We start from the raw sequence: 115,343 nt of genomic DNA, 5'->3' as shown, positions 1-115,343 counted from the left end.
GTATTCTTCAATATAATTTTGATCAGTCTCGGATCCTCATCGACGAATCTGCCGCTCTCTTTGCCGATTCGAATAATTTCATCGTAGATTCGATCCGCCGTGGACACGATATTGCATTGGAATTCCTCATAGATCGGATCCGGAGAGACGAGGATATCCAAGATCATTTCATGAATCTTGCCGTATATCACGCTTAACCGCGCGTAGCAAGCGAATATCTCGATCAGCATCTGGTCCGCAGAGAAGCGTTCATGAAGAATGCGCTCTTGTTCCTCGAATACTTCTTGAAGCACTTCGTAGGAAACCGCGAAGACGAGCTGCTGTTTGTTCGAGAATCTGCGATAGACCGAACCGACCCCGACGTTCGCTTCGATGGCGACATCTTCAATGGTCGTCTCCAGTCCTTTCACCGCAAAAACCTTCTTCGCTGCGTCGATGATCTTCACATAATTCTTGGAAGCATCGCTGCGCTTATATGGATTGACGAAATCATTCTTCATCCGTTAACCACACCTGTCGCTTAAATAGTAGTCCTTTATTATAACAGACAGATCGAAAACGGTGGATGAACAAGGCAATTCCTAAATCTAATATGAAAATAAGCGGAAGTCAAATTCCGCTTATCGCTTAAAAAGGTATGAAATCGATCAAGTCGCCGAGCGGAATACATGCCGAATAACGTCGCCCCGGCTAATGATGCCGACAAGCACGCCGCCCCGTTCGATGGGCAGTTTCTTGATCTGCTTCTTGCCGAGAGTAGCCGCGATGCGGTCGACATCTTCATCCCACGACGCGGTAATGACTTTCCGCTTCGCAATGGCGAGCACGTTCAGATCGAGGATTTGCTTGACCCGTTCCTCCATCTCTTGGGGATAAGTGAGCATCGTCACGTAGTAGAAGGTGCCGATCACGCGGTCCTGTTTGCGGCCGATGTACCGCATAATGTCGCCGTCGCTGATGTAGCCGACGATCTCGTTACTCTCGCTGACGACTGGCAGTCCGCTGATGCGATAATCGATGAACCGCTCAATGACCGCGCGGACCGTATCGCTCTCCTTCACTTTGTAGACGTGACGCTTCATAATGTCATGCGCTTTCATGTTATCGCACCCCTCGTTCGTCGATTGCATGCCTTCTATTACCCAAGTATGATTCGTCTGCTGCAAAGGTTCCGGCATGCCAAAAAAACGGGTACCGGCAATGGATGGCTCCATTCGCCGACACCCGTTCACAGGATGGGTACTTGAACCTTGCGGCTCGACTACACCACGGTATGATCCGTATTGCGGAACTGGTAGGGTTCGCCTTCACGCGAGGCAATACTGGTATCCGTCTGGGAAGCCGGCGGCGAGACCAGTTGAAGCGGAGCAGCGTCCTTAAGTTCCGTTGTATTCATCGTGAATCGCACTCCTTATTCGTCGTAAAATGCTGCTTCAACCGCTCCGCGAGCTCATCATCGGATAACGGATTACGATGCGTATTCTCCAGATAGATATACTTCTCGGTTTCCGGCATCAGATACGCCTTATACCAGAGGAAGAAGTCCGGGCTGTCGCCGAACATGCGGATGAATCTTCGGAGCGTATCGACATTGTGCACGGTACTCTCGATGTTCGTCAGCCAGTCGGCTTGATAGAACCGTTCCCACTTGCCATGCTCGGACTCCCTTAACGCTGCAAGCCCTCTTCGGTAACTCCACAAGGACTCGGAAGCGAAGACGAAAGCTTGAGGATAACGCTGCGCGGCGAATTCGCCGTAAGCGCGGGACAGCCAATAGAATCCCTCGCAGCCCGACAGATGCAGCTCGCCATGGAAGCGCAGCTGGTCGATGGCTCTTCGTTGATCCCCCGGCTCAAGCTTGGCCAACACCTCATTACACCGTGCCAGCCACTCCGTCCACTTACGGATCCCAGGCGCCAATCGCTCCTCGAACCCTTTCACTTGCTCGGCGAAAGGAACGTCTCCTACCGCCCAGATGAGCCTCGAATCCGGCGTCCCGGCTTTGCCCTGCAGCCAATGGCCGATAATCTGTCTGGCCGGATGATGGTAATATTCGTCGCCCGCCAGATCATCCTCATTGGGGCCATATGGAATCGCGGCTTCCGCATAACTTCGGTACAGCGCGGCTAGCTCATCATGATGCGAAGAATAGTAACTGCTTACGAACAGGTCCAGATGCAGCTCGGCGTTAATCTCGCCGTTAAGCCACAGCTCCCTCATGATATCGAGGGAATACACATGCTGGCGAATATTGCCGCTGTTGACCAGCAGATATTCGTGCGCTCTTGCAGCAAAGGCATGCTCGATCTCTTGCTTCAGCAAACCGGCCGGGCCCGGATACAGGGTCAAATGATTCGACGCCTGCAAATCATGGAACGTGACATGGTAATAAACGCCGTGTTTGCCGCCGTCGTCGGCAGCAGGAAGGGCGTTCACCCGGTAATTCAGGTTGTTATGCCGTCGGGAAACCATTTTGCCATAACCGTTATCCGCCCAAATCTTGATAACATCCTCCGGCAGATCAATATAGCCGCCTTTATACAGTTCCGATATCTCGCCATATAAGGCAACGCAGCATACCGGGTCAGGAACTGCGCTGCCGATCATCTCATATTGCCGTCGAATGACCTTGCTGATCATCGCGCCGCGTTTCTCGGAGGTATCGAAGGATGGATCATTCATCCAGAATGGCGCGTCTCCCTGCCCGCGGAACGAGAGTACCCACAGCACCTTCCGGCCCTTCTGTTCGTTGATCGCCTCTTGCCACAATTGCTCGAACAGCTCCGGCTCCTGCTGATAGCTGGCCATCCTGCCTGGGAAAGCGCGCAGGAACATCTCCGCGCCAAGCGGCTCCGCATGATGATGGGTCACCCATAAGCCCATTTCTGCGGCCAGCGTGTAATGGATGCCATCCTTCGGCAGATCGGTACCCGGAATGACCATATTGCCGCCGCAACGCAGCAATGCCTCGAATACGGGCTCCCATACTTCACGGGTGGGCGGATAGGGCTCCTTCCAGCCGATCAGGCATACTTCATCATTAACGAACCAGCCGCGGTAGCGTACCTTTGCTTCCGAAGAATCGTAATTCTCGCATGGAATAACGATCTTGTTGCGCCGTTCAATGGACTGATCCATCCAGTACCAGAACGGCTGAATGCCCAAGTATCGGCGCGTGAATTCGAGGATCCCGTACACGATGCCGAGCTCGTCATACCCGATGATGTGCAGCTGTACGTTATCTCCGTCTTGGCTGGAACGATAACCGTAGGCTTCTGGCCGCTGTGGGCAATGGTCGGCTTCTTCGGCTAACCGGATAACCATCTGCGCCTCACCTAGAGTCGTCACGATCTCCGGCTGTGCGCCAAGTACCGTCTCCAAGTCTCGCTGCAACATCCTCAGCGCGTGCTCGACCGGAGCAGGCCGCTCTCCTGCTGCATAGATCCTTACATGGCCTTCTAGCCGCAATTGATCCATCAACTCACTCATTACTTGCTCATCTTCCTTCCCGTTCTTATTCCTCAATGCGCTCCGCGCTCTTCATCTCCGATTCCCGGTACTGTCCGGGAGATAAGCCGACGATCTTCTTGAACACTCGGATGAAGGAAGTGGGATTCGCATAACCCAGCATCTCGGAGATCTGCTGCACGGTGACGTCGGATTCCCGCAGCAGCCGCTTCGCGTATTCGATCCGCAGGCCGATCAGGAAATCGCTGAAGTTCTGGCCGATGCTCTCCTTGAACAGCTGACTCAAGTATTTGGGACTGATCTGGAACCGTTCGCTCAGTATCGTCAGCGATAGATTCGGATCCAGATACTGCTCCGCGACATAATCCCGGATCTCCCGCATTAACGCATTATGGCGCCGGTTCTGGGACAGCTCCTCGATCTGCGTCGCGAGCTTCGTTAATGTCCCGAGAAAATCCTGCTCGACTTGCCCAAGCGTATCCGATTGTTCCGCAGCTGCGGCAAGGCGAGGCTTGACCTCCTGCTGCCAAGGCTTCATCGCCTCCGGCAATGCGCCGCCCAATTCATATTCCAGATGAAAAATAAAGTAGTGCACCAGCCGGTCCACATCATCCTTGCGCATCCGATGGACGGTCATCTCATGGAATAAACGGCTCAGCTCCTGCGGCCATCCGCCGTCCGACATTCGCAGCTGGCGGACGATCGTACGGATCATCTTCAGGTAATCGAACCATTCGCGGTCGGGATTCCCCTTGACCTCCAAGGCATCGATGATCTGGTTCACACCGACGGATACCTTCCGGCTGACCGCCGCCTCCGCGTCCTCGAAGGATCGCGCGATCGAAGCTTCGTCATCCGCAGGCGTCCCGATCCCGATCGTCACGGTAAAGTCGAGATGGCCTTCTACCCATGCCCGGATCTGCTCCGAAAGATGAAGCAGCTGATGCTCCAATGCCATGCCCTCTTCGGCGATGAGAAGAATGACGAGCTGATTCTTGGCGATCCATTCGACGATGACCTTCAGCCCGTTCTGCTCGGCCGTCTCTTGGGCCACGCTGCTGACGATGAATTTGAACAAGGATTGGTCGCTCGGGCTGTATTTCAACCCGAACTGCACATATTGATCAAGCTCCAGCAGCGCCACCATAAAGTGGCCGGCGGACAACCCAAAATGCTGCCACTCCTGCTCCCAAGCAGCCTGGTCTTCCTTGTACTCTCCCTTCAGCAGCATCTGCAGGAACTGCTGCCGGCGGATGACCATATGTTCCTGCTGCTGTTCCTGGAACGCCATATTGTTCGTGATGAGCCGTTCGATCGCTTGGTCGATAAAGGCGAACTCGTTGTCCTTCTCCTTCGGCTCGGTCTTAATGATCGACGAGAATCGATCGATCCGGTGCAGGATCGACTCGATCGGCTTATAGTTGCGCCGCGTCACATAGAACATCGACCCGATCGCCAGAATGATGGCGCATAACCCGAGCAATACCCATAAGGTGCTGCCATGGAACAGAAAATCGAGCAACTGCCCGCCTTTGATGCTGATCCGGTACGTCCAGCCGGTATAATCCGAGACGACGTCCGCGCTCAGCCTGTTCTTCGACGGGGCCGTCTGTCCGGCATGGAAGAAAGAATTGCCCTTGGCATCATACAGCTGCGCATCGGTAATCGTATGATCGATCATCTGTCCGATAAATCCGCTCAGTGACGAAATCTTGACGTTCACCATCAGGTAGCCGAGGCTGCCCGTATCGCGCGGAATCTTGAAGCCTAATGATGTCACGCGCACTTGCGCGGGCGAGCCTTGGGCAGTCATTTCCCTTACCCGCGGAGAAGACCAGACGCCCGTATAAGCCTGATCCAGCGAGAATCGCACGAAACTGCGGTCCGGGAATTGATCAAGCGGACGGATCGTGCTCTGATCGAGCACATGGCCGTCTTGAACCCGGTAGAGGTAGACCGAATCGATAAGGCCGTAGCGCACCATCAGATTGCTCAGCTGGTTGGATGCCTCGAAATTCAGCGCCCGGTCCGAAGTCGTCTCCAGAAACCGCTCCAGATCTCCGCCGGTTTCGGCCATCTTCTGCACATCGATCGAGATATTCTTGAGCGAGCTGTCCACCATGTTCGTGATGTACTCGGCCGTCAGCTTATTCGCTTGGATCGCGTTGCGAACGTTGAACTGGTTGATAATCGAGAAGAAAATAAAGATCAGCACGCTGATCGTAATGCATAGAATGGGAAGATATGAAACGAGCATCCGCATTATGTAGTTATTGTTTAATTTCATACCTTTCCCATCCTTTGGCTATCGAAATAGGAGCAAACCCCATGGATTAGATGGGGTTTGCCTGGTTATCCTCTACTTCTTCATTTCTTGGTACGCTGCCCGGCGCTCATCCTGGATAGCCTGGCCGCCAAGCTTCAAGTATTCGGCGACGCCCCCGTCGAAGATCTTCTCGAACTGATCCGGCTTGGCCAGAATGCTCTTCACGACGATCTCGTAGCCCTTGGCCTTCAGCGTCGTGCCGTATTTGATCTCGGCATCGATCGGACGGTCGAAGCGAGGCATCGTATAGCCGTCTTTGAGCGCGTTCCGAATGGATTGCTTGGCAATCTCTTCATAGCCCGGGTATTGGTAAGCGGTAGCCTCGATATCTTTGTCCGTGGAGCCGAAGTCCTTGCCGTTCGAGATTATGGCGATATCGCTGTTGTTGTAGAACGTTTTCTTCGCGTCGTCCGTTGTAACCGCTTTCGGGAAGCCGTTCTCGAGCGTATAATGCTGGCCTTCGATCCCGTTCTGCAAGGTGAACAGCACGTCGGATTGGGACATCCAGTCCAGATACTTGATCGCTTCTTCCGCATGCTTGCTCGTCTTCGGGATCATGATGTGCATGCCGATCGGATCATAGATCGACTTGGGCGTCTTGCCTTCTTCGTCCGTGAACGGATCGATGGCGATATACTCCGCGCCCGGAACGTTCTCCTTGAGCGTATCGAACACTTTACCCGGCGCCATCAGGTTGGCGTGCGCAGCCAGCGCGGTGAAGGCGCCGACATAACCGTTCGCCACGTCGCTCTCGAATTGCTTGCCGTCCTTATCGAGCGCGAAATCGGGATTGATGAGGCCTTCTTGATAGAATTTATTCAAATATTGAATGCCTTCCTTGTACCCCGGTTTGGTCAATTCCGGAATGTAGCTCGATGTGGTGAAGGCATAGAACTCTTCTTCCGTCATCTTCTTCACGAAGGAGTTCACCATAACGAACGGGGTCGTAATCGACGTGCTGTCGATGGCGCTGAAGTCGTAAGGAATGACTTTGCCGCCCGTCTGGCCGGGGTCTTGCTCCTTAAACGCTTTCATCGTTTCGTAGAATTGTTCCGTTGTCGTTGGAACCGGCAATCCCAGTTTGTCCAGCCAATCCTTGCGGATGTACGTCGATTGCGTAAATTGCAGCGGCCGCTTCGCGGGAATCGTATATTGCTTGCCGTTGAAGACCCCGTAATTCAGCGCTTCGTCGCCCAGGAACTTCTTCAGGTTCGGAGCGTTCTCGATCAGCGGCGTGAGGTCGGTCAAGCCGTCATCTTTGACGTAATTGTAAATCGTGTTCATATCATAAGTAAACACGAGATCCGGCGCATCGCCAGTCGCCATCAGCACGTTCAGCTTGTCGATTTCCTGGTTGCGCGGTACGGGGACGAACTCGAGCTTAATGTTATTCGGATCGCCGAACTTTTCTTGGATCCATTGCGTCCAGTAGTTATCCGTGACAGGACCAGCGCCGGCCGGCGCGTTGCCGCGGTCGAACACTTCCACTTTCAGCGTCACTTTCTCTTTATTGCCGCTTCCCGCATTCCCCGATGAAGCGTCCGAGGCGCCCGAAGCGTTGTTATCATTCGAATTGCCGCATGCCGATAGTACGCTTGCCAGCAGTACGACTGCCGCCGATGCTGCGAACCATTTTCTTTGTTGTGCGTGCATGTACGAAACCCCTTTTCGAATAATGTGCCTTGCTCTATGTTATCACCTCTGCAAGGCAGAGTGATTAACCAAAACGAGATTCAAGCGGAATCGTTCTCATCCTTTGACCGCCCCGACCATGACGCCGGATACGAAGTAACGCTGCAGCCATGGGTAGACGATCAGGATCGGTACGGTGGCGAACATGATGCTTGCCGCTTTAAGCCCTTCCGCAACGACCTCGGTGGCAGCCGCTCCCTCCTGTGCGGTCAGATCGGTAACCATACTGTTCATGACGACCTGATACAGCTTCAGCTGGATCGGGTACATCTCCGAATTGCTGATGTAGAAGAGCGCGTCCATGAATCCGTTCCAGCGGGATACGGCATAGAACAAGCTGAGCGTGGCCAGCGCCGGGAGCGACAGCGGGAGCACGATCCGGATCAACGTCCCGATATGCGAGCTGCCGTCCAGATAAGCCGATTCTTCCAGGCTGTCCGGGATGCTGCTAAAGAACGAACGGAGAATAATCAGATTGAATGCGCTGATCATGCCCGGCAAGATGAGCGATAACATGCTGTCCAATAGCCCCAGCTGCTTCACCAGCAAATATTCGGGAATCAAGCCGCCGCTGAAGAACATCGTGAAGACGATGATCATCATAAAGAAGGACCGGCCTTTTAATTGCGTCTTGGTAAGCGGATAGGCCGCGCATATGCTCATGATCATGCTCACGATCGTGAACGCCGTCGTCAGCACGATCGTCAGTCCCATCGACCGCAGCATTCTGGAATCTTGGAAGACGATCTTGTACGATTCAAAGTCCCAACCTCTCGGGAAGATCGTAACCCGATCGGAGATAATTTCCTGCTTGGAGCTGAGCGACACCGCAATGATATGCAGGAACGGGATAAGACAGATGAGCATGGCTGCTCCAACGATGATCATAATGGCGATGTCCGCCAGCCGGATTCGATTTAATTTGCCTTCGTTTGTCATGCTGCCGCCCCTCCTACCATATTCCTTGCTCGCCGAAGCGCTTGGCGATCGTATTCGACAAGATGACGAAGAACAATCCCACCAAGGCTTGGAACAAGCCCATTGCCGTCGCCAGCGAGAATTGCGCGGATTGCAGACCCGCTTTGTAGACGAATGTACTGATGACTTCCGCGTAATCCATAACGAGCGTATTGCCCATGACGAACGGACGTTCAAACCCAATGGTCATGATATGGCCAAGCTGCATGATCAGCATGACGATAATCGTCGGACGGATGCCCGGCAGCGTAATATGCCACATCTTCTTCAGCCGGCTCGCGCCGTCTACGTCCGCAGCCTCGTACAGATCCTTATTAATGCCGGTCAATGCGGCGAGATAAATGATCGTTCCCCAGCCTGCGCTCTGCCAAATGCCGGTGCCGAGATAGACGAGCAGCCAGTGATTCTTCTCCGTCAAGAATGGGACCGTATCGAAGCCGATGGCCGTGATCACGTTGTTGACCAGGCCACCCTGATTGGAGAACATCTGATACACGAGGCCGCCGATGATGATCCACGAGATGAAGTGCGGCAGATACAACAGCGTCTGCGCCGTCTTCTTGAACCAGGTTACCCGAAGCTCGTTCAGCAACAGCGCGAGCAGAATCGGCGCAGGGAACGAGAAGATCAGATCCAGGAAGTTGAGCATGAGCGTGTTGCGGACGACAATATAGAATTGTTCCATCTTGAACAGCTCGCGGAAGTTCTCGAAGCCGACCCATTCGCTGCCCGTTACGCCCTTGAAGATGCTGTAGTCTTGAAAGGCGATGGCAGCGCCGTACATCGGGACGTACTTGAACAGAATGAAATAAGCGATTGGTAGAATGAGCAATAAGTACAGCTGGTAATCTTTCCATATGCCTGTTGCCTGCCGGCGCCTTGCCAATGGCAATGGCTTGCTGCGTGCCAAGCTCCGATTCATATGCATCCCTCTCTTTTGTTGTGAAGAAATATAGTGTGGCCTGCTGCCCGTTAAGCTGCTGTGTCCAGGCCGGCTAACCACACTATACGGGGATGCAAGATTGCGGCACAATAGACTCATTTCCGCAGGGTTATCCGAATTCCGAAACCGTTGATACGCCTGGGTTTGACGGCTGCGGGCAGAATTGGGTTCATCGATCGGATCACGGATAACGAAGTGCACAAAGGCCGGGCAGAATGAACTCTGACCCGGCCTTGGCGTTGCTTTCTTGGCTAGTTAAACATCGTGAAGCTGATGGCTCGCATAGTCGAAGCGCTTGCCCTCGAGCATGCCGATCAGCGTATTCGTCAGTCGGATTGCCACCTCGTTATCGCCTTCATGGAGGATGGACGCGCTGCCCGCGAAGCGGTACGGCGACCATGCGCGGACGCCGAGCGATGTTCCATTGACGATCACTTCCGCGCAGTCGTGGAAGTGCGGGTCCCAGTTCGCGAAGGCGATCTCGAACGTCTCCTCCTGCGGTACCTTATGCAGATGGAAGGTCTGACTTAATCGGACCGTACCCGCATAATACGGATGGCCCGGCTGGGTCGTACCCGTAACATGGCCGACGCCTGGCTTGGTGATGATTCTCGCTGGCTGCTCCGCGGATCCGGCTGCAACCCCGAAATCCCCGATGATGTAGATCGTATTCACGACGCCGTGCCAATCTTCCGCCGCTTCGACTTCGATACACACCTGGTTGTGCCCGGATTCGAGATACGGCAGGATATCGCAGGACCGGTTTAAATAATCGTAATAGATATCTTGTTCGAACGAATTGCTCGGCAACAGGTGACCGTTAATGCGGATCGAGTAGTTACCGGCAATAGCCCCGCGCTCCATCAGCAGCTTGCAGGTAGGCGGCAACTCCTCGACGATAAATTCGGCTTCGTAACGGCAGTTCGCCGGATATTGTACTCGCGCTTCCATCGGGATCCCGAACGGCTGGCGAAAATGCAATGGCAGGCGCTCTCCCTGCGCGGCCAGATCGGCTACTTGGTCGATGAAGGTTTTCGGCTGCACCTTGACCGGCGCCTTCGCCCCATTGACGGTCAACTCGAATTCGCCGAGTCGCAACACATTGTCCCGCTCCGCCGCCAGCTCCCAATCCGCAAGGCAATCGAGTTGGAAGACCGCGTGGTTCTGCGGCCGCTGGGTTGAAGCTGGAAGTGTAAGGGCGGTCGAGTCCGAGGCGGATTCGGCTCCTTCCCTGCTGCTCAAGTACAAGGCATGCGCTTCATACGGGGCAAAATCGAGCGAAACCTCCACGCTGCCGTCTTCGAGCGCCGTGTAGGGAATCCCCTTCGTCTCGCCTGTGACGAGGTCCAATAGCTCGACGGATAGCGAATTCCGCAAGCTGCATAACGCGCCTTTATAGATGAAGCGGGTCGCTTGATGCTCCCCTTCCTGGTTGCTTAAGAAGACCAGTTCCGCCTCATCGGGTAATTCCCTATGCTGGATGAGGAAGGAACGAACGGCTGAGTCGTCAGCATGTTCCAACCTGACCAAGGCAGGCGACGTTCGCTCCACGATTCGGAGGAATGCATGAATGGCTTCGTTATCCTTAAGGCCATGCTGCGCTTCGATCCAATAAGCTCGCCCGCGGCCAATCTGCCGGTCCACGATACGCGGCAGTTCTTGCTCGGCGGCCGAGTCGGCCCAATACGTGCGGCTTGTCGGACGCTCCGCGCCGAACCAGGCCAGCGTCTCTTCCTCTACGCCCGTGCGCGCGTCGATGGTCTGGTACGGCAAGAGGCCAACTGCAATCACCGTGCCGCCGCTCTCCGCGAAGCGGCGGATCACGTCCCACGCTTCGGACTCCAGCGCGCTCATCGGCGGCAGGATCAATACGGAATATTCGGCCTGTCCGAGGCGAATGCGTCCCTGGTCCACTTGCGCTTCGGCGAGTATCTCCGAATCAAGGTGGTCGTAGTCCCGCTGATGAAGGGTGAGCATTTTGCACATTGCATGCCAGTCGTCCTTCAATTGCTGCAGCCGCCGAGCTTCCTCCTGATCCTCCCCGCAATAACGGAATTCATGGAACGGATTGCCCATATGCGCCCAGATGGACGCCGTCGGGTACAGCACCGCCAGATCGGTCTTCATGCGCCCTTCGCTCATGAGCACGCTAAGTCTTGCCGTATAGTCGGCCAGCAAGCCGAAGTGCGGCCAATAAGGATTCTGCAGGAATTGTGAGGGCGGCGCGTCATGTTTGGTCAATCCGTCGGTCGTGTAGTAGAAGGCATGGAAGTTGAACATGTTGACCCCGAGCGCGGCCAGCCGGTCGATCATCCACTTGGCGTCCTGCAGTGTCATCGACCAGCCTACGCTGTGGAAGCATTCGACCAGCACCCGTTCTCTTCCGAGCTGGCGGGCAAGGGAGGTCATCATCTTTGGATTGTAGCGGAAGCTGTGGGCGTACCGGTCCAGGATCCATTCGAGCGATCGGCCAAGCTTCTCATGCGCGCTGTCCAGTCCCGGGATATGGCTGTAGCGCTGCGTCGACATGCGGACGGACGGCACTTCGGCGATATATTGCAGATTGTGCGCTTCGCACCAATCATGCACCTGACGATGGTAGTTGTCCCGCAGCAGCTCATGGATGGCCTGGTAATACTGATAACGGACTTTGGCCGATTGATCTCCCATGTCATACAGCAGCGCCGGCAGCTGTTCGTGAAGATCCGTGCCGAATTTCTCTTTCATGTAACCGGCAATGACGGGCGACCAAGGCAGGTGGCCGAGCAGTCCTGTCTCGTCGGTGAACATGCCCTTGACCGTCGACGGCATGCGATCGCCAAGGGTGTCTGCATACCTCTGGTGCGTAAGCTCGATGAAGGTGCGCATCGCGTCTTTGTGCAGCGGGTCGACGAAAGTGCCGTAATATTTGAAATCGCTGACGTCTTCTTCCACGAAGGCATGCACCTCCCATGGTCCGCTCCCTGCCGGCGCTAGCCAGCGCAGCTGCTTCTGCGGATTGTACGTGAAGAAGCGTTTGTTGTTATACGCGGTAAGTCCCGTCTTCTGGAACACCTGCTCCGTCTGGATATTGCCGACCCGGCTGCGCAGGTCAACAGCCTCCTCCCATACCGGAGCGCCGGTTGCCGGTGAGATCGGCACAGCCTTGGCGTACAGCACCTGTCCCCAAGGCAAGTCTAGCTGAGCCTGCCCGCCACCGCTTATGGGTACCGACCGATGCGCCAGCAGCTTATGCTTGGCATCCGGATGGTGCAGCAGCACCTCTCCGCCGGCAATGCCGCTCGGATACGGGTACTCGTCATAGAGCCATACTTCGAGGTTGCGCTTGGCGGCCAAGTCGGTCACGAAGCGCACCTTCTCGAACCAGTTGTCGGATAAATACGGAATTTGCAGCCCTTGCCGCGGACACAGGAAGAAGCCGCCCAAGCCTTTGTCCGCCATCTCGCGGATCTGCCGCTCCAGTTCCCGGTCATCCATCTCGCCGTTCCAGAACCAGAACGGCTGGATGCGGTACGCGGAAGACGGCTGCGCATATTTCGGTTGATGCCGCATGTTAATCACTCCTAGGAGAAGAATCTTATACGGCTAAGATAGCAGACGCCGTCCTTCGCGTAACTGCAATTTCGTTGCCTAAACGTGCAGTTTTCCCGGATTCTGTTTTATGATAGGCGTAGAGGGGAGCGATTCGGATATGCGTGCGTGGCATGCAGGAGATTTCAACAAGCTTCGCCTGGCGGTCAATTTCGCCGGTCGGACGACGGCCGATCCGGGGCATCAATGGGGACCGCGGATCATCCCCGACAACCAGCTGATCTATATGCTGGCAGGCAAGTCCGAGCTGCGACTCGGCTCTAGCTGCCATGAGCTTCGTCCCGGGGACATCGGGCTCTATGGCGGCGGCACGCCTATGGTGCTGCGCAGCCCGGACGGAGAGCCTTTTACCTACTATAGCGTCCATTTCGATTGGGGCCGCGAATCGCCGGAGCCCGTCCATCCGTCAGCTGGCATGATCTATTGCGGGGAGAGCGGAATGGCGCAAGAGCCGGTTGATCTTACGATCGACTTCGGCCGTTATACCCGATTGCCGATCCCGTTCAAGTTGAGGACGCCGCAGCTGGAGGAGCCAATTCGTCAGCTCGTTGACGAATACGAGGAGCAACAAGAAGGCTATGAGCTTGTCCTGCGCAGCCGATTGACGGTTCTGCTGGCCGCGCTGCTGCGAATGTTGACGGAAGAGCAGGAATCCGATACCCGGCGCAAAATAAAACCGGCCCTTCAGCTGCTCGCGCAGCATCCGGACCGGACTTGGCCGGTAGCCGAACTGGCCTCGGCCTGCGGTTACCAAGCGGCATATTTCGCCGAGCTGTTCAAGGCCGCTACGGGTACGACGCCTAAGGCGTATATGATGGACCAGCGGATGCGGCTGGCAAAGCGGCTGCTGCTCGCTGGGGAACCGATCGATGTCATCGCCGAACGGCTCGGCTACAGCAGCACGCATTATTTTCACCGCAGTTTCAAGGAAGAGACCGGCATGACGCCTTCGGAATTCCGGATGCAGGAATAGCCAGGCTGCGGCTCTATGGCAGCTATCTATAAGCACGAAAGAAGCAGCTGACCTCATATCAGCTGCTTTTCCTGTTCCTTATGCGCTTCGCCCTGCGAGTGGCGATAAAGTTCCTCGTAATAGCCCTTCTCTAGCAGCAGCTCCTCATGCGTACCTTCTTCCACGATCGCTCCGTGCCGGAGGACGAGAATGCGGTCGGCCTGCATGATCGTCGACAAGCGATGCGCGATGACGATCGTCGTACGGCCTTCGGATACGACGCGCAGCGCCTCTTGGATCAGCTGCTCCGTCTGAGAATCCAGATTCGCCGTCGCTTCGTCCAGGATGAGGATCCTTGGACGGAAGACAATAATTCGCGCGAAAGATAATAGTTGGCGTTCGCCCGCAGATAACCCGCTGCCGCGCTCGGACAACTTCGTATCGTAGCCGTCTTGCATCCGCTGGACGAGCACGTCCGCGCCGACCAATCGGCAAGCCTCAATGACGGCTTCGCGGGAGATCGACTCGTCGAACATGCGGACGTTATCGATGATGCTGCCGGAGAATAAGAACGGCTCCTGCTGCACGAGACCGACGATCCGATGCAGCTCTGCTTGCGGCAGATCCCGAATATCTTTGCGGTCGATCTGAACGTTGCCCTCCTGCACGTCATAGAAGCGGCACAGCAGGCTCATCAGCGAGCTTTTGCCCGCACCGGTCGTACCGACGACGCCGATCATCTCGCCCGGCCCGATATGCAGATCAAGCCCTTGGAAGATCGGCGCGCTTCCGTTACCGTAGCCGAACGTGATGCGGTTGAAATCTACGCGGCCCTCCACCTTATCCCGATCGATTGCGAGCGGCTGCGCCGGGTCTACGATATCCGGCTTATGGTCGAGCACGCCCCAGATCCGGTTCATGGCGACTGTGGCCGACTGCAGCGTATTCCACTGCTGCGTAATCGCGTTGATCGGTTGGAAGAATTGGCGGATATACGTGATGAATGCGTACAGCACGCCGAACTCGAGCGTCTCGCCAAGGACGGCCTTGCCGCCGATCCAAGTGACGAAGGCGATCGTCAAGTTGCTGAGCAGATCGAACGTCCGGTTGAACATGACCATCGAGCGAATCTCGCGAACATTCGCTTTGAAATACGCATCGTTCTTCTCCTCGAACAGCTTGCCCTGCGAACGCTGCTGCTGGAACGCTTGAATGAGATTCATGCCCGACAGGTTCTCGGCGACGAACGCCACGAGAGCGGACAAGCGGGTGCGTGCCATCTGATACGTATTGCGGATGAAGGAGCGGAACGCGATCGAGATGCAGGCGATGACCGGCAGCAGAATCAGGCAATACGCGCCTAGGGTCGTATCGAGCTGGAACATGAGGACGAGGATGAAGATGAGCGTCAGGCCATCCCGCAGCAGCGTGAGCAGCACTTGGCCCAAAAATTGGTTGACCACCTCGGTATCGCTCGAGATATGCGTGATGAGACTGCCGCTCGGCATCTTGTCGAAGTACGACATCGACAGCTTCGTGATATGCCGGAACAGCTGCTTGCGGATCTTGGCCACGATGCTCTGCCCCGCGAACTGCAGCAAATTGTTTTGGAGATAAGAGAACAATAATTCCGCTATCGTCAGGCCGAAATACACGGCGCAGATGATGAGCAGGCTGCCGAAATCATTCTTGCCGACCATCAGATTATCGTCGATCACGATCTTGACCAGATACGGTTGGAACAGCTCGCAGGCGATCGCGATCACGGTGCAGACCATCACCATCGCGAAGGTGAGCCGGTGCGGTCTCGTATAGGCACCTAAGATGTTAAAAGCAGATTGATACTGCGGCTTCGGCTTCCGGCCAGGCTCCGATTGGGGTCCGTTATGCCCTTGTTTAATGGTTTGCTGCATGCCGGCTTCCCTCCTCTTGGATCGCATAGAGCTCCGCGTATTGCCCGGATTGTGCGAGCAATTCCTCGTGCTTGCCGCGCTGGATGATCCGTCCCTCTTCCATGACGATGATCAGATCCGCGTGCTTCAAGGCGCTGAGGCGGTGCGCGATAATAATCGTCGTCTGGCCTTCCCGCTCCTCCTGGATCGTCTTGATGATCTCGGTCTCGGTCACCGCATCGACGGCGCTGACGCTGTCGTCGAGAATCATGAACGGGGCCTGCTTGATCAGGCCGCGCGCCAAGCTGGTACGCTGTCGCTGTCCGCCGGACAAGGTAATTCCGCGCTCCCCGAGCTTCGTCTCGAACCGGTCCGGGAATTCGATGATATTATTGTAGATTTGCGCTTGTTTGGCTGCGGTCTCCACGTCGCCCATCGATGCTTCTCTCCGGGCAAACGCGATATTGTCGCGGATCGATGTGCTGAACAGGAAGCCGTCCTGCGGCACGTAACCGATCTGATTGCGCAAGCTTTCCAGTTGCACGCCGCGAATATCCGACTCGCCGATCGTAATCGATTCTGCCGGCGCTTCATACATGCGCAGCAGCAGCTTCACGAGCGTAGTCTTGCCGCTTCCCGTGCGGCCGACGATGCCGAGCGTCATGCCTGGTTGAATGATCAGATCGATATCCTTCAGTGAAGGCTGCGATGCGCCCGGATACGCGAAAGTAAGATCGTGCATGCGAATCGCGCTGCGATCAAGGTCGACCGGCACGGCATCACCCGCCTCCACGATATCTGCCTGGACGGCCATCAATTCGTTCAGCCGCTGTAAGGAAGCGCGCGAGCGTTGCAGCGTATTAATGACGTTGCCGATCTGCTGAAGCGGGTTCATGAGCAATCGAACGTACATCGTCAGCGCAACGAAATCGCCAAGCGTAATCTGGCCGTTCACGGTCAAATATCCGCCCAGCCCGATCGCCACGATCATCGACATCGAGCCGAGGAATGGCACGAGCGCTTGGAACAGCGACGAGATGCGCACCAGCGACAGCTGGTTGTCGCGGATCCGATCGACATCGGCGCCGAACCGTTCGATCATGACGTCTTCAACGGCGAATTTCTTCGTCACCCGGATGCCGCCGAATTGTTCCTCCGCGGATTCCGTCATCGTGCCCAACGCTTCCTGGACGCGCATCGATCGGCCACGGATGACCGGTCCGAACTTCGCCACGATCCAGGGAATGACGAGCAATGGCCCCACGGACGCCGCGATCAGATAGAGCGGAATATCGCTCAGGATCATGGCTCCCAAGCAGGATAATAAGAGCAATGAGGACATTGCCAGCTGGTTGATGCCCATGGAGAGCGACTCGCGAACACCTGTAACGTCGTTCATGAAATAGCTCAGGATCTTGCCGACGCCGTTTTTCGAATAATAATGCTCGCTAAGTTCCGAGAAATGCCCGAACAACCGTCGTCTCGTTATGTAGTCGAACAATCGGCCGACATACATGACCAGATACTGCCCGTACCCGCCGAAGAGAGCATAACATACGCCGATCAGCAGCAGAAACCAGCTGTAGCGTACGACGTCGTTCGAGCCGAGCTCCCCTGCTTGCAGCCGGTCCGTGAAGGCCCCGAGCACTTTGGGGAAATAGGCATAAACGATACTGGCCAACGCATGCAGCGATATGGATGCGGCATACAAGCGCCAAGTCTGGATGAAATAAGGTTTCAGAATGCCATTCGTCTTCAAGAATGTTCACCGCCTTACTTGATATTGTCTTTGCCGTATTCTGAAATGGATGCGTCCATTCAGACTTTCTTATTCGACGTATACATATGTATACAAATGCCTTTCGTATACGAATGTATACGACTCCTCGAGGTCTGTCAACTCTTCTTTTGATCGCCGGATTGGATCCTGTACGCCGGTTACGAATATCCCCGTGCTCCTACCTCAAGTTTCTATATGAGTTTTTCGCTAAGTCGTCATGTAGTTTTCAAAGGGAAAGTTTCCATATAATAGAATTTGTAAGCGCTTAATATTGTGGATTCGGCCAATCCGCAGCACTTCATCATGAAGGGGGAGATGGCGAGCAAGGTTTAAGTTCTACGCGAACGAGAAGCATTAAGTTCGATCGTTGGAAGATACGTTTTTACTACGAGAGGAGCATGTTAATGAAGAAAAGACGCTTTGGATTGTCGCTGCTGCTGGCCATCGTCGCCGCCATTTCGTTTAATGCCAATGCTTTCGCGGCCGCATGGGGTTCATCGGACCAATGGGCAACTTGGTCGAACAATGGCTATATTCTGTACAACAACGTATGGGGCTCCGGCGCGGGGGCACAGAGCATCTGGGCGAATTCGTACAGCAACTGGGGCGTGTGGGCGCAGCATCCGAATACCGGCGGCATCAAGTCCTATCCGAACAGCACTAAGGATATCAATAAGAAGCTTAGCGCGCTGTCGAGCGTCAAGAGCAGCTTCAATGTCACCGTACCGTCCAGCGGTGCTTCGTACACGACCGCTTACGATATTTGGGCAGGCAACTATGCCTACGAAATTATGCTGTGGATGAACTATGCGGGCGGCGTGAAGCCGATCTCTTACAACTGGGATGCCTCGGGCAACCCGGTTCCGGTCTTCACGAACGTAAGCGTGGGCGGCCATACGTGGAACATCTATAAGGGCAGCAACGGATCGAACGAAGTATTCTCCTTCGTAAGAACGGGCAATACGAACTCGGGTACGGTCGATGTGCTGGCGGTGATGAACTGGATCAAATCTAAGGGCTGGTACAGCGATGTCGTGCTCGACCGGGTGCAGTTCGGCTTCGAGATCACCTCGTCCCCGGCCGGTCTGAACTTCATGTCCAACAGCTTCTCGGTTACATCGAGTTAAAATAGTTCGACCAACAGCGCGTCAAGGATCCCCTTGGCGCGTTTCATTTTGCCAAAACTAAGAAAAGACCCTCCCCGAATCAACCATTCGGAGAAGGCCTTTGGCTAAGTTATTTGGTACCGGCGACCGATTAGTTATAGTACGGCCAGCCGCTGGAATCCCAATACAGGTCGCTGATAAGGAGCTTCGGTGCACCGTTGTCCGTCGCGTCATACGCATGGCGGACGATCAAGCTGGTGCTCGGCACATCCTGGCCGCCTGGTCCTACCCATTGCGTGTTGCCGCTGTCGATCACGGTAGCGCCGCCGTTCTTCATATCCGTGCCGTCCTTCGCATAATAAGGGCCGAATACGCTAGTGGAACGCCCTACCGCAACTTTGTACGTGCTGCTCGTGCCAGCGCAGCAAGTGCCGATCGAGACGAACAGATAGTAGTAGCCTGTGCTCGCATTGTAGATGATGCTGGAGCCTTCAATGCCGCCGGACTTCGTTGCAACACGGTAGGAGTTGCCGGTCGGTTTCATCGTTGTTTTGTCGATAGCGGTTACATAAATTCCTGCGAACCACGAACCGAAGCTCATGTACAGATTGCCGCTCTTATCGGCAAAAAGGTTAGGGTCGATCGCGTTATACGTCGAAGACGAGTTGGAGCTGACGACGACGCCTTGGTCTACCCAATCGCCTTTGAGAATGGATGTGCAAGTAACCAGACCGATCGCGGACGTGTTGGAGCCGAAGGAAGAGATGGAATAGTACAGATGGTACTTGCCGTTATAGTAGTAAATGTCCGGCGCCCACACGTCGAGCTTGGTGTGGTTCGGCACGTAAGTGCTCCACCAGGAAGGCTCGCTAGCGAAGACTTGGGTACCACGGCTGAAAGTCGTGCCATTCGACGAGTAGAGCACTTGAATGCCCTGCCCGGTGCTGAATACCCAAGTGATCCCGCTCTCCACAATATACGCAGGGTCATGGACGCCGATATCGCCCGAGAGCGTCCGTGTGGAAGCGTTTACGGGAAATGCAACCATAAGAAGCATCAGTGCGGACAATAACAATAACGTTACCTGTTTTTTCCTTGCCTTAATCATTGTTTCACTCTCCTATGCATAATAGTATTCACTTCCGCCAATAACCGCCCTATTCACCTCCCGTTTAAAGTATGACTACAATGTTAGCGTTTACATTAATGATAAAAAATGAATTCGATCCTTCGATCGAACGCCTTCAAATCTTATTATTAATAAATACATTAACATTGTAATAAATACATTCATGTTTATGTAATTAAACTAGCCTAATTCTTAACAATAGTCAACCTCTTTTTTTTGACGCAAAAAAAGCAGCGGAATACGCATCCGCTGCTCACCAAGCAATCGCTTATTCATTGTGGATGATTGCGTGATCCAGTCATCCTTTAACCGAGCGCGGGCACATCCGTCAGCTCGATCTCCGTCGTGCTCGTCCCGTGCAATTCGAGCACGACGAACTCATTGCGCCCTTTCCTCAGCAGCGGTCCCGGCAAGTACAAGGTCTGCTGCGGTCCTCTCTCCCAGTATCGGCCAAGGTTGAAGCCGTTCACCCAGACGACGCCTTTGGTCCAGCCCGGAAGCTTAACGAACGTATCGGAGATGTCGTCCACGGTCAGCTCGCCTTTGTAGAATATTGGGATCTCGGATTCGGCCGCTTCTTCGGGAGACGCTTGGAACGGCAGCTCTGCCAGGCTCGTAAGCGGCAGCGGGTGAATCGTCCAGTCGAACAGGAATTGATTGTCGAGACGGACGCCTTCCGTAATGCCCTTCGCATCTCTTAAGCGCGGTCCGTAGTTCACCCGGCCCATATTCTCCACCAGAATATCGAGTGCGGCCCCTTCTGGCGGGATGTTCACGATCAGCGGTTTCGGATTCCATCGCTCGACTGTTCCGATCCATTGACCATCGATGTAGACTTGCGCCCGGTCATGAACGTCCTGCAGATGGAGCTCCTGCTGGTTGCGCGGTCCGGTTACGTGCGTGCGGTACAGTATGAAGCCGTAGTTCTGGCCGAGCTTCTCCATCGGCTCGGGCGTACGCCGGCGAACCGGCGACGATAACGCGTCGAGATGAGCGAATAAGCCGGCTGACTCCGTCAACTTCACCGTGCCATAATGCTGCTTGCGCGAGGGCTCGGGCAGCTGCTCCGCGACTTCGGCGCCATGCTTGCGCAGCACGTCACGCACCGCGATATATTTGGCCGTCACATCCCCGCATTCGGAGAGCGGCGCATCGTAATCGTAGCTCGTTATCGTCGCTTCGTATTTCTCCTGATAATTCGCCCCGTTATAGAAGCCGAAATTGGTTCCGCCATGGAACATGTAGAAATTGACCGAGGCGCCAGCCTGCAGCATACGGTCGAGCACATCAGCAACGTCGCCGGCATCCCGAGTATGATGGGATTTGAGCCAATGGTCGAACCAGCCGTTCCAATATTCCATGACGAATAGCGGCTCATCCGGGCGGTATTCCCGGAACTTCGCGAACTCTTCCTCCGGCCTGGAACCGAAATTCACGGTAGCCAGCACATCCGGCAGCGATCCTCCCTGCAGCATCTGATCGGTGGGACCGTCGGAAGTGAAGAGCAGGACATCGACGCCGCGCGCGATCAGGCCATCCCGCAGATAGGCCAAATAGTCTTGGTCATTGCCGTAACTGCCATATTCATTCTCGATCTGTACCGCGAGAATCGGGCCGCCGTTCGTGCTCAAGAGCGGCACCAGCTTCGGCAGCAGCACGTCGTAATACGCATCCACCTTGCTCAGATAAGCCTCGTTCATGCAGCGCAGCTGAATGTCCGCATCGCGCAGCAGCCAGGCGGGCAAGCCGCCGAATTCCCACTCTGCGCATATATACGGGCTTGGCCGCACGATGACATGCAGTCCGAGCTCGCCGGCAAGCGCGATGAAGCGCTCCACGTCCGCCAAGCCATCGAAGCGGAACTCGCCTTCCTCCGGCTCGTGCAGATTCCACGGAATGTACGTCTCTACCGTATTGAAACCGCACGCCTTCAGCTTCAATAGTCGATCTTCCCAATACTCGGGAACGACACGGAAATAATGGATCGCCCCGGACAATAGACGAATCGTTTCTCCACCGAGCAGGAACTGCGAGCCTTGCACTTCAAGATTAGCCACGGATACCCCTCCACAGGAATGATGTAGCTCTATTATCCGTATCAACTGCGTTCGACTCAATCGCCAAATGGAGCATCTTCTATACCAATTGTGCCGTGGTGAAACGGCTATTCCGGAGAAATAGAAGATGATTGATAAGCGTGCAACGAGTCGACCGCATCTGCGCGGCCCGTGATACAATAAAACCAATATCCTTGCGAAAGAGTGATCCGACGTGCAGAACATGATCGGCTTCCCCAATATGACGCAGACGCTGCAGGTGACCGGCTGCCATATCGGCCGCTTCCCGCCTGGCTGGGAATATCCGCGGCATCATCATCACCTGTTCGAGCTGCTCTGCTGCCTCGGCGGCGAAGTCGTCCAAGAGATCAGCCGGACGAGCATTACGCTTAGAGACGGGGATTGGCTGCTGCTGAATGCGGGCGTGAGACATAAGACCACGAACGCTGCCCAAGAGGATTACGCGTTCTTCAATGTCCACTTCGACCTGGACGATCTGGACATTCGTCGGCTGCTAGGCGCGACGCCGTACCGCCTCATTCCCGCTCATGAAGCCGCGCAGTCCGGCGGACTAACCCGCGCATTCGGCGAGCTGCAAGCCTTGATGCAGCCAACCGATGGCGAGGAAGGAAGCATCGGCGCAGCTACCCGGTTGGAAGATAAGCTGCTCCTGCAAGCGAATTTGCTGCTCATCATTCGCGAGCTGCTTGTGCTAATCCGATCGCAACAATCGGCCGGCACGGAGCCTGAACGCGTCACCTTGTTCGCTGCCGACGCCGCCCATGCGATCGAAGAGCGATTATCGACGGGCCTTGCGGAAGACGTCTCGGTCGCGAGCGTGGCGAAGGAACTGAACATGAGCCGCAGCCAATGCACGAAGCTGTTCACCAAGGTATACGGACTATCGCCGCGGCAATACGTCAGCCGGCAGAAGCTGATGCTGGCCAAGGAGATGCTCGTGACGTCCTACTTGCCGGTTGCCGAGATCGCGCAGCGGCTGGGCTTCCAATCCGCCAGCCACTTCTCGCGGCAATTCCGGCGCTGGACCGGCCAGTCCCCGACGGCGTTCAAGCCGAAGCATCGGGGAAGCGATCCGGAAGCGTAGCGGAACCGTTAACGAGCGGCCGAACCGTTAAGCTTGCTTAATCCTCGTAACCCAGAATCATTTGGTCAAGCGTCGTACCGGCTAATACCATCGGGTACACGTTCTCCTCGGTCGGGATGACGAACTCGATGAGCACAGGTCCCGGCGTGTCCAACGCTTCCTGCCAGACTTTAGCGGCGTCGGCTTTGGTCGTTGCCTTTAATCCCTTGATCCCGTAGGCTTCCGCGAGTTTCACGAAGTCCGGGCTGCCGGCCAGATCGATCTGGCTGTAACGTCGCTCGTACATCAATTCCTGCTGCTGTTTAACCATGCCGAGCACCTGGTTGTTCAAGACGACGATCTTGACCGGGATCTGGTGAATGGCGCAGATCGCCATCTCCTGCGCGCACATCTGCATGCCCCCGTCGCCGTTGATCGAGACGACGAGACGGTCGGGATTGCCGACTTGAGCCCCGATCGCGGCCGGGAACCCGAACCCCATCGTGCCAAGGCCGCCCGAAGTAATGAGCGAGCGCGGATGCTTGAAGCGATAGAACAGCGCGGTCCACATTTGGTGCTGGCCAACATCCGTGGTGATGATGGCCTTCCCTTGCGTCGTCTCGCTGATCATCTCGAGCACGTATTGCGGCTTGATCGCCGTATCCGAATCGGTGTACCGCAGAGGATGCTGCGCTTGATATCCTTGGAGCTGCTCCAGCCATGCGCCCGACTCCGTTGCTTGCGCCTTCGTATTCGCATAAGCCAGTACGTCCTTAATATCGCCGATACACGCCAGATCCGCCTTGACGTTCTTGCTGATCTCCGCCGGGTCGATATCGATATGGGCGATACGCTTCGCCTGCGGCGCGAACCCGTCCAGCTTCATCGTCACCCGGTCATCGAACCGCGAACCGATCGAGATAATGAGATCCGCATTCTGCACCGCCATGTTCGCCGTATACACGCCGTGATGTCCGAGCATGCCCAGCGACAGCTCGTCATCGCTTGGGAATCCGCCAAGGCCGAGCAAGGTCGTAGCGACCGGGATGCGAGTGGCGTGGACGAATTCGATCAGCTCCTGCGACGCGTTCGCATAGACAACGCCACCGCCCGCAATGATAACCGGTTTGCGCGATTCGGCGATTGCCTCCAGCAGCGCATCGATCTCGGCCGGATTCGGTTGCGGAGCGCCATGATAGCCGCGCAACTGGATCGTATCCGCGGGACGATACGCAATCCGCTGGTTGCTGACGTCCTTCGGGATATCGATCAACACCGGACCTTTGCGGCCCGAATTCGCAATGTGGAACGCTTCATGGATGATGCGGGGAAGGTCGTTGGCATCACGAACCATATAGCTGTGCTTCGTAATCGGCATCGTGATGCTGATAATATCCGCTTCCTGAAAAGCATCCGTGCCCATCACGGTCGTCGGCACGTTGCCCGTAATGACGACCAGCGGCACCGAATCCAGATGGGCGGTCGCAATGCCGGTCACCAGATTGGTCGCGCCGGGTCCGGATGTCGCGATACACACGCCTACCTTCCCCGTCGATCGGGCATAGCCGTCCGCCGCGTGGATCGCGCCTTGTTCGTGCCGGGTCAAGATATGCTTGAAGTCCGGTTGATGCACCATCGCGTCGTAAATATAGAGCACGTTGCCTCCCGGATAGCCGAATACGCACTCCACCCCTTCCTCCAGCAAGCCGCGCAAGAGTACCTCCGAGCCGGTAATCCATTCTTCCGTATTCGTCGATGCTTCATTCGTCGTCGTCGTCAATTGCTGTTCCATAGGACAGCCTCCTTATCCAAATTAAAAATCCCCTCTCCTCCCAAGCAAGCCGACCATCTTCAGCTCATCTAGGGACGAAAGGGGATTTTTCGCGGTACCACCCAAGTTCGCTGCCACCCTCGCGGATGTCAGCCTCATGAGGTAAGGACGATGCCTTACCTGCGGCGCGTTAACGGGCGCCAATTCGGTTGAGCCTACTTGCAGGCGTGGACTTGAAGGCCAGCCGCGTTCGGTCAACAGCTCTGAGACGACACCTTGGCAAGGGCTTAAGGCAAAGGTCTCAGCGTTCCCTCTGCTCTCTGGGCATAAGCGTCCTTGTCGGCTTTCTCTTCATCGCTTGCGGATATCAATAAAATAACCCCTTTCATCTTCGGACTCGAAGCGCTGCTTCAAGCCTTGGGACGAAAGGGGAATGTTCGCGGTACCACCCAGGTTCACCGTCACCATCGCGGGTGCCGGTCTCATGAGGTAAAGCCGATGCTTTACCTGCAGCATGTTAACGGATGCCAGGCCGGTCGAGCCTACTTGCGGGTACGCAATCGCGCCTTCCGCTTTCGGTCAACAGCTCCGAGACGACACTATACCGGCGTTATGGCGGAGGTTTCAGCAATCCCTCTGCTCTCTGGACATGAACGCTATTGTACAGCCTTCTCTTCTTCGCTCGTTTTTGATTTTTCTGATAATAGCATAGTTTGGGGCGTTTATCAAATTATTTTGGCGCACCCTATTAGCTATCCCTTATTTCCCCAGCTCTGCCGTAATCGTTCTTAGTTGGGCTTTATAGATGAGGTTCCTATCCTCCAACACTAACGTATCTCCACGAAAATCCCGATGGCGTGCGTGAAGCGTATTCCCTTCCCGATCGACGAATTTCAACTTCTGAACCTTCTTAAATGAACCTTTGGCATTCATCTTCAGCAGCATGTATTGATCATGTTTCCCATAACCACAATCAAATAAGAAGCTGTCCTGCCATGTGATAAATCCGGCTGATCCGGATATCTGAGGGTTATAAAATTCCGTAAGACCATCCGAGATCTTGGAGAGATGGAAGGGCGTATAATAATAAAACCACACTTCATCGTCATGGACGACGTTAAGCGCATAACAGTCTATGATATCCGCCTGATGGTTCTTGAAGAATGTATTCCCTTCCCGATCCCAGGCGATTAACCCTGAGGCGCCGATTGGGTGATCCCACCCGTATTTACCGAATACCCCTTCATCAAAATAACTGGTCCAGATCGTCCCGCTAAGTGTCACTTGGACCTGCTGAATGCCGTCTCCTAACAACAATTCGCTTAATTGAACTCCGTCTAAATCAAATATCTTCCCGTTGCGTTCATAATCCGTATCAGAGAATCGTCTTGTCCGTGCCCCGGCTAACAGGAATTTGTCCTTATCGAGAGGTTGAACGAAGTGATAGTTATATGTCTGATTGTTGATCGTGGTTTCGTAGATATTCTCCTCATCGATCGTAAGCACCTTATACGTCAAGGTTTGGTCGGTTCGAGACGGGACGAACATGCCTTGTATGCGCTCTGGAATCTGGTTGACTAATAAGACGTAGATTCGATGGTCGAAACCAACGGATACCGTAACGATTTCATATCCCGCCACATCGTTCGTCATATCTGCTAACGGCGATAGCTCTATATTTACGTTCATGAGAAAACCCCCATTTTCTTCCTCGTTGCCGCGTTTGTAAACTGATTATCGCCGAAAAGGTTGCGCCGGAACAGGGCGAAACTATGGCGAATACGCCGAATTATCGCATGGAGGTTTACGACGAAGAAGACCCCTAAGCCACTAGGCTATCGGCTGCGGATTCATTGCATCTCACTGAGAAAACGGTACAGACGGCTTCCGTAGCAGACGTGCCCTTTAGGGATGCACGAACTAACTTAGACACCAAACAGCTGTGCAATTTGTGCGCAGCTGTTGGCATCACTATACTTCCAGTCCACCAAGGATGCTGCTGGCTACAGCGGCGAGATCGGCAATGTCAATGATGCCGTCATGGTCGATATCGCAGTCTTGGACCTTCGCCCAATCTGCGTCAGCCGACGTCTTCCCGTAGGCGGCCGCAACGATGCCGAGATCGCCGATCGTAAAGGCGCCGTCTCCGGTCGTATCGCCAGGCAGCCGCGTGATGACCGAAGAAGTGAATGCGGCAATGGCTGCCGTCAGGTCGGATACGGCCTGACTCACTTGCTCGTCTGTCGCTCCCGCATTGTCTGCCACTGCAGAGGCATTGCTGATCGCAGCCTGCAGCGCAGCCTTAGCTGCTGCCGGGTACTGCCCTGGCTGCGTGCCGACCACTGCCGCATCGTACAGCTCTGTGGCCTCTCCGATAAGTGACACGAGCGCTGTTGTATCTGCGGCAGGCTTAATGGCAACATGGGCTGCCGAGCCAGTTACGACAAGCTCTTCACCCTCATCGTTCGCCACCGTGCTGCTCGTGACGGTAACGGTTGCCGTCGCTTCTTCCTTCAGCTCCTTCGCCGTGAAGCTCAGCTTCAGCAGCTCGCTGTCGCCTTCTACGCCTGCGCCGGTCGACGCCGCGATTATGCGGACCGTTCCCGGCGTCGTTTCGGTTGCGGCGATCACGCCGAAGCTATCCTTGACCGATACCGCCTGCACGAAGACCAGCTGCTCCGGATCATAGGCAACCGTCAGATCCTGTGCATAGACCGGTACGTTCACGTTCGCGAGTCCATAGGTAAGGTCAAACGGCTGTCCGGCTAGAGCGTTATCCGTGCCGGTTAGCGTCGAAATGATATCATGCTCGCCTGGATGAATCCGCAGCTCGCTTATACTGTTCCATAGGTTTAAATTGTTGCCGTAACCGATGAACCGCACATAACGGGCGTTGTGAGACTCATCGAAGACGAATAGCTCGAATCCGTTTGTCGTTCCGCTCGAATTTCCGCCCTCTATTTTGTCATACACTTTCGTCCATTGCTCGCCGTCGACGGATACTTCAAGTTCGAAGATCGTTTTGCGCATTTGCCCGTTGTAGAAGGCCATGCTTACGGAATTGACGCTTCGTACCTGGCCGAGATCGGCGATTGCCCACTGTCCTTCGCCGCTGGCGGACCATCTCGTATCCAGATTGTTGTCGATGATGTTCTCCACGACGTTGCCGTCGTCGCTGCTCGAGCTGACCGTAACAATCGGCAGGTTGACCAGATTCGGAGGGATAACGACTAGCGAGACAATATTGGTGCTCTTGGACAGCGTGATGCCGCCAAGCTCCACGGTAACCGTTACGTTCGCCGCGCCCGGAGAGACCGCCGTTAGCTGTCCTTCTCCATTCACGCGGAGCACGCCTTCATTATCGGATTCGAACGTCACATCGCCATCCGCGAATACGGCTTCATTCCCATCCGACATGCTGCCGATTACCTGGAGCCAGGCTGTCGTGCCATTGTCCATGCTCGTGCCGGAATTCCAGCCTGGTTTCGTCCGGTCGGGTACCAACGCAATCTGCTGCAACGCGGCAGGGGTTTTGGCTATGTCTAAGTTCACCGTATATTGGGCGCTAGCTAAACCATCCTGCGACATGACCCTAATGACGGCCGTTCCCGGCAATGCTGCCGCCTGTTCTACCTGAGCCGTCGCTCCTTCGCTTCTGGAAACGGCTGCAAGTGTTGGCACATTCGAGGTGCCGTAGGGCAGTGTAATCTTATAATTGCGCTTGCCCGGCTGAAAGCCCGCAATCGGATTACCGTTCAGCGTAATAGACTGCAGCTCGAGAGCCTCGCGTGCATTTCGCTTATCCAACTGGTCAAGATACAGCGACTGGGGCTGCAGCAGCTCGCCCTGGCCAAGGCCTTCCACATAATCGACGGGAGCCGTCTCTCGGGCGCTGTGCAGCGTCGGTTCGACCCTTACCTCCGTCACGTTGCCTCTTGTTCCGATAATATAACCATTGCCATACTGCCTGGAATCGATTGCAATACCGCTCAAGTTGGGATGGGCCCTGACCCCATGCGTGTTCCAGAATACCGATTGCGAAGTGGTAACCCCGTGTTTGTAGGACTCGCTGGTTGAAGGATACGGCCTGACGCTCGCCTCAATTCTGTCGCCGTCGAGCTCGATCCCGTCAATCAGGTTCGACGCGCTTAAGTACTGGTGGAAATCGATAACGAGCGACGGGTTACGCGACACGGAACCGCGAATGACATTGCCATTCGTACGCATATGGGAGAACGAATAATTATGCCGTCCCTCCTCGGCTCTTGCGTTCACAATAAGGTTGTCATTGCCGATAAGCTCGTATAAGTAACCATTGCCGCCTCCGCCACGGGACAGCGGCTTGCGGATGTCCGTATCTGCGATCGTCACATTCCGCGAGTCGAAGGTCGTAATTCCGCTGGATAAGATATGGTAGTCGTATCCTGCCGAATTGCTCGGCGGACGATAGGAATGGACATTCCGCGCCCAAGCATCCACGACGCGAATGAAGCGAATCGCTTTGCTTCCTGCTACTTGATGGGCACCGGTACCTTCGATCATATAATCATTTTCCAGCAGACCGGGAGTCAGATTCTCTACATTGCCGATCGACAAATGCTCGACCCCGACCTCGGTCACAGGAGGAGTCAGTTTGTAGACGCTGGAGAAATCTCTAATCTTAAGCGGATAACGCGTCGGAATATCGATCGTAATCGTATTCGTGTCGGTATCGATGGCGACTACTTTCCGATAGAACGTGATTCCTTCGTTGCCCTCGTAAATATCCCACCAGCCGGTCATCTGATGCTCCTCGATGAACTCGGCCGTGTATTTGTTGCTGACCGTTACCCAATCGCCGGGTTCGAACAAGGAAGCATCCTGCACGGGAATCATGACGGTCGGCTCCGGCAGATCGGCGCGGATGAACGTCTCCGTGCCCGGTATGGCTTGGAATTGGCCGTTCTCCGAAGTCACCGCGATAATATCCTTGGATCTCATGACAGGCTCATCGTTAAAAAGAAACGTATGCTCCGGTCCGGCTCCGCGCAAGACGACGCCGCTATGGCTAATGCGCAGCGACTCACTGCTGGTGGCCTGCGGCTTAATTCGGTAGGTGCCGGGCGGCAAATAGACAACGCCGCCGCCCGCTTCGCCGGCATCGTCGAGCGCCCGCTGAATAACCGCCGTCACATCGTCCGCTCCCGTATTGTTGGCGCTGTATGGCGCTTCTGTCACATCAAGGAACACCCCCGGTATCTCTTCCGGCGGCGATTGTCCCATCCGGTAGCCGGCGTAAGAGAAGTCGTGCAGGAAGCGCCCTTCTTCATCGGAGAAGCCCGGATACCAATCTTCCGGATAGAGACTGCTTCTGCCGTTATCGTCCAGTTGCCGGTCCTGCTCTTCCGCCGGCGTCTCCGTTGCTTCACGATTCAATACGAGCTGCGGCGGATAGGCGCCGCCAGCGAATGTCTTGCTCGCGAACGTTGTAAAACCGGAGCTCTGAAGGATAATAGTCAGCGATCCGTTATCGGTTACGTTACGAAGATGGTTCGACACGTCGATCTCGTAATAGCGGGCGCCTTCGAGACGCGTCTCCGCAGTCGTGCCTTGACTAACGATATCCACGGAAGCTATGCCGCCCGCAAGCGTTGTGATCGCCGGTCCCGGAGCGGGAGCATTGTTCCAAATAATCGTATCCTCGGTCCACTCCGAAGGATTGCCGTCCGTCTCATAAGCCGTAACTGTCGAGTTATAACGCGTATCGTTGTTATACAACCGCAAGATGCCTGATGGGTAATCGTCCAGATCGATGCCGTCAAGATTGAATTTCAGATAGGTACGCCTCACATTGCTGGGATGACCATCGTGCGTCACTTCCAGACTTCCGGTGTAACCATAGTTGGTACCCGAATTCAGTCTCGAGATATGCGCGTCATCGGTGGCCTTCAAGACGATTGGGGCTGCCGCCCCTCCTTCCGGTTCCTCCGCTGCATAGACACCCGCGGGCGTCACCATCCCGAACGCGAGCGCTGCCGTCAGCAGACCGGTCAGCAGCCGACTGGCGTATTTCGCCGGAGCTACCCTTTGTTCACTGCTATACTTGCTATTCATAACCTGTTACCTCCCTCGGTTAAGAAATAAGATAACGTGTTTACGATTTCCGCTCATACCAGTAACCTGGCACGTCGCGGACCAGCCTCATCAGCGCCTCCATGTAGAAATAATCTCCCCAGATCACGAAGTCGTCCGGCGACATGCCCCCGCGCACATGATAAGAACCGTGCCGCAACAGCCCTTCCGCTTCCGGATCGTCGTCGGTGAAATAATACTCGGTCAGCGACTTCATGCAGCGATGCACTGCAGCTTCGAAACGGATTCGATCCGGGTCACTTTCCGGCAGATGCGCGATCAACTCCAGCATCCCGCAGCAAGCGATCGCCGTAGCCGAACTGTCCCTTGGCGTTCCGTCCTCCACCGGCGCGTCGAAATCCCAATAGGTCACCTGGTCCTCCGGCAGACGATCGATAAAGTAGGCTGCCATTCTGCGAGAGGTCTCCAAGTAAAGTGGATTGCGCGTATAGCGATACGAAAGGATAAATCCGTAGATCCCCCAGGCCTGACCGCGCGTCCAAGTCGAGCCGTCCGTATAGCCTTGATGGGTGCCCCCGCCAATAGGTTCGCCGTTCTCCTGCTTGAAGTAGAACGTATGATAAGAGGAGTCGTCTCCCCGTACGAGGAACTTTCGGCTCTTCTCGGCATGCGCCATAGCGGTGCTCAAATAGCGGGAATCTCCCGTTTGCTCATAAGCCCAGTATAAGAGCGGGAGATTCAGCAAACAGTCGATGATGATACGGCCTCCGTTCTGCGGGTCGTGGGCAGGTCCCCAAGCCTGGATGTAACCGCCAGCCGGACGCCATCGTCCCAGCAGGATCTCTGAGGCCTCCAGCCCCAACCGCTTCGCCTCTTCCGCTTCCTCCAACATCCACCAGGCTGCGGCCGAAGGCATGTAGAGAAAGCCGATATCGTGATGATCCAGTGCCTTGTGTTCAATCAACCGCTTGCGGAAGCTGTGAACCGTCCGTATGGCGGCTTCGCGGAATGCCGGATCTCCCGAAGCCTCGTAGCTCAACCACAGCAGGCCCGACCAGAAGCCTTCCGTCCAGTCGTCGTGGTTGCTGCGCTTATAATCGCCGCCGTCAATCCCGGTCCACGGAAACAGGTCCCCGAACTTCCCGATGTTGGCTTTGGTTTTCTCCACGGCATGCATTAACGCTTCATTCCACATCGCGTTCACTCACCTTTCTATCTTGGTTAGGGGGATGATTCCATGAGATGCAATTCCACTTGATCGCCCAGGCATTGGACGACGAATCGTTGTTCGAACGACTCGCCTATAATCGTTATCTCGAACGATTGATCGGATAATCTCATCACGGATAAGGCGGAAGAGCCCGGACAACCGGCAATGAAGACGTTCATCACCCATACTTCGCCGGCGGCACCGACCTTCAGGCGCTGAATGAACGAATGCCGATCCCGATCTGGCGGATTATCCGGCGTTCGCGCGGCATATAGGGTACAGGCCTCGGAGCTCCAGCAATGCTGGTCTACCGGGTGTCCGCTCGCCGTCCAGCTCACGCAATCAGTTCCTGTCGACGGACGCTTGCGCTTATCCCTGAACAAGTCTTGCCGGAGCAAGCTTAACCGGTCATCCGTCTTCTCCCACTTCTCAGTTAGTTTGATTTCGCCGCTAATATGGTAGTGGATATCAACTTCCGTTTCTTCTCTCGCGCTTACCTTGATCAAATCGAGGAGCATATGCTCCGTCAACGCAACCATGCGCGTCAATTCCGAACCGTCATACGCGGATTCATCCCACGGGCACATCTCCTCCGGCAAAATAAGGCTGCCTTTCATCCGATAATCCCCGCCGTTCCAGCGCACGGATGAAGCTGCCCATTGTCCCCAATGCTCCTCCCCGGACGCGATCAAACGGCAATCGGCGGGAGGTTGATCGGCGCCGTTCAAGGAAACCGCGTTATGCGAATACGTATGCTTGAACCAGTCGTAATGAGCGGGAACGGCATACGCGACTGTCCCGGGATCGATCATGACCGGCGTGTTCCCCCATCCGTAAGAGATCCCCAGCCGGTCCATATGATCATGCTCACCGCCGAAAGGACTATGCTTCACGGTCACATGATGACCTTGCCGATTAACAAGCTTCGTCAATCCGGAGCCCTCCGAAGAATGCCATTCGAATGCCAGCTCCCGAATCCATTCGCGCTCCACTCCAGGTTCGCGCTCCAGCGGCCAGCCGCAGATTAGCGTATAAAGGGAATCCCGCTTCCGGCCTCCCGAATACGCTTCCGCCAGCAGCCCCTGATAAGCTTCTTCCCCGTACCAATCCCCTGCGAACTCGTACAAATGGATATACGATTCGATGCCAACGACCTTACTCGCGTCGTTCAAAGACGGGAACATGCCGCCCGGCAGCAGGAACCGTAGCGGGAATTCGAACATCTGCTTCAGAGCGGCATTCACGGCGGGGATTCCCCGAATATCCCAATCCGATCCTTCGACCGTGAGCGCATATTGAATGATCGGCCCCATCGCATAGTAGTGATAGGTAAATGCGCCCTCATACCAGAAGCCTTCCGGGAGCACGCCTCTTACGATCTGGTCATACAGGCCGTATTCGCCTTCGAGTCCCGCCCGTTGAATATTCGCGTCGCCTAGAATAAATCCGAGCATGGCGATGGCCGAAGTAATCAGCACCGCATGATTATGGATCTGATGCTCCTTGTAGGCGATCAAGAACTCGGCGCAGGGTCGGAACAAGCCCTCCATCACTATCTCCCGCTCTTCCGGCTCGAATTGATCGCTTACCCATTGATAGGCAAAGGCCAGATCCATAATCCAATGCGATTCGTCCAACGTCTGGGCGAACAGCTTGCCGGGACCGTTGTATGGGATATCGCCATGAATCTGGAACCCCGAATAGTAACGCGAATAATCCAACAATACGGACTTTAAGTATGATAGCGCTTCCAATTTTGGTTCCACGGCCAACGCGACCGCCAATGCCTGCATCGAATGTCCTCGTTTGCTGTGCGCCAAAGCGGTCCATGCGGAATCGAACGGCTCCCCCGTCCAGCGTGCTCCGCAGTGCGGACAGCGATGCTCCTTCGGCCGCGACCAGTCAAAGGACAACGCATGACCGTCATGCCTGCAATGATAATAATGTCCCCAGTTGCCTTTCTCGTTCTTCGATATGCGATGCTGAATCAGCAGCGCTTCCTGCGCCTCCACGCGAAGTCTCTGTATCGCATGCTTAAATTCATCAAGCCGGGCATTGCTTCTCGCCCTTGCCTTGCGCGAGTCGTTCACCGCTCTTTACGCCTCCTTCTCAACCACTAGCTTCGTTATGACGTTATCCTCTCGCGAGTAAAAGATCCTCCCGCAGCGGCGTGAACGAATCCAGCAATATGCCCGTTTCCAATGCGCGGCATCCATGCTCGGCATGGCCGGGAATGCAGAGCGTGTCTCCTGCATGGAGCACTCGCTTCTCGCCATCGACCTCGAATTCGAAGGAGCCTAACATGCAATACGTCATCTGCTCATGCGGGTGGCTATGCTTATAGCCTTCGGCATTCGCTTCGAAATGCACTTCCATCATCATCAATTGCTTGCCCGCGTTCAATATTCTCCGCCTCACCCCAGGCTCGGCATTTACCCAGACGCCAATGTTCGACATGCGATCGTTCTCCCCTTCTGTGCAATAGTGAGGCAGCGCCCATCATCCCGGCCAATATTTCAGCTTGAACTCCGAAGGCGTTATGCCGATATGCTTCTTGAACACCTCGCTGAAGTATCGACGATCCCCATAACCCGTAGCGATCGCGATCTCCTGGACCTGATGCCCCTCGACCAGCATCTTCTTGGCCAGTTCCATCCGCTCTTGCGTCACGAATTGTGCAAACGGCAGCCCCATCGTTTTTTTGAACAGGTTAGCATAATAGCTCCCGCTAAGATGAACGTGCCTGGCCTGGCTCTGGACCGTCAGCTCCTCATGCAGATGCTCCCGAATGTAACGCACGGACGACTCGATAATAACGGAGGCTTCGCTGGCGCGCGAACGTTCGATCATCTCGCAGATCTTCCAGCAGAGTTGAAGCAGCTTCTCCTGCATCTTGCTCAGCGATGTAAGGCCGGCCATATTCCGCTCGCGCACGCTCCGTACCAGCTCAGCGGCATCTTCACGGGATACGATCTCGAGCAGGACCCTAATCATCGTATAGGCCATTTCATAATAGAAGCTGACGAAATATTCCGGGTCCGGCATATCGTCCGTGCCCGCAAAGTCGGCGAAAATCCGCATGAATAGCTCGGAAGCTTTGTGCGAGTTGCCGCTGCGGATGCTGTACAACAGCTCCTTCTCCATGTCGGCGGAGCAATACGGACGCTTGATCTCGCTTGTGTTCACTTCATGATAGCCGAACACGCCGTTACCGCCGGTGTAGAAATGATACGACAACGCCGCTATCGCTTGTTCGTACGATCCGGCAATTTCATTCATCTTGTCGACCCCAAGCCCAAGACCGATCGAAACCGTGAATCTCGTATGTTGTTGAATGTTCTGACAACACTTCTCGGCCAGCATCAAGCTGTCGAAATGAGCGTTCTCGTTAAAAACGGCAACAAACCGGTCCATCGTTTCCCGGAACACGATACCCTTCGTATACCCCGATATCGTCTCCTCCACAATATTTTGCAGCGAGAATCGTTGCGACTCCGCCTGATGGATCGGAATATGCTCGCATTTCTCCGCGAATTCGTCAATCTCCAGCACCATGACGGCAAACTTTTGTTTGGCTAGCGGAATCTCAAGGAAATCCCATCGTTTCCAAATGTGCTCTTCACCGCCGCGGTGATGCAGGAGCAGCTGGAAGTATTCCTGTCTGAGGATCGGCAGACTCGCCTTAACCTTCCGCTCGAGCTCGAGCCGCACGAGGTCCTCCCGGCGTTCTTCTTCCAACGCGCCCGTTGCTTTGCGTACAGCCTCCACGATCTCGTCCAGCGAAAAAGGCTTCGCCAGAAAATCGAACGCGCCTAGCTTAAGCGCCTGCTGGGCGTATTCGAAATCGGTAAACCCGGTAATGAAAATGATTTTGCAGTTCGGAAGCATGGATTTTACTTGTTCCGTTAACGCCATGCCGTCCAACTTCGGCATTCGAATGTCGGTGATAATAATGTCCGGCGCTACCTCTTCAATGAGCTTCAGCCCTTCTTCGCCGTCGGTCGCCGTACCGGCCAGCTGGATATCATGCTCCTGCCACTTCACGCTCTTCGAAATTCCGTCGATAACGGCGACGACGTCGTCGATGACGCACATCTTCCAACTGTTTCTGTTCATGGACCTTCACTCCTAGTCAGCATAGCCAGCGATTGGGATGGGAATTCGAATGGTTACTCTGGTTCGCATGCCCGGTATGCTGCTCAGCTCAAGCTCCGCGTCGCTCCCGTACTGGAGCGCCAGACGCTTCTCGATGTTCTGAAGCGCATAACCGTTTAATTTGTCGCTGTCCTCTTCTTCCGCGGGTTCGAATCCGACGCCGTTATCTTCAACCTCGAGCACGAGCCGATTCTCCAGCTGATAGATATGAATATGAATGAATCCGCCTTCCTTCCAATCCTTGAAGCCGTGCAGAATCGAATTCTCCACGAGAGGCTGCAGCAATATTTTCAGTATCGGCTGCGACAGATCAAGGCCTTCCTGTACATCCGCCCGAAAATCGAATAAGGACGTATAGCATTGCTTTTGAATGCTCAAGTATTGCGTCACGTGGGTGATCTCGTTCTTAAGGGACGTCATCTCTTTGCCTTTGTTCAAGCCGAGCTGGAACAGCTTCGATAAGGCCAGCACCATTTGCTGCACATGCTCGTGCTCTTGGAGTTGGCTTTTCCAATAAATCGTATTGAGCGTGTTATAGAGGAAGTGAGGGTCGATCTGAGCCTGCATGGCTTTGAGCTCGGATTTCCTTTTCTCCGTCTCCGCCTCCTTGACCTCAAGGAACAAACGGTTGATCTCGTCCAACATCCGGTTGAATCGGAAGCCGACCTGTGAAATTTCGTCCTGATAGGCGCTTTCGAACCGAACGTCCAGGTCGCTATGCTCGACTTTCTTCATCACGGAATGAAGCTTCGTAAGCGGCCGAAGCAGCAGCCGGGTGAGCAGACGCGCGAAGAATATGGAGACGATCAGCGTAAGAAGGATGAACACGACGATGACCCACGTAATGCTGCCCAATTGCTGGGCGACACTCTGCTTCGGCAGCACGCTGAATAACACCCAATTGCCGGCCGACTCGAGCTGCCTGTAATTGACATCGTAGTCGTTGCTGCCCGTTCGGTAAGCGAAACTGCCCTCGTTCCCTTCAAGCGCTTGCCTCACCGAAGCATGCTGGGCGAAATCCGGGAACGCAGCGGATCCGGATGGGGAGATCATCTCTCCATCCCGGGACAGCAGAATGAACCGTCCCTCGTTAAACCCTAAGTCCCGGTTAATATAACGGGTCAGCTCGGTCACTTTCACGTTCGCGAGCACGTATTTGTTCTCGGAAGCGGCATTCATCGCCCCCTCCGTCAGGAACGTGATGATGTCCGCTTTTTCGTTATAGAATGGATCCTCGTGCGGTCCGATCCACAGTTCGATATGGCGCTGCCCCGCACCCTCAACCAGATCATAGAGGGATGAAGCATAGAAGGATTCCCGAGGCAGCCCGATCTTCGACGTCTCGTAATAGGAGCCCTCCGGCGTGGCCACCATGATCGAATCGATCAACGGTTCGACTAGCTTCATCTGGATGAACACCGTCTGAAGCGCCGATAGATGCGTGTAGTAGTTTTGGAAGTCCGACGAGGGCTCGAGTCCTACCGCTCTTCTATAGTCCATGTTCATCATCATCGAGAAGATCGACGTTTTGATTTTGTTCAGCTTCTCGTCGAGCGCTTGCGAGGTTTTGCTCAACATATCCTGCCTAAGCCGCTCCGCGTTGTTCTCGGCCATATCGCCCGCGATCCGATAGGCCAGCAGTCCGGTAGCCAGGATGACGACGGAGACGATAAGGATGAACGCCATCCATATTCGCTGTTGAAACGATAGTTTGTAGATGAAGTTCATGGATTTCCCGCCTCGCTTTAGGGGTTGATGCCATTGATGGTATCATTCAAGGCAAGTCCCATCAACCCTTGACGGCGCCCACATTCATCTGCACGAACGACTTATTCGCCAAGATATACATGACCAGCATCGGAATCATGGAGATGCAGGCACCCGTCAGCATCAGGTGGCTTTGCACGGCTCCGCCGAACCCGTAGCGAATGTTGGTAAGCCCGACCGTAATCGGCTGCAGATGCGGCTGCGACATCGTGAAGACCAGCGGTAGAATGTAGTTGTTCCAGGCTCCTCGGAAAGCGAACAGACCTACGACACCGAGCGCCGGCGTGCAGAGCGGCATCACGATCCGCGAGAAAATATAGAAGGAGCCCGCTCCGTCGATCATCGCTGCTTCATCCAGCTCTTTGGAGATGCTTCGCATGAAAGCGTACAAGATGAAGAACGTCGTACCGCCCGCGCCGGTCATCATGATGATGAGTCCGACTACCGACTTGTGAAGACCGAGCGTCACCATAATTTGATAAGCGGGCTTTAGCGTCAGAACCCCCATATGAATGAACATCATGGCGGAATATACCGCGAGCATCAGTTTGCGCCCAGGGAACGTCTTGCGAGCTACCGCATACGCAGCCAAGGAACATACGATTACCGTCGACAAAGTCGCTCCGACGCTATAGATGATGCTGTTCCATACATAAACGGAAAACTTCGCTTCTTGCCACGTATAGACGTAATTCTCCAGCTGCCACGCTTGCGGCAGAAGGGCCGTGCCTGCGTTCAGCTCCTGGTTCGTCTTGAATGAACCGAGCATGGCGAGCGCAATGGGAAGCAGCATAAGCACGGCCGTAACCAGCAAGAACGCCCAGGTCAGAACCCTTCCTGATATGCGCGTCATAACAATCTCCTCCTTATGTCGCCAATTGATCACGAAGCAGATCAAGGAGTAACTCACCTTCTCGGTGCTGAATTGTCGACTTTTTGAAGCCGCTCCTTATGCCTGCGATCAGGAATAGATATCGTTTAGCTTTCTGGATAAATACAAGTACAGACCGGTAATGGCGCCTACGATTAAGGCGAGCAGCATGGCAACCGCGGAGCCGTATCCGATATCCTGCGCCATCGTTTCGCCCGTCGACACCGGGAATAACAATTTGTACAGATAGAGATGCATAACCTCCGTCGCTCCGGAAGGTCCCCCGCCCGTTAGCACCATGATCGCTTCATAGCTTTCGAGCGCGCTCATAATCGCCAGCATCATCACGATGTTCAGAACCGGTCCGAGCATGGGCACGGTAATCGACCAGAACCTTCTCGCCCCGGTCGCGCCATCGAGTTCCGCGCTTTCGTATACGTCCTTCGGAATGCCTTGCAGTCCGGCAAGGAAGAGCAGCATGTAGTTGCCGATGCCTCCCCAGGCCGCGATGATGATACAGGTTAACATCGCATTCTGCATATTCAGCCAATCGACCGCGGGCACCCCGATCATGTTCAGGATTTGATTGAGCAATCCGTTATAGGAATTGAAGATGAGGTAGAATACGACGGCCATGACCGCCGTGCTGAAGATCGTCGGCATGAAGTAGATGCCGCGCAGGAAGTTCTTGCCCTTCAGCTTGCCGTTTAGCAGAACCGCCAGCAGCAATGCGATGGGAAGGGTCAAGATCATTTTGCCGGAAGCAAAAACGAATGTATTGCCGATCGCGTCCCACAAGTAGTCGTCGCGGAACAGCCGCTTGATGTTGTAGAGTCCTGAGAATTTGGCTTCACCGTATCCTTTGTAGTCGTAAAACATGTAGCGCAAAGCCCATAGTATCGGATAAATTCCGAGTGTAACCGTTAAGATTACACTCGGCGTCACGAACAGATAGGCTTCCGCATGGTTCTTCCATCTTCGTATCATGGCAGCCTCCGGATGCGGAATGGATCCGTCTTTATTTTTGCAACGCTTTCGGATCGAAGCTAGGATCCGCCGTTACCTTCACTTTGCCGTCGGCTACGGCTTTGTCGAGCGCCGCATTGTAGCTGTCATTGAGGTTGCCGATCACTTGATCCAGGTCTCCGCCGGCCAGGATGTATTTCACGAATTCTTCATGCCATGTTTTGCCTTCCGGCGTAATGCCTGTCGGAGCGATCGGCCAAGCGGCATCGTATTTGGTAGGCAGGAAGTTTGCGATGCCGGGTACCGAAGGCTCTTGGGCGCCTTCGAGCACGTGCGGCAATACGGAGATGCCTAATCCGGCTTCGTGGTAACCCCGGAGAATCTCGACTCCGTACATATAAGACATAAACTTCCACGCGGCATCCTTGTGCTTGGATTCGCTGCTCATGGACAGCCAAGTATTGGCGATCGGATCGATGGCGCCTTGCGGCTCCCCTCCGTCAATCGTAGGCACCATAGTGGCATCCCAACGGATTTTTGGAGGGAATTGCGTTTGATAGACGCCGGCTTCCGTCGAATAGGAGATGTACATGCCGATTTTGCCTTCGGCGAATTGCGCGCGCATCGGGTCCATATCCAGCGCTTCCGAGCCTGGCAGCACGCTGCCGTCCGCGCTCATTTGACGGAAGGCTTCGATAATCGGTTTCCAACCGGCGAAATCGTATTTGCCCGTCTTGAAGTCAAAGCCGGAGCGATGGTAGCCGTTCAGTTCCGCTATTTTCTCCGCGGATCGGCTCAGCGCGCTGGAAGGGCTCTTATAAGGCAGCGACCAGCCGTAGATGCCATCCGCTTTGCCGATCTCCGTGATCTTCTTCGCGGCCGCGACCATCTCGTCCAGCGATTTGGGCGGCTGTAAGCCCGCTTTTTCGAAAATGTCGACGTTGTAGACAAGACGGATCGTGTTGCCGACGTTAGGCAGCGAGATGATATTGTCGTCGAACTGGTTCCCGCCTTCCTTAATGAATCCCTCGTAATTCGCCTTCATCTCGTCCGTCATGTAAGCATTAAGCGGTTCGAAATAACCTTTGGCATAGAATTCATCGGCTTTTTGGGTCGCGAACACGTCCGGGGCTTGCCCGCTGGTGAAAGCCAGATCCAGCGACTGCGGATAGTTCTCCGCCATCATCGTCATTTCCACTTCGATGTTGTCTTGGTTCGTCTTGTTGTACTCGTCGATCTTCGCCTTGATATACTCGGCGTCATGTCGTTGATAGGTCCAATACACCAACTTTGTTTTCTCGCCGGTTCCTTTGGTCGCGGTCGCGGTACCTTCGGTCGGCTTATTGTCCGTGCCCGCATTACCGCCGTTATTGCCACCCGCGCATCCCGCAAGGCTGAACGCCAACGTGAAGGCCGCTAGAAGAGTCAACGTTCTGTTGCGTCTTTGTTTCATCTGCCCTTCATCCCCTCTTATCTGATTGCTTGCTACGTCTCTATCATATCGCTCTTGTCGATTCATGGGAGCGAGGAAAAACAATTCGCTTAGGGGTGAATTTCGATGATGCTGGGGTGCTTATTGATGAACCGCGAATAGATTCCATTTGCCCGTGTAATCCGTCTGTCGTTCGCTCGTGTTGATCGTTCCTCCAACGACGCGGACCGTCTGTCTGTTCTCGATAAAATTGGCGTAGACCATCGTATCGGCATTGGAGGAGAACGGGACGTTAAACGTGTACAAATTCGTCCAGCTGCTGCCCAGATTCGTCGTTTGCTTGCTGACCAGCACCGTCGCTTGCGATGCGCTGTACAGAATATCGAACTGCTGCGCGCCTGACCCGCTCTTCACGAGATCCATAAAGCCGGAAGCAGCCGTATCCACCGTTTGGAACGACCATGCCCCGTTCAAGAAGGAAGCGAGCTTGATCGTCTTGGTGCCGGAGCCATCGGTATTCTGTTGTCCGAACCCGACGACGACCGTCCCGTCACCGGCAACCGAAGGCGCGGAATTCGAGATGGGATGGCGGTCGTTATAGACGCTGCTCGTCGTGAGCGGCTGCGCTTCCGTGACGAGGCAGCTCGCCAGATCCGAGGTATTGATCACATTGCCTGCCGTCGTTCCGGCAACGTTGTACATGGCCCCGTCGGTCGTGTTCAAGTAAGCAAGATATAAATGCCGCGAGGAATGGTCATGTCCGCCGCTTCCGCCCGACATCGACCATGTGATATAGATCTTGCCATTCTTCTCGGCGACGCCGTATGCATACACTTCGTCGAATTGGCCATTCGTCTTTTGGGTGTCGATGACCGTAAGCGGAGAGGACCATGTCGCGCCGCTGTCCGTCGACTTGATATATCTGTAGGTTCGGTAAGGGTAGGATTGATCGTTATTTTTGGAGTAGAAGTAGTAGATGGTGGAACCTGAGATAACCGGCATCGGATAGGCGTTCAAATCGCTGCTGATCTGCGTGCGCACCCAAGTGCCGGATATGGAGTGCGTATTCGGGGCTTTGATTAGATACGCTGCTGTTGCGTGATTGTTGATGAAGATGCCGAGCTTCCCGTCCGGCAGCAGCACCATCGTCGGGTAGTCATGGTACGCATACGTGGAGGAATCATCCCAGTCGTACACTTTGACCGCCGGCTCCCAGCTTGCCGTCGCATGGTTGTAAGCCTTCACATAAACATCCATCTGTGGGCCGCTGTACGTCACGAAGGTCTTGTTCGCCGTGCTGTCATAAAGTCCGGTACCGAAACTTCGTCTGGCATGATAGGAAGCATTGCTTTCGATGGTGGAGATACTTTCCGCTGATGCGACCGAGACTGCCGATACCAAACTTAACATACACAGTACCGTCAATATGAACTTACGAGCCGTTCTCATTCTCTCAGCCATTCCATCATCAACCTCCTCTATAGTGGGCCTACGATCTCGTAGACATCATCACTATAGCACGGAGCGCAAATTGTGGAGGTGCTGTAAAACGACTCTATTAGGGAAACAATTCGTACATCAATGCAATTGTCAGCAGGATTAAACAACCATGGATGCAAGTCTGCAAAATGGAAGGAACCCCGCAGCTGCTATCGCTGCGGGGCTTTCGCTTATTACGCTAAACTTACGCCTTCGTATACTTCCTGACCACATCGGCCAGCTCGCTCCAATGCTCGCATTGGTCCCAGTGGAACGAGGCCGGGAGCTCGTACATCTCTTCCCAGGAGCGCTGCTGCAGGAACGGCTTCAAGTTCTGCTCCACGCAGATCACTTGCATGATCGTCCGCATCCGGAACTGCAGCGGGTAACGTTCTTCCGCGGAGATCGGCTTGAAATACGTCTCGGCCATGTAATCGACCAGCGCTTCGCCCTTCTCCTGCTCCTTATGCTGATTCCAGACCTGCTTGATCGCATCGGTCAGCTGACGCCATGGCGTCTCTTCCCGCGGATAGACGATGCCCATCGTTGCCGCGTCTTTGTAGGTCCAGAGCGCCCAAGAGACATCATGCTGTTCGCACAGGTCGAGCATATCTTCGATGATCGTCATCTGGAAGTCGATCTCTTCTTTCTCGAAGACGAGCCCGAGTTCGCCACACCAGACCGGACGCTTGTACTTGTCGCGAATGGCGACCAGCTCGCCGAACGCTTCGGCGAAGATTTCCCTTCGGCGCGTACGGTCCATCTCCGGCGTCAGGACGGCCGGATCGGCGACGAACGGATAGAAGTGGAATTCGTAGGCGACCTGCGGATCGTCGATCGGGTCGATCATCGTGAAGTCGGTCGTGAACGCATTGCCCTCGATGAAGATAATGTGGTGCTCATCATACTTCCGAATCTCGGCGATGACCTTCCGGTAGAACTTGTTGAATACCTCGGCGTTCGTCACCATCGACGGCTCGTTGACGATATCGTAAGCGCCGATCCACGGCTGATCCTTGTAGTAGTTCGCGATGTGGCCCCACAGGCCGATCACGGTGTCGCGCAGCGCGCCGTATTCCCAGAACAGCGGCAGGCCGGAATAGGTGTCGCAGTGCCAATCCGGATTCTGGCCGCCCGGTACGGAGTGCAGGTCGAGAATGGCGTAGATCTCGTATTTCTCGCACAGGGACACGATATGATCGAGATACTTGAAGCCTTCCTCTTTATACACGCCGGGGTTCTGGTCATCGATGAAATATTTGTAATTGAACGGCAGGCGCAGATGATTGACGCCGATCTGCTTCAGGAATGCGAAGTCCCCCTCATCGACGAACTCCATCAGGAAGCGGTCGAAGAACTTCTCGCTGCGCTCCTTGCCATATACCTCTTCGAACGCCTTCTTGATCATCGTATCCGTTCCCGGCAAGCCGATCATGAAGTGCTCGAGGTTCATCCACGAACCGAGGCCGAAGCCGCGGAATACGATTTTCTCGCCGCCGACCGTAAAGTCTTCCCCGCGCACTTGCACGAATTTGTTCAGTTGGTTGTTCATTATATATGTGCCTCTTTTCACTAGTTAGTTTTTCATGCCGGTCGTCGCTACGCTCTGAATGAAGAACCGCTCCCCGAGCAGGAACACGACGATCATCGGGATGGTCGCAAGCACGGTGCCCGCCATCAGCAGGCCATAATCCATCGTGTGCTCGGTCTGGAATGCCTTGAGCCCCAGCTGAAGCGTCTTGAGCGAATCGTCGTTCAAGTAGATGAGCGGCGCCAGATAGTCGTTCCACATGAACGTGAAGGTGAAGATCGCGAACGTCGACAAACTCGGCGCGGACAATGGCATGGCGATCCGCCAGAATATCTGCCATTCGCTGTAGCCGTCGACCCGCGCCGCTTCGTTCAGCTCATTGGGCAAGCTCATGAAGAACTGCCGCATGAGGAAGATCCCGAAGCCGCTGAACAGCTGGATGAGCACGTAGCCGGTGTGCGTGTTATACAGTCCCAGTTCGCTGACGACCGAGAACTGCGGCACCATGATGGAGTGCCAAGGCATCATCAGGTTCGTCATGAACAGCAGGAAGACCGTTTTCTTGAAGGGAACCTTCAGCTTCGCGAAAGCATAGGCCGCCATGGAGCAGATGATCACCTGCAGGACCGTGATGATGACAGTCAGCTTGAACGTGTTGAGGAAATATTGGCCGAACGGGATCGCCGTCCATACCTCTTGGTAGTTGTTCAGGTAGAGCGAGCTCGGAATCCAGTTCATCGGATTCTTGAACAGGTCCACGTCCGTCCGCAGCGATGTCGAGATCATCCATAGGAACGGGAAGAGCGTGGCGATCGAGAAGGCAATGAGCAGCATGATGACGAGCAAATAGGCCGGTCTATCCCATTTGGATTTCGTGATGGCCTCCATTGGAGCGCCTCCTTTCCGGTATTAGTACGTCACCCATTTCCGCTCCAGTCGGAATTGGATGATCGAGATGATCATGATGATGAGGAATAGGACAGTGGACATCGCGGCCGAATAGCCCATCTTGTAATTGATGAAAGCTTCTTGATAAATCCGGAAGACGAGCACGTTCGTCGAGCGCCCCGGCCCCCCGTCGGTCATGACGGAGACGAGATCGAACACCTGGAAGGAGTTAATGATCGTAAGCACCAGCACCATGAACAGCGTCGGCGACAAGCTGGGCAGCGTAATGTACAGGAACTGCTTGAACCGGCTCGCGCCGTCGAGCCTTGCGGATTCGTACAGATGCTCCGGGATGCCTTGGATGCCCGCCAGTAGAATGACCATGTAGTAGCCGAAGCTCTTCCATACCGCGACGAGGACGATCGCGATGAGCGCCCACTGCGAGGACATGAGCCATTGCGGCGGATTGTCGATGCCGATCGCCTGCAGGATGTGGTTGATCGGACCGGACAGCGGGTTGAACAGCAGCCCCCATACGATGGCGATCGAGACCATGGACGTGATGTAGGGAAAATAGAACGCCATGCGCAGATATTTGCGCAGGTGCAGAATATTGTTCAGCGCAACGGCCGACAGCAGCGCCAGCAGCATGGTGAGCGGCACGAAGAGCAGCGTGTAGATCAAGTTATTTTTAAGCGAGACGATAAAATAATCGTCCTTCACCAGCTTCGCGTAATTATCGAAACCGACGAAGTTCGGCTTCACGTTAAAACCGCCGTAGTCGGTAAAACTCATGACTAGCCCGTAAACCAGCGGAATAAGGATGAAGACCGCGAACAAGACGAAGGCCGGAAGAATGAATAACGTCCCTGCCGTGTACGTCTTGAGATGCGTTAGACGTCTGGTTGTCATCCGATCGTCCTCCTTAAGGATGAATCGAACCCTCTCGAGCCCGTTTAACAAGCGCGGCTTCCGCTTAGGAACGGAAGCCGCTTCATTGATCTAACCTTACGGATTCAGCACGGACTTGCGCTGATCCATGAAATTGGCGATGGCTTTCGCCGCATCCTGCTCGTGGAACAGGAACAGATCGCGCTGCTCCCCGTAGATGCGGTTCACCTCGTTGATCTGGGCGACCGGCTGATTCTCGATGACGGTGTTGGCTTCGAAGAAGTAGCCGCTGCCTTCGATGCCGGTTGCGTTCAGGAACGCTTCCTTTGTTTTGTCGCTCGAATAAGCCGGCAGCACGCTCGATTCCGCGACGATCGACTCGCCTTCCTCGCCGGCAACGAATCGCGCGAATTCGAAGGCCGCATCGGCGTTCTTGCTGGACGGGTTCACCCCGATGAAGGTGCTGACGCCGCCGACCGTGATCGGATCGGTCGTCCCTTCAGGCAGCGGCAGCGGCGCCATGTCGAAGGTGATATCGGTCTTGCCGGCCGCAATATCCGCCTTCAGCATATTGACGGTCCATTCCCCGTTGATCAGCATCGCGACGTTACCGCTCTCGAATTGCTTGATCCAGTCGACGCTCTCCGCTTTCATCTGCTTGTAGCTCATATGCGACTGGTCCTGTTCATAGAGGCGGTCCATGTATTCCAGCCACGACGATACGTTGTCCAAGCTGTCGTCGAGGAGCGTCGTGCCTTGCTGCAGCGCGCCGAGCGGAGCCGTCAGCCAGTCGGCATAATAGCCGCCCCATTGCTTGTCCGCTCCTTCGCCTTTGGTAAGGCTCTTCGCGAGCTCGGCATATTCCTCCCACGTCATCTGCTTCGGATACGGAATGCCTTCGCGGTCGAAGATCGCTTTGTTATAGAAGAGCGCATACTGCGACGTGCGGTAAGGCAGCGCGTAATACTTGCCTTCCGTCAGCACCTCGATAATATCCTGGTAGCTCGGCCCATACGCGCCGACATCGACATTCGCCGCTTTCACGCGGTCCGTCAGATCGACGAGCTGGTTACGCGAGGCATAGAGGCCAAGGCTCGATGTTCCGTTAATGCTGTAGACGTCCATTGCGGAGCCGCCGGACAGATTGTTCATAATCTTCGTGTTGTACTCGTCGGAGTTGTTGCTGATCGTATTCATATGAACTTCAATGTCGCTATGCTGCGCATTGAAGGCTTCCACGACTTTCTTCATGTAATCTTCTTCGTCCGTCCAGGTGTAGTACTCCAGCACGACTTTGCCCTCGCCGCTTGCATCATTGGGCGCGTCCGAGTTGCCCGAACTGCATCCTGCCAGAGACACTGCCAATGCGCCGATCAGCGCCGAACCGATAACCTTGCGTTTGTTGCTCATGATGATGACCCCTCCTCGTTCGTTTAGGAATGAAACGCGCCTTCGCCATCGCAGTCGGCGCCAGCCGTTTCACCTTGTTGCTATCTATACTAATGCCGGTGACGCTTACGGGTAAGGTTGAAGTTTTATCATCGCTTCAAGCTCGCTGTAAAGGTGTCGAACCGTGCAATTCGCGGCTCCTTATGGGTATAATGACAGGGATCGCGGCTTGCGGCAGGGTGTAAGAAAGTTCAACCTTTGCAGCGGCTCGCCGGTCGCCTACAATGAAAGTTATTTAGGCAGGAAGGATGGCTTCCATGTTTATCTTCTTTATGTTTATCCTGTTCATCGCGATCGCGGTCTTCTGCCTGACCCAGCAAAAATACACGAAAGCGACGCTGTTCATGCTGCTGATGGGCTTCGCCTATCTGATCGTCGTCTCCTGCATCATGACCTACATGGCCAAGGATGCCTACTATTACAACAGCATGGACGATTATTTCGGCATTAAGCAATCGTTGCAAAATCAGTTGATGTTCCTGCCGATCTCGCGGTTTACGCTGATCCGCATATTCAACCTCTCCACTTTGCTATTCCTGTACGCGGGGTTATGTTCCGCGGTGTATTTCGCGTTCCACTTGACGGCCAAAGGCGGCCGGCGGCTGCTCGTCTGGTTAGCGGTTCCGTGCGCGGTGCAGCTAATCCTGTACGATCCGTTCGTCTATGCGCAGCTCTATTATGGGCTATATCCGGACTATATGACGTCGCAAGGCGTTGTGTCGGCCTATGAAGCGATCCATACGGTAACGTTCGTGGTCAATACCCTCTATGTCGCGGCCGGGATTCTGTTGCTCCTCTATGCGCTCTATGATGCTCCGAAGGTGCGGCAGATTCGCAGCAATATCATGATGATCGCCATTGCCTACATTTCCGTCCATATCACGTATTTCTATATGAACTACTGGGCGCCGGACATGTTGATCAAGGTGTCCGAGGCCGCTCATTTTATCCGGTTCCAGCCGATTAATCTGGTGGGCAATCCGTCGATCTATACGCTGCTGCCGTATATTGCGGGGCTGTGCCTGCTGGTCAGCCTGTACGGCATCTACAAGTACGCGCGCATCCAGAACAGCATTCGCAACCAGGAAGCCGTCATCTCGCACAATATCGACTCCGCCCTGCTGACTTCCCGCGTATTCAGCCACTATATCAAGAACGAGCTGCTCGCGATCAAAGCGCAATCGGAGTATCTGGCGCACGTGGTCGAGGATGCGATGGGCGAGAAGTCGCCGGAGGTCATCGAGGAGATCCGCGTCATTGAACAGCGGTGCAATAATGTCTATCATCGCCTCGATGCCATTCATCAGAAAAACTTGAAGTCCAAGATCGAGCTGATCCCGGTACCGATCTATGAGTTAATCGATAAACTGCTCGGCGAGATGAGCATGGAGCTGAAGCCGATCCAGGTCCGCTACGCCAAGCAGCCAAGGCAGCTGGTCATTATGGCGGATCCCTACTATTTTGCTCAGGCGTTGGAACATATCTTACGCAATGCGGTGGATGCGCTCGAATCCGTTCCGGAGCGATCCAGGCAGATCGAGATTGACGTTCATCTCAAGCATAAGTGGCTGGAATTGGTCATTGCGGATAATGGGAAGGGAATTGCCGAGGAGAATCTGCCGCAGATCTTCCAACCGTTCTACTCTTCCAAGCCGACGGCGACGAACTGGGGCATGGGGCTGTCGATCACGCATACGATCATTACGGCGCATGGCGGCAAAATTCATGTGACGAGCAAACAAGGCGAAGGCACCGCCTTCCATATCGTCATGCCGTTACTCTCCGCGGACAAGGAAGAAAGGTGATGAAGACAGCATGAGCACGCCAATCAAGGTTCTTATTGTCGAGGATGATCCGTTAATTTGTAAGCGATATCAGATGATTCTGTCCAAAGATAAGGAAATCGAGTTCGTCGGCACCGCCGCGAGCGGTTATGAAGGGACGATGCTCGCCGCCCTCCACAAGCCGGATATCATCCTGATGGACATCGAGCTGGAGGACAAGCAGGCCGGCCTTCGGGCCACGTCCGAAATCTTGACCTATATGCCCCAGATCAAAATCGTCATGCTGACGGTATGCGAAACGGACGAGACCGTCTTCCGCGCTTTCGAGCTGGGCGCGACGAATTATCTGCTCAAGAACATGCCCGCCGAGGCGATCGTGCAGGCGATCAAGGATGCCTACTACGACCAGCCTTCCCTGCATGCGAACATTGCCGGCAAGATTACGAGGGAGTTCAAGCGGATCAAGACCGCGGAAGACAGCCTGCTGCACAATTTCTTCATTCTGACGCAGCTGACGCCGACGGAACTCGAGGTGCTGGATCTGCTCATGAAGGATTACACAAGGCAGGAAATCTGCAAGCTGCGCCACGTCGAGCCTTCCACGCTCAAATCGCAGATCAACAGCATTCTGAAGAAATTCAACCGGAGCAGCGTCCAAGAGATCGTGCCGGTCCTGCGCGAGCTGCATATTCCGCAGATCCTGGCGCAGCGCAAAGGGAAGCTGTCGCTCGGGGATGGTTGAAGGCGTGGATTCTGCGTATGGAGAAAATATTGACTGAAAACGAATGGCGTCACCGGAAGATGTCCCGGTGACGCCATCGCATTTTGCTAGCTGACTGCGAGGCTTCTATTGTGCCGATTTGTACACTTCAATCTCGGCGAAAGCCATCCGGTAACGGTTGGCATCGGTCGGATTGGCGCGCAGCTTCGTTCCCTCGATGCGAATCCATCGGGCCGAGGACGCGTTGAAGTCGAAGTGCTGCACGGTATTGCCCGGCTGCGCGTAATTCGTCACCGTCTTCACCGTCGTCCAATTCACGTTATCCGTCGACGTGCGGATGATGAAATCGACCGGGAAATTCTGTCCGACGTTCCCCGCATCGTTCCGCGGATACAGGTCGACCCGCCCTACTCCCTTCGCCGAACCAAGATCCAGCGTGACCGACTCGGTATGATCGACCGTTAAACTATTGTTACTCGTCCAGCCCATCGAACCCGCAACCGAGCTGCGTTGACCGTCGACCGCCCGCACGGTGGACCAATTGCTGTTCTCGACGGAGCTTGAAGCGGATACGCTCGCGCCTGCAGCCAGGTTCGATGTCTCGCCATAGACTTCGAATTCCCAGATCGAATAGCCGTAGATGGATCCTCGCAGCGTCCCGTTCATCCTGACATACCGGGCATTAATTGGTGCGAATGCGATATCGTCCGTACCTCCGTCGCCTGCGGTCGTGCTGTAGACCGTCGTCCAATTTGTTCCGTTCAGGGATGTCTGAATCGTGTAGTTCTTGCCGTAGGCGACTTCCCAATACATTTTAACCCCATCGAGCCGAGCCGCGGAACCGAGATCAACGCTGTACCATTCATTATCCGTATAATTGGAACCCCAGCGCGTGGACAGATTGCCGTCGACCGACAAACTCGGATCGGCCTTCGAGGAAGAGGCCGTCGCCAGTTTCCCCGCTGCGAGATTGACCCGCTGCACCGGTTCGGGCGCCTGCACCGGAAGAATGGTCACCGGCGTATGATACGCGCGGCTTAGGATGTTCATCTCGGCCAGTGTCTGCGCGGGCGAGCTGCTCCCCGGCATGTAGACCCGGTCGAGCGTCACGTTCTGGATCTTGACGGAGTCGCTATAGCCTCTCAGCCTGGCCGCGCTCTGTCCTTTATCCCGGACATTGATGTTGCGCAGCGTGAGCGTATTGATCGGACCGCCGCCGAATCCGTCGGCACCGGCGATGACGAAATCCGACCAAGAGCGAAGCGGACCGAGCCAAGTGCCGATCTGCTCCACGTCGATGTTCTCGAACGTGACGCCGGTAATCGCGCCTGAGCCATACTTATGGTCGATCCCGAACCCGACCGAAGCGTTATAGACGACGCCGTTGCGGAAAGTAATCTCGCTCTGATTCTGGCGGACGCCCTGCCCGACCTTGAACGCATAGCAGTACGTCCACGCGAGCAGATCGTCGAATACGATGCGCGTATTCGGCTCCGGCGCTCCCGGCCAGCTGAGGCTGATATCCACCGTCTGATCCCACGTCTTCGTGGAGAAAGGATCGTCGAGCGCGATCCCGATCGCGTTCGTGACCGTCACGTCCTGCGATTCGTTGATGTCGATGCCGTCGTTCTCGCCCATATCGAGCCGGTTGAACAGTTTCATGTTCGTGAAGGTCAAATGATCGGAACGCGCAGGCGTGACGGCCCACGATCCGGAATCGCGGATGATCAGGCCATCCAGCGAGAAGTGCGATGTGCCGATCGGCACGAGAATGTTGTTGGCAAAGTCATAGGTATCGACCGCGTATTTGCCATTCCCATCGAGCGTCCCCCGGCCGTATAGCTTGATGTTCGTCGATCCGGGCTGCGTATAGATCCACCACGTAATGTCGCGGTCCTGGGAATTCTTATGCCAATGCGCGGTATAATCCTGCGGCACGCCGGTGAAACGGAGCACCGCGCCTCCGGCCAGATAGACGGCTACGTCGCTTGGAAGCTCCAAGTTGCCGACCCGGTACACGCCCGGCGGGATATAGACGATCCCTTGCCCGCCTGCATACGCGGAGGCATCATGGATCGCCTGCTGAATCGCGCCGGTAGACATCGCGACGCCCGACGGATCGGCCGCATAGCCGGCTGACGTCACGTTATAGATCCCTGCGCCCGAAGCGGACGGCTGATCCGTCTCCGGGGGATCTGCAGCGATGATGAGCTCTTTCTTGCTGTCGATCTTCACGATGAGGTATTCGTCGCTCGCTAGCGTGAAGGTTAGCTTATTGCCGCTCTTCGACGCCGGAATATTCCACTTCTTCGGGCTGATCGTATAGGAGGTAATCGCCGTCTGGCCGAGCGCCGTCACTTCCAGCGTCACCTGACCGCCTACGGAGAAGTGCGCGTAATCGTATTGCGCATAACTAATGACGGGCACAGACAATGTATTCGCTTTCAATTCATAGGAGGTTGAGGCGTTGTATATGGACGGACGCGGATAGATCGACAGCGAGGCGGCCGCGAGCGCGGCGGCCTCCGAAGTCGGCGTAACTTGTTGGGTGGGCGATATTCCGACGGCTTCCGCCTTGGGCGGGATGATGCCGGCTACCGATACCCAGAATAGGACCAGAGCGATCCCCAAACGCTTCCATTGTGCATGTACCATATTCGTTCACCAGCCTTTGCTCAGATAGGTGGCGCGATGATCTTGATGGGACCGGACAGTCCCAATTGAATTGCATGCCATTGCGAACTCTTCGTATGATCCGGCGCATCCGGACGGTCCGCGAAATTCTTCACCCCCTTGAACTGATCTGGACTGACCAGGTGCCGGTCGCCGTCCACGTGGCGATGTGGACCGAATGCATTGAACGTACTCGGATAGAGCTCCACCTCGATGATCGTCTCGCCAGCCCGATATGCCCCAGCCGGAACAGCACTCGCCCAGTCCGGTCCCCAGCACCAGCCGATCGGCCGTCCATCGACGGAGACGAATGCCGCGTCGGCCGCGATCCCCGTAAGCCGTAATGAACAAGCCGTCTCTAGCCGCGGGAGCCACACGCTCTTCGCGGCCGTAACCGGATGATCGCAGAACGGATAGCCGGCGGCGATTAAGTTGCTCGAATCAGGTGGGGATTCCTGCGGACCAAGGAAGAATGGACCCTCCGTCTGCAGCTGGCGTCCGTCTCGAACCGTCCACGCTGACTGGCTGTTGACTACGAAATTCCCTCGTACATAAGCAGCCGGACAAGGTTCTCCGTCAGCAGCCGGGACAGCCGTCACGACCAGCTCCATGATGTGGCTGCTTGCTAGGTCGTTACTGCCATCGGCATCGCTGGCCGCCCATAATGCGCTGTATCCGTCTCCTTCCGGCGTAAGGGTCAACGGGCGTCCGTTCACAAGGAGCGACTCGACTCGATCGTGCAGGAAGAACTTGAGTGGAACGGTACATATGAGAGACTGATCCAATCGGATCGAAGCGGTCAGCCGGCCATCGGCCGCCGTCTCCCATTCGAGCGGCATCTGGTTGCGCAGCGGGAGCTTGCGAATGGTCCAGCCGTCTTGCGTCACGGATACCGCTTCGGAAAGGGCATCAGCTAGGTTAACTGATTCCGCTTCAGCATCTGCAGTTGCATAGGCAGTATCGCCGGCGGCAGCTTCCTCACAGGCCTTCATCGCTTCCCGCCAATCAGAGGGCGTCAGTACGTCAATACCGCTGGTAATAAGACGATCCGCAATCCCTTCATCGAACCACAGGCATCCTTCGGCGAATAACACGCGGCTGTAAGCGCGGCGGCCGATGCAAAGCTTGCCGCCTTCCACGCTTCCCTCCCGCTCGAGCGTGCGCTCCTCGGTGAGCTCGGCATGAATGCCGGATCGATGAATCGCTTCGACCAGCTGGACAGCTGCAAGACTGAGCCTTGCGGCTTCGGTATCCGGCGCTTGCGAGCCGTCGTGCTCGTTCATGCCCATCGCCTCCCGAGGCACGAAGCCGGCCATGACGCCGCGCGTCGGCACGACGATCAAGAGCTCGGGGTCGGCGGCCAAGTCAGGCTGCCGGGCTGCCGTCTCCTTGATCCGGTCGAGCAGCGACGGGAATGCGCCGCGCCATGTCATATGCCCGGGCATGGATGGCGGCCAATCCTGAATCGCCTGCGTCCCGAGCCGATACTGATTGAGGTGGACGACGAACGTCTCGATGCCATGACCCGCGAGCCACAACATATAGTTGGTGAACGCCTCGGGTGAGACGCCCCACCCGCCTCCGCCCATGACTTCAGCCAGCGCACCGTCCCGCCCTTGCTGCATGGCAACGGAGCGGGCAATCTTCGGGTAATAGTCGTTGCCGGGATAACGCTCGAGCGCATCGACGGCAGGAGTTTCTACGAATCGCAGCATCTCCAGGCACGACCCGCTGTACGACAATTGAAAATAAGGGTGCTCCTCGGCTTTCAGATGCGCCGTGAATTTCTTGCCGTACTTGGCGCACCAGTCGGCCACCGGCCTGTAGAAATTGTCGGCGAGCAGATCGGTCAGCAGTTCCCAGTACCGCGCACGGATGAGTTCCGCGTCTACGCCAGGGGTGAACAGCAGCGGAAGAAGGGGAAGCAGCTCCCCTCCGAATCGGGAGCGGTAACGTTCTACAACCCTCGCATCCCATGGGATGGCGCCCGTCTTCAGCGTCAGCCCGTGCCCGTCGAGGAAGGCGACTTCATCGGAGAAGAAGCCTGCTACATGACCGAATGCCTCTGGCGTCAACCCAGTTCGGTAGCCATCATAGGTAAGCTGAAGGAACAGCGCGGTTGCTTCCCCATCTAAGGAAGATACGGCCTGCTTGGAGCCGAATCGAATTTTGCCTCCGTCCTCCTGTTCCTCCCATTCGATCCATTCGCAGCGGCATTCGGGCCGCCGCAGCAGCACGTCCCCGCCCGCGATGCCCGACGGCCAGCCGTTCTCGTCGTAGATCCAGAACGTCATCCCGATCGACTTCGCGTACAGGATGACTTCCGAGACGAGGGAGAAATACGAGTCGCTTAAGTAAGGCGGATCGTCCGGATACTGCCGCGGATGGAACACAACGCCGTCGAATCCGGCGGCGCGCATGTCATCCAGCTGCCGATTGAGCCGGCCGAGGTGAAGGCTGTCGTTGATCGCCCAGAAACTGAGAAACGTAAGTTCCTTCTTCATGACGGCCCACCGATCCAGCCCGCCCGTTCCAGCAAATCAAGCCGCAGCGGCGTGAACGTATCGAGCAGCGCGCCCGCTTCCAGCGCCTTGACGCCATGCCGCGCTCCGCTAGGAATGAACAGCGTTTCGCCCTGCTTCAGCAGATGGACCGTGCCGTCGATCCGGAATTCGAAGCTGCCTTGCAAGCAATACGTAAACTGCTCGTGCGGGTGCTCATGCTCCCAGCCCTCCGCGTCTGGCTCGAAGCGCACCTCCATCATCATGAGCGAAGCCCCCGGTCGGAATATCCGCCGCCGGACGCCCGGCTCAGCCTGCTCCCATTGTCCGTTATCCATGATTCAGTTCTTCCTCCTCCGTCGTTCCCGCTTGTAAGAAAGTCGCGGCTTCCGCTCCCCATTGCAGCGTGAATCGCTGATTGCCGCTGCTTGACTCGACATCGATGTGCCATGTACCGGCTGTCGAAGTCCGGACACGCAGCCTCTCGCGGTCCGACTCCGCTGGCCGGGCTCCTTCTTCATCTGCTTCGTGAACGTAAGCAGATATGAACATCGCGCCATGGACGGCTTCCGTGGCATTGATCAGCGTCGTACGTATACCCGTCATCGGAATATCCAATGTCTCCGCTACCGTCATTACGGAAGGTACCGAGCACCAGCCGTGCACATGTAGCATCCCATTATCTGGCTTCCGCAAGCGGAACGACTCAGATGGAAGCGACGTCCGTGCTCGCTGCCGATTCAGCCAGCGGTCGTCGATCGAACCGAAGGCAAATGAGCTCGGCACCCAGCCGTTCCCGCCGGCCTCCCACGTCCCCTGCATATGCTGGGCATGGCAAAATACCCGTGCCGCCTCGGATTCTGCCAGCACGATATCAAGAACGAGATGGTCCGCCAGCGCAATGATCCGGCGGAACGATACGCCCTCATAATGCCGAGGTTCCCAGCTGCGGTAGGCATCGGGGAGAATGATCTGACCTTTCATCCGGTAATCGGGCGATTGCCAATCGACCGCGACCTCCAGCCAACTCCCCCAGCTGCGATCCTGCCGCTGAATGAGCTGACCGTCTCGCGGAGGTTGATCATAACCCCCGACGCTTACCGTATTGTGGGCAAGCGTATGCTTGAACCAGCCGTAGTGGGCGGGCACGCCATAGGCGGCCGTCCCCGGATCGGTCAAGACCGGCTTGCCGTTATAACCGAACTGCATGCCTAGCTGGTCCAGGTGATCATGCTCGCCGCCGAAAGGTCCGTGCTTAATCAGCGCATGCCAGCCCGAGGGATGCGTGAGCTTCGTAAGTCCGCTCGCAACCGAAGAATACGGACGCCGCATGAGTGCTTCCATCTTGTCTTCGGCCGCATCATCGGCGTCGGTCAGCACTCCCTCTTCGCCGAATAGCAGTGCATAGAGCGAATCCCGTGCCGCTGATGCCCGGCCGGTATAGGACGCCTGCAGCAGCGCGCGGTAGCGGTCGTCGCCATACAGATCCAGCGCCGCCTCGTAATACGGCGCATAGGCTGTCATGCGATCAGCGGGGCCCGCATCGTTGAGCGAAGGCATCCAGCCGCCGGGCAGGAGCACGTGAAGCGGGAAGTCGAACATCGACTTCAGGTGCGGATCGTTCTTCAAGCACCATGCCGAGCCCTCTGCAACCAGCGCGAATCCGAGCAGCGCCCGCAGCGCATAGAAGTGATATGACAAGCTGCCTTCGTACCAGAAGCCGTCGCCGAGAATGCCGCGGTCCATTTGATCCCGCAAGCCGTATTCCCAGTCGTGTCCGGCGGCGATAATCGCTTCGTCCCCGAGCAGAATGCCCAACGTGCAGATCGCAGAGGTAATGAGCACGGCATGATTATGAATTTGATTTTCTTTATTCGCGATCAGGAATTCGGCGCACGGCTTCAGCAACCCGCTTCGAACGCCTGCCGCTTCTTCCGGCGTGAAACGCTCTTCCAGCAGATCGAAGCCCGCGGCCAGATCGAGAATCCAATGCGCCTCGTCGAGCGTCTGCGCGAACAGCTTCCCCGGACCGTTATACGGGATGCTGCCATGCACCTCGTAGCTGTCGTAATGTTCGGCGTATGCGAGCAAGCAGCTCTTGGCCATCTCCAGCAAGCCTGCATCCGGTTCGATCGTATAAAGGAGCGCGGCGTAATAGACCGCCTTGCCGATCCGGTTATGGGCGATCGACACCCAGCAGCCGTCGAACGGTTCGCCGGTATAGACCTTGCCGCAGACCGGGCAGAGATGCCGAAGCGGCTGCTCCCAATCGAATCGGAGCGCCGACCCATCCGCATGGCAATGATGCTCATGCGTCCATTGCCCTATCGCGACGGCGAACGGTACATAAGGGAGCTTCTTCAGCTGCTCCGTTTCCTCCCGAAGCCGGGACATGCCCATCTCGAATACAGGCGAGCGTCCATTGCGGCGGAGCTTGCTGCGTCTATGTTCATTCATGGCTTTCGAATGCCCCCTATCCTTTCAGCGATCCGGCCGTCATCTGCATGAACGACTTGTTCGCAACCACGTAGGCGAGCAGCAGCGGCAGAATGGACAGGCAGGCGCCGGCGAACATGTAGTGCGTCTGCACGGCGGCCGTCGGGCCATAGCGCAGATAGGACAAGCCGACGGTCAGCGTCTGCAGCTCCGGATTGTTCAGCGTGAAGACGAGCGGACGCAAATATTCGTTCCACGCCCCGCAGAACGTGAACAGCGCGCCGACGCCAAGCGCCGGTCGGAGCAGCGGCAGCAGGATGCGCCAGTAGATCCCCGCGTTCGAGCAGCCGTCGATCCGTGCCGCTTCATCTAACTCGCGCGACAGTCCTTTCAAGAAACTCAGCAGGATGAAGAAAATATACGCGTGAGCGCTGATCAGAATCAGCACGACGCCCCACAGCGTCGTATGCAAATGCAGCTTCACCATCAGCTGGAATTGCGGGCGCAGCACGACCGCGCCGATCGAGATGAACATGGTGGCAGCCTGCAGCCCGACGAACAGCGCTTTGCCCGGGAAAGTCATTCGTTCGACGACGTAAGCGGCCATGGAGGCTACGATAAGCGTCCCGATCGTCGAAGTTGCGCTTAAGAAGAAGCTGTTCCACAGGAAGCGCGAGAAATTCGCCTGCACCCATGCTTCCTTGTAATTGATAAACTGCCAGTCGGCCGGAATCAGCTTGCCGCCTGCCGTAATCTCCGCATTGGTCATCAGCGAACCGAAGCCGGTCACGATCAGCGGGAAGAGAATGAGCGCGGCGATGATCAGCAGGAACAGTCCGATGAGGACCTTTCCTCCGATACGTCCAGCCGGAAGATAACGGGAAGGCCGCTTCGCTTGCACGACCGTTGCCATATTCGTCATACGCGGGGCCCTCCTTTACTGTAGTTGGTTCAATCTTCTGGATAACAGATGATAGACGATGGTTACAAGACCGACGATTACGGCCGTCGCGAAGCCGACCGCGCTTCCGTATCCGAACTGCTGGTCCGCGGTGAACGAGGCGGATGGCGTCGGGAAGAACAGTTTGTAGACGTACAGATACATGACTTCCGTCTTGCCGATCGGTCCGCCGTCGGTCAGCACCATGATGCTCTCGTAACCTTTGAGCGAGTTGATGATCGCGAGCATGATGACCATCTGCAGGACGGGACCGAGCATCGGCACGGTCAGATACCAGAACTGCTGCCATCGGCTGGCGCCGTCGAGCGACGAGCTCTCATAGATATCTTGGGGAATATTCTGCAAGCCGGCGAGGAACAGCAGCATATAGTTGCCGATCGCTCCCCAGACGGCGATCATGATGGCGGTCAGCATCGCATGGTCGGGACCGAGCCAGTCGATCCGCTCCGGGATGAGATGAAGCTTCAGCAGATACTGGTTCAGCAAGCCGTTATAGGAATTGAACAGCATATAGAAGACGACGGCCATGACGGCGGAGCTAATAATGGTGGGAAGGAAAACAATGGCGCGCAGCGCGCTTCGGCCCCGGAAGGACCGGTTCAGAATGACCGCCAGCACAAGGGCGAGCGGGATCGTGATCAGCAGCTTGCCGCCGGCATACACGAACGTATTGACGACCGTATCCCAGAACAGCGTATCCCGCAGCAGCCGGTCGAAGTTATCGAGCCCGACGAACGAAGCCGTCCCGTAGCCCTTGTAATCGAAGAACATGTACCAGATTGCCCACCCGATCGGGTAGATGCCGAGTACCGCCGTCAGCAGGAAACTAGGCAGCAGGAATAGGTACGAAAATCCGGTTTGACGCAGACGAATCATAAGGTTGCCTCCTTGCAGCTCGCGTTTCATTCCTTGGCATAAGGAAGGACGCCGCCACGTGCTCACGGCGTCCCATCCACTAGAGCATGGCTTATTTCAACGTCATCGGGTCAAAAGCAGGATCCGGCTCCGCCGTCACTTCGCCCGCCGCGATCGCTTGGTCCAGCGCATCGTTGTAGCGCTTGTTCAGGTCATTCACGATCTCGTCGAGGTTGCCGCCGCTCAGCATATATTTGAAGAACGCGTCGGTCGCCATGATGCCTTCCACCTTGATCGCGGATGTCGGGTCGAGCGGCCACGTGCCGTCGTTCTCCGTCGGCATGAAGCCTTCGATGCCGTTGATCGACGGTTTGGCGGCCGAAGCCGTGATCGATGGCACCATTGATAGACCGAAGCCTTTCTCTTGATACGTCTTCAGGATGTCATCCCCGTACATGTACTGCATGAACTTCCAAGCGGCTTCCTTGTTCTTCGACTGCGCGTTGATCGCCAGCCATTGTCCGCCTGTGAACGACGTCTTGCCGTGGACTTGCCCGTCGGTAGTCGGCACTGGCGCCGCTGCCCAATCGATCTTGGCCGGGAACTGGTTCTGGTAGACGCCCGGCTCGGAGGAGAACGAAATGTACATCCCGATCTTCCCTTCCGCGAACTGCGCGCGCAGCGGATCGATATCGAGCGATTCCATCCCCGGCATCGTGCTGCCGTCATCGACCATTTTCTTGAAGGCCTCAATGATCGGCTTGTAGCTGCTCCAGTCATAACGGGCCGTCTTGAAGTCGTAGCCGAAACCGCCGTCGCCGTTCGCTTCGGCAATGACCCTTGCGGAGCGGAACATCGCGCTCTGCGTGCTCTTGAAATTAAGCGCGAAGCCATACGCGCCTTCGGCCTTGCCTGCTTCGGTCAGCTTCTTCGCCGTCTCGACGAGTTCATCGAGCGTCTTCGGCGGCGCCGCGACGCCCGCTTTGGCGAATAGGTCCTTGTTGTACACGAGCCGGAGCGTCGAACCGTAATTCGGCAGCGAATAGATTTTGCCTTCGATCTGATTGAAGTCTGGAATGACCGGGAACTTCGCTTTGAGTTCGTCCGTCAAGAAACCGTCGATCGGCTCCAGATAGCCTTTCTTCACCCAGGGCTGGATGGTGTTCTCCTTGACGCGGATCAGGTCGGGCGCCTGGCCGGAAGCGAAGGCCAGATCGATCGCCTGGTTGAAATCGTCGGTCTTGACGACCAGTTCGACCTCGATGTTGTCCGCGTTCGAGGCATTGAACGATTTGATGACCTCCGTAATATACTCCTGATCGTGTCGGTCACCCGTCCAATAGGACAGTTTCACCTTCTTGCCGGTCTCCTGCGGCTTGTTGTCCGTCCCCTCGACCGGTTTCTCCGGCGGGTTGTTCGCAGGTGAATTCTCCGTTGTGTTGCCCCCGCTGCTGCAGGCTGCCGTGAATGCAAGCAATCCGATACTTACCGCGAGTCCCGCTTTTTTCATACGCATAGATGAGCCTCCCTTATATCTATTGAGAACGCTTTCGGTTACATCTTTATCATAAAGAAACGAACCCCGGGCTGGAATGCGGCGACTTGCGGTTCGAGGGCAGCTTTCTTGCGGTCTTCGCTCGAATGGATGATCCGCCCTGCTTAAGGCTTGCCGAGGAACGATTCCTTGAATTCCGTCGGCGTAAGTCCCGTCTGCTTCTTGAACACTTCGCTGAAGTAGCGCCGGTGCTCGTAGCCCAGCTGCTGCGCGATCTCTTGCACTTGATAATCGGCCAGCAGCAGCTCCTTGGCCCGCTCGATCCGAAGCTGCGTCACGTATTGCTGGAACGTCGTGCCCGTTACCTTCTTGAACAGATTCGAGTAATAGCCCCAGCTTAGATTGACGGCCCGCGCGCATAGCTCGAGCGTCAGATCCAGATGCAGATTCGATTTGATATAGTCCATGGATCGATAGATGATGCGCTGCGACTCGCTGCTGCGCTCGCGCTCCATCAGCCCGCAGCCCGCCTCGCACAGGGCGATCAACCAGGAACGGTAATCGGTCAGTTCCATTGAGCCGGCGAGCCGAGATGCATCCATGCGGCGTTCGAAAGCTTCCAATGCAGGACGGGAGAATTTCTCGAGCATGATGCGGAACATCCGCAGCGCCAACCCCCGGAACAGATGCTCGACATCGCTCGGTGCCGGCAGCGTATGGGCTGCCCCCATCTCGGCGAATACGGCTTGCAGCCAGGCGGTGCATTTGGCGAGATTGCCGCTGCGGAAGGCGAACAGAAACTCCTGCTCGCTCTCGGCCGAATACATCCACATCTCCCCTTGATTATCGGGCGGCGAGTATCGGAATGCGCCGTTCCCGCCGGTATAGAAATGATAGGACAGCGCGCTGAGTGCCTGCTGGTAGCTGCGCGGGAGCCCGCGCCACTCCGGCGTCTCTTCCCCGATGCCGACGGATATCGTGAATTTCGTGTAGGATGCAATATTCGCGCAGCAGTGATCCGCCAGATCGAGCAGCGGGATGGTTAAGCTGCCGATTTCCACAAGGCAGACATAGCGGTTGAACGCCTCGCGGAACACGATGGCTTTCGCGTGCGCTTGCAGCGTCTCTTCGACGATATTTTGCAGGGCGAACCGGGCCAGTTCCAGCTCCCTGACGCCTTGGCTGCCGTACCGGTCGGTGAGCTGGTCGATTTGAATGACCATGACGGCAAACGGCGGCCCAAGCGGCGCCAGCTCCAGAAATCCCCACCACTGGCGGGTATCCTGGATATCCGTCGGATGATTGATCAGGAGGGACAAATACTGCTGGCGAAGCGCGGGCAGGCTCTCCTTGACCGCTTGCTCCATCGTTCTCAGCTTGTCGCGCTCCGACTGCTCGCCCAGCCACAGCTCTCTCGCTTTCTGAATGACGTTCACCAGATCCCCGATCGCGAACGGCTTCTTCACATAGTCGACCGCGCCGTATTGGAGCGCCTTCTGGGCATATTCGAAGTCGGTATACGCGCTTAAAATCACGACTTTGCAGCCCGGGGCCAGCTCCGCGATCCGGCGGGTCATCTCCAGCCCGTCCATCTTCGGCATCCGAACGTCCGTGAGGACAAGCTCGGGTTTGAGCGCTTCGACGAGCGCGAGCCCCTCCTCGCCGTTCGTCGCGCTGCCGGCTATCTCGATGCCGTAATTCTGCCACGGAATTTTCTTCGTGATCATGTCGACCACGCTGCGGATATCGTCAATGACGACCAGCTTCAACGTCGTTTCCGTCATGGTCTTGTCCTCCTTCTTCACGGGGGAAACGCACCACGATTCGCGCGCCTCCCAAGTCGTTGTTCTCGAGCTGGAAGCTGACGGCCTCTTCGCCGTAGAAGAGCTGCAGCCGCTGCACGATATTGCGCAGCGCGTAGCCGTGTTTGCCGCCGGGCGGCGCATCCATGGCCGCTTGCACGCGTGCCGGGTCGAAGCCTTCGCCGTTATCCTCCACGATCAGCTGCAGCAGGCCGGCTTGGAGCGTGGCTGTTACTCGGATCTCGCCGCCTGCGCTGCGGTCGCGGAAGCCATGAAGGATGCTGTTCTCGACGAGCGGCTGCAGCATGATTTTGGGCACTAGACAGTCTAATAGCTCCGGGTCCGCTTCCATCCGGTAATGGAACAGCCCTTCATACGATTTCTGCTGAATGGCGATATATTGGCTGACATGGTCAAGTTCCTCCCGGAGCGTGATTCGATCCCGTCCTCCGCTGAGACTGAGCTGGAACATCTGCGAGAGGGCAAGGATCATCTCGCCCGCGTCATCATTCTCCCCCAGCACGGATTTGCAGTAGATCGTATGGAGGGTGTTATAGAAGAAGTGCGGATCCATCTGGGCGGTGAGCGCCTTGAACTCGGCTTTGCGCTTCTCCCGCTCCCGAATCCTCACATCCGAGATGAGCTGCCCGATCTCGTCGAGCATCCGGTTGAAGCGATAACCGACCTGGGACACTTCATCGACGTACGGACTTTCGAACCGGACCTCGAGGTCATTCTCTTCCACCCGCTTCATCACCCGCTGGAGACGGAGGAGCGGACGCAGCAGCACATAGGTCAGCCGATTGGCGATGATCAGCGACAGCAGCACGAACCCTAAGATGACGTACGTGGTCGAGCGCTTGATGCCATTCAGCTTGGCGAGCAGTTTCTCCTTGGACTGGACGCCGACGATCATCCAATCCTCCTTGACGGGGAGCCGGCTGAAGTTGACCAGGTATTCCCCGCCATGCCGGTAGAAGAAGGAGCCGGAAGCCTCTGCCGTAATCTGCTTCCCGAAATCCGAATCCGTGAGGAAGCCGTATGTCGAGGACCGGCTCTGCCCCGCGCTTGCGACCTCGCCTCCTGAGGCGTCGAGGAAGGCATATTCCTTATCGCTCTGGCTGAGATAGTCCATGAACAGATCGACCAGATCGCCCTCCTTCACGTTCACGACGACGAAGACGTCGAGATTCTGCACTTGGTCGGACAGGTCGAGCACCCCTTCGGCGACCAGCGAGATGACCCGTTCGCCGTCCTTGAAGAAAGGGTCGGTATGCCCTTTCGTCCACAATCCCCGTCCCTGCGACTTGAACTGGGCATAGAGCTCGGATTCATAGAAGGAATGTTCGGCGCTGCGCACGTTCGAGGTCGGATAGAAGTCGCCGATCGGCGTCGCGATCAGCACGCTGTGGATCATGGCGTCATTGAATTTCACCTGCGAGAAAGCCGGCTGCAGCAGCGACAGCCACTTGTAATAGCCGCTCTTGTCGTTCTGCTTCACGTCGAGCATCATGTCTTGGAAGGCATCGCTGAACATTAAGGCGCGGACGGCGGTGCCGATATTCTTCATCCGCTCGCTTACGATTTGGGCGGATTGATTGACGGTGTCGCGGCTGGATTGGAAGGCGGTTTGCTGAATTTCTCTTGCGGCGATGAGGTAGGCGATCGTTCCGGCGGAGACCAGGCTAAGCGTAATGAGGAGCACGAACGAAAGCCATAGCCGCTTGGTGAAGGAGATGGAATAGAAGAAGCGCTGCAAGCGCGATTGGGTCATGGGCCGCTCTCCTTTGTTAGTGGTGAAGGACGCTCTAGATACTACCACTATATAGCAAACGAGGGGGCGACAACATGCGGTAAATTCAAGGTGGGGGTCAGGTTTTTCTAGCAGTTGGCTCATGATGATCGGCTTGCCGCTCACGTTCCCTTGGACAAAATTCGCAGGCAAAGTCGTTGGACTAGAATCTCCTGTCTACGCGGACGGCCGGATGAATATATTAGATCATTCGTTCATCTATGGAGGAGGGGCTGATCTTTTGGATAGCCATTCGAATAGGATCACGCAATGTGCGGCGGATATGGGAAGCAGCCAAGTCATGAGCGACTTGGTTGCGTTGGTTGAGGATGTATTTGAGGTACTTCAGAGGGAAAGGGATTTGACGCCTGCCAACGACGCAGTGACCAGCATGATCGAGCGGCTCAAGAGCCAATTGCGCTTGCACTACGAGCCGGAAGAGATCGGGGAAGTGCTGAATAACGAGCGCATCCGGTCATTCCATGGAGAGTTGCTCGCCAAACTGTCCGCGGCCGAAAGCGAGACCGAGCTGTATGACTCCCGCACGTTATGCGCTACCAATTATTCCGGCCTCCAACTCATTACCGGATTGCCTTATTGGGGCATCTATGAGGCGCTTGTCGGCCAGGAACTGGCCATCCTTCGGAACTACATAGGCCGGGATCTCGCGGGCATGAAGGTTGTCTTCGTCGGCAGCGGGCCGATGCCGCTGAGCGCGATCCTAATCCATCTGTACAGCAATGCGGAAGTCACCTGCCTGGAGATTAATCCGGCCGCCTTCGAGGCTTCGCGGACTTTGCTGGAACGGCTCGGTTTGCAAGATCGCGTGACCGTGCGCCAAGTGAACGGAGACGCGTTCGATTATGGCGATTACCCGATCATATTCGTCGCCAGCCTCGTCACGGACAAAGCGCATGTGCTCGAACAAATTCGCTGCAAGCAGCCGGATGCGCTGGTAGCCGTGCGTACGGCCGAAGGCATGCGGCAACTGATGTATGAGACGCTCGATGAACGGCTGCTGAAGAGCCAAGGCTGGCAGATCCTCGGGAGAACGACTCCGCAAGAGAACTTGGTCATTAACTCCACTTTATTCATGCAATTCACCTTGCACTCTACCCCTACATGACGAAGGGAGCTGTTCGCACAGCTCCCTGATCGTTCGTATTCCATGCGTTGCCTCTATTTATTCCTTCGCCTGACTCTGGTACCACACATTCGCATCCTCCACGACCTGATCGCCGCCAGCCGCGTTAAATTCCTGGACGAATGTATCGAAATCGGCAACCGGCCGATCCCCCGTAATCATGGAGATATAGGCCTTATTGCGAAGCTTGATCAGCTCCGGACTGTACTTGATGAGGGCTGGGAACGACACCTGCATCGCATTATAGATACCGTTCTTGTCTAGTCCAAGCGTGGACGCCCACTGCTCTCTTCGGCCGGTCAGCGCATCGGGAACCGTCATGCCGATGTTGGCTCCGATCTGATTCGTATAGTTGGCCCGTTCATTATAAGGGGGCAAAATGACGACGTCATCCTTGCTCGTGCCGGCCCACATCCAGTGCTCGCCTTGTACGCCGTATTTCATCGACATGTTCTCGTCCAGGTCCGGGTTCGCGCTGACATAATCGAGAATCTCGAGAATTCGGGCCATCTTCCCCGGGTCCTTGGCGGCGTTCGCCCCAATCGCGGTAAAGCTCATCAGCATGTCGTACGCCTTCGATCCGCTCTTGCCTTCGGGACCGGTAACCGGCGGCCCGAAGACGATCTTGGCCTTGCTGTTCTTCTTCACGAGCTCCAGCGCATTGAACGAGGCTTCGACCGGGACCTCTTCGCCTCGGGCATTGAATGTCAGATAGTCGCCGGCTTGCGTCCAGTGGTAGTAGTTGCCCATTGAAGTCATGCCGATCCGTCCGTTAATGAAAGCATGGGACAGGTGCTTGTAGCCGCCTTTGTTCTCGCCGGTCACGAACTCCGGATCGATCACACCGTCCTTATACCAACGTTGCAGATAAGCGATCGCGTTCTTCATCTCCGGCTGCAATGCCCCGATCACAAGACGCTGATCCTTCCAGGCAAAGTAAAGCTGCTCGGTGAAAACCATCTGCCCGAACGCTCCGAATACGACGTTCATTCCTTCGCTCGATAGGCCGTAGGTATCGTTCTTGCCATTGCCGTCCGGGTCTTGGAAGGTAAAGGCATAGATGACCTTCTCGAACTCTTCGAGCGTAGTCGGCGGCTTAAGGCCCAGATTGTCCAGCCAATCCGACCGGTACACGACCGGAATCCGGAACTTGTTCGACGGATTGACGACCGGAATGCCGTAATAGCTGCCTTCAATTTTGCCTAGCTCCATATACCCCGGGGCATTGGCGTCGATCGTCCGCGTCAAATTCGGCGCATGCGTATTCAGCATCTCAAGCGGAATCTCGGCCAGTACTTGCAGATCCTGATATTTCAGCAGATCGTTAGGCTGGCGGATCCGGAACAGGTCAGGGATCTCGCCTTTGGCCAGCTTCAGATCCAGCAGCGCTTCATAATTGTTGTTCTCGAGGTTCCAGACGACAAGGTCCACATTGAACTTATCCTCCAGGTATCGGATCATCTCCGCATCCTCAGGTACTGCCTCATTGAGGTGCATCGTCCACGTAATGGTGTACCGCTGACCGTCGTCAGCCAGTGGCGCCGACGCCTCCTTAACGCCGGCGGCGTCATCCCCGCATGCGCTCGTGACAAGGATCATCGCCAGAAGGAGAAGCCAACCCGAACGTTTCGCAATCATATGCATTCGCATGTACCTTTCACCCGCAAAATGAAATTCTACCCCTGCTTCAATACATCCCGAACATAAGTCTTAGGCGTGCATCCGTTCATTTCCTTGAACTTCTTAATGAAGTACGCGGTTGTCCCGTAGCCAACGGCAGCGGCGACCTGCTCTACCGTGAAACTGCTGCCCTTCATCAGCTCCACCGCCTGCTCCATCCGTTTCTTGGTGACGAATTCCGTATACCCGATGCCCGTCTCTTCCTTGAAAATTTTGCTCAAATACTTCGGACTGAGGAACACTTGGGCCGCGACGGCTTCCAAGGACAGATCGTCCGCGAGATGATCGCCAATGTACTGCTTCACGGCCTCGATGCTTTCGAACGCCCGGTCGTCGCTGCGTTTGTCCATTTGGCCGTAACAGTCGGTAATCGAAGCGATGAACCATTCCCTGAAGCTGTCCAGACTGTAGATTGACCGGTATTGCTTATACAGATCGATCTTGAACTGACCGGATTGCTTGAACCGTACGTTCTTCAAGAAATCGGAGTACATCGAGATCATATTCATCAGGACGAATCGGCCGTAATCGGCAGAATATTGACCATCCCTCAATTCGCGGAGCACCTGATCGAGCGCTGCGGCCACGCCGGCATGATTCCGGGCCTGCAGCTTCTCCTTGAACTTGGTCATCGCGGAAGGCGGAAGCTCCAGATGGCTTTGTTCCCGGCTTAGCAGGTTATATGCCTGAATAATAGAATCTTCGGAGAAGAAGAAGCCGTATTTGATCAGAACCTCCGCGGCCTCGAAGCTTCGATGAACCAAGGCGCAGTCATGAACCCATACGCCGAGGGCGATCTTGAAATCGAGCCCGAAGCTGTCCTTCACATCCGATACGATCTGGCAGGCAATCCGCTCCAACAAGTGATCATCCGGATGCTGCGTGCCTACGATTACGGCGATTTTACGGTCAGGCAGCTGTTCGGCGATCAGGCGCGTGCCCTCAAGGACCGCCGCTTCCAACTGGTTGATCAGCGAGTAGATCACGAACTGATTCGTCTTCGAGTCTAACTCCGTGAAGCCTTGGCTGACCGGGTCAATGACCAAGCAGCAGTAGCTGTTATAGTGGAGCGCCAGATCAAGCGATTGCAGCTGCTCTTCCAACTCGCCATCGGCGTAACTGCCGCGCAGCATGTTCATCACCACATTGTGCTTAATGACCGGTTTGTTGGCGTGCAGCGTTTCCTCTAAAGTACTCACCTTACTGGTCAGCTGGTGGAATGCCGTATCGATTAGCTTGAATTCGTTGTGCCTGGCTTCGGCCGGCGCGTCGAACAAGCCCTTGATCTTGTTCACCAGCCGCTTGACCGGTTGATAGCTGACGACCGTGAAGATGCCCGATAGCACCAAGCCGATCAGGATGGCGGCCAGGCAGATCGCCACAATGACCTTTTGCAGCACAATCGATTTCTTGTAGAAATTGTTCTCTTGAATGATATTGTAGATCGTCCACCCGTTGGACGGCAGCTTGTGTCCGGATATGACATAATCGGTCCGGTCGATTTTCTCGACGTAGCTGTGCACCGGCGAACCTGAGGCGAATTGATCCCGGATCGAGGCCGGTTGTTCGGCTGGCTTCCCGAGCACCGTTTTATCCGCAGCCGAGATGACGATTCCTTGCTGGTCCATGAGATACGTATTCGGCAGATCCGCAGGCATCAATTGTCCAATGATCGCGTTAATAGCCGATTCCTTGATGTCGATGCCGATCAGCAGGCCGCCGGTCTTCCCGGTCGAATTGAACGGATAACTATGGACATAGGTAAGAAGCGGCTGCTCCGTGTTATTGTCGGAGACGCTCGAATAGATGTCCTTGGGCACGAGCCGCGGCTTGGTCCATAGATAGCTGGCGTCATGCTGCCGCATCGCGTCGATCCAGTCCATCGTGCGGAAAGCCTCGTTATGCAGGTCAACCTCATATTTGAGCCCATATAGGGAAGAAATCATCGCCTTCGACTTGGGATCGTAGAGATGAATGGCATGCACCAGATCCGCGTTGTTAATGACCTCCTGCTTCATGAGCATCTGCAAATCCATTATATTGCTGGATTTCCCCTTGAACGAATCCCTTGTATAGCCATCGAAATCGGTCTTATTGGCAAGCGTAATGTCCAGATAGATCGTATTGATGCGCTCGATGACGGAAGCTTCCAAGGTGTTGGCCGCATTCTCCAGCAGCATCTCGTTCTTGGCCTTAATCTCTTCATTATAGTTACGCGGTACATACAGATAGAAGATCGAGCATAGCAAGAGAACGATCACCACTACGATCGTTACGTACGAAATCGCCAAGTTGGCGAGCACCGAGTTCAATCTTCTCATCGCTTTTCTCTCCCTCCTTCAATTCCCGATTATACAGCATCGGTTGGACATGTTTAGCCCATTAACCAAAACTTAACACCAGGTCTTGACATGATGAACGGGCGGGGAAATAGGTGTGGCGGCTTCGGGGAAAGCTGCCTCCCGAGTCCCTGGAGGCAAGCCAATCGTCGTACAACAATACGATTTTTCTATCAAACGGAAATCGTTGTATTGAGGCGCGAAACCCCCGGATGCTAGGCTGATCTCGTAACCAAATCGATTGCAGAAGGGTGATGAATCAAATGCCGAAATGGCGCAAAATGCTAACCACCATGCTGACGGTAACCTGCCTCGTTCCACTATGGACGGTAGGCAACGCACAGCCAGCGAGCGCGGCAACAGGAAGCTTCGACGTACTCTCCTATAATATTGGAGGACTGCCGGATATCCTGTCCAGCAGCGCGGATCCGGAAGCATACACGCCACAGATCGGAGCGAAGCTTGCTCCCTACGAATTGGTCAACGTACAGGAGGATTTCAACTATCACGCCTCCTTATATGCGAGCGACACGCATCCTTACCGCACGCCGACTTCTGGCGGAGCCGGCATCGGCAGCGGTCTGAACACGCTCTCGAATTATCCGTACTCCGATCTGAAACGGGTCACCTGGAACAAAAGGTACGGCTTGTTCGATAACGGCTCCGACGAATTGACGCCTAAAGGGTTTACGTACACGCAAGTCAAGCTGGCGGACGGGGCTTATGTCGATGTCTATAATCTGCATGCCGACGCCAATACGGATACGCAATCGAATGAGGCAAGACGGGATAATTTGAGCCAGCTGGCAACCTACATCGAGGCGAATTCGCAAGGCCATGCCGTGCTCGTGCTCGGCGACACCAACTGTAGATATACCCGAGCGGAAGATAATCTGAAGGCTTTGTTCGTCGATCGGCTGGGCATGAAAGACGCTTGGATCGAGAAGACGCGCGGCGGCAGCTATCCGACGATGGGCGCCGATGCGCTGTTGGGTACGCCGGGTTCGACCAGCGCATCCAATGAAGTCGTAGACAAAATTTTCTATAGAAGCGGCGCCGGCGTCACGCTGCAAGCCAACAGCTACAAGGTAGAGGATACCTACTTTACCGATGCAAGCGGCAACCAGCTGTCCGACCACTACGCGATCAGCGCGAATCTCTCCTTCTCCACGAGCACGACCGTGTCCTACAGCGATCTGGTCGGCGGGGACGGCGGAACCGCTTTCAATTTCCTTGGCAACACAGCGCCAACGGCAAGCGCGCCTGCCTCGGTAACGCTTCGGGGCGCTAGCCGGCTGGATGCCGTATCGATGACTTATGCGAACGGAACGACGCTCGCTGGCGGCGGCACCGGAGGCACGGCAACATCGCTGACGCTCGCAAGCGGAGAATATTTTACAAGCGCGCTCATCTACGCGAATACGTACAACGGCAGCAACCGGGTGTTCTATCTGGAGCTCACGACGAATCAAGGACGCAAAGTCGCTTCCGGCACGAAGAGCGGCACCTCCTACACTTATACAGCCCCGACAGGCAGCAGCATAGCCGGATTCTTCGGACGTGCGGGCGAGAACGTCGACAAGCTGGGCCTTATTTATAAGAAATTGTAGTAAGCACGACCCTGGATTATTCCAAGGAAACCAACAACAGAGAGGAAGCAAATCGAATATGAAGCGCCTTAAAACAATCTCTACTACAGCATTAGGTCTTACGCTCCTTCTGAATGCCATCCCTGCACCACTTGCAAGCGCGGAGACGCCATCCGCGGATGTGACGCCTGCCGCAGAGACGATCGCGCTGCCGGAAGCGCCGGCTTGGGGACATTTCGTCGATAACTATAAGAATAATATCGCGGCCAACAACACGGTTGCGACCAATCCGGCCATCGGCATGTTGTCCCAGTTCCTGGAGTTGTGGACGCCCGGGGCGACATGGGATACCGGCACCAAGCTGAACGCAAGCGTGCTCGACGCCAACATTCAGAAGGTCGTCGACATCTCGAAGACCCGCACCAAGGCGATGGAAGATATGGCTTATTTCGACGATCGCCGGAATCAATCGTATGGCGCCGTTGACGGTCTTGGATCGCTGGCGGACGAGTATCGCGCGAAGAGCAACACGTACACTTCGATTATAAACATCCCGGAAGACGCCACGACAGTGAAATATGATGACAAAAACAATCAAAATAAAGGCGGGGATTCAGACTCCGAGCTGGGCAAAATGGTCGATCTGATCGGAACGCTGCGCGGCAATTACGCATCCACGAATCCGGCCAAACTGTTCTACAGCTATATGCGTCCATGGCGCTGGGTAGATACCTCGATCATCGTGCCTACGCTGGTTCCGGCTAGAAGCAGTACGCCGGCTACGGACGGCGGTTTTCCGAGCGGCCATACGAATGCTTCGTACCTCGCTTCCTATGCACTGGCTTACGCGGTGCCCGAGCGGTTCCAGGAAATGCTGACCCGCGCTTCGGAGATGGGGAACAGCCGGATCGTAGCGGGCATGCACTCGCCGTTCGACGTCATGGGCGGACGCATCATGGCGACGGCGCTGGCGGCGGCGACTTTGGCGGATCCGGACAATGCCGAACTTAAGAAAGCGGCATACGATCAGGCGCACGACAAGTTATTGAATGTAGAAGGATCGGCGGAAGACCGTTTCGCAGACTACGAGAAGAACAAGAAGGAATTCGTCGAGCGCTTGACCTACGGCTTCACGCCGATCGGTTCGACGACAGAGCCGATGATCGTCCCGAAAGGCGCGGAAGTGCTGCTCGAGACACGCTTGCCTTATCTGGATGACCAGCAGCGTCGTGCGGTTCTGGCTACAACGGGTCTCCCTTCCGGCTACCCGCTGCTCGATGATCCGGAAGGCTGGGGACGCCTCAATCTGTTCGCGGCGGCTGATGGATACGGCGCATTCAATTCGAACGTCACCGTCACGATGGATGCGGACAAAGGCGGCTTCCATGCGCTCGACCGCTGGCGGAACAGCATCTCCGGCACGGGCAAGCTGACCAAAGCCGGCACAGGCACGCTTAAGCTCGCAGGCAACAACTCCTATTCGGGCGGCACGCAAGTCGATGACGGTACGCTCGAAGGCGATATGGCCTCCGCATTCGGTACGGGCGATGTAACCGTCCAAGGCGGCACGCTGGCCGAACAAGTGGACGGCAAGCTGGTAATCGGCGGGGATTACACGCAAGCGGCGGCAGGTACGCTCGAGCTGAACCTCGGAGGCAGCGACGATGTGGTCGAGGTCCAAGGCGCCGTGAATGCGGACGGCAAGCTGATCGTGAATTTCGCGGATGATTATATGCCTGGCAGCAGCACCATCGAACTCATTGCTTTTGCTAACAAGGATCTGACAGGCGAGTTCGACTCCGTTGAGACAACGGGTCTGCCTAGCAAATACAAAGCCAAACTCGTCTACGAAGACGATGCCATCGCGCTCAAGATTACGGACACGTCCTCGACGGGCTCTAACTATCCGTACAATCCGGGTACGACGACGCCGGTAGTTGACCCTGAGACAGGTGAGCAAACGGAAACGGCTCCTGGAGACGCTATCCCGGCTGTAGGCGATGCGAGCAAACAAAGCGTAACCCTGCCTGCGGTTGCTGATGCGAACGGCGCGGTCGCGGTGAACGTGCAAGATGCCCAACTTACGGATTTGTTTGCTAAAATTGAAGCCCAATACGGAGCAGATCTGATCGCGGAACTGAAGGTAACGACCGTCTCCGGCGCCAAATCCGTCTCACTCTCGCTCTCCAAAGCGGCGATCGGCAAGCTGCAAGCCGGCAAAGCGGAGAACGTGGCCATCGTCACCCAATTCGGCACGATTACGCTGAACCAAACGGTGTTGGATGCATTGGTGAAATCAGCTGGCGATACCATTCGGTTCGAAGTGGCTCCGGCCGACACGACGGCATTCAATGCTGAAGCCAGCAGCCTAATCGGCACTCGCCCGGCGCTGGACGTGAAGATCCAATCCGGCACGAGCGCAGTTACAAGCTTCGGCGGCGGCAGCGTTGAAGTTCGCATCCCGTATCAAGCCGGACAAGGCGAAGACATGCAAGCGCTGGTCGCGACTTATGTGGACAACAGCGGCCAACCGCATATCGTGCCGCAATCGGGCTACGATCAAGCGAGCGGACAGCTAGTCTTCCATACCGAGCATTTGAGCACATTTGCCGTAAGCTACAACAAGCAAAGCTTCAGCGACACTAACGGCCATTGGGCGAGCAGCTACATCACGTACCTGGCTGCGCACGATCTTGCATCCGGTTCCGGTGACGGTTCGTTCTCCCCTGACGCGGTAATTACGCGTGCTGAGTTTGCCAAAATGCTGGTAGGTCTGGCCAACGCCGACGTATCGGGCTACGCCTCGGCATCGTTCACGGACGTTCCGGCAGGCAGCTGGTATGCGCCGTATGTGGCATGGGCAGCGGACAATAACATCGTCCAAGGCATCGCGAACAACCAGTTCCAACCGCACGCGCGCATCACTCGTGAGGAAATGAGCGTTATGATCCAGCGCTTCGCCGATCTGGCGGGTTACGGCTTGACTGCAGGCAGCACCGCAAGCTTTGCCGATCAAGCTAAGATCAGCGCATGGGCAGCCGATGCCGTCGGTGCGCTCTATCAAGCAGGCATTATCTCGGGCAAAGGCAATCAGCAATTCGATCCGCAAGGCAGCGCGACAAGAGCGGAAGCCGCCAAGATGCTGACGGTGTTCCTGCAAGGCATGTTGAAGGCTTAACTAGGCGATACGTGTAAGACAGTTTGGAGGGGTCAGCCATTGCGGCTGGCCCTTTTCCGCTATCCCTCGCTTTGATCCCATCTACGTGCACGACCTCCCCTCCCCGCTCCATCGTTCACAAACTCGTAACACCATGCACATTGCGCAAAATTGCACTTTGGGCAATAATATGTACATTAGACCAGACGAAGAACGAGAAAGAGGTGACGATCTACTTCCAGCATGATGAACAAAAATGGTTTGCGTGAGATCAAGCGGGAAGCAACTGCAATTGCGCTGGCTGATGCCGCATATGAGCTTGCGCAAGAGCGCGGATTAGACGGCTTTATCGTCGATGATGTCGTGCAGAAAGCCGGCTATTCGAGGAGAACGTTCGCTAATCACTTCTCCTGCAAGGAAGAAGCGGTGGCAGCCGCGGCGATCTCCTTCAAGAACGTCAGCGAAGCAGAGGCGCTTATGCGAGAAATCCCTGCTGAAACGACCCCGCTCGAAATTTTTTACCGCTTGATGAAGATGCAGTTGGTCGAAGCGCATATTTGGAAGTTACGCGAGCTTGTCTCGTTGTCCAAACGGTTTCCGACCGTAGAGCCGTATATGCTCAGCGCGTTCCACCGGTTGCAGTTATCCGCCGAAGAAGCGGTGAGCACGGTATCGCAAGGCCGATACCCCAGCATGTACACCCATATGCTGGCAGGTGCCGTATACGGCGCCGTGCTTCCTATTCTGGAAGGCAACGTCAAGCTGCGGCTTCCGGGCGAGCTGGCAGCCGATGATCCGGAAGCGGTCACGTTCGAACAGTACCTCGAGACGATGTTCGGCTATTTGCGAGGCGGCTTCTAATTTCTTTACCCGCAGTTCCACAGATAAAGGAGAGAACGATACTGCATGTCAACGTTTCTGTACAAATTGGCCAAATCCGCCTATAACAAACCATGGCATTACATTGTAAGCTGGGTCGCGATTCTCGGCATTGTTATCGCCATGATCGGCATTAACGGGATGCATTCGAGTCCTGATATGAAAATCGAAGGCACCGAAGCACAGAAAGTGCTCGATCAGTTGGCGGAAGAACTTCCAGCCGCTTCCGGCGGGCAAGGCAGCGTCGTATTCGCGGCGGGCGAAGGCGAGAGCCTGAATACGCCGGAACGGCTTAAGGCCATTAGCGAAGCCGTCAATAAGGTGTATAGCTACGAATATGTCATCAACCCGGCTGAGTTGGCCGCGCAAGCCGCTGCTGCTGCGCAGGGCGACGCTTCCGGGCAGGCTGCCCAAGGTGATGCCGCTAGTCAGGCCGCACAAGGCGACGCCGCTGCACAAGCTAGCCAAGCGCAGCAAGCCGCAGCCGCGGCGCCATATGGCCCGCTCATCGTAGACGGCGTGCCCGTACAAGGCGTGATGATCGATTCCGCTGGCAGCGTGGCGCTGTTCCAGTTCCAATTCACCGTATCGCAGATGGCCGTACCGTCAGAGGTGCTTGACGAGATCATCGACTCGCTCACTGCGGTTGAGCAGAACGATGCCGGCGTTACCGTGCTGCCGGGCGATACGCTTGAAGCCAAGAGCTATACAAGCGCTTCTGAAGCCATCGGTATCGTCGTCGCGGCGGTCGTCCTGGTCATTACGCTAGGCTCGGTCGTAGCTGCAGGTCTGCCGCTGCTGAGTGCGCTCCTGGGCGTAGGCATTAGCGTCGGCGGCGCATACGGCATCTCGAAGTTCATTACGATGAGCGACATTACGCCGGCGCTTGCGCTTATGGTTGGTCTTGCCGTCGGTATCGACTACTCCCTGTTCATCGTTAACCGGCAGCGCCGCATGATCCTCGACGAAGGATTAAGTGCACGCGAGGCCGCGAGCCGCGCGGTCGGCACAGCCGGCAGCGCCGTATTCTTCGCGGGGCTCACCGTTATTATCGCGCTGTGTGGAATGCTCGTCATCGGCATTGCCTTCCTGTCGACGATGGCGCTGGTTGCCGCAGCGAGCGTTCTGGTCAACGTCTTGATCGCGCTGACGCTGCTGCCTGCCCTGCTGGGTCTGGTCGGCGAACGCATCGTCTCGGCCAAAGCGCGCGCGAAGAACAGCCAGCACACCAGCAAGACGAAAGGTCATGGATTCGCGCATCGTTGGGTGAAAGGTCTGCTCAAGAACCGTATCGTTATTATCATCGGCTCGATCGTACTGCTTGGCGTAGCCGCCATTCCGGTTGCGCAGATGAACATGGGTATCCCGTCCAGCGAGACGGCGAATCTGGATACGACAGCCCGTCAGAGCTATGACGCGGTTGCCAAAGGATTCGGCGAGGGCTTCAACAGCCCGCTCATTATCGTAGCCGAGACGAAGAATGCCGGAGAGCAAGTTGCGCCGGAGACGCTCGGCGGCGTCGTTCAGGAACTGCAGAAGTACGAAGACGTTGCCTTGGTGACGCCGATGGGCATGAACCAGGCTGGCAACCTGGCGATCATTAGCCTGATTCCGAAATCGGGACCGAATGACGAAGCGACGAAGGATCTCGTTAAAGCGCTGCGCGATCCTGCATCCACCATCGCGCAAACGTACAATCTATCGGTTGGCGTGACGGGCGTTACCGCCGTCAACATCGATATGTCCGAGAAGCTGTCCGAAGTATTCCCGCTCTACGTCGGGATTATCGTCATCCTCTCGCTGATCATCCTGCTCTTGGTATTCCGTTCGATTATCGTTCCGGTCAAAGCGACGATCGGGTTCGTGCTTAGTATCCTGGCCACGTTCGGGATTACGACCGCCGTATTCCAATGGGGCTGGCTCAATTCCCTCTTCGCCTTCGATACGGGCGGCCCGCTGCTCAGCTTCATGCCGATCATGGTTACGGGTATTCTGTACGGTCTTGCGATGGATTACCAGGTGTTCCTGGTCAGCTCCATGCGTGAAGCCTACGTGCATGGCCATCAAGGAGAAGAGAGCGTCGTTCATGGTTATGAACAAGCGAGCCGCGTCGTTGTCGCGGCGGCGGTCATCATGGTGTCCGTCTTCGCCGGGTTTATTTTCTCCCACGACATTATGATCAAGCAGATCGGTTTCGCGCTTGCGGTGGGCATTCTGATCGATGCGTTCATCGTGCGGATGACGCTGGTTCCGGCTTTCATGGCGGTCTTCGGCAACAAAGCTTGGTGGCTGCCGCGCTGGATCGACCGTATACTGCCTAACCTCGACGTCGAGGGCGATAAGCTGATCGCGCAGCTGAAAGCGGAAGAAGCAAAAGGCGGAGCGGTTAAAGCTAAGGTACGTTACGAGTAAATAAGCGAAAATCGGGTAATACAACAACGGCCGCCTCCTGCATTCGTGCAGCGAGGCGGCCGTTTCGTTATAGGTAGAACTACTCCCGCGCCCGAAGCGGCAGACAGGTCAAGGACTGGCCCGGCGCAGACCGCACGAGACTTCGCTCCAGGTCGAACGCTACCGGCTCGATCTTGCCGAAACGCTGCAGGAAGGCAGAGAGCGCAATGTCCAATTCCAATCGGGCAAGCGGTCCTCCCAGACAGAAATGCGGTCCGTTACCGAAGGTCAAATGCTTCTTGCTGTTGCCGCGGCGGATGTCGAGCGTGAACGGATTCGCGAACATCCGCTCATCCATATTGGCGGCGCTCATCCACGCGATGACGACGTCGCCTTGTTTGAGCTCGATGCCCAGCGCATTGTTGTCCTGCTTAACGGTGCGGTCCCGTTTGGAAATATGGAACCGATAGCGGAGCATCTCCTCTACCGTCTGCGGGACAAGACCTGGCTCATCCCGCAGCTGTCCGTATAGACTGTCGTCATCATAGAGCAGCGAGTAGAAGAGGCTCGACAGCATATGGCTGGTCGTCTCCACGCCTGCCCCGAGCAGCAGCATCGTCGTCCGCACGATCTCGTCGTCGGTCAAGCGCTCGCCTTCCACTTCGACTTGCTGGAGATCCGTGATAATATCGTCCGCCGGATTGGAACGCTTCTGGACGACGAACGGATACAAGTATTCGAAGTAAGCTCTGCCGGCCTCCATCTTCTTCCGCTGGGTCTCTTGCTCGTTGCCTTTCTCGAAAGGCTGGAACAGAACATCGACCCAATTCTTGAATAGATAGCTGTCTTCGGACGGAATACCGAACAAGTCGGCCATTACCATGGCAGGTAGCGGCGCGGATAAGGCTTGTACAAGATCGACCGGTTCATCGGCCTTGATCTCTTCGACGAGAAGGTTCGCGACTTGGCGGATCCGCGGCTCCCAGCTGGTCAAGGAACGAGGCGTGAAGGCGGCCGATACGAGCGCGCGGCGCTTTTGGGATTCGGGCGGGTCTTTGAGCGTGAAATTGATTTTCTCCGGGATGCCGCCGCCTTTATCCCCGGTACCGACCGAGATGGCCGTGCGTTTCCCTTCGCTGGAGAAGAGCTGATGATTGCTGAGCACCTGCTTGACGTCCTCGTACCGGAACACGTTCCACGTGTTCGTTGCTTCATGATAGTAGACGGGATGGTCATTCAGCATCCGCTTGTACCACTCGAGCGGGAAGAATTCCTCCGAACTCGTGCGAAAAGCCGGGATATCCTCGATGGCAATAATATTCTGGTACGTCATCCTCCACCTCCAACGGTAATGGTCTTGCATGATGAAAGCGCAACATTCCCCCATTCATTCCCATTTTATCGGAACCGGTCACCTGTTGATAATCCAACAAACTGACCAATCAATCGTACAAAATAACCGTGATGCCGTACCTATACGAGCCGTTAAAGTGTGGATATAAATGAGGAAACAGCCGGCATCCCTGCCGGCTGTCCCTCCTACTCCTGTCGATAATCATCTAATCCTGTCTTACTGCTGCAGGATCAGCGTGGCTACCGCAGACATATCGACAATATCGATCGTGCCGTCGCCGTTCATATCCGCTTTCTTGTACATTTCATTCCAGCCTTCATCGGCCGATGTTTTACCATAGTAGGAAGCTACGATCGCCAAGTCTCCGATGGAGTAGCGCAGGTCGTCGTTCAGGTCGCCGCCCGTCTGTTCCTTGACCGTCACTTGAACGCTGTAGCTGCTTCCCGCGATGCCCGATTCCTTACCGCTCGCATCAGCCGTAGTCACGTTCTTCAGCGTAAGCGTGGTAGAATACGGATCGGTGGCCGCCTTCGCTTGGAAGGTCAGTTGGAACTGGTCCTCTGCCGCATCTTGTTGGGAACCGATCTTGACGAGAAGCAGCCGGACTTCGCCGCTCGCGTCAGTTGAAGTCGCGGCAATGCGCCAATCGTCATTCACCTCTTGGGCGGAGACGAATTCCACCTGCTGCGGGTCGTAACTAACGATAATATCCTGCGCGTAAGCGTCGCTGATGCCCTTCAGTCCGTAATCGACGTCAAAGTTCTGGCCATTCATGACGGTGGAAGGACCGTTCAGCCATGCCCCTTGCTCGATAACCAAGCCCTCTATCGCCGCGGTTAAGGCATGCTGCGCCTGGTCGACTTCCGTCTGCGTCGCATCTTCGTCTTCGATCACGCTCCGTGCCGCGGCAAGCGCGCTCTGGAATTCGCTCCAACTTGTATCATTATAGCCGGCGTTTTCCCTATTCTTCTGCTCGTCGTAGAGAGCCGTGAGCGCGGATTTATCAACGCTCGGTTCAGCGCTCTTGACTGGCGCTACGCCGACGAAGGAGAGCATCGGCGACTGGTTGCTCTGTACGCCTTTCAGCTTGAGCGTTAATGCGCCGTCTTCCGCCATCGTGAACGTATAGCCTTTGACCACGTCGAACGAATTGTTGTCGAGCGTGACCGTGTCGACGAGATGGCTCGCATTATCGTACTCGAGATAGACCTCTTCGCTGCGCGAATACGCAGGCCACCAGCTGTAAGAACCGAGCGTCAGCGTATATTCGCCGGCAGGCAGATTGCCGAAGCGATACGTGATCGCTGCGCCGATCTGGTTGGCGGTATAAATGCCGGTCGTGCTTTGCTTGCTGTATGCGCCGCTGACGATTCCTTTGTACGAGACGGATGGCGAGCCGCTGGCGTTGTAACCGGCATGACCCCATTCCTTCGTGTTGTCGTACACTTGATCCGGCGCGCCATTGAGGAGAGGGCTGCCGTCTGCAGCCGCTAACGCCGCGACAGCGGTGTAAGCAGGCGAATCATAGCCGAGCGTCGACGTTGCCGAATGGCCGGACGTTAGACCTTTGGCCGTCGCGTTCAGATCCACAAAATACCGGATGTCTTCCGGGACCACTTCCACGTAAGCCGTCGTTGTCAGTGCTCCGTAGGTACCCGTGACCGCAACCGTCTCATAGGCGGTGTCGAAACTGACATCGTCCAGCTGCCATTTGACAGTAACCAGCTGTTTGGATCCGTCTTGACGCGTTCCCTCCACCTTCGCCGGTAGCGCGGGAAGTTCGCCCACGTAAGTTGCCGCATAGATCGGCGAGGCGAGCGCTTGCACGCCGTCCGTACCCAGTTGAGCGATGGCAAAAGTCAAGCGAGCCGCAAGCTGGTCGGCTCCTTCTTGATCCAACCGGTAAGCGGCGGGGTCTTCCAGGGCCGCCTGAGCCATGTTGCGCGAAGTAGCGAAGAGTGCCCAGACGCTCGCCTCGTGCGTTTCCTGCTGTACGATGTCTTGCGCTGCAGATACCGCTCCCGCGAGAGCCGAAGTATCAGGAGTGCTTTGCGCTTCACCGGATACAACCGCTACCGCATCGACGACGAGGGTCCCGCTCAGCACTTTGATCTGGACCGTATGCTCGCCGTACTTGAGACCGCGAAGCGCGTACGTTTGGTACAGTTCCTTGGAAGCCAACGTCTCGGCCGATGCTTGAACGACCTGTCCGTCTACTTTCACCTCGAGTTTCGCTGATCCGTTGTTAGGGCCAAGAATATCGAGCCCCGTGCCCGTGAAGGTGTAACTCATCGCCGCGCCTTCCGCTTGGCTGGTGGAGAGCGAACGCTGGTAGATGTACATGCCCGCGCCGTTGTTATGCGCCCACGCTCCGGTGTATGTCAGCTTCGGAGCCGGAGCGGCAGCCAGGTCGTGCATCTCCAGATTATCGAGCGCTTCGGCATAATAGGGCGCGTAGCCGTCTACCGTCTCTACTTTCAAATTATCGAAACGGGTATTATAGTAGCCGCTGGCCAAGTCTACCCGGCCGGACAATTCAGGCGTCGGATCGGCATAGGAAGCCAGCTTCACGCCGTCGATATAGGCGGTCACCGTGCTGCCCGCTACTCGAACAGCCAGATTGTGCCAGGCATTATAAGCGGTATCGAAGCCGTCGATCTTCACGCCGCCCGTTCCGTTTGCGACGTTGCCGCTGGCTACGGCGCTGTTGTTCACGAGCAGCTGCCAGCCGCCGTCGAACCAGAACTTCAGTACGTACGGCGTGCCCGCGAGGGAATGGGAGCTGCCGCCGCCCTGATAACGGGCGCCGATTGCCGCATAGTTATTGCCGCCTTGCGTGCTGTTGTTCTCGAACGACACGTCAACGCTTGCTTTGTAGTTCGTCCACCGGTAATCGCCGATCGCCGTGATCGGATTGCCGTTATTCCACGTGCCGCCAAGCCCCATAATTGCTTGGTCGACTTGTTGACGCAGGACGTAGTTGTCGGAACCGTCCGGCAGATACGCCTCGAAAGCGCCGTTGCGATCATGCGTATAACGCGGAATCGCGCTCTTAGAGCCGCCGCGGGAGTCGATATAGCTTTCGCTGCCCGTAAGTTGACCTTCTGCCCCGAATACCGGAACGGTTTTATCCGTGTAGTCGAAGTCGTCGGCGTACAGGAGGCCGTCTTCCGTATTCTGGACGGAGCCGGTTGCATCCGTATCGAGAATCGTGCGCTCGCCTTCTACGGGCAGCGGCGTACGGTACGCTTCTTTCTCGGCGTTCTTGAGCGTCGAGACCGTCACGATGGAGTACGGTTCCACATGGACGGTATAAGTGCCGCTTCCATCCGCAGATACGTTGCCGAGGTATTGCAAATAATGGCTGTTGAACGCTTCGCCCTCATCGGCTGCGCGGGTTTCCCACTTTTCCAACTGTGGGTTGCCGTCGTAGCTCATATTGACGGCCTTAATCTTGTAAGTGCGCTCATATTCGCTGTCGTTAATGATGACCGTCGAGAAGTCGCTTCGGTCCGGAGCGGCAAGCGTCATGTAGCTTGGCGTGCCGTTGCGTCCGCTGACCGGGTTGGTGCCCGTAGCGCCGGTGTAGCTGGCTTCCGGTACCGCTCTCCAGATACCCGACGTGTTGCTCTCGTTCTCCCAGCCCGTGTTGGCGAACCAGTTAAAGTGGCGCAGAATAAGCAGGCCCGCATCATAATGCATCCAGCCGGACCATGGATCGCGCGCGCTGACCAATTCCTTGAACGAATATTGCCCGCCCTCATAGAAGGAACCGATTGCCGGCTGGTAAATAAAGTGCGTCCGGCGCGAGTTGACGAATCCTTTAATAATCGTATTGCCCATCTCGAGCGCGCTGCCCGTGCCGCCGATGCCCGTGCCTTCCGTCGTAGGATCCTTGGTGTTGTTATTGGGACGGAAAGCCGAGTTGCTGAAGGTCGCTTGGGCTTCGCTGTTCCACACCTCGACATCGAATTGCTCGGCCAGCTTCTTGAAATTGCCCGCGCTGTCGTCGTCGGTATTGTAGTGGTAAGCGGCTACGGATACCGCATCCCGGAGCGACGCGTCGTTCACCATGCTGCCGCCGAAGGAGCCGATGCCCACTTCATCGGAGATGACGGTCTTGATCTGGTTGTACAGCGCTTGCTCTTGCGCGCTCTCGAAGCCGGCGCTGTCGGTCTTGACCCGCTCGGCAAAGGCTTTGGTCCACGCCAGATCCGGCGCATGCTCGTTAATGTGCGGATTGACGTAATCGATCATGTAGCCGTATTCGCGGTATGCGGCCAGGATCGTTTTTTTGTACCACGCATAGATGTTATCGGTGTTGTTATCAGCCCATGCGGGAGCGTTCCAACGCAGGAAGCTCACCTTCAGATCCGGATTCAGCTTCTTGGCGTCCGCCGCGAGCTGGAAGCCGGGATGCCGCTTGACGTTCGCTTCTTCGTCCGCGGTCCGCATCGTCGCCGGGTCCGGCCCTGTCGAGTTGTTGCGGTCGTTGCCCATCTCGACCTTCACTTGCGTCATGATCGGATGATCGCCGCCGAACAGGATCTGCAGCAGCTGCGCGTATTGCTCGGGGTGCTCGGACTTGTAGTCCATGAGCAGCGCGCTCGTGCTGTTGCCGCTTAGGACGCCGAAGCCTTTGAACGTCAGTCCATTCCTGTTATCGGCATCGATATCGTTGCCGTCCAGCAGTACCTCGATCTTGGAGGCAGAGGCTTGCTTGGCATCATTAATGAGTTGTTTGATCCCGCCTTCAGCAACGGAAAACCAGCTCAGGATCGGTTTCTCGCCGGAAACGTAGGCGTAAGTCAGTGTCATCGGGACGCTTGTGTCAATGTCTTGGGGAAGGGTGAATTCGCTGGAGATGAACGTGGTGGTGTTCGTGTTGAAGGTGTCGAGCAGGATGGACTTGGCTGCGCCGCTCTTGTCTTTGTACTCGATTCTTGGACGGATTTCGCGGGAGCGAGTACCATACCAGTCATGGAAACCGCTGCTTAAGGTATATGTACCTGGCTCTAGCGCTTCCAATTGATAGACGATGTCATTGGTGGCCGAGCGAAGTCCGACGACCCAGATTGATGGATCGGTGGCCGGATCCGTCAGACCGCCATTCTGGGAATTCTTCACTTTCTGGCTGGTATCGTCGAAGCCCCAAGCGGTCGTGCCGCTCACGTACTTCTGGTCCGGCGCCTGATTGACGAGTCCGGAGCCGCTCAGCTCCTTGACCGCTTCGTATACGGGCGAAGCAGTAGCGGGCATGCCGTAGGAGTCTCCGGCTCTGCCGCTGTCCACGAAGTAGACTAGCGGGTTGCTGGCCGGCGGGATGACTTCTACATTCGCGACGACTTGCTCGCCGTCAGCTGAACCTGTAACCGTCACCGAGTCGTATGGGACGTCGAAGGTATCGTCGCCAATATGCCAGGTTACGGCAGTGCTCTGGCCTCCAATATCCATCGAGGCTGGCAAAGTTGTATTGGCGGCCGTCGTCGCCCCCATGTAGGCGGCTGCGTAGACGGTTTCCGCTGTGGCGGCAGACACTGCGGGGAGGTTCCCCGGCGGCAGCAATCCCAGTACCAGCGTCGCGGTTATCGCGATGGAGCATACCTTGTTTCGGATGGAACTTGTTCTTCTCATGCACAGATCCTCCTATTGCGAACCATGGTTTTTCCGTAGCTTATGTAATAGCGCTTGTATGCTAGTTGCGGCAATCTCTCGTGACTGATTGTATTCCACCCACCCTCCTCTTTCCGTTCTCATGACCTTGACGTCCTCGTATCCTTATCACGATTGCATTACTATTATACCGAATGATGTAAGCGCATTCTTGCAACGAATTTTACTTTTCGTAAGGTTATTTTTACCTTTTAGCTAAAGCGGCGCCTAGTCGAGTGCACGATCCGCTCTAGCATCGGCGCAAACTAAAAACAGCGCCGCGAGGAATATCCCCATAGCGCTGTTCGAAACGTGAAGTAGAATCAATGAAACCAAAGCCAGTAAGCAAGTATTGCGGACCAAAACCACGCTGACAATCCAATTCCGTTGTACAGACCTCGAACAAAGTTTCCGTCCTCTTGCATCATGATGCCCTCCTCATTCAACCTGGAATGGGTGAAGCTACGGATAACATTCGGATAATGAAAGCGGATTCAGAGGGTGGTGTAAACGAAATGGTTTCGCCCTTTCGAAACCCGCCTTTTTCGCCTCCTCCCTCCATCGGAGCGGATCTAAGCTTTATCCACTATTACCTTTTATTCATAATTTACTAAACAAGAACAAAACCGATCATGGTCGGTTGACCATGATCGGTTCGTGTGAACTCGGAACGCGATGTACGTACTGCTTAGGAATTAGTTCAGATGTTCAACGGCTGCGCGTTCGATCGCAAGACCCTGCTTGTAGCGCTCCATGAACACTTCGAAGCCTTCGACGTCCGACGCAACCGGCTGAATCGTCTCGCCCGATTGACCTGCGAATACGCGGTCGTTCAGGTACGCTTCCAACGTCTCATTGTCGGACTTGTTGATCATGTAGGACGCCAGCAGCGCGATGCCCCAAGCGCCGCCTTCGCCCGCCGTCTCCATGACGGATACCGGCACGTTCAGCGCGCCAGCCATGATGCGTTGTCCGACGCCTTTGGTCTTGAACAGACCGCCGTGGCCAAGAAGCTCATCGAGTTTAACGCCTTCTTGCTTCAGCAGGATATCCATGCCGATCTTCAGGGCGCCAAGCGCCGTGGACAGATGGACGCGCATGAAGTTCGCCAGGTTGAAGTTGCTGCCCGAAGAACGAACGAACAGCGGACGGCCTTCTTCGAAATGCGTCATATGCTCGCCGGAAAGATAGCCGTAAGCGAGCAAGCCGCCGCAGTCTGGATCGCCTTGCAGCGCCAGGTTGTACAGCGTGCCGTACAGCTGGTTCATATCCATGTTCAGTCCCATAGCCTTGCCGAACTCTTCGAACAGACCCACCCATGCATTCAGGTCCGACGAACAGTTGTTGGAGTGCGCCATCGCGACCAGGCTGCCCGTCGGCGTCGTGACGAGATCGATCTCGCCGTATGCTTTGGACAATTCTTTCTCCAGTACGACCATCGCGAATACGGAAGTGCCGGCCGACACGTTACCCGTGCGCTGCGCGACGCTGTTCGTTGCGACCATGCCCGTGCCCGCATCGCCTTCCGGCGGACAGAGAGGAATGCCGGCTTGCAGTTCGCCGCTTACGTCCAGCAGCTTAGCGCCTTCTTCGGTCAACACGCCTGCGCTCTCGCCTGCGGACAGCACGGCAGGCAGGATATCTTCGAGCTTCCAAGGCAGATTGCGGGAAGCGTTCAGTTCGTTGAACTGCTGGATCATCGATGCATTAAAGGTCTTCGTGTTGATATCGATCGGGAATACGCCGGAAGCTTCGCCGACGCCAAGCACCTTCTCGCCCGTCAGCTTCCAATGGATGTAGCCGGCCAGCGTCGTCTGGAAGCTGATGTTCCCGACATGCTCTTCGCCGTTCAGAATCGCTTGATAGAGGTGCGCAATGCTCCAACGCTGCGGAATGTGGTAGTTGAACAGTTCCGTCAATGTCTCGGAAGCCTGCTCCGTGATGTTGTTGCGCCATGTGCGGAACGGAACCAAGAGCTCGCCCGCTTGATCGAACGCCATATAGCCGTGCATCATGCCGCTGAAGCCGATGGCGCCGATCGTATGTAACGTTACGCCGTACTGCTCTTTGACCTGGGCAGCCATCTTCTGGTAGCTGTCTTGAATGCCTTTCCAAATATCGTCGAGGCTATACGTCCAGATATTGTTCACATAGCTGTTCTCCCAATCGTGGGCGCCGGAAGCGATCGAAGTGTGGTCTTCTCCGATTAGGACTGCTTTAATTCGCGTGGAGCCAAGCTCGATACCAAGGACTGTTTTGCCGCTCTGAATCGCATTCTTCACATCATGACTCATGAATTTTCCCCCATCATTAACTTTATGGTTTTTAATCCTATTAATCAGTTAACAAAAGAATAAACACACAAACTATCATACCATAGTTTAATTGGAAGGAAAATTGAAAAATATCGCACGAATGTGTAGAATTTTGCGAGCTTACGATGCTCTATCGGTATACGCGAGAGTGCATGGCAAGCGAGGAATAGCGGCGTGTCCGCATGTTACGCCCGGATGGTGAATACAATGAAGTATTTGATCATCGGGAGGACATGCAATGCCAAAGCAGCAACCGTCGTCATCCTTCATGAGAGGGACCTTCATTCTGTCCGTCGCCGCTTTTATTAACCGCATCTTGGGCTTCGTGAGCGGCATGTTCGTGGCTCGCGTGCTCGGTGCGGAAGGAATCGGTCTGCTCATGATCGCGCACCCCCTCGTTCCGCTCGTCATTACCATTACGGAGCTGGGCTTGCCGGTCGCCATCTCCAAGCTGGTGGCCGAAGCCGACGCCCGGGGCGAGAGCGCGCGGGTCAGGCAGATTCTGCGGGTCTCCCTCGCCGTCACGGGATTCTTGAGCGTAACGCTTACGACCGTGTCCCTGTTAGGTTCGGAATGGATCGCCTCCATTCTGCTGAGTGACCAACGCGCCTATTACGCCATGCTCGCCATTACTCCCATTGCGCCGATCGTCGCCGTCTCCGCCGTGCTCAAAGGCTATTTTCGCGGCAAACAGCGGATGCAGACCATCGCCGTGTCCGATGTGCTGGAGTATACGGTGCAGATCGCCTGCGTCTTAGCCCTGGTCCACCTGCTCATGCCTTATGGGATCATCTATGCCGCTGCCGGCGCGATGGCCGCCTCCGTCATCAGTGAAGGGGTCAGCCTGATGTTCCTGCTCTTCAGCTACAAGCTGAGGCGGGAAGCGCCGCTGCCCGGCGAGACGTGGGGTTACCATCTGAAAACCGGCAAGCGCACATTCGGAGAGCTGCTGCGCATCGGTCTGCCCTCCACCGGACATGGCGTCATCCATTCCATTTATGGCGCCTTCCAACCGCTGCTCATCACCACAAGCCTGGCCATAGCCGGTGTCAGCACCGCGGTGGCGACCAAGCAGTTCGGCCTGCTCAGCGGCTTTGCTTTCCCGTTGCTGTTCATGCCGAGTTTCATCACGCAATCGCTGTCTACCGCCCTCATCCCCGCCATCAGCGAAGCCGCTGCGAATAAGGACAGACGGCTCGTGCACGAGCGGATGGATCAGGCGATGCGGCTCGGGCTGATGATCGGCGCGCCGGCGACCGTCATTCTGTTCATCTGGGCTACGCCGTTGACCACGCTGATCTACGGTGCGCCCGAAGCGGGACTACTGCTCAAAATATTGGCGCCGATGTTCTTCCTTCATTATTTCGATGCGCCGCTGCACGCCATTCTGCTCGGGCTCGGACGCGCCAATGCCTCGCTATGGAACTATGTCATCTCCACGGTGCTCAAGGCGGTGGCGATCTTCGTTCTCGGCAGCGAGCTCGGCATCGTCGGCGTTGCCTATGGCATGGGGATCGGGATCGTCATCCTGACGGTATTGAATTTCTTCTCGATCTCGGACTCCATCGGCTTCTATTGGGATATTCGCCCGTATGTGCGCGTCAGCATCTCGATGGTTATGATGGGGCTCGGCGGCTTATGCGCCATCCGCTACCTGGGCGATCGGGGGCTGCCGCTGCTATGGAACTCGATCGGATCCATCGCATTCTCGCTGCTCGTTTATCTCGTGATCATGTCGCTATTGGATATAAGCGGACGTAAACGGAAGCATTTTCTATCGTGGGGGAAGTGAGGGGCTTCGCCCCTTTTGAACCCCGTTTTTTCGCCTCCCCTAAGTCCCCTCCGCCGAGGGGATTCCAAGGGCCCCGGCCCTCTGGACACCCGGAACAAGCGACTCTGCAACGCGGCCGTCTTCGATGTGTTCTTTCGTCGGTGGCCCGCTTTTGTCCAGGCAGAGTAAACTGCATGTTTACTCACCTTGGACAAAGCTCTTGGTTCGAGCTTCGTTCGCGTCTGTTTGCCTTGAGGAGCAGACTCGCAATTTGCATGCTTGATGCATGCTTTCAGCAACGCCTCGCTTGACGTCCGCTTGTGCGGACACGCTTACCTTAAAGAACAAGAAACCCTCGGCCGTTGGCCAAGGGCTTGCAACACATGTATTAGTAAACTTCCTTCCACTCCGCGATGTTGCTGGCGTCGAATTTGAACGGATCGCCGAGCATGATTTGCGTGCCATCGCCGTCCGCTACGATTTCTTTGTCCCCGAGGCTGCCGGCCGTGAATTTCTCGCCGACCGCGCCCGTGATCTCACCGGCTACCAAGGCTTCCGCCGTGAAACCGGCCAGATAGCCGACATCGATCGGATTCCACAGGTACATCCAAGGACAGATTCCGCTCTCGATATACTCCGCCATTTCGCTCGGAAGACCAAGGCCCGTCAGCTTCACTTTATCCTTTAGTCCCTTATCGGTCAGCACCTTGCCCGCCGCCGCGATGCCGACCGTCGTCGGCGCGATGATCGCCTTCAAGTTCGGGTACGATTTCAGCAACGCTTCAGTCTCGGACACGCTCTTATCGCGCAGGTCATCGCCGTAGGCGACTTTGACGAGCTTCACGTTCGCGTATTTCGGATCTTCGAGTTCCTTCTTCATCCATTCGATCCACGTATTCTGATTCGTCGCTTGGCTGGTCGCGCTCAAGATCGCGATCTCGCCTTCGCCGCCGATCATTTCGGATACCCCTTGAATGAGCGTCCGCCCGATGCGCTCCGGATCCGCTTGGTTGACGTGCGTGTTACGGCTCTGCGCATTGACGGCCGAATCGAGCGACGATACTTTGATGCCGGCTTTCATCGCTTTCGTCAGCGCAGGCTGCAGCGCGTCCGGATCGTTGCCCGCAATGGAGATCGAGTCTACTTTCTGCGAGATCAGCTCCTCGATCATCTGAATCTGCGCTTCCGCAGTCGGCTGGTCCGGCGCCTTCAGAATCGCTTCGTCACCCTTTTCTTCAATCGCTTTCTTGAAGCCTTCCATCATTTTCTCGCCATACGGATTGCCTGTATTCTTGAAAATAATGGCGAACTTCTTCTTGCCGCTCCCGGAATCCGTATTCTTGCCGGCATCCGTTGCCGTGTTGGTGCCGCTGTTGTCCCCAGTGCCCGTATTGCCGTTGTTGCCGCAGCCCGCCAAGAGCGAAATCGCCATTACCGCGGTCAATCCTAATGTCAGCATCTTTTTCACTTTTCTTTTTCCTCCCTTTAGTTGAACGCGATTCTTAACGCTATATACCAATCGGCTGCGAGAACCGACAAGTATCGAAGGCAATACCAAAAACAAATGTCATGCAGATCTTCGTTTCAACTTCAGCTTCGGTACCATAACAGCGAAGATCAGCAGCAAACCGATGATGATCAAGAGCGTCTGGGCCGAGATATTAATGAGACCGAGGCCGTATCGTAGGTAGCCGATGAGGAATATCGCCAGGATCGCTCCGGCCATGCGGCCCTTGCCTCCCGCCGTGCTAATCCCGCCTAGAACAGCCATCGCGATGACGTCAAGCTCGTAGCCGGTGGCGATGTTCGGCCGGGTGCTCCCCATCCGGGAAGTGAGGAATAGAGCGGTTACGGCAGCCATCAATCCTGCAAGCGTGAAGACGATAACCTTGATCCGGTCGACTTGGATGCCGGAGTAGCGGCTGGCCGTCGGGTTGTTGCCGATGGCATACACGCTTCTCCCGAACTTCGTCAGGTGCAGCAGCACGCCGAACAGGATGGCGAATACCGCGAACGCGATGAGGATGAACGGGATGCCGCCGACATAGCCCCAACCGAGATAGTTGAACCATTCCGGGAACTTGCCGGCGGATTGATCTTCGAGCAGGATGTAGGCGATTCCCCGATAGATGATCATCGTCGCAAGCGTCACGATCACGGCGGATAGCTCCTTGAATCGGACGATGAGCAATCCGTTCACGAATCCGCACAAGGCACCTACCGCCAGGCAGATGACCATCGCCAGCCACATCGGGACGCCATGCGTATACAGATCGGCCATGACGACCGAAGAGAGCGCCACGGTCGAAGCAACCGAGATATCGATATCCGCCATGATGATGATCAGCGCCATCGGGAGAACGATGAAGGCTTTATCGAGGAATCCCATCGTGGCATCCCGCAAATTGTTGTAGTCCCAGAAGTAATCGGACAGGTTGACGTTCAGGACGACTACCGCGAGGAACAGCACCGCCAGCATCCATTCCCATTGCAGGAAGAAGCCCTTAAGCGTGAACGGTTTGTCGTTGGAGAGCACTCTTGGTTCCATGGCCTAAATCTTCCTCCTCATCAGGTTGTTGCGGTTGATGCCGCGTTTGACCAGCGCATTGATGATGACCGCGATCACGATGATCATGCCTTGGATCCAGCTCTGCCAGAACGGCGAGACATTGATCATCGGCAGCGCGTTATTCAAGATGCCGAGCAGGACCGAGCCGAGAATGATCCCGGAAATTTTGCCGGATCCGCCCGCAATGCTGACGCCGCCGAGCACGCATGCCGCAATGACGTTCAGTTCATAGCCGGAGGCGGTATCGCCTTGCGCGGAAGCGAATTTGGATACCCACAACACGCCAGCCAGTCCAGTCAGACCGCCCATGAGCGTATAGACGAGCCATAGAATCCGGTCGCTCTTGATGCCGCTCACCGCCGCGGATTCGGGGCTGCTGCCGACCGCGTATACGCGTCTGCCGGTACGGGTGTAACTGACGAAATAATAGGCGGCGACGTAGATCACGACGGCGATGACGATCAGGTTGTTGATGCCGAGAATCGTGCCGGTCGCCAGCTGCTTGAACGAGTCCGGCATTTGGTGGGCGCTGACCCACTTGCCGCCGCTCATCTCGTACGTGAGGCCGCGGAACACATTCATCATCCCGAGCGTCGCGATGATCGGCAGAATTCCTACCTTCGATACAAGCAATCCTACGATCGCGCCGCAGACCAATCCCACTGCAATCCCAAGCAGCAGCGCAACACCCGGATGCAAGCCGGGGAATTGTTTGACGGTTAGCGCCGCCGTCATGCCTGACAGCGCCAGCGTCGCGCCGATCGACAAGTCGATGCCTCTCGTAATAATGACCAGCATCATGCCAACGGACAGGATGGCAAGGATGGCCGTATTGGTCGCAATATCGTTAATATTCTCCCAGGTGAGGAAGCTCGGATTGCGCAACTGAACGCCTACGCAGAGCAAGGCGATGAATGCCAGCAACCCGATCTCCCGAAACTTGGCGAAGCTGCTGCTCCAGGCAGCCTTCGCCGCCGGCTGAACCGCGCTCTGCGTGATCGCCAAAGCCGGTTCTCCCCATTCTTTCTGCTTCATCTTGCATTACACTCCTTATCGGATGCCGACAGCGTCGGACGAATCGACCATCGCCGCTTGCAGTATCGCTTCCTGTGTTATTTCGCTGCGTCCCAGCATGCCCGTGATCCGCCCTTCCTTCATGACCGCGACCCGATCGCACATGCCGATGATCTCGGGCATCTCGGAGGAGACCAGGATGACCCCGTAACCGTTGCACGCCAGTTCGCTGATAATGTCGTAGATCGCCGATTTCGCGCCGACGTCGACGCCCTTCGTTGGTTCATCGAGAATGATGATATCCAGATCCGCCGTGAGCAGCTTGGCAAAGACGACCTTCTGCTGGTTGCCGCCCGACAGCGAGCTGACCAGATCGAAGATGCTCCCGGCTTTGACGCCGAGCCGTTCCGCCAAGCTTTTGGCTGACTGCGCTTCCTGCTGGCTGTTTAATATCCCTCGTTTGGCGTATTTCTCAAGCGATGGCAGCGTAATATTGCGGCCGATGCTCCATTGCAGGACCAGCCCCTGCTTTTGCCGGTCTTCGGGCAAATACCCGATCCCCTGCTTCATGGCCTCGAGCGGGTTCCGTACATGGAGTTCCTTGCCCTTGTAGCGGACCGTTCCTCGGTCGTAACGATGCACGCCGAATATCGCCTCGCACACTTCCGTCCTCCCCGAACCGACGAGACCGGTTAATCCGAGAATCTCGCCCCTTCGCAGACGGAAACTGATATCGGCAAAATAGCCGGTTTTCCCGAGGCCTTCGATACTCAGCAGCTCTTCGCCGATCTGCGCTTCTTTCTTGGGGAACAACTGGGTGATCTCCCTGCCGACCATCGCCACGATCAGCTCCGGATTCGTAATCTCGTCGACTTTCCATGTGCCGATATATTTGGAATCCCGGAACACGGTCACCATGCTGGCGAGCCGGTACATATCCTCGAACCGATGGGAGATGAAAATAATCGACGTTCCCTTGTCCCGCAGACGTTCGGCAATGCGGTACAGCTCTTCGCTCTCGTTCTTCGTCAAGGCCGCCGTCGGTTCATCCATGATGATGATCTTGGCGTCCGTCGACAGCGCCTTGGCGATCTCCACGATCTGCTGCTCGGCTACGCTAAGCGCGCCCATCTCGGTCCTCGGGCTGAACGACGCCCCAAGCTCGGTCAGCAGCCGCTGCGCTTCTTCGTGCATTTCGTTCCACAGAATCCGCTTGGACATTTTGGCTACCTTCTCGTGGCCCATGAATATATTTTCCGTCACGCTCAGATCCGGATAACAGGTCACATGCTGATAGATGGCCGCGATTCCGGCTTTCTTCGCTTCGGTCGGATTCTTGAAGCTGACGCGTTGACCGTTCAGGTACATCTCGCCGCCGTCTGGCGCATGCACGCCGGTAATGACTTTAATAAACGTCGACTTCCCTGCGCCGTTCTCGCCCATCAAGGCGTGAATCTCGCCGGGCCGCAGCTTGAAATATACGTCGTCCAGCGCTTTCACGCCGGGGAAAGTCTTCGTAATGCCCTTCAATTCCAGTACATATTCGCTCATATTCCGCTTCCCTCCGTACCGCTTGCGCTATTTCTCTCTCATTCGATACTCCAATGATAGCGCTTAACTCTCATCTCGTTGAGGTGACAGTATTCGGGTAAGGGGGATAATCGTCGGGAAAAGAAGGGCTTCGCCCTTCTGAACCCGTTCTTTTTCCTCCCCCACCCCTCCATCGGAGGGGATCCAAGGGCCTCAGCCCTTTGGAAACCCGAAATTGGCGTGACTCATTTTGCGGCCGTCGTTGATGTGTCATCTTGAGAGGAGCCCGCTTTTGTCCCGAAGATAAGCGAGAGGCATGTCATATGGACAAAGCTCTTGACCTGCGCTTCGTTCGCCACTGTTTGCCTTATGGAGCAGACCCGAATTGGCATCTCATTGCATTCTTCCTGCTATTCCTCGCTTTCGTCCGCTTCCTTGATGTGCTTCCTCACCGAAGCACATGCCAATTATCAGTCGGACACGCTTTACCTTATTCGCAAGTTCGTGCGATTCATGATTTCCCCGCCGAACGACAAATAGCCATGCCTACGGATAGGCATGGCGTAATGCGCATAGAAGCGGATCAAATCTGATCTGGCTGCATGGAGGCGGAAGCGGCTTGCTGGTCCCGGTATTGCGAAGGCGTGATGCCGGACCACTGCTTGAACAACCGGCTGAAGTATTTGACGTCCTGATATCCGACCTGCACGCTAATCTCCTGCAGTTTCATTCCCGGGTTCTGCAGCAGCTCCTTGGCGGACTCCATCCGCTTGCGGGTGACGTAATCGAGCACCGTCTCGCCGGTCTGCGACTTGAAGCATTCGCAGAAGTAGGTCGGATTCAGGTGAACCTGATCGGCGATTCGCTTAATCGTCAGCTCCCCCGCGAGATTCCCGCGTATCCAGGCTTTGGCCTGATCGACAGGGGACCTCAGCTTGCTGCCTAGCCGTGACGCTTCGATGCCGCGGACGGCTTCGGCAATCCTCGTATTCACTTCCTGCTTCAGCTCGTGGAGATGCGCGGCCCGCTGCAGCTTGTCGAACGATTCTTCCAGCGTCACCGAGAATCCGGAATGCCCGCTGCCTGTCAAGGAAACGGAGTGGACGAGGATGAGCAGGTTCATGACGGCTTGCAGAATCGCGGCGGGAGATTCCTTTTTCTCCAAATGCTCGAACACGTACTTGGCCTGCAGCAGCGCCTCGTCCAATCGGGTCTGTTCCACGGCAAGCTTCAATCTATCGATCGCAGGCGGCAGATAGGCCTCTGTTGCCGGTCCGGCCGCGCCGCGCGTGTCACGCTTCGGCCGAAACAGGCGGTTCCCGCCCTCAATGAGCCGATATTGGATCAGCGACAGACAATGCCGCTTGGCTTCCGGGAGTAGATACAGATCTTCAATGGCCTCACCGGTTGCGATCGAAGCGGAGAACGGCGTATAGAGACGGAAGGCGGAACGGATCCGGTCGGCAAGCGGCGTCCAGGAAGGATCGGTGTCGGCTTCGACTTCGGGAAGATGGAGCAGCGTCCAAAAATCCGATTGCCCGCCTCGCCAACACCAGGCGCTGCTGTCCGTCTGCTGAGCATGCAACTGCACCAGCTCTTCGAGAATATTCTCAAGCGCGTAGAAGTAAGCCTCCCAATCCCGAGCAGTATACGCGCGGCTTTTGACCGGCAACGCATCCAGGCTGACGTACATCAGTTGGTACCTGCCTTTAGGGAACTCATCCACCCAGTAACCGAGCCGAGACAAGTCGACGCCTTGCGAGGTGGTATAGCTGAGCGCCTGCGTTTGCCGCGTACGTCCGAGCCTCAGCGCTTGCTGCTCTAATTCGCCGAGCTTGAACTGCCGCGAACGGTCGCTTGCGATCTTCTCCTCGATCTCGGCCATGCGCTGCCGGAATTGGTCCCGGTCAACGGGCTTCAGGACATAGTCGACCGCGCCTTCCCGCAGTGCGGCGCGTAAGTATTCGAAATCGTCATAGCCGCTGATGAATAGCGAATAGAACTTGTAATGCGAACTTGCTTCTTTCACGAACGTGAGCCCATCCATCTCCGGCATTTTCACGTCGCTGATGACCAGATCGACCGCGCCGGCGTTCCGATGCATGTACTCGAGCGCTTCCATGCCGTCCGCAAGCACGGCCGCGATCTCAAATCCGTCGCCGCATGACAGCAACAGCCGTTCGATGCCCCTTCTAATCCGCGGCTCGTCATCGACGATTAAGGTTCGAATGCGTTGCACGGTATTTCGCCTCCTTCTCGATTCGCTCGACATCCACTGCCCGGGTAATGGGGATTCGTACCGCAATTTCCGTGCCGATTCCCTCTATGCTATGCAGCTGGATTCCATAATCATGGCCGTGCAGCAGCACGATGCGGGCGTTCACGTTGCTCAGGCCGAAGCCGGAGTCTTTGCCTGCCCATGCATCCTCCCGAATTGCCCGTTCCAATTGTTCCAGACGGCCTGCCGCAATCCCGGGCCCGTTATCCCGGATGCGGAACACCAGATCCTGCCGTCCCGATTTCGCGCCGAATTCCTCGCTTACCGTAATGCGCACGTCGACTCCTTTGCGCGCTTCGAGCCCGTATTTGATCGCATTCTCCACGATCGGCTGCAGGATGAAGTTCGGCGTATACAGCGCCTCTTCCGACGAGCTGGGGAGCGACTCCGCAATATCGAAGCTGAGCCGGTCTTCGAACCGGAACTTCTGGATCGTCAAATAATCGTGTACATGCTGGACTTCCTGATCGATCGTGACGAACTTCGATTTGTTGTTGACCGAGAACCGCAGCATCCGTCCGAGAAGCGTGACCATCTCCACCACCGTCTCCTTCTCGTCTTCCTCGACGGCCATCGAGATCGTCTCCAGCGTGTTGTACATGAAATGCGGATTGATCTGAGACTGCAGCGCGTACAGCTCGGCTTCCTTCTGGCGGATCTCGATATGATAATTCTGCTCGATGAGCTCCCGGATCGTCGTTACCATCGAATTGAAGCTTCCGGCGAGCGTCCCGATCTCATCTTTGCTTTGTACCTTGAGATCCACGTTGAATTTGCCCATCTCCACATGCTTCATCAGCTGATTCAGCTTATTGAGCGGCCGCGTAACCCGTATGGAGAACAGCGCGTACATGAAGATGCTGAGGAGCACCAAGCCGATGAAGACGAGGATCGTCACCTGCTTGACGAAATCGGTCCGGGCCGTCAGCGCCTCCAGCGGAACGCTGTGCACCAGCACCCAATCCAGCTCATCGGACTTGCGAACGCTGACCAGCCTCGTTCCAGTCTCGCTCTTCTCCCGGAAGCTGCCATCGAGGAGCGGATACCGATCGATATTCGGATCGAACGCACCGATCCGCTGCGGATTCGTATGAAAAATAATTTGTCCCTTGCGCGTCATCAGCCACATATCGGCCTGATTGCTGTTCTCCAGGTTATGCATCACATTGCGGATGAAATTGAGACGCACGGCAATGAACATCATGCCGAGATTCTTCCGGTTGTCGACGTCTTCGATTTGTTTCATGATCAGCACATACGGGACGTTATCGACGAAGCGAAGCCCGATATCGCCGGGCAATAGCAGCTTGACGCTGCTGCGAAGCTCGAGATCCTGTCCGTAATCGGTGAACGCCTGACCCCAATCGATGCCGGAGTAACTGAGCCGCGTGCTCTCGAATACCCGGTTCTTGGACAGCAGGAATACTCCGATGACATCCGGACTCGCGCCGTTCAGATACGTCCGGTTCAGGAAGCTGTTCATCTCGAATTGGTCGCGGTTCAAGTCGGCGCGGCTCTGGTAGACGTCGCGTCGCAGGATCGCCACCATCGCTTCGGAGTTGAACAGCATCTCCGGCAGCGTCGACAGCTCATCCATATGCTTCTTGATATTGGCATCCGCCTGGACGAGGAAGCGCGGCATATATTCGCCGATCTGTTCCTCGATCGACTTGGTGTACTGCCAATAGGAGAAGTAGCCGAGCAGCGACATCGGAATTATCGTGAGCAGCGTATAAGTAACCATCAGCTTCGTGCTGAGCCGGAGCCGTCCGAAGGCAAGCTTATCTGTCAGTCTAGAAATCATACTGATTCACGTTCTCCTCCGTAAAATCGACCGGGTCCCCCATGACGACCACATCCCCGTTCACCCGGATGATGCCGACATTCGCGACGGTCATGCCGTCTTGGGGCGGATTGCCTTCGAGCATCTGCACCGCCAACACGACGGTCAAGTAGCCCAGCTTCTTCGGGCTCCATAGCGTGGCCACTTGTGCGGAGCCATCCGCAAGATAAGGCGCCATCAGGTTCGGAAGCGATAAGCCGACGACTTTCACTTGACCCGTCCGTCCCGCATCCTTAACCGCCTGCGCAGCGGCCGGAGGCCCGACGGACGAATTGCCGATCATGCCGGCCAGATTCGGATACTGCGCCAGCATGCGCTTGGCAGCCTCGTAGGCTTTTTGCGGATCGTCGTCGGTCGCCGCGATCTCGACAAGTTTCATAGCCGGATAATATTCTTCCTGCTGCACCTTCATCCACTTGATCCATTCATTCAACGTGGCAGCCTTCGACTGCCCGGTGAGGATCGCGAACTCACCCTTCTCGCCGGTATTCCAAGCAAGCGTATCCAACAGATGACGGCCCAGTTTCTCGTCATCGACCATGTTCACGAAGAAGTCCCTGCCTTCTCTGTACGTGTCGGAATCCCACGTAATCACTTTGATCCCTTGCGATCTCGCCTTCAGCAGCGTGGGCAGCAGCTTATCGGGTTCATTGGCCGATACGGCGATGGCGTCCACGCCTTCCTCGATGAGTTCTTGAATAATGTTGATCTGCTGCGCGGTGTCGGCGATCGGAGGACCTTTATAGATCAGCTCCGCCCCTAAGTGCTCCGCGGCTTCCCTCGCCCCTTCTTCCACCAAATTGAAATACGGGATCTCTACCAGCTTCGGAACGACGCCAATCGTGAATTTGTCCGTTCCGTCTTCTGCCGGCTGACCGGCTGGCGCTTCTGGGTCGTCGTTGCCCATCGCATAGATGATCTCGTAATTATCGTGCTGGACAGCTAGTCCGCAAGCGCTTACAAATAACATGGAAAAGAAAAGCAACATCATGACCCCGAACCGCATTCGCCTAAGCCCCCAATCATGTCATCCCCTTATTATGACATCGACACGTATTTCCGGTAAAGTTAAACTCAACTTGTCACATTTTCGCGGTTGTTTACGTCATCTTTCATGAAGGTCAAATCATCCATTCCTATAAGGGGGTTATTACCGTTATGCCAGCTTTTTCGTCGAAGGGTGAAATCCAGGTTAAACCAGGCTTCGTTGTCCATGGTACGTCCGCCGTAACCAGTAATGAAGCCGAGATGAAAGGTCAGGGCGTCATCGCCGATCAGTGGGCGAAATTCTATCAGAACCGTGTCCTCGAGAAGATCGCTTCCCGCGCCAACGACGCCGTCATCGCCTTGTACACCCGGTATGAATCGGATGAGACGGGGTTCTATACGTATGCGCTCGGAGCGGAGGTCGCGCAGGCGCAGCAAGAACCGGCGGATGGCCTGGAGCAGTTCGTGATTCCGTCATGCCGGTATAAGGTATTCACGACTCGCCGAGGTCCTGTTCAGGAAGTCGTCATGGAAGCTTGGAAGGAGATCTGGGCATGGTCCAAGCATCATGAGCGAGCATTCCTGACGGACTTCGAAGTGTATGATTCGCGAGCGGCGGACCCGCGGAATAGCCAAGTGGATATTTATATTTCCGTTAAATAACGGCTACTTTACTTTGCGGTAATGCAGCGGTACGTAACCGGTAATCTCCTTGAAGACGCGGCCGAAGTGGGTCACGCTGCCGAAGCCGACCTTCCGGGCGATGGAGCCGACTTTCATCGAAGAATGCTCCAGCAGCTGCTTCGCTTCCTTGATACGCACGCTGTTCAGATATTCCACGAACGTAAATCCCGTTGCCTCCTTGAAGGTGCGGCTCAAATAATACGGGCTCACGAAAAAATGATCGGCGATCCGTTGAAGCGACAACTCCTCCATGTAATGGTTGTTGATATAGCGGACGATCTCCGAGATTCGTTCATGCATCGGACTCGGCGCCACCAGAGGCTCCGCGCTTCCTTGCCCCGCATGCCGGCAGCAGCGGATAAGCAGCTGCTGGGCCAAGGTCAGCGCATAGAATTCGAAGCCTTGCTTCTGCTCGCGAATCTCTTGCTGAATGGTCCGTACCAGCTCGTCGATGATCTGCCGCTCATGCAACGTGGACCGGACGATGACATAGGCTTCGGACAACAGCGGAAGCAGAACATCTTGACCGTTGCCAGGCGCCATTGCCATGCTGCTCGGGTGTATATTCACAATAAACCGCTCATGCTCCGTCCTTGCCGCATCCGTGGTCCGATGCAGAATATTCGGCGAGACGATCACCATGTCGCCCTCGTTCACCACGATCGTCCGATCTTGAATGAAGAATTCCCGCTGGCCGGACATGAGATAGAAGATTTCGTACGTGCTGTGAAAATGGCTGACCGGCATATGGTGGCTCTGCGCCTTCCGGTGGGAGACGATTAAGGTCCCCGCATCGTTATGGTAATGAAGTTGTTCCATCCGCCCTTCCCCTTCCTTGCCTATTCGCTCCCTCTATTATAAAGCGTTTTCTACTTCCGCAAAATATAAGAAGAAATTCGGCATTCATGCAATAAATGTACATATCCGGAGTGCTACGATAAGGCTAAGAAGTCGAAGGAGGCAGATGTACGATGAATCCATCCATATCCGATGCAAGTAAAGAGCTGCAACGCATGAGCCCGATTGACTGGGCGGAGAAGGCTTGCGAAGCCTTAATGACCAAGTTCGAGCCCGAGAATCTTCCGCCGGAACGCTTCCATTATCACCAAGGAGTATTCCTGTCGGGGATGATGAAGGTGTGGGAGCAGACGAAGGACGACCGCTACTATGACTATACGAAACGTTGGGTAGACAGCCACCTGCTGGAAGACGGCCGGATTCCGAAATTCAAATCCGACGAGCTGGACGATATTCAGCCGGGCGTGCTGCTCTTCCCGCTCTACGAGCGGACGGGCGACGAACGTTATAAGCAAGCTTTGTACAACCTCGTCCCGCTCTTGAAGCAGTGGGAGACGAATCCATCCGGCGGATTCTGGCATAAGGGCCATTATCCGAATCAGATGTGGCTCGACGGCCTGTACATGGCCGGACCGATTGCCGTGCAGTTCGGAAGCACGTTCGGCGAGCCGGAGTATGCGGATCTCTTGGCCTTCCAAGCATTGCTGATGGCTCAATATACGAAGGACCCGGTTACCGGTCTGCTGTATCATGGCTGGGACGAAACCAAAGCGGCGGCATGGGCCGATCCGGACACGGGACTTGCGCCGGAGTTCTGGGGGCGCGCGATCGGTTGGTATCCGGTTGCCCTGCTCGAGATGTTCGAGCATATGCCGGAGGATCATAAGGATAAGGCTGCGCTGACAGCGATTCTCCAGGACCTGCTCATTGCCCTTGTGAATTACCAGGATGAAGCCACGGGCTTATGGTATCAGGTCATCGATAAAGGCGATCGGCCGGACAACTGGCTGGAGAACTCCTGCACTTCCCTGTTCGTCCATGCGATCGCCAAGGCTGTACGACTCGGGTATCTGGATGCGAAGTATATGGAGCACGCCTGGAAAGGGTATCAAGGCGTCATCGATACGCTGAAGTTCGACGAACAAGGCCGCGTGGTCATCGGTCAGATTTGCATCGGAACAGGGATCGGCGACTATGCCCACTACATCGCGCGTCCGACGAGCGAGAATGACTTGCACGGCGCAGGCGCATTCATTCTGATGTGCGCGGAGATGGCTTTGGCGGATGAAGAAAAGGCGAAGATTTCTCAACCTTAATTCCCCAGATCACAAAGAAGGGGCTGTCCCATAAGGGTTCAATTTCACTCTTGTGAATCCTTAAATAGCTCGATTTGAACAAAAAAGTGACCGAGCGGGTACTAAACCTGCACGGTCACTTTTGCTATTTTATCTGTTGCTGCTTTCTTCAGCAGATTGTGGGCAAGCGAAAGCCACCCGACCTCCAGGCTCACTTTTAGCAAGCCCCGAAGCAGGAACCTTCGAAATCCTCGGTTGTTTTTGATTTGCCCAAACACACTCTCAGGTTCATGCATGCGCCGAACCGACAGGGCATAACCTTCTTTGCTCTTTAGGTGTTCTCGGGCTTGCCGTTTCATATGTAGGTAGTTCATGCTGACTTGTATTTCACGATCTCCTTTGGCCTTTGTACATTTTGGCTTCAGCGGACAGCCGTCACATGTTGAGCTCCGATAGTGACTAGTTCGAATCTCAAAACCGCTTTCTGTCGTCGTTTTGCTTTCGTAGCGAAAGGCAAGTTTTTGACCAGCTGCACAGGTCCAGGCGTCGCTTTTTTCGTCGTATGTCCAATTGTCTAATTTACTGATATCTGTTTGCCAGGATTTGCTGTTCTCTTTGTGATACGTGCTGTATTTAACAACCACGTTACATGCTTCTTCATTCAAATAGGCGTAGTTCTCTTCGCTGCCATACCCCGCATCGGCGATGATGGTTCTTGGTAATTGGCCAAGTGCAGTTTTCACTTTTTCCAAATGCGGTTTCAAGCAACGCGTGTCCGTTGGTCGTTGATGAAGACTATATCCGATCATGAATTGATTTTCCGTTCCGATTTGCACGTTATATCCTGGCTTCAGCTGGCCATTTTGCATGTGGTCTTCCTTCATGCGCATGAACGTCGCGTCGTGATCCGTCTTGGAGTAACTGTTTCGTGTTCCGAGAATTTGTTGCTGCTCTTCGTATTTTTGAAGGCGCGGCAGCAAGTCTTTCCGAACAAGGCGGACGGCCTTCTTCAGCGGCTTGTCCTTCGGTTTTTTGTCCAGTTTTGCCTCAAGCTGTTTAACTGCTTGGTCCAGCTTTTCGCTTGTAATGGCCGCGGCTTCTCCAAGCTCACAGAGATCTAGGCCGTTCAGTGCAGCCTCCTCCTGCTTCTCAGCTTTTTCGATCGTCGCGAACAAGCTTTGCACTTTTTCTTGCAGCTTCATTTTATGTCTGACGACGGCCTTGCCCCAGACAAACGTGTACCGATTTGCGTTGGCTTCGATCTTGGTTCCATCGACGAAGTAGTGTTCCAAATTGACATATTTTTCTTCGGCGAGAAACTGAAGAACGGTGGTGAAAACCGACTCCAGCACGTCTTTCATTCGCTCGGGACGGAAGCGATTAATGGTACGGAAATCTGGACGCTGTCTAGCGGCAAGCCACATGAACATGATATTCTCGCGCACGGCTTTGGCGAATTGGCGAGAGGAATAGATGCGCTGTGTGTACGCATAGATGATGACTTTCATAAGCATCTTAGGGTGATAGCTGTCCCGGCCGCCGCCGGGGTAAGCTTTGGTGAAGAGGTTCATACTTAAACGGTTGACGGCGTCATTGATGATGCGGACGAGATGGTTTTGAGGGATATCTTCTTGCAAGTCCATTGGCAAGGACAGCTGGTCCATGGTATATTCTTTTGCTTTTAAAATTTTGAAGGTTAACCCAAAACGGAGCAGGTCAAATGATTCTGGAGAAGCGCCAGCGGTCGCCTTTGTGAGGGGATTCCCACTTTAGCCTATTCATTCAAGGAGTCCCCGAACAACAGCGAGCGGAAGAACATTTGACTGCGCAGTGAATTAGGTAACCAAACATGATCTAAAATGAAATGGGGCCGTCCCAACCGTCATCTATGATGACTTATGGGACACCCCCTTTCTCATGTAGATAAATTAGATAAACAATAGCAGACTGAGCGCCATCACGGCCATGCCGGCGATGAGGCCGTATATCGACAGATGCCCCTCGTCATACTTTTTCGCCGCCGGAAGTAGTCCGTCGAGGGAGATGAATACCATAATTCCCGCCACCATGGCGAAGATGATGCCGAACATAAAGTCGTTCAGGAACGGCATTAAGATCAAATAAGCGAAGATAGCCCCCACCGGTTCCGATAGGCCTGACAAGAACGACAGCTTGAACGCCTTCTTTTTGCTACCCGTTGCATAGAATACGGGCACCGATACGGCTACGCCTTCGGGAATGTTGTGGATGGCGATCGCAACTGCGATGGCAATGCCAAGGCCGGGGTCTTGAAGCGCGGAGGTGAAAGTCGCAATGCCTTCAGGAAAATTGTGAATCGCGATCGCAAGCGCCGTGAACGTCCCCATCTTCAGCAAGGAACTATCCTTCGTTCCTCCGCCTTCCACATTCTGATCCGCATGGGGATTCTCCCGCTGCGGCACGAATCTGTCGATTAAGGCGATCACCAGCATGCCTCCGAAGAAAGCCCCAACCGTAATCCAGTTCCCCTGTACATGGCCGGCCGAGGCCACTAGGGCATCCTTGGCTTTCACGAAAATCTCGATCATCGAAACATAGATCATGACGCCTGCGGAAAATCCTAATGTGAGCGATAAAAATTTCGTATTCGTCGTCGTCGTGACAAAGGCAAGAAGACTGCCTATACCAGTCGCCAGTCCAGCCAGCAGCGTAAGTCCAAAAGCCAGCAGCAAGTTTTCTGTCATACATACGCTCCCTTGTCGACCCTATAATTGGTGTCTTGCGAGAATATTACCCTAGGACAAGGATAACCGTCAAACTTCTCCCATATGAAAAAAGACACCAATCCTGATACGGATTCGTGTCTTGTTGTGTTTCATGATAAGCGCGAAAAGAAGAATTAATTCCGTCCGAGCAAGTCCAGCCGCAACGGCGTGAAGCTATCCAGCAGCCTGCTCGGCTTAAGCGCCCGGCAGCCATGCTCGGCGCCGCTCGGGATGAAGATCGTTTCCCCTTGCGAGAGGATGGTTGTCTCCCCATTGACGACGAATTCGAACTGCCCTTCCAGACAGTAAGAAAGCTGCTCATGCGGATGGCTGTGCAGATAACCTTCCGCCCCTTCTTCGAAGCGGACCTCCATCATCATGATCGTCTCGCCGGGATTGAAAATTTTGCGTTTAACGCCCGGTTCAGCCTGCTCCCACTCGTTTACTTTCCCCATCGTAATCAACCCTCCCGAATCTTTCCGCTTTGCATCCATACCCGCGAGAACATCATACCTTTCATGTTCGGCCGATTCTACCCTTTTGGAGGAATCCTAAAAAAGTTACAAATATTCCTAAAAACGATGGCGTTACCAAATCTTCCGCCGTCCCCTACACTATTCATGTAAGCACTTACATGACGGAAGCAAAGGAGGGAGACAGGTGAAGAGGAGCATCAAGCGAATCGCGCTCGCCATTGATTCGCTGTTCGAGCACTTCGCGTTAATCGCCATCGTGGCGATGGTTGGCATTGTCGCCGTTCAAGTCATTACAAGAAAGCTGTTCAACTTCGTGTTCTTCTGGTCGGAGGAAGTGACGCTGCTGCTGATGGTATGGTTCTCCTTCATGGGCATCGCGATCGGATTCCGAGAGAAGCTTCATCTGGCCATGGACAGCTTCACCAACCTGTTGCCGAAACCGGTCAATAAGATCATCGACAAAATCATCCTGATCGCCGTCTTCGGCTTCGGCCTCTATTTGGTCAAGAACGGTTGGGATTTCACGGTCTTGATGAACGAATCGACCTTGCCGGCAACCAAGCTGCCGAACAGCGCGATGTATCTGGTGATGCCGATCACCGGCGTCATGATCTGTGTCTATACCTTCCTCCAGTTGATCGGAATCGAGACGATCCGGCATGAGGATCTGGACGAGGAGGTGCCGAAGACATGAATACGATCGCGATCATTATCCTCGCCGTTTCTTTCGTTGTCCTGCTGTTGCTGCGGTTCCCGATCTCGATTACGCTCGCCGGTTCGGCTTTGATTACGATGATCTATCTGGACCTGCCGTGGGTCGTCGTCGGTCAGCGGATGATTCAAGGGATCAACTCGTTCTCGCTGCTCGCGATTCCGTTCTTCATCCTCGCGGGGCAGATTATGAGCGCCGGAGGTATGGCGACCAGACTCGTGAACTTCGCCCAGCTGTTCGTCGGCGCGGTTCGAGGGGGACTTGCGCTCGTCAACTGCGTAGCCTGCATGTTCTTCGGCAATATATCCGGATCCGCTGCGGCCGATGTGTCTTCGATCGGTTCCGTCCTTATCCCTGCGATGAAGAAAAAAGGCTACGACGCCGATTACGCGGTTGCCGTTACGACCTCCGCATCCATCCAGGGCGTTATCTTCCCGCCGAGCCATAACTTGGTCCTGTTCTCGGTTGCCGCCGGAGGCGTATCGGTCTCCAACCTTTTCTTGGGCGGAATCGTTCCAGGTCTGCTCCTTATGTTCACGCTCATGATCATCTCGTATATCATTGCGGCGAAACGGGACTATCCCAAAGGGGAAGCGATCACGTGGGCTCAAGTGCCGAAAATCATTTATGACGGCTTCCTCTCCCTCATGACGGGCGTCATCATTCTCGGCGGCATCTTAAGCGGATGGTTCACGGCGACGGAAGCCGGGGCGATCGCCTGCGTCTACGCGTTCATCCTAACCTTCTTCATTTATCGGGACGTTCCGCTTAGCCATATCGGGATCGTGCTGAAGAAAACGTTCCGCACCGTAGCCATGGTCCTGTTCCTTATCGCGGCCTCCGATGCTTTCGGCTGGATCCTGGCTTACTTGAAAGTGCCGACGCTGATGACAGACTTGTTCCTCAGCGTCTCGGATAACCCTTACGTCATCCTGCTCATGATCAACGTTCTGCTCCTATTGATCGGATTCCCAATGGACATGGCGCCGATGATCCTGATCATGACCCCTATCCTGCTGCCTGTCGCCACGGCGCTGGGGATCGATCCGATCCACTTCGGCATCATCATGATCCTAAACTGCGGCATTGGGCTCATTACCCCGCCGGTCGGGACGGTATTGTTCATCGGCTGCGCGCTCGGCAAAGTACCGGTCAGCCAAGCGACCAAGGCCTCGTGGCCGTTCTTCGCCGCGATGTGCATCGCCTTGCTGCTGGTTACGTATATTCCGCAAATCTCGCTTTGGCTGCCCCATCTGGTCAACGGCTCGCCTTAAACATAACTTACATCCTCTACGATAGAGGCGCGCGTTCCATTATACTGAGTAACGAAGATCCATTAAATCGGATTGAGAGGAATGATCATGATGTCGAAGAAACGATTAACGGGGGTTCTAGCGGCCGTTCTTATTACTAGCGCGATGCTAGCAGGTTGTAGCAGCGACAATTCCGATACGAACGCGAATACGGAAGCATCCGGAGCCGGAGAAGAACAGAAGCCGACCTATACGTTCCGTCTGGCCGAGTCTCATCCTGCCGATTATCCGACAACGCTGGGGGACAAAAAGTTCGCCGAGCTCGTCAGCCAGAAGACCGACGGCCGAATCAAGATCGAAGTATTCCCTTCCGCCCAGCTGGGAGAAGAGAAGGCGGTCATTGAACAGGTGCAGCTGGGCGCGATCGAGTTCACGCGCGTCAGTACGGGTCCGCTGGCGGAGTTCAACCAGGCATTCGGCGTATTCAGCCTGCCTTATATTTTCGACAATGAAGAGCATGAGTGGAATTTCCTGAACGGGCCGGAAGCCCAGAAGATGCTGGAAGACTTGAGCGATTCCAAATTCATGGGGCTTGCCTACTATGACTCAGGCGCTCGCAGCTTCTACACCCGTAAGCCGGTTACCAGCATGGACGATCTGAAGGGCATGAAAATCCGCGTCATCCAGAACAAGGTCAATATCGACTTGATGTCTGCGCTCGGGGCCAGCGCGACGCCGATGCCTTATGGGGATGTATTCAATGCCCTCCAGACAGGTGTCATCGACGGTGCCGAGAATAACTGGCCAAGTTACTTCACCTCCAAGCATTACGAGCAGGCCAAGCATATCATCGTCGATGGCCACCAGCGCGTACCGGAAGTGCTCATGGTCAGCCAAGTGACTTGGGATAAGCTGTCGGATGCCGATAAGCAAGCCATTAAAGAGGCCGCTGTCGAATCGATTCCTTACCAGCGGGAGCAATGGAAGAAATTCGAGAAGGACGCGGAGGATCAAGTCCGGGCGGCAGGCGTTACCGTTACGGAAGTGGGCGACCTTGCGCCTTGGCAGGAAGCGGTCAAGCCGATGATCGAGAAGTACCGCGCCGATTACAAGGACGTACTTGCAGCCATCGAGAACGCGAAGACAAAATAATCGGGCGCGATTCGCATACGACTTAGAGGGAGGCTCACATGCCTCCCTCTATGCGCATTGGTTTGCATTCATGGAAGCAAGACCAGGAAGGCAGCAGTCAGCGGTCTGCCTTACTATAGGAAGAGCAAGCTTTTGCTCCGCAATTCGTTGCCGGATGTCCACCTGCCGATGCATAATGATCCTATACCCCCCTACTAAGCCGTTACGCATTCGCAAAGGAGTGTATCCGTCCATGTCGTGGAGCAAGGCACGCTACTCGTTCATGCAAACCGTGTTTCTGCGGAATCATTCCTTAGGCACAAGGCTTCTCGTATTCTCCGCCGTGCTGGTCATCATCCCGATGCTCATCGTCGGCATCATCTCTTATCAACGTTCGTCCAGCGTCCTGCAGAACGAAGCAAGGGAATACAGCTGGCAGATCATCGAACAGGTCAAATCCCATGTGGAGCATTACGTCCGGGATATCGAGATTATTTCGCTGAAGATCATCAACAATCCGGATATGGGCAAATTCCTGAAGATGAACAGCCTCGAGGAGGTGGAGCAGTCCCAGATCCGTCAGCCGATCATGCAGCTTCTTCGGGATTCCGCCTACTCTCGTTCCGACATCTCCAATATCAGCGTGTTCCTGAGCGATGTTCTCATTCTCGATCTGCGGGGCGACGACAGCATCGAACCGCTCGCCCCATTAATGGATGAATATTGGTATCAGTTGGCGCCGGCAAGCGGTGAGCCTATGCTCGTCAGCCGCGAGATTAAGTGGCGGGACAGCACGGAACCGGTCATCTCTATCGTGAAACGGTTAGTCAGTCCGCAGACGCTTACCCCGATCGGCATGCTTATTATCGACATCAATTACAAGCGCTTTCAAGAGATCGCCGACCTTGTCACGATCGGCAAGACCGGTTATATGTTCATCCTGGATTCGCAAGGCCATTATGTCTATCATCCCCAATTGACGAAGCTCGGGCAGTCTGCGCAGTTCGACGGGTTGGACGACATTGAGGCCATGGAGAGCGGATCGATCTTAACTTCGAGCCATGGCTCGAAATTCCTCACGTTCAGCCACTCTTCCTTCCTGGGATGGACGCTTGTAACCGCAGTCCCCTATCGCGAGCTGACGGACGGCATCGGTTATATCGGGCGGACCATTCTATGGTCCATCGCCATCACCCTTGGCGTCGCCTACTGCCTCGGGATCGGATTGGCTTCCAGCATCATTAAGCCTGTCCGCCAGCTGCAGCGGCTCATGAAGCGGGTCGAGACGGGCGATTTTACGAGCAAAGCGGTGGTCACCTCCCGCGATGAGCTTGGCCTCTTGACCCACGGCTTCAACAAGATGGTGCAGAATTTGAACGAGCTGCTGGAACAGATCTATTTTTCCAAGTTGAAAGAGACCGAGATGACGCTGCAGCAGAAAGAAATGGAGCTGAAGATGCTGCTCGCCCAGATCAATCCGCACTTCTTATACAATTCGCTGGAGACGATCCGCGGTATGGCGCTTGAGCAAGGGATGGACGATATCTCCAATATGGCTTCTTCCTTGGCCCGCCTATTGCGGTACAATCTGCGCAATCCCTCGCCTTGCGTCACCTTGCGGGAGGAACTGGACATTTGCGAAATGTATCTGCGCATTATGAAATACCGGTTCGAGGACCGGCTCGTCTATTCGTTCTCGATTCCGGAGCAGTTCCGGGATGAGCGTATTGCCAAATTCACGCTCCAGCCGATCGTGGAGAATTGCGTCGTGCACGGATCGGAGTCCGGAAGCGGCATGAGCCGCATTCATATTGCTGCCCACTCCGATGCGGAAGGATTCTGGCGCCTTGTCGTCGAGGATACGGGAAGCGGCATCCCGCCAGAGAAGCTGATGTCCATTCAGAACAGCCTGCTGCATGAAGATGCAGTGCATACCGGCAGCCACATCGGTCTTGCGAATGTTCACAGACGCATTGTTCATCTATTCGGAGAGGCTTATGGGATTGATATCGATAGCGTATTAGGAGAGGGAACCCGCGTAACAATGCGGCTGCCTGGCGTACATGGTTCGAACCGAGGATGACGAAGCGATGAGAAGGAGGTTGCCAGGTGATGCCGATGTCCAGCATATTGCTTGTCGACGATGAACGTTGGGTGCGAACCGCCTTGCGGAAGGTCATCGAGCGCAGCGAATATCCGTATGAAGTCGTGAAGGAATGCGCGAATGGGCTCGAAGCGTTGGATTGGTTGGAGTACCATCATGCCGATGTCGTGATGACGGACGTGAAGATGCCGGTGATGGACGGTCTGACGCTGGTGAAACAGCTGCGTGAACGGCACAACCCGCCGGAAGTCGTCATGATCAGCGGCTACGACGATTTTCAGTACGTCCAGTCCGCGTTGCGCGCGCAAGCTGCGGACTATCTGCTTAAGCCCGTCGAAGTGGAGGATATGCGCAAATGTCTGGAAACCATCCAGGCGCGCAGATCACAGGACAAAGCGGAGGAATCTGCGCCATCGTCAGCGACGGAAGACGGACCGGAATCCCCGATCCAGCAGGCTGTCCGGTACATTCATGCCGCCTTGCCGGGCGATATTACCTTGCAAGAGGTGGCTGTTAAGGTTCATTTGAACCCGTCGTACTTGAGCCAATTGTTCAAGCAGCAGATGAAAATCAACTTCATCGATTACGTGCAGGAGCAGCGCATGGAGAAAGCCAAGCATCTCTTGTCCCATACGACGCTCCGAATTACGGAGGTTGCGCAGCGTGTCGGATATTCCGATCTGGCGTACTTCAGCAACACCTACAAACGGATTACGGGGATGACCCCTTCGGAGTTCAGGAAGCGTACATGATCTCCCCTGGCTGGAAGCCGGCACCGCCGAATTGGCGCACCGAAATAAATAAGAGGGCGTCCCATTCATCGAAGATGACAGCGGGACACCCCCTTTATCTTTTGTGGTTTACTGAACTCACTTCGCATTCGAATGTTCTTTCGACCGCTGTTGTTCGGGGATTCCTTGAATGAATCAGCTAAGGTGGGAATCCCCTCACAAAGGCGGACGCTGACGCTTCTTCAGAATCATTCGACCTGCTTCGTTTTGGTTTTCACCCGGGACAGCTAACACCCCATAATGCTCATGGAAGTCCTCATTTATGCTTTCACACAGCGCATCTACTCTTCTCGCCAAACTGCAAAGGCTGTACGCGAGAACATCATGTTCATGTGGCTTTCTGCTAGGCAGCGCCCAGACTTTCGTACCATTAATCGCTTTCGTTCCGAGCTTATGAAAGATGTGCTCGAAACCGTCTTTACGGCCGTGCTTCAGTTTCTCGCCGAACAAAACTACGTCCAACTGGAGCATTTGTTTTGAGACGGTCTCGTTACGTTTTCTTCTCTTCTTTGACAGAAACGATGCGAGCGCTCTCGCCGTATGCTTGCCGAATCATCTTGCGGGCATCCACGGATGATCGGGCTGTGACTGATTTGAACTGTTGATCCCCGTCGACTTCGAAGGTGACGGAGAAGCATCGGGATCCGCATCTCATGAGGCGCTCTCCTTCATCATTAAGCTAGTTCGACGTCGGTTCCCAGCTCTGCGCGTGCGCGCAGCAGCAAAATTTGCTTGGCCTCTTCGACCAGTTGGGCCGCATTCGCCTCTTCTTGCGCGTGGGCAACGAGATATTCCACGTCGGTCGTTAATTGCTCGTTATCGTCATTGTAGACTAGACGGATGGCTACGAGATCGGTCGCTTCCTTACTCTTCTCATTCCAATCTTGAATCTCCGCTTCCCAATATTCGTAACCTTCCTCATTAACGCCGTATTCGATCGTCTCGCACAGCTTAATATGATGCCATATTGTCATATATGATCACCTAATTCTGGTTTATTTAGTGTTTTAATTATAAACGATAACCAAACAAAAATAGAACATCCAAAACGCGGATGTTCTATTAATTAATTTGATGTACTTGATAGCATTTATTGATGAAACATAATGAAAACGGTATCACACCAGGAGTACCTGCTCCTAATAAACGCCGAGATGCCTGAATATACCCTCTCTTGCTTCCTCCAAGGTCGGCAATTCATCGGTTAGGATCGCCTCGATACCAAAATTGGACAGGAGGTGTCCGAGATAGAAGAACAATTCGCGATCGGCCAGCCACACCTGGGAAGGGACGACCTGAAACTGATCAATAAGCGACAGCAGCTTATCGGCAACCCCGATATAAGCATCCGTTTTCTTGCTGAGGCCGAACTGCAGCACCTGCCCTGTTTGCTGGTCAACGATAAGCCCTGCCATGGGATAGTATGGCTTCCCGTCTTCTTTTATCGGCATAGGGACGAAGGGGCAGTCAATTTCCCATACGCCGGTTACCCCTTTCAGCGTTTTTTTCGTTTTGGCTATCCATAGCTCGTCGACGGTGACGGAAATGATCTCCTTCGAGGACCCAGTCGGCTCAGGCATAATCCATTCTTCGGACCATGTCAGATTCGGATAGGTTCCGGTCGGAATGCGGGTGAGCACTTCATCTCTTTCTCCGACGATCAGCTCATCCATGTTATTCTTATAGGCGTCCACCAGGTCCATGACTTGCTCGATCACTAGGGTCAAGTACCGCGCCTGTTCCGTTGTCTCGATTGGCCATGGCATGAAACCCGGCTCATACAAACGGAAGGTCGGCCATGCTTGAGCCCCTCTGAATTTGAGTCCGAGTTCCTTAATCCGCTTGTATTCGTCAGGATGCAGCTCATCCCGGCTATCGAAGGAGAGCATCAAGCAGTGCTGGGCAAACATCGGGTCGCTGCCGACACCAGCCAGCATATCGGTCAATATCGAATATCCTTCAGAACCTAAATATACGGCCATACCGTACAATTCTCCGCCGCCGCCCATCACGCAACAGTATCCGATTTCGCCGGTCCATGGATTCTTTACGCCGACCACATGACTGTTCGACAAATAATTCCAGCATTGTGCGCGCTTGAACGCTGCGGCCGCTTCATAAAGCGCTTGCCATTGTTCTATCGATGGCTTCATGTTTGGGTTCTCTCCTGATTCTTCAATAGTAGGTTCTGCGATTCTGCCTCATCGTCACCTTCCTCTTCCGCATTCTCGTCCTCGTCTTCTCCGTCGTCGAAGTAATCTTCCCAGTCCCTCATGTTCTCGTATTGGAACGGGGCATCACCGATACTTGCCAGTACCGATGGCAGGGGATGGTCGTCAGGCAACTCGATCACATCTAAGTATTGTACAACAAAACGCCAATCACGGCTGTAATCGAACAGGAACAGCATCCGCCTTTTTCGCGCAGGGAACGCTTCGGATACCAGGGTATGTTTCACACCTGGACAATCCTCTCCATAAGGTCCGTCAGAACTCAATTCATAGCGGGTCTTGGAACGCGTCCATTTCTTCACGTTGTTATAGAAACCGAAGAGATGATCGTTATCGAAATTAAAACTTTTCAAAATCGCATCGGCCAGATCGTGCAGGGTCGCATCGGTTGGGACGGCAATTTCACGACTGGGGCGCCCGACTTCATCATGGTAGTAGAATGTCTCGACTCTGAACACTTTGGCTTGCATGATACACCTCCGATTCTCGCACTACCCTCTATTAACCGTGATCGACATTAGCAATAGGAACAATTGCAAAAAAGGCCGCCTCGGACTCTGTCCAAAGCCCCCTCAGTCTTATTTACATATGAAAGTTAGATTGCACGCCAGATGGCGTTACGGCGTCACGACAATCTTGCCACGGACATGACGTTGCGATAATCTCATCAGCGCTTCGGGCACCTGATCCAGCTGGATCGTCTCGCTGATCATCGGATCGACGCTCCCATTCAGCAGGAGTGCCATTATCTCATCGGCCATGCGTGCCAGATCTTCCTGCGCGGAACGATCCCCCGAACCATGGGCGCCGCCGAGCATCAGCTTATGGACCGTGAAGGTTTTCCAGCTCGGTTGGAAATCGGCGACGACTTCCGGCGCTCCCGCAATGCAAGTGAGCTGACCGCCGAATGCAAGCAAGGACAAGTCTTCCTGAGCCGTCTTGCGGTTGATCGTATTAAGGATGCAATCCACGCCGCGGCCGTTCGTCAGCGCCATGATCCGGTCATGGACGTTCTCCGTATGATAGTCGATTACGGCGTCCGCGCCCAAGCTGCGCACGTAGTCGAAGTTGCCCGGCGATGCGCTGGTCACAATCTGCGAAGCGCCAAGCACGCGGGCCAGCTGGATCGCATAACCGCCCACGCCGCCTGCGCCGGCATGGATGAAGATCGACTGTCCGCTGACAAGCCGCATTTTGCGTACGAGCGCCTGATAAGCGGTAAGACCCGCGCACGGGAATGACGCAGCTGACTCGAACGATAGACCTTCGGGAATAGCGGCTGCCGTATGTGCCGTCGTGATCGCATATTCCGCGAACCCGCCTGGCTTCGATAGGTCGCCGTGGTAGACGACGCGGTCTCCCGCCTTCCATTCGCTGACGCCATCTCCAACGGCATCCACCACGCCCGCCGCGTCGACGCCGGGGACGAACGGGTAGGTCCAATTCGGATGGCCCCCTGCCGCAACCTTGTAATCCACCGGGTTAAGCGAAGCGGCACGGACGCGAATGCGAATCTCGCCTGGTCCCGGCTCCGGGATCGGAAGTTCTGTCAGCCTCATCGTGTCAGGCGTACCTGGGCGGTCAAGCACGACCGCTTGCATCGTAGCGTTTTCCATATCGGTTCCTCCTCTAGAACGGAATTCTCTTGTACCGTTAGTATAGCTTGTCTGCTAATCTTTCTCCAATCTCTCGAATCGATCGGCATCCGGCAGCGAACAGCCAATAGTAAATAGCAAATAGACTATAGCCAAGAGTCATCACGGCCATAGTCTATCTGCTACCTCTCATATGCCCACACCGGATAATCCGTAATAATGCCGTCCACGCCAATCCTCGAGATACGTTCGCTGTCTTGCGAATCCCGGAGGGTCCACGCCATCACCTTACGGTCGTAAGCATGTATTCTATCGACGAGTTCCCAATCCAGAAACTCATAATTGTAATTGATGTAGTCCGCATAGGCGGCGATGTCCGAAAGTTGCGTATCGGTAAGCAGAGGTTGATCCCCGGTGCCAATGAGCGCCGCCCGCGGAATATCGGGAAGCCGCTTGGCAAGACGTTGGATCGACCCAAGGTCGAACGACTGCACCATGATCGGCGTCGCGGAACTATCCGACGGTTGCCCCTGCACG

78 protein-coding genes and 1 pseudogene (2 of these 79 running past the window's edge) are annotated in these 115,343 nt (G+C 55.5%); 19 read left to right on the top strand and 60 right to left on the bottom strand.

Annotated features, from left to right (window positions below; all coding sequences use genetic code 11):
• The 9 genes from FHS18_RS17710 to FHS18_RS17675 all read right to left on the bottom strand — a co-directional run.
• Positions 1-500, bottom strand: partial view of a TetR/AcrR family transcriptional regulator gene (locus FHS18_RS17710; protein WP_183601406.1) — the 5' portion only. It extends 106 nt beyond the left edge of the window; 500 of the gene's 606 nt are visible here — the first part of the coding sequence; its start codon is at positions 498-500; the stop codon falls past the left edge of the window.
• A gap of 147 nt (positions 501-647) precedes the next feature.
• Complete coding sequence (locus FHS18_RS17705) at positions 648-1,100, bottom strand: CBS domain-containing protein (protein WP_183601448.1); 453 nt, start codon at positions 1,098-1,100, stop codon at positions 648-650.
• Positions 1,101-1,261: 161 nt separating this feature from the next.
• Positions 1,262-1,396 (bottom strand): hypothetical protein, encoded by a 135-nt coding sequence (locus tag FHS18_RS34955; RefSeq protein ID WP_281378782.1) that lies wholly within the window; start codon positions 1,394-1,396, stop codon positions 1,262-1,264.
• Complete coding sequence (locus FHS18_RS17700; protein WP_183601405.1) at positions 1,393-3,489, bottom strand: glycosyl hydrolase 115 family protein; 2,097 nt, start codon at positions 3,487-3,489, stop codon at positions 1,393-1,395. The genes FHS18_RS34955 and FHS18_RS17700 overlap by 4 nt, the downstream gene beginning before the upstream one ends.
• A gap of 25 nt (positions 3,490-3,514) precedes the next feature.
• Positions 3,515-5,755: a helix-turn-helix domain-containing protein gene (locus FHS18_RS17695; RefSeq protein WP_183601404.1), complete on the bottom strand. Its 2,241-nt coding sequence runs from the start codon at positions 5,753-5,755 to the stop codon at positions 3,515-3,517.
• Positions 5,756-5,827: 72 nt separating this feature from the next.
• Positions 5,828-7,447, bottom strand: coding sequence for an extracellular solute-binding protein (locus tag FHS18_RS17690; protein WP_183601403.1), 1,620 nt, complete (start codon positions 7,445-7,447; stop codon positions 5,828-5,830).
• A gap of 96 nt (positions 7,448-7,543) precedes the next feature.
• Entirely contained in the window at positions 7,544-8,425 is an 882-nt protein-coding gene (locus FHS18_RS17685) for a carbohydrate ABC transporter permease (protein ID WP_183601402.1), read from the bottom strand.
• A 13-nt stretch (positions 8,426-8,438) separates the two neighbouring features.
• Entirely contained in the window at positions 8,439-9,386 is a 948-nt protein-coding gene (locus FHS18_RS17680; protein ID WP_183601401.1) for an ABC transporter permease, read from the bottom strand.
• 276 nt (positions 9,387-9,662) lie between these two features.
• The gene (locus FHS18_RS17675; protein WP_183601400.1) at positions 9,663-12,959 is read right to left on the bottom strand and encodes a glycosyl hydrolase; all 3,297 of its coding nucleotides are present in this window, start codon (positions 12,957-12,959) and stop codon (positions 9,663-9,665) included.
• A gap of 139 nt (positions 12,960-13,098) precedes the next feature.
• Between FHS18_RS17675 and FHS18_RS17670 the strand changes: the two genes are divergently transcribed.
• Positions 13,099-13,971 (top strand): helix-turn-helix transcriptional regulator, encoded by an 873-nt coding sequence (locus FHS18_RS17670; RefSeq protein WP_183601399.1) that lies wholly within the window; start codon positions 13,099-13,101, stop codon positions 13,969-13,971.
• A 53-nt stretch (positions 13,972-14,024) separates the two neighbouring features.
• Here the strand turns inward: FHS18_RS17670 and FHS18_RS17665 are convergent, their stop codons facing one another.
• Positions 14,025-15,863: an ABC transporter ATP-binding protein gene (locus FHS18_RS17665; RefSeq protein ID WP_183601398.1), complete on the bottom strand. Its 1,839-nt coding sequence runs from the start codon at positions 15,861-15,863 to the stop codon at positions 14,025-14,027.
• Positions 15,847-17,601 carry an ABC transporter ATP-binding protein gene (locus FHS18_RS17660; protein WP_183601397.1) on the bottom strand — a complete coding sequence of 585 codons (1,755 nt, stop codon included), beginning with the start codon at positions 17,599-17,601 and terminating at the stop codon, positions 15,847-15,849. Before FHS18_RS17660 ends, FHS18_RS17665 begins: the two co-directional genes overlap by 17 nt.
• Positions 17,602-18,026: 425 nt before the next feature.
• On the opposite strand from FHS18_RS17660, the gene FHS18_RS17655 reads away from it, so the two are divergent.
• The gene (locus FHS18_RS17655; protein WP_221401361.1) at positions 18,027-18,749 is read left to right on the top strand and encodes a GH12 family glycosyl hydrolase domain-containing protein; all 723 of its coding nucleotides are present in this window, start codon (positions 18,027-18,029) and stop codon (positions 18,747-18,749) included.
• A gap of 130 nt (positions 18,750-18,879) precedes the next feature.
• Here the strand turns inward: FHS18_RS17655 and FHS18_RS17650 are convergent, their stop codons facing one another.
• Together FHS18_RS17650 and FHS18_RS17645 are read right to left on the bottom strand one after the other, a co-directional pair.
• Complete coding sequence (locus FHS18_RS17650) at positions 18,880-19,836, bottom strand: glycoside hydrolase family 43 protein (protein ID WP_183601395.1); 957 nt, start codon at positions 19,834-19,836, stop codon at positions 18,880-18,882.
• A 326-nt stretch (positions 19,837-20,162) separates the two neighbouring features.
• A complete protein-coding gene (locus FHS18_RS17645) occupies positions 20,163-21,914 on the bottom strand; it encodes a glycoside hydrolase family 35 protein (protein ID WP_343060562.1) in 1,752 nt (583 codons plus the stop codon).
• 223 nt (positions 21,915-22,137) lie between these two features.
• Here FHS18_RS17645 and FHS18_RS17640 point away from each other — a divergent pair, with 223 nt between their 5' ends.
• Positions 22,138-23,019: a helix-turn-helix domain-containing protein gene (locus FHS18_RS17640; protein WP_183601447.1), complete on the top strand. Its 882-nt coding sequence runs from the start codon at positions 22,138-22,140 to the stop codon at positions 23,017-23,019.
• A gap of 37 nt (positions 23,020-23,056) precedes the next feature.
• Here the strand turns inward: FHS18_RS17640 and ilvB are convergent, their stop codons facing one another.
• The 16 genes from ilvB to FHS18_RS17560 all read right to left on the bottom strand — a co-directional run bounded on the left by ilvB (position 23,057) and on the right by FHS18_RS17560 (position 47,441).
• A complete protein-coding gene (ilvB, locus tag FHS18_RS17635; RefSeq protein WP_183601393.1) occupies positions 23,057-24,790 on the bottom strand; it encodes a biosynthetic-type acetolactate synthase large subunit in 1,734 nt (577 codons plus the stop codon).
• A gap of 738 nt (positions 24,791-25,528) precedes the next feature.
• Positions 25,529-26,458 (bottom strand): hypothetical protein, encoded by a 930-nt coding sequence (locus tag FHS18_RS17630; RefSeq protein WP_183601392.1) that lies wholly within the window; start codon positions 26,456-26,458, stop codon positions 25,529-25,531.
• A 282-nt stretch (positions 26,459-26,740) separates the two neighbouring features.
• Positions 26,741-30,862: a DNRLRE domain-containing protein gene (locus FHS18_RS17625; protein ID WP_183601391.1), complete on the bottom strand. Its 4,122-nt coding sequence runs from the start codon at positions 30,860-30,862 to the stop codon at positions 26,741-26,743.
• A gap of 40 nt (positions 30,863-30,902) precedes the next feature.
• Positions 30,903-32,036, bottom strand: a complete 1,134-nt coding sequence (locus tag FHS18_RS17620) for a glycoside hydrolase family 88 protein (RefSeq protein ID WP_183601390.1) — start codon at positions 32,034-32,036, stop codon at positions 30,903-30,905.
• Between the two features lie 26 nt (positions 32,037-32,062).
• Positions 32,063-34,141, bottom strand: coding sequence for a heparinase II/III domain-containing protein (locus FHS18_RS17615; RefSeq protein ID WP_183601389.1), 2,079 nt, complete (start codon positions 34,139-34,141; stop codon positions 32,063-32,065).
• Positions 34,142-34,184: 43 nt separating this feature from the next.
• Entirely contained in the window at positions 34,185-34,508 is a 324-nt protein-coding gene (locus FHS18_RS17610) for a cupin domain-containing protein (RefSeq protein ID WP_183601388.1), read from the bottom strand.
• A 42-nt stretch (positions 34,509-34,550) separates the two neighbouring features.
• Positions 34,551-36,167: a response regulator gene (locus FHS18_RS17605; protein ID WP_183601387.1), complete on the bottom strand. Its 1,617-nt coding sequence runs from the start codon at positions 36,165-36,167 to the stop codon at positions 34,551-34,553.
• A 12-nt stretch (positions 36,168-36,179) separates the two neighbouring features.
• On the bottom strand, positions 36,180-37,934 hold the full coding sequence (locus tag FHS18_RS17600) for a sensor histidine kinase (protein ID WP_183601386.1): 1,755 nt from the start codon (positions 37,932-37,934) through the stop codon (positions 36,180-36,182).
• Positions 37,935-37,995: 61 nt separating this feature from the next.
• Complete coding sequence (locus tag FHS18_RS17595) at positions 37,996-38,826, bottom strand: carbohydrate ABC transporter permease (RefSeq protein ID WP_183601385.1); 831 nt, start codon at positions 38,824-38,826, stop codon at positions 37,996-37,998.
• Positions 38,827-38,934: 108 nt separating this feature from the next.
• Positions 38,935-39,831, bottom strand: a complete 897-nt coding sequence (locus tag FHS18_RS17590; RefSeq protein ID WP_183601384.1) for a carbohydrate ABC transporter permease — start codon at positions 39,829-39,831, stop codon at positions 38,935-38,937.
• A 31-nt stretch (positions 39,832-39,862) separates the two neighbouring features.
• Positions 39,863-41,263 (bottom strand): ABC transporter substrate-binding protein, encoded by a 1,401-nt coding sequence (locus tag FHS18_RS17585; protein ID WP_183601383.1) that lies wholly within the window; start codon positions 41,261-41,263, stop codon positions 39,863-39,865.
• Positions 41,264-41,383: 120 nt separating this feature from the next.
• Positions 41,384-42,703 carry a BNR-4 repeat-containing protein gene (locus FHS18_RS17580; RefSeq protein ID WP_183601382.1) on the bottom strand — a complete coding sequence of 440 codons (1,320 nt, stop codon included), beginning with the start codon at positions 42,701-42,703 and terminating at the stop codon, positions 41,384-41,386.
• A 223-nt stretch (positions 42,704-42,926) separates the two neighbouring features.
• Entirely contained in the window at positions 42,927-44,273 is a 1,347-nt protein-coding gene (locus tag FHS18_RS17575) for a glycoside hydrolase family 5 protein (RefSeq protein WP_183601381.1), read from the bottom strand.
• A 24-nt stretch (positions 44,274-44,297) separates the two neighbouring features.
• Positions 44,298-45,140 (bottom strand): carbohydrate ABC transporter permease, encoded by an 843-nt coding sequence (locus FHS18_RS17570; RefSeq protein ID WP_183601380.1) that lies wholly within the window; start codon positions 45,138-45,140, stop codon positions 44,298-44,300.
• Positions 45,141-45,161: 21 nt separating this feature from the next.
• Positions 45,162-46,052, bottom strand: a complete 891-nt coding sequence (locus tag FHS18_RS17565; RefSeq protein WP_183601379.1) for a carbohydrate ABC transporter permease — start codon at positions 46,050-46,052, stop codon at positions 45,162-45,164.
• 96 nt (positions 46,053-46,148) lie between these two features.
• Complete coding sequence (locus FHS18_RS17560) at positions 46,149-47,441, bottom strand: ABC transporter substrate-binding protein (RefSeq protein ID WP_183601378.1); 1,293 nt, start codon at positions 47,439-47,441, stop codon at positions 46,149-46,151.
• 296 nt (positions 47,442-47,737) lie between these two features.
• On the opposite strand from FHS18_RS17560, the gene FHS18_RS17555 reads away from it, so the two are divergent.
• Complete coding sequence (locus FHS18_RS17555; RefSeq protein ID WP_183601377.1) at positions 47,738-49,285, top strand: sensor histidine kinase; 1,548 nt, start codon at positions 47,738-47,740, stop codon at positions 49,283-49,285.
• A 10-nt stretch (positions 49,286-49,295) separates the two neighbouring features.
• Positions 49,296-50,006 (top strand): response regulator transcription factor, encoded by a 711-nt coding sequence (locus FHS18_RS17550; RefSeq protein ID WP_183601376.1) that lies wholly within the window; start codon positions 49,296-49,298, stop codon positions 50,004-50,006.
• Positions 50,007-50,111: 105 nt separating this feature from the next.
• Here FHS18_RS17550 and FHS18_RS17545 read toward each other — a convergent pair whose 3' ends face one another.
• The 9 genes from FHS18_RS17545 to FHS18_RS17505 form a co-directional block, all read right to left on the bottom strand.
• Positions 50,112-52,640 carry a discoidin domain-containing protein gene (locus tag FHS18_RS17545; protein ID WP_183601375.1) on the bottom strand — a complete coding sequence of 843 codons (2,529 nt, stop codon included), beginning with the start codon at positions 52,638-52,640 and terminating at the stop codon, positions 50,112-50,114.
• A gap of 20 nt (positions 52,641-52,660) precedes the next feature.
• Positions 52,661-55,162 carry a hypothetical protein gene (locus FHS18_RS17540; RefSeq protein WP_183601374.1) on the bottom strand — a complete coding sequence of 834 codons (2,502 nt, stop codon included), beginning with the start codon at positions 55,160-55,162 and terminating at the stop codon, positions 52,661-52,663.
• A complete protein-coding gene (locus FHS18_RS17535; RefSeq protein WP_183601373.1) occupies positions 55,159-55,497 on the bottom strand; it encodes a cupin domain-containing protein in 339 nt (112 codons plus the stop codon). The genes FHS18_RS17540 and FHS18_RS17535 overlap by 4 nt, the downstream gene beginning before the upstream one ends.
• Positions 55,490-57,616: a heparinase II/III domain-containing protein gene (locus FHS18_RS17530; RefSeq protein WP_183601372.1), complete on the bottom strand. Its 2,127-nt coding sequence runs from the start codon at positions 57,614-57,616 to the stop codon at positions 55,490-55,492. The genes FHS18_RS17535 and FHS18_RS17530 overlap by 8 nt, the downstream gene beginning before the upstream one ends.
• A gap of 16 nt (positions 57,617-57,632) precedes the next feature.
• Positions 57,633-58,508: a carbohydrate ABC transporter permease gene (locus tag FHS18_RS17525; RefSeq protein ID WP_183601446.1), complete on the bottom strand. Its 876-nt coding sequence runs from the start codon at positions 58,506-58,508 to the stop codon at positions 57,633-57,635.
• Between the two features lie 24 nt (positions 58,509-58,532).
• Positions 58,533-59,432, bottom strand: a complete 900-nt coding sequence (locus FHS18_RS17520) for a carbohydrate ABC transporter permease (RefSeq protein WP_183601371.1) — start codon at positions 59,430-59,432, stop codon at positions 58,533-58,535.
• A 91-nt stretch (positions 59,433-59,523) separates the two neighbouring features.
• Positions 59,524-60,927, bottom strand: coding sequence for an ABC transporter substrate-binding protein (locus FHS18_RS17515; RefSeq protein ID WP_183601370.1), 1,404 nt, complete (start codon positions 60,925-60,927; stop codon positions 59,524-59,526).
• A 143-nt stretch (positions 60,928-61,070) separates the two neighbouring features.
• Positions 61,071-62,690 carry a response regulator gene (locus tag FHS18_RS17510; protein WP_183601369.1) on the bottom strand — a complete coding sequence of 540 codons (1,620 nt, stop codon included), beginning with the start codon at positions 62,688-62,690 and terminating at the stop codon, positions 61,071-61,073.
• Positions 62,656-64,482 (bottom strand): sensor histidine kinase, encoded by a 1,827-nt coding sequence (locus FHS18_RS17505; RefSeq protein WP_183601368.1) that lies wholly within the window; start codon positions 64,480-64,482, stop codon positions 62,656-62,658. Before FHS18_RS17505 ends, FHS18_RS17510 begins: the two co-directional genes overlap by 35 nt.
• Before the next feature lie 259 nt (positions 64,483-64,741).
• On the opposite strand from FHS18_RS17505, the gene FHS18_RS17500 reads away from it, so the two are divergent.
• Positions 64,742-65,626 (top strand): nicotianamine synthase family protein, encoded by an 885-nt coding sequence (locus FHS18_RS17500; RefSeq protein WP_183601367.1) that lies wholly within the window; start codon positions 64,742-64,744, stop codon positions 65,624-65,626.
• Between the two features lie 57 nt (positions 65,627-65,683).
• On the opposite strand, the gene FHS18_RS17495 is transcribed toward FHS18_RS17500, so the two are convergent.
• Positions 65,684-67,294 (bottom strand): type 2 periplasmic-binding domain-containing protein, encoded by a 1,611-nt coding sequence (locus FHS18_RS17495; RefSeq protein ID WP_183601366.1) that lies wholly within the window; start codon positions 67,292-67,294, stop codon positions 65,684-65,686.
• A 26-nt stretch (positions 67,295-67,320) separates the two neighbouring features.
• The gene (locus tag FHS18_RS17490) at positions 67,321-69,645 is read right to left on the bottom strand and encodes an AraC family transcriptional regulator (RefSeq protein ID WP_183601365.1); all 2,325 of its coding nucleotides are present in this window, start codon (positions 69,643-69,645) and stop codon (positions 67,321-67,323) included.
• Between the two features lie 281 nt (positions 69,646-69,926).
• Between FHS18_RS17490 and FHS18_RS17485 the strand changes: the two genes are divergently transcribed.
• The 4 genes from FHS18_RS17485 to FHS18_RS17470 all read left to right on the top strand — a co-directional run bounded on the left by FHS18_RS17485 (position 69,927) and on the right by FHS18_RS17470 (position 77,700).
• Positions 69,927-71,273 (top strand): jacalin-like lectin, encoded by a 1,347-nt coding sequence (locus FHS18_RS17485; protein WP_183601364.1) that lies wholly within the window; start codon positions 69,927-69,929, stop codon positions 71,271-71,273.
• Positions 71,274-71,331: 58 nt separating this feature from the next.
• A complete protein-coding gene (locus FHS18_RS17480; RefSeq protein ID WP_183601363.1) occupies positions 71,332-74,430 on the top strand; it encodes an S-layer homology domain-containing protein in 3,099 nt (1,032 codons plus the stop codon).
• A 222-nt stretch (positions 74,431-74,652) separates the two neighbouring features.
• Entirely contained in the window at positions 74,653-75,270 is a 618-nt protein-coding gene (locus tag FHS18_RS17475) for a TetR/AcrR family transcriptional regulator (RefSeq protein ID WP_246427718.1), read from the top strand.
• A 45-nt stretch (positions 75,271-75,315) separates the two neighbouring features.
• Entirely contained in the window at positions 75,316-77,700 is a 2,385-nt protein-coding gene (locus FHS18_RS17470) for an MMPL family transporter (RefSeq protein ID WP_183601362.1), read from the top strand.
• A 79-nt stretch (positions 77,701-77,779) separates the two neighbouring features.
• Here FHS18_RS17470 and FHS18_RS17465 read toward each other — a convergent pair whose 3' ends face one another.
• The 3 genes from FHS18_RS17465 to FHS18_RS17455 form a co-directional block, all read right to left on the bottom strand.
• A complete protein-coding gene (locus tag FHS18_RS17465; RefSeq protein WP_183601361.1) occupies positions 77,780-79,012 on the bottom strand; it encodes a cytochrome P450 in 1,233 nt (410 codons plus the stop codon).
• 237 nt (positions 79,013-79,249) lie between these two features.
• Positions 79,250-84,667 (bottom strand): cohesin domain-containing protein, encoded by a 5,418-nt coding sequence (locus tag FHS18_RS17460; RefSeq protein ID WP_183601360.1) that lies wholly within the window; start codon positions 84,665-84,667, stop codon positions 79,250-79,252.
• A 713-nt stretch (positions 84,668-85,380) separates the two neighbouring features.
• Positions 85,381-86,979, bottom strand: coding sequence for a xylulokinase (locus FHS18_RS17455; protein WP_183601359.1), 1,599 nt, complete (start codon positions 86,977-86,979; stop codon positions 85,381-85,383).
• A gap of 259 nt (positions 86,980-87,238) precedes the next feature.
• Here FHS18_RS17455 and spoVB point away from each other — a divergent pair, with 259 nt between their 5' ends.
• The gene (spoVB, locus tag FHS18_RS17450; protein ID WP_183601358.1) at positions 87,239-88,792 is read left to right on the top strand and encodes a stage V sporulation protein B; all 1,554 of its coding nucleotides are present in this window, start codon (positions 87,239-87,241) and stop codon (positions 88,790-88,792) included.
• 367 nt (positions 88,793-89,159) lie between these two features.
• On the opposite strand, the gene rhaS is transcribed toward spoVB, so the two are convergent.
• The 7 genes from rhaS to FHS18_RS17415 form a co-directional block, all read right to left on the bottom strand.
• Positions 89,160-90,230 carry a rhamnose ABC transporter substrate-binding protein gene (gene rhaS, locus FHS18_RS17445; RefSeq protein WP_221401373.1) on the bottom strand — a complete coding sequence of 357 codons (1,071 nt, stop codon included), beginning with the start codon at positions 90,228-90,230 and terminating at the stop codon, positions 89,160-89,162.
• 108 nt (positions 90,231-90,338) lie between these two features.
• Positions 90,339-91,319: an ABC transporter permease gene (locus FHS18_RS17440; protein ID WP_183601356.1), complete on the bottom strand. Its 981-nt coding sequence runs from the start codon at positions 91,317-91,319 to the stop codon at positions 90,339-90,341.
• A 3-nt stretch (positions 91,320-91,322) separates the two neighbouring features.
• Positions 91,323-92,375 carry an ABC transporter permease gene (locus FHS18_RS17435; protein WP_183601355.1) on the bottom strand — a complete coding sequence of 351 codons (1,053 nt, stop codon included), beginning with the start codon at positions 92,373-92,375 and terminating at the stop codon, positions 91,323-91,325.
• A gap of 15 nt (positions 92,376-92,390) precedes the next feature.
• Positions 92,391-93,905, bottom strand: a complete 1,515-nt coding sequence (locus tag FHS18_RS17430; RefSeq protein WP_183601354.1) for a sugar ABC transporter ATP-binding protein — start codon at positions 93,903-93,905, stop codon at positions 92,391-92,393.
• A 562-nt stretch (positions 93,906-94,467) separates the two neighbouring features.
• Positions 94,468-96,123, bottom strand: a complete 1,656-nt coding sequence (locus FHS18_RS17425; RefSeq protein WP_183601353.1) for a helix-turn-helix domain-containing protein — start codon at positions 96,121-96,123, stop codon at positions 94,468-94,470.
• Positions 96,092-97,966: a sensor histidine kinase gene (locus FHS18_RS17420; protein ID WP_183601352.1), complete on the bottom strand. Its 1,875-nt coding sequence runs from the start codon at positions 97,964-97,966 to the stop codon at positions 96,092-96,094. Before FHS18_RS17420 ends, FHS18_RS17425 begins: the two co-directional genes overlap by 32 nt.
• Positions 97,956-98,975 (bottom strand): autoinducer 2 ABC transporter substrate-binding protein, encoded by a 1,020-nt coding sequence (locus tag FHS18_RS17415; protein WP_246427717.1) that lies wholly within the window; start codon positions 98,973-98,975, stop codon positions 97,956-97,958. The genes FHS18_RS17420 and FHS18_RS17415 overlap by 11 nt, the downstream gene beginning before the upstream one ends.
• 188 nt (positions 98,976-99,163) lie before the next feature.
• On the opposite strand from FHS18_RS17415, the gene FHS18_RS17410 reads away from it, so the two are divergent.
• On the top strand, positions 99,164-99,655 hold the full coding sequence (locus tag FHS18_RS17410) for a GyrI-like domain-containing protein (protein ID WP_183601350.1): 492 nt from the start codon (positions 99,164-99,166) through the stop codon (positions 99,653-99,655).
• 3 nt (positions 99,656-99,658) lie between these two features.
• On the opposite strand, the gene FHS18_RS17405 is transcribed toward FHS18_RS17410, so the two are convergent.
• The gene (locus tag FHS18_RS17405; RefSeq protein WP_183601349.1) at positions 99,659-100,495 is read right to left on the bottom strand and encodes a helix-turn-helix domain-containing protein; all 837 of its coding nucleotides are present in this window, start codon (positions 100,493-100,495) and stop codon (positions 99,659-99,661) included.
• Positions 100,496-100,647: 152 nt separating this feature from the next.
• On the opposite strand from FHS18_RS17405, the gene FHS18_RS17400 reads away from it, so the two are divergent.
• On the top strand, positions 100,648-101,790 hold the full coding sequence (locus tag FHS18_RS17400; RefSeq protein ID WP_183601348.1) for a glycoside hydrolase family 88/105 protein: 1,143 nt from the start codon (positions 100,648-100,650) through the stop codon (positions 101,788-101,790).
• A gap of 101 nt (positions 101,791-101,891) precedes the next feature.
• On the opposite strand, the gene FHS18_RS17395 is transcribed toward FHS18_RS17400, so the two are convergent.
• The 3 genes from FHS18_RS17395 to FHS18_RS17385 all read right to left on the bottom strand — a co-directional run bounded on the left by FHS18_RS17395 (position 101,892) and on the right by FHS18_RS17385 (position 104,968).
• Entirely contained in the window at positions 101,892-103,433 is a 1,542-nt protein-coding gene (locus FHS18_RS17395; RefSeq protein WP_183601347.1) for an IS1182 family transposase, read from the bottom strand.
• 264 nt (positions 103,434-103,697) lie between these two features.
• Positions 103,698-104,492 (bottom strand): zinc transporter ZupT, encoded by a 795-nt coding sequence (zupT, locus tag FHS18_RS17390; protein WP_183601346.1) that lies wholly within the window; start codon positions 104,490-104,492, stop codon positions 103,698-103,700.
• 155 nt (positions 104,493-104,647) lie between these two features.
• A complete protein-coding gene (locus FHS18_RS17385; protein WP_183601345.1) occupies positions 104,648-104,968 on the bottom strand; it encodes a cupin domain-containing protein in 321 nt (106 codons plus the stop codon).
• A gap of 205 nt (positions 104,969-105,173) precedes the next feature.
• Here FHS18_RS17385 and FHS18_RS17380 point away from each other — a divergent pair, with 205 nt between their 5' ends.
• From FHS18_RS17380 to FHS18_RS17355, 6 genes and pseudogenes are all read left to right on the top strand, one after another.
• Positions 105,174-105,683, top strand: a complete 510-nt coding sequence (locus tag FHS18_RS17380) for a TRAP transporter small permease (RefSeq protein WP_343060561.1) — start codon at positions 105,174-105,176, stop codon at positions 105,681-105,683.
• On the top strand, positions 105,680-106,975 hold the full coding sequence (locus FHS18_RS17375) for a TRAP transporter large permease (RefSeq protein WP_183601344.1): 1,296 nt from the start codon (positions 105,680-105,682) through the stop codon (positions 106,973-106,975). Before FHS18_RS17380 ends, FHS18_RS17375 begins: the two co-directional genes overlap by 4 nt.
• Positions 106,976-107,062: 87 nt before the next feature.
• The gene (locus tag FHS18_RS17370) at positions 107,063-108,106 is read left to right on the top strand and encodes a TRAP transporter substrate-binding protein (protein WP_183601343.1); all 1,044 of its coding nucleotides are present in this window, start codon (positions 107,063-107,065) and stop codon (positions 108,104-108,106) included.
• A 232-nt stretch (positions 108,107-108,338) separates the two neighbouring features.
• Positions 108,339-110,168, top strand: a complete 1,830-nt coding sequence (locus FHS18_RS17365) for a sensor histidine kinase (protein WP_183601342.1) — start codon at positions 108,339-108,341, stop codon at positions 110,166-110,168.
• Between the two features lie 29 nt (positions 110,169-110,197).
• Complete coding sequence (locus tag FHS18_RS17360; RefSeq protein ID WP_246427738.1) at positions 110,198-110,941, top strand: response regulator transcription factor; 744 nt, start codon at positions 110,198-110,200, stop codon at positions 110,939-110,941.
• Positions 110,942-111,211: 270 nt separating this feature from the next.
• Positions 111,212-111,457 (top strand): annotated as a pseudogene (locus tag FHS18_RS17355) (transposase); the annotation flags it as partial.
• 13 nt (positions 111,458-111,470) lie between these two features.
• Here FHS18_RS17355 and FHS18_RS17350 read toward each other — a convergent pair.
• The 6 genes from FHS18_RS17350 to FHS18_RS17325 form a co-directional block, all read right to left on the bottom strand.
• Positions 111,471-111,635, bottom strand: coding sequence for a hypothetical protein (locus tag FHS18_RS17350; protein WP_183601341.1), 165 nt, complete (start codon positions 111,633-111,635; stop codon positions 111,471-111,473).
• A gap of 19 nt (positions 111,636-111,654) precedes the next feature.
• Positions 111,655-111,954, bottom strand: a complete 300-nt coding sequence (locus FHS18_RS17345) for a hypothetical protein (RefSeq protein WP_183601340.1) — start codon at positions 111,952-111,954, stop codon at positions 111,655-111,657.
• 165 nt (positions 111,955-112,119) lie between these two features.
• Positions 112,120-113,133, bottom strand: coding sequence for a DUF7309 domain-containing protein (locus tag FHS18_RS17340; protein ID WP_183601339.1), 1,014 nt, complete (start codon positions 113,131-113,133; stop codon positions 112,120-112,122).
• On the bottom strand, positions 113,130-113,681 hold the full coding sequence (locus FHS18_RS17335; protein WP_183601338.1) for an IS1096 element passenger TnpR family protein: 552 nt from the start codon (positions 113,679-113,681) through the stop codon (positions 113,130-113,132). Before FHS18_RS17335 ends, FHS18_RS17340 begins: the two co-directional genes overlap by 4 nt.
• Before the next feature lie 147 nt (positions 113,682-113,828).
• Entirely contained in the window at positions 113,829-114,827 is a 999-nt protein-coding gene (locus tag FHS18_RS17330; protein ID WP_246427716.1) for a zinc-binding dehydrogenase, read from the bottom strand.
• A 161-nt stretch (positions 114,828-114,988) separates the two neighbouring features.
• On the bottom strand, positions 114,989-115,343 hold the 3' portion of the coding sequence (locus tag FHS18_RS17325; RefSeq protein ID WP_183601337.1) for a glycerophosphodiester phosphodiesterase family protein. It continues 509 nt past the right edge of the window; the window shows 355 of its 864 coding nt (coding positions 510-864); its start codon lies beyond the right edge, outside the window; it ends in the stop codon at positions 114,989-114,991.

This window comes from Paenibacillus phyllosphaerae (assembly GCF_014192105.1).
GTDB classification, from domain to species: Bacteria; Bacillota; Bacilli; order Paenibacillales; family Paenibacillaceae; genus Paenibacillus_Z; species Paenibacillus_Z phyllosphaerae.
This window is presented reverse-complemented; position numbering and strand designations above follow the sequence as displayed.

Coding starts and splice junctions, on each gene's coding strand:
- FHS18_RS17705 (WP_183601448.1), bottom strand. CDS start 1,100: ATGAAAGCGCATGACATTATGAAGCGTCACGTCTACAAAGTGAAGGAG.
- FHS18_RS34955 (WP_281378782.1), bottom strand. CDS start 1,396: ATGAATACAACGGAACTTAAGGACGCTGCTCCGCTTCAACTGGTCTCG.
- FHS18_RS17700 (WP_183601405.1), bottom strand. CDS start 3,489: ATGAGTGAGTTGATGGATCAATTGCGGCTAGAAGGCCATGTAAGGATC.
- FHS18_RS17695 (WP_183601404.1), bottom strand. CDS start 5,755: ATGAAATTAAACAATAACTACATAATGCGGATGCTCGTTTCATATCTT.
- FHS18_RS17690 (WP_183601403.1), bottom strand. CDS start 7,447: ATGCACGCACAACAAAGAAAATGGTTCGCAGCATCGGCGGCAGTCGTA.
- FHS18_RS17685 (WP_183601402.1), bottom strand. CDS start 8,425: ATGACAAACGAAGGCAAATTAAATCGAATCCGGCTGGCGGACATCGCC.
- FHS18_RS17680 (WP_183601401.1), bottom strand. CDS start 9,386: ATGAATCGGAGCTTGGCACGCAGCAAGCCATTGCCATTGGCAAGGCGC.
- FHS18_RS17675 (WP_183601400.1), bottom strand. CDS start 12,959: ATGCGGCATCAACCGAAATATGCGCAGCCGTCTTCCGCGTACCGCATC.
- FHS18_RS17670 (WP_183601399.1), top strand. CDS start 13,099: ATGCGTGCGTGGCATGCAGGAGATTTCAACAAGCTTCGCCTGGCGGTC.
- FHS18_RS17665 (WP_183601398.1), bottom strand. CDS start 15,863: ATGCAGCAAACCATTAAACAAGGGCATAACGGACCCCAATCGGAGCCT.
- FHS18_RS17655 (WP_221401361.1), top strand. CDS start 18,027: ATGAAGAAAAGACGCTTTGGATTGTCGCTGCTGCTGGCCATCGTCGCC.
- FHS18_RS17650 (WP_183601395.1), bottom strand. CDS start 19,836: ATGATTAAGGCAAGGAAAAAACAGGTAACGTTATTGTTATTGTCCGCA.
- FHS18_RS17640 (WP_183601447.1), top strand. CDS start 22,138: ATGATCGGCTTCCCCAATATGACGCAGACGCTGCAGGTGACCGGCTGC.
- ilvB (WP_183601393.1), bottom strand. CDS start 24,790: ATGGAACAGCAATTGACGACGACGACGAATGAAGCATCGACGAATACG.
- FHS18_RS17630 (WP_183601392.1), bottom strand. CDS start 26,458: ATGAACGTAAATATAGAGCTATCGCCGTTAGCAGATATGACGAACGAT.
- FHS18_RS17625 (WP_183601391.1), bottom strand. CDS start 30,862: ATGAATAGCAAGTATAGCAGTGAACAAAGGGTAGCTCCGGCGAAATAC.
- FHS18_RS17620 (WP_183601390.1), bottom strand. CDS start 32,036: ATGTGGAATGAAGCGTTAATGCATGCCGTGGAGAAAACCAAAGCCAAC.
- FHS18_RS17610 (WP_183601388.1), bottom strand. CDS start 34,508: ATGTCGAACATTGGCGTCTGGGTAAATGCCGAGCCTGGGGTGAGGCGG.
- FHS18_RS17605 (WP_183601387.1), bottom strand. CDS start 36,167: ATGAACAGAAACAGTTGGAAGATGTGCGTCATCGACGACGTCGTCGCC.
- FHS18_RS17600 (WP_183601386.1), bottom strand. CDS start 37,934: ATGAACTTCATCTACAAACTATCGTTTCAACAGCGAATATGGATGGCG.
- FHS18_RS17595 (WP_183601385.1), bottom strand. CDS start 38,826: ATGACGCGCATATCAGGAAGGGTTCTGACCTGGGCGTTCTTGCTGGTT.
- FHS18_RS17590 (WP_183601384.1), bottom strand. CDS start 39,831: ATGATACGAAGATGGAAGAACCATGCGGAAGCCTATCTGTTCGTGACG.
- FHS18_RS17585 (WP_183601383.1), bottom strand. CDS start 41,263: ATGAAACAAAGACGCAACAGAACGTTGACTCTTCTAGCGGCCTTCACG.
- FHS18_RS17580 (WP_183601382.1), bottom strand. CDS start 42,703: ATGGCTGAGAGAATGAGAACGGCTCGTAAGTTCATATTGACGGTACTG.
- FHS18_RS17575 (WP_183601381.1), bottom strand. CDS start 44,273: ATGAACAACCAACTGAACAAATTCGTGCAAGTGCGCGGGGAAGACTTT.
- FHS18_RS17570 (WP_183601380.1), bottom strand. CDS start 45,140: ATGGAGGCCATCACGAAATCCAAATGGGATAGACCGGCCTATTTGCTC.
- FHS18_RS17565 (WP_183601379.1), bottom strand. CDS start 46,052: ATGACAACCAGACGTCTAACGCATCTCAAGACGTACACGGCAGGGACG.
- FHS18_RS17560 (WP_183601378.1), bottom strand. CDS start 47,441: ATGAGCAACAAACGCAAGGTTATCGGTTCGGCGCTGATCGGCGCATTG.
- FHS18_RS17555 (WP_183601377.1), top strand. CDS start 47,738: ATGTTTATCTTCTTTATGTTTATCCTGTTCATCGCGATCGCGGTCTTC.
- FHS18_RS17550 (WP_183601376.1), top strand. CDS start 49,296: ATGAGCACGCCAATCAAGGTTCTTATTGTCGAGGATGATCCGTTAATT.
- FHS18_RS17545 (WP_183601375.1), bottom strand. CDS start 52,640: ATGGTACATGCACAATGGAAGCGTTTGGGGATCGCTCTGGTCCTATTC.
- FHS18_RS17540 (WP_183601374.1), bottom strand. CDS start 55,162: ATGAAGAAGGAACTTACGTTTCTCAGTTTCTGGGCGATCAACGACAGC.
- FHS18_RS17535 (WP_183601373.1), bottom strand. CDS start 55,497: ATGGATAACGGACAATGGGAGCAGGCTGAGCCGGGCGTCCGGCGGCGG.
- FHS18_RS17530 (WP_183601372.1), bottom strand. CDS start 57,616: ATGAATGAACATAGACGCAGCAAGCTCCGCCGCAATGGACGCTCGCCT.
- FHS18_RS17525 (WP_183601446.1), bottom strand. CDS start 58,508: ATGGCAACGGTCGTGCAAGCGAAGCGGCCTTCCCGTTATCTTCCGGCT.
- FHS18_RS17520 (WP_183601371.1), bottom strand. CDS start 59,432: ATGATTCGTCTGCGTCAAACCGGATTTTCGTACCTATTCCTGCTGCCT.
- FHS18_RS17515 (WP_183601370.1), bottom strand. CDS start 60,927: ATGCGTATGAAAAAAGCGGGACTCGCGGTAAGTATCGGATTGCTTGCA.
- FHS18_RS17510 (WP_183601369.1), bottom strand. CDS start 62,690: ATGACGGAAACGACGTTGAAGCTGGTCGTCATTGACGATATCCGCAGC.
- FHS18_RS17505 (WP_183601368.1), bottom strand. CDS start 64,482: ATGACCCAATCGCGCTTGCAGCGCTTCTTCTATTCCATCTCCTTCACC.
- FHS18_RS17495 (WP_183601366.1), bottom strand. CDS start 67,294: ATGCGAATGCATATGATTGCGAAACGTTCGGGTTGGCTTCTCCTTCTG.
- FHS18_RS17490 (WP_183601365.1), bottom strand. CDS start 69,645: ATGAGAAGATTGAACTCGGTGCTCGCCAACTTGGCGATTTCGTACGTA.
- FHS18_RS17485 (WP_183601364.1), top strand. CDS start 69,927: ATGCCGAAATGGCGCAAAATGCTAACCACCATGCTGACGGTAACCTGC.
- FHS18_RS17480 (WP_183601363.1), top strand. CDS start 71,332: ATGAAGCGCCTTAAAACAATCTCTACTACAGCATTAGGTCTTACGCTC.
- FHS18_RS17475 (WP_246427718.1), top strand. CDS start 74,653: ATGATGAACAAAAATGGTTTGCGTGAGATCAAGCGGGAAGCAACTGCA.
- FHS18_RS17470 (WP_183601362.1), top strand. CDS start 75,316: ATGTCAACGTTTCTGTACAAATTGGCCAAATCCGCCTATAACAAACCA.
- FHS18_RS17465 (WP_183601361.1), bottom strand. CDS start 79,012: ATGACGTACCAGAATATTATTGCCATCGAGGATATCCCGGCTTTTCGC.
- FHS18_RS17460 (WP_183601360.1), bottom strand. CDS start 84,667: ATGAGAAGAACAAGTTCCATCCGAAACAAGGTATGCTCCATCGCGATA.
- FHS18_RS17455 (WP_183601359.1), bottom strand. CDS start 86,979: ATGAGTCATGATGTGAAGAATGCGATTCAGAGCGGCAAAACAGTCCTT.
- spoVB (WP_183601358.1), top strand. CDS start 87,239: ATGCCAAAGCAGCAACCGTCGTCATCCTTCATGAGAGGGACCTTCATT.
- rhaS (WP_221401373.1), bottom strand. CDS start 90,230: ATGCTGACATTAGGATTGACCGCGGTAATGGCGATTTCGCTCTTGGCG.
- FHS18_RS17440 (WP_183601356.1), bottom strand. CDS start 91,319: ATGGAACCAAGAGTGCTCTCCAACGACAAACCGTTCACGCTTAAGGGC.
- FHS18_RS17435 (WP_183601355.1), bottom strand. CDS start 92,375: ATGAAGCAGAAAGAATGGGGAGAACCGGCTTTGGCGATCACGCAGAGC.
- FHS18_RS17430 (WP_183601354.1), bottom strand. CDS start 93,905: ATGAGCGAATATGTACTGGAATTGAAGGGCATTACGAAGACTTTCCCC.
- FHS18_RS17420 (WP_183601352.1), bottom strand. CDS start 97,966: ATGATTTCTAGACTGACAGATAAGCTTGCCTTCGGACGGCTCCGGCTC.
- FHS18_RS17415 (WP_246427717.1), bottom strand. CDS start 98,975: ATGTTATTTGTAAGCGCTTGCGGACTAGCTGTCCAGCACGATAATTAC.
- FHS18_RS17410 (WP_183601350.1), top strand. CDS start 99,164: ATGCCAGCTTTTTCGTCGAAGGGTGAAATCCAGGTTAAACCAGGCTTC.
- FHS18_RS17405 (WP_183601349.1), bottom strand. CDS start 100,495: ATGGAACAACTTCATTACCATAACGATGCGGGGACCTTAATCGTCTCC.
- FHS18_RS17400 (WP_183601348.1), top strand. CDS start 100,648: ATGAATCCATCCATATCCGATGCAAGTAAAGAGCTGCAACGCATGAGC.
- FHS18_RS17395 (WP_183601347.1), bottom strand. CDS start 103,433: ATGGACCAGCTGTCCTTGCCAATGGACTTGCAAGAAGATATCCCTCAA.
- zupT (WP_183601346.1), bottom strand. CDS start 104,492: ATGACAGAAAACTTGCTGCTGGCTTTTGGACTTACGCTGCTGGCTGGA.
- FHS18_RS17385 (WP_183601345.1), bottom strand. CDS start 104,968: ATGGGGAAAGTAAACGAGTGGGAGCAGGCTGAACCGGGCGTTAAACGC.
- FHS18_RS17375 (WP_183601344.1), top strand. CDS start 105,680: ATGAATACGATCGCGATCATTATCCTCGCCGTTTCTTTCGTTGTCCTG.
- FHS18_RS17370 (WP_183601343.1), top strand. CDS start 107,063: ATGATGTCGAAGAAACGATTAACGGGGGTTCTAGCGGCCGTTCTTATT.
- FHS18_RS17365 (WP_183601342.1), top strand. CDS start 108,339: ATGTCGTGGAGCAAGGCACGCTACTCGTTCATGCAAACCGTGTTTCTG.
- FHS18_RS17360 (WP_246427738.1), top strand. CDS start 110,198: ATGCCGATGTCCAGCATATTGCTTGTCGACGATGAACGTTGGGTGCGA.
- FHS18_RS17350 (WP_183601341.1), bottom strand. CDS start 111,635: ATGAGATGCGGATCCCGATGCTTCTCCGTCACCTTCGAAGTCGACGGG.
- FHS18_RS17345 (WP_183601340.1), bottom strand. CDS start 111,954: ATGACAATATGGCATCATATTAAGCTGTGCGAGACGATCGAATACGGC.
- FHS18_RS17340 (WP_183601339.1), bottom strand. CDS start 113,133: ATGAAGCCATCGATAGAACAATGGCAAGCGCTTTATGAAGCGGCCGCA.
- FHS18_RS17335 (WP_183601338.1), bottom strand. CDS start 113,681: ATGCAAGCCAAAGTGTTCAGAGTCGAGACATTCTACTACCATGATGAA.
- FHS18_RS17330 (WP_246427716.1), bottom strand. CDS start 114,827: ATGGAAAACGCTACGATGCAAGCGGTCGTGCTTGACCGCCCAGGTACG.